Source organism: Pseudoxanthomonas sp. Root65 (genome assembly GCF_001427635.1).
GTDB lineage: Bacteria > Pseudomonadota > Gammaproteobacteria > Xanthomonadales > Xanthomonadaceae > Pseudoxanthomonas_A.
Genome location: NZ_LMHA01000001.1, coordinates 230,687 through 342,723, shown reverse-complemented (window position 1 = coordinate 342,723; position 112,037 = coordinate 230,687). Strand labels below are relative to the sequence as shown.

108 protein-coding genes and 3 tRNA genes (2 of these 111 running past the window's edge) are annotated in these 112,037 nt (G+C 66.6%); 60 read left to right on the top strand and 51 right to left on the bottom strand.

What is annotated here, in order from left to right; all coding sequences use genetic code 11:
- Together ASD77_RS01520 and ASD77_RS01515 are read left to right on the top strand one after the other, a co-directional pair.
- Positions 1-85 carry the final stretch of a helix-hairpin-helix domain-containing protein gene (locus tag ASD77_RS01520; RefSeq protein WP_055936329.1) on the top strand. 260 nt of this gene lie to the left of the window's left edge, so only the last 85 of its 345 coding nucleotides appear in the window; the start codon falls outside the window, past its left edge; its stop codon occupies positions 83-85.
- A gap of 286 nt (positions 86-371) precedes the next feature.
- Positions 372-962, top strand: coding sequence for a HutD family protein (locus ASD77_RS01515; RefSeq protein ID WP_055936327.1), 591 nt, complete (start codon positions 372-374; stop codon positions 960-962).
- A 10-nt stretch (positions 963-972) separates the two neighbouring features.
- Here the strand turns inward: ASD77_RS01515 and ASD77_RS01510 are convergent, their stop codons facing one another.
- From ASD77_RS01510 to ASD77_RS01430, 17 genes are all read right to left on the bottom strand, one after another.
- Positions 973-2,619 (bottom strand): sulfite reductase subunit alpha, encoded by a 1,647-nt coding sequence (locus tag ASD77_RS01510; protein ID WP_055936324.1) that lies wholly within the window; start codon positions 2,617-2,619, stop codon positions 973-975.
- Positions 2,616-3,608 carry an FAD:protein FMN transferase gene (locus ASD77_RS01505; RefSeq protein WP_055936321.1) on the bottom strand — a complete coding sequence of 331 codons (993 nt, stop codon included), beginning with the start codon at positions 3,606-3,608 and terminating at the stop codon, positions 2,616-2,618. The genes ASD77_RS01510 and ASD77_RS01505 overlap by 4 nt, the downstream gene beginning before the upstream one ends.
- Before the next feature lie 45 nt (positions 3,609-3,653).
- Positions 3,654-4,466, bottom strand: coding sequence for a DUF4198 domain-containing protein (locus ASD77_RS01500; RefSeq protein WP_055936318.1), 813 nt, complete (start codon positions 4,464-4,466; stop codon positions 3,654-3,656).
- A gap of 31 nt (positions 4,467-4,497) precedes the next feature.
- Positions 4,498-5,028 carry a DUF2271 domain-containing protein gene (locus ASD77_RS01495; RefSeq protein ID WP_055936315.1) on the bottom strand — a complete coding sequence of 177 codons (531 nt, stop codon included), beginning with the start codon at positions 5,026-5,028 and terminating at the stop codon, positions 4,498-4,500.
- Positions 5,029-5,054: 26 nt separating this feature from the next.
- Positions 5,055-5,690 (bottom strand): PepSY-associated TM helix domain-containing protein, encoded by a 636-nt coding sequence (locus tag ASD77_RS01490; RefSeq protein ID WP_055936312.1) that lies wholly within the window; start codon positions 5,688-5,690, stop codon positions 5,055-5,057.
- Between the two features lie 109 nt (positions 5,691-5,799).
- Positions 5,800-8,163, bottom strand: a complete 2,364-nt coding sequence (locus ASD77_RS01485; protein ID WP_055940846.1) for a TonB-dependent receptor — start codon at positions 8,161-8,163, stop codon at positions 5,800-5,802.
- A 106-nt stretch (positions 8,164-8,269) separates the two neighbouring features.
- On the bottom strand, positions 8,270-8,650 hold the full coding sequence (locus tag ASD77_RS01480; RefSeq protein WP_156383423.1) for a hypothetical protein: 381 nt from the start codon (positions 8,648-8,650) through the stop codon (positions 8,270-8,272).
- A gap of 186 nt (positions 8,651-8,836) precedes the next feature.
- The gene (locus ASD77_RS01475) at positions 8,837-9,523 is read right to left on the bottom strand and encodes a Fe2+-dependent dioxygenase (RefSeq protein ID WP_055936307.1); all 687 of its coding nucleotides are present in this window, start codon (positions 9,521-9,523) and stop codon (positions 8,837-8,839) included.
- A gap of 76 nt (positions 9,524-9,599) precedes the next feature.
- Positions 9,600-11,831: a TonB-dependent siderophore receptor gene (locus tag ASD77_RS01470; protein WP_055936304.1), complete on the bottom strand. Its 2,232-nt coding sequence runs from the start codon at positions 11,829-11,831 to the stop codon at positions 9,600-9,602.
- Between the two features lie 136 nt (positions 11,832-11,967).
- Positions 11,968-12,339: a hypothetical protein gene (locus ASD77_RS01465; RefSeq protein WP_156383422.1), complete on the bottom strand. Its 372-nt coding sequence runs from the start codon at positions 12,337-12,339 to the stop codon at positions 11,968-11,970.
- A gap of 100 nt (positions 12,340-12,439) precedes the next feature.
- Positions 12,440-12,772 (bottom strand): non-heme iron oxygenase ferredoxin subunit, encoded by a 333-nt coding sequence (locus ASD77_RS01460; RefSeq protein ID WP_055936298.1) that lies wholly within the window; start codon positions 12,770-12,772, stop codon positions 12,440-12,442.
- Positions 12,769-13,308: a GNAT family N-acetyltransferase gene (locus ASD77_RS01455; RefSeq protein ID WP_055936295.1), complete on the bottom strand. Its 540-nt coding sequence runs from the start codon at positions 13,306-13,308 to the stop codon at positions 12,769-12,771. The genes ASD77_RS01460 and ASD77_RS01455 overlap by 4 nt, the downstream gene beginning before the upstream one ends.
- 133 nt (positions 13,309-13,441) lie before the next feature.
- On the bottom strand, positions 13,442-14,692 hold the full coding sequence (locus ASD77_RS01450) for a cysteine desulfurase (protein WP_055936292.1): 1,251 nt from the start codon (positions 14,690-14,692) through the stop codon (positions 13,442-13,444).
- Positions 14,689-15,951 carry a Fe-S cluster assembly protein SufD gene (gene sufD / locus ASD77_RS01445; RefSeq protein WP_055936289.1) on the bottom strand — a complete coding sequence of 421 codons (1,263 nt, stop codon included), beginning with the start codon at positions 15,949-15,951 and terminating at the stop codon, positions 14,689-14,691. The genes ASD77_RS01450 and sufD overlap by 4 nt, the downstream gene beginning before the upstream one ends.
- Complete coding sequence (gene sufC, locus ASD77_RS01440; protein ID WP_055936286.1) at positions 15,951-16,715, bottom strand: Fe-S cluster assembly ATPase SufC; 765 nt, start codon at positions 16,713-16,715, stop codon at positions 15,951-15,953. Before sufC ends, sufD begins: the two co-directional genes overlap by 1 nt.
- A gap of 162 nt (positions 16,716-16,877) precedes the next feature.
- Entirely contained in the window at positions 16,878-18,317 is a 1,440-nt protein-coding gene (gene sufB / locus ASD77_RS01435; protein WP_055936283.1) for a Fe-S cluster assembly protein SufB, read from the bottom strand.
- A 15-nt stretch (positions 18,318-18,332) separates the two neighbouring features.
- Positions 18,333-18,794, bottom strand: coding sequence for an SUF system Fe-S cluster assembly regulator (locus ASD77_RS01430; RefSeq protein ID WP_055936280.1), 462 nt, complete (start codon positions 18,792-18,794; stop codon positions 18,333-18,335).
- Between the two features lie 208 nt (positions 18,795-19,002).
- Between ASD77_RS01430 and ASD77_RS01425 the strand changes: the two genes are divergently transcribed.
- Positions 19,003-19,209, top strand: coding sequence for a hypothetical protein (locus ASD77_RS01425; protein ID WP_055936278.1), 207 nt, complete (start codon positions 19,003-19,005; stop codon positions 19,207-19,209).
- A 16-nt stretch (positions 19,210-19,225) separates the two neighbouring features.
- Here ASD77_RS01425 and ASD77_RS01420 read toward each other — a convergent pair whose 3' ends face one another.
- The gene (locus ASD77_RS01420; RefSeq protein WP_200947345.1) at positions 19,226-19,759 is read right to left on the bottom strand and encodes a cytochrome C; all 534 of its coding nucleotides are present in this window, start codon (positions 19,757-19,759) and stop codon (positions 19,226-19,228) included.
- 148 nt (positions 19,760-19,907) lie between these two features.
- On the opposite strand from ASD77_RS01420, the gene ASD77_RS01415 reads away from it, so the two are divergent.
- Both ASD77_RS01415 and ASD77_RS01410 read left to right on the top strand, forming a co-directional pair.
- Positions 19,908-20,381: an SET domain-containing protein-lysine N-methyltransferase gene (locus ASD77_RS01415; RefSeq protein ID WP_055936275.1), complete on the top strand. Its 474-nt coding sequence runs from the start codon at positions 19,908-19,910 to the stop codon at positions 20,379-20,381.
- A gap of 122 nt (positions 20,382-20,503) precedes the next feature.
- The gene (locus ASD77_RS01410) at positions 20,504-22,714 is read left to right on the top strand and encodes a DUF5916 domain-containing protein (RefSeq protein WP_055936272.1); all 2,211 of its coding nucleotides are present in this window, start codon (positions 20,504-20,506) and stop codon (positions 22,712-22,714) included.
- A gap of 45 nt (positions 22,715-22,759) precedes the next feature.
- On the opposite strand, the gene ASD77_RS01405 is transcribed toward ASD77_RS01410, so the two are convergent.
- The 8 genes from ASD77_RS01405 to fusA form a co-directional block, all read right to left on the bottom strand.
- Positions 22,760-23,365 (bottom strand): DUF1439 domain-containing protein, encoded by a 606-nt coding sequence (locus tag ASD77_RS01405; RefSeq protein ID WP_055936271.1) that lies wholly within the window; start codon positions 23,363-23,365, stop codon positions 22,760-22,762.
- 8 nt (positions 23,366-23,373) lie between these two features.
- On the bottom strand, positions 23,374-23,943 hold the full coding sequence (locus tag ASD77_RS01400) for a DUF1439 domain-containing protein (protein ID WP_055936269.1): 570 nt from the start codon (positions 23,941-23,943) through the stop codon (positions 23,374-23,376).
- A gap of 53 nt (positions 23,944-23,996) precedes the next feature.
- Positions 23,997-24,290, bottom strand: coding sequence for a helix-hairpin-helix domain-containing protein (locus ASD77_RS01395; RefSeq protein WP_055936266.1), 294 nt, complete (start codon positions 24,288-24,290; stop codon positions 23,997-23,999).
- Between the two features lie 32 nt (positions 24,291-24,322).
- Positions 24,323-24,634 (bottom strand): DUF3861 domain-containing protein, encoded by a 312-nt coding sequence (locus tag ASD77_RS01390; RefSeq protein ID WP_055936263.1) that lies wholly within the window; start codon positions 24,632-24,634, stop codon positions 24,323-24,325.
- Positions 24,635-24,745: 111 nt separating this feature from the next.
- Positions 24,746-25,309 (bottom strand): M23 family metallopeptidase, encoded by a 564-nt coding sequence (locus ASD77_RS01385; protein ID WP_055936260.1) that lies wholly within the window; start codon positions 25,307-25,309, stop codon positions 24,746-24,748.
- A 5-nt stretch (positions 25,310-25,314) separates the two neighbouring features.
- Positions 25,315-25,956, bottom strand: a complete 642-nt coding sequence (locus ASD77_RS01380) for a tellurite resistance TerB family protein (RefSeq protein WP_082563063.1) — start codon at positions 25,954-25,956, stop codon at positions 25,315-25,317.
- Positions 25,957-26,222: 266 nt separating this feature from the next.
- The gene (locus ASD77_RS01375; protein WP_055936258.1) at positions 26,223-26,621 is read right to left on the bottom strand and encodes an HU family DNA-binding protein; all 399 of its coding nucleotides are present in this window, start codon (positions 26,619-26,621) and stop codon (positions 26,223-26,225) included.
- Between the two features lie 251 nt (positions 26,622-26,872).
- Positions 26,873-28,918, bottom strand: a complete 2,046-nt coding sequence (gene fusA, locus ASD77_RS01370) for an elongation factor G (protein WP_055936255.1) — start codon at positions 28,916-28,918, stop codon at positions 26,873-26,875.
- A 206-nt stretch (positions 28,919-29,124) separates the two neighbouring features.
- Between fusA and ASD77_RS01365 the strand changes: the two genes are divergently transcribed.
- The 4 genes from ASD77_RS01365 to ASD77_RS01350 all read left to right on the top strand — a co-directional run bounded on the left by ASD77_RS01365 (position 29,125) and on the right by ASD77_RS01350 (position 32,837).
- A complete protein-coding gene (locus tag ASD77_RS01365) occupies positions 29,125-29,559 on the top strand; it encodes an OsmC family protein (RefSeq protein ID WP_055936252.1) in 435 nt (144 codons plus the stop codon).
- Positions 29,556-30,251 carry an alpha/beta fold hydrolase gene (locus ASD77_RS01360; protein ID WP_162247572.1) on the top strand — a complete coding sequence of 232 codons (696 nt, stop codon included), beginning with the start codon at positions 29,556-29,558 and terminating at the stop codon, positions 30,249-30,251. The genes ASD77_RS01365 and ASD77_RS01360 overlap by 4 nt, the downstream gene beginning before the upstream one ends.
- 69 nt (positions 30,252-30,320) lie before the next feature.
- The gene (locus ASD77_RS01355; protein WP_055936244.1) at positions 30,321-31,025 is read left to right on the top strand and encodes a glycine zipper 2TM domain-containing protein; all 705 of its coding nucleotides are present in this window, start codon (positions 30,321-30,323) and stop codon (positions 31,023-31,025) included.
- A gap of 147 nt (positions 31,026-31,172) precedes the next feature.
- The gene (locus tag ASD77_RS01350; protein WP_055936241.1) at positions 31,173-32,837 is read left to right on the top strand and encodes an amidohydrolase; all 1,665 of its coding nucleotides are present in this window, start codon (positions 31,173-31,175) and stop codon (positions 32,835-32,837) included.
- A 117-nt stretch (positions 32,838-32,954) separates the two neighbouring features.
- Here the strand turns inward: ASD77_RS01350 and ASD77_RS01345 are convergent, their stop codons facing one another.
- Positions 32,955-33,833, bottom strand: a complete 879-nt coding sequence (locus ASD77_RS01345; protein WP_055936238.1) for a PhzF family phenazine biosynthesis protein — start codon at positions 33,831-33,833, stop codon at positions 32,955-32,957.
- Positions 33,834-33,863: 30 nt separating this feature from the next.
- Positions 33,864-34,742: a PhzF family phenazine biosynthesis protein gene (locus ASD77_RS01340; protein ID WP_055936235.1), complete on the bottom strand. Its 879-nt coding sequence runs from the start codon at positions 34,740-34,742 to the stop codon at positions 33,864-33,866.
- An 87-nt stretch (positions 34,743-34,829) separates the two neighbouring features.
- Here ASD77_RS01340 and ASD77_RS01335 point away from each other — a divergent pair, with 87 nt between their 5' ends.
- The 5 genes from ASD77_RS01335 (at position 34,830) to ASD77_RS01315 (ending at position 41,524) form a co-directional block, all read left to right on the top strand.
- Positions 34,830-37,460, top strand: a complete 2,631-nt coding sequence (locus ASD77_RS01335) for a bifunctional aspartate kinase/diaminopimelate decarboxylase (protein WP_055936232.1) — start codon at positions 34,830-34,832, stop codon at positions 37,458-37,460.
- Positions 37,444-37,938: a hypothetical protein gene (locus ASD77_RS01330; protein ID WP_055936229.1), complete on the top strand. Its 495-nt coding sequence runs from the start codon at positions 37,444-37,446 to the stop codon at positions 37,936-37,938. The genes ASD77_RS01335 and ASD77_RS01330 overlap by 17 nt, the downstream gene beginning before the upstream one ends.
- A complete protein-coding gene (gene murL / locus ASD77_RS01325) occupies positions 37,935-39,290 on the top strand; it encodes a UDP-N-acetyl-alpha-D-muramoyl-L-alanyl-L-glutamate epimerase (RefSeq protein ID WP_055936226.1) in 1,356 nt (451 codons plus the stop codon). Before ASD77_RS01330 ends, murL begins: the two co-directional genes overlap by 4 nt.
- Positions 39,271-40,674, top strand: coding sequence for a UDP-N-acetylmuramoyl-L-alanine--D-glutamate ligase (gene murD / locus ASD77_RS01320; protein ID WP_055936223.1), 1,404 nt, complete (start codon positions 39,271-39,273; stop codon positions 40,672-40,674). Before murL ends, murD begins: the two co-directional genes overlap by 20 nt.
- A 70-nt stretch (positions 40,675-40,744) precedes the next feature.
- Positions 40,745-41,524 carry a dienelactone hydrolase family protein gene (locus ASD77_RS01315; RefSeq protein WP_055936220.1) on the top strand — a complete coding sequence of 260 codons (780 nt, stop codon included), beginning with the start codon at positions 40,745-40,747 and terminating at the stop codon, positions 41,522-41,524.
- A 13-nt stretch (positions 41,525-41,537) separates the two neighbouring features.
- On the opposite strand, the gene ASD77_RS01310 is transcribed toward ASD77_RS01315, so the two are convergent.
- Positions 41,538-42,536, bottom strand: coding sequence for a polyprenyl synthetase family protein (locus ASD77_RS01310; protein WP_055936217.1), 999 nt, complete (start codon positions 42,534-42,536; stop codon positions 41,538-41,540).
- 153 nt (positions 42,537-42,689) lie between these two features.
- Here ASD77_RS01310 and ASD77_RS01305 point away from each other — a divergent pair, with 153 nt between their 5' ends.
- The 6 genes from ASD77_RS01305 (at position 42,690) to ASD77_RS01280 (ending at position 48,714) form a co-directional block, all read left to right on the top strand.
- Positions 42,690-43,187 carry a single-stranded DNA-binding protein gene (locus ASD77_RS01305; protein WP_055936214.1) on the top strand — a complete coding sequence of 166 codons (498 nt, stop codon included), beginning with the start codon at positions 42,690-42,692 and terminating at the stop codon, positions 43,185-43,187.
- 63 nt (positions 43,188-43,250) lie between these two features.
- Entirely contained in the window at positions 43,251-44,306 is a 1,056-nt protein-coding gene (gene rfbB / locus ASD77_RS01300; RefSeq protein WP_055936211.1) for a dTDP-glucose 4,6-dehydratase, read from the top strand.
- A gap of 13 nt (positions 44,307-44,319) precedes the next feature.
- Complete coding sequence (gene rfbA, locus ASD77_RS01295) at positions 44,320-45,207, top strand: glucose-1-phosphate thymidylyltransferase RfbA (RefSeq protein ID WP_055936208.1); 888 nt, start codon at positions 44,320-44,322, stop codon at positions 45,205-45,207.
- Positions 45,204-45,761 (top strand): dTDP-4-dehydrorhamnose 3,5-epimerase, encoded by a 558-nt coding sequence (rfbC, locus tag ASD77_RS01290; RefSeq protein ID WP_055936205.1) that lies wholly within the window; start codon positions 45,204-45,206, stop codon positions 45,759-45,761. Before rfbA ends, rfbC begins: the two co-directional genes overlap by 4 nt.
- Positions 45,758-46,657: a dTDP-4-dehydrorhamnose reductase gene (rfbD, locus tag ASD77_RS01285; protein WP_055936203.1), complete on the top strand. Its 900-nt coding sequence runs from the start codon at positions 45,758-45,760 to the stop codon at positions 46,655-46,657. Before rfbC ends, rfbD begins: the two co-directional genes overlap by 4 nt.
- 101 nt (positions 46,658-46,758) lie before the next feature.
- Entirely contained in the window at positions 46,759-48,714 is a 1,956-nt protein-coding gene (locus ASD77_RS01280; protein WP_082563061.1) for a S9 family peptidase, read from the top strand.
- 52 nt (positions 48,715-48,766) lie between these two features.
- Here the strand turns inward: ASD77_RS01280 and ASD77_RS01275 are convergent, their stop codons facing one another.
- Complete coding sequence (locus tag ASD77_RS01275; protein WP_235578445.1) at positions 48,767-50,575, bottom strand: oligopeptide:H+ symporter; 1,809 nt, start codon at positions 50,573-50,575, stop codon at positions 48,767-48,769.
- Between the two features lie 123 nt (positions 50,576-50,698).
- On the opposite strand from ASD77_RS01275, the gene ASD77_RS01270 reads away from it, so the two are divergent.
- From ASD77_RS01270 to ASD77_RS01260, 3 genes are all read left to right on the top strand, one after another.
- Positions 50,699-52,687, top strand: coding sequence for an oligopeptide transporter, OPT family (locus ASD77_RS01270; RefSeq protein WP_055936200.1), 1,989 nt, complete (start codon positions 50,699-50,701; stop codon positions 52,685-52,687).
- Positions 52,688-52,780: 93 nt separating this feature from the next.
- Positions 52,781-54,850: a S9 family peptidase gene (locus ASD77_RS01265; RefSeq protein WP_055936196.1), complete on the top strand. Its 2,070-nt coding sequence runs from the start codon at positions 52,781-52,783 to the stop codon at positions 54,848-54,850.
- 62 nt (positions 54,851-54,912) lie between these two features.
- Positions 54,913-56,175 carry a DUF819 family protein gene (locus ASD77_RS01260; protein ID WP_055936193.1) on the top strand — a complete coding sequence of 421 codons (1,263 nt, stop codon included), beginning with the start codon at positions 54,913-54,915 and terminating at the stop codon, positions 56,173-56,175.
- A gap of 143 nt (positions 56,176-56,318) precedes the next feature.
- On the opposite strand, the gene ASD77_RS01255 is transcribed toward ASD77_RS01260, so the two are convergent.
- The 10 genes from ASD77_RS01255 to ASD77_RS01210 form a co-directional block, all read right to left on the bottom strand.
- Positions 56,319-56,543 carry a CstA-like transporter-associated (seleno)protein gene (locus ASD77_RS01255; RefSeq protein ID WP_055936189.1) on the bottom strand — a complete coding sequence of 75 codons (225 nt, stop codon included), beginning with the start codon at positions 56,541-56,543 and terminating at the stop codon, positions 56,319-56,321.
- Positions 56,544-56,547: 4 nt separating this feature from the next.
- Entirely contained in the window at positions 56,548-58,635 is a 2,088-nt protein-coding gene (locus tag ASD77_RS01250) for a carbon starvation CstA family protein (protein WP_055936188.1), read from the bottom strand.
- Between the two features lie 111 nt (positions 58,636-58,746).
- A complete protein-coding gene (gene corA / locus ASD77_RS01245) occupies positions 58,747-59,760 on the bottom strand; it encodes a magnesium/cobalt transporter CorA (RefSeq protein WP_055936185.1) in 1,014 nt (337 codons plus the stop codon).
- A gap of 136 nt (positions 59,761-59,896) precedes the next feature.
- The gene (locus tag ASD77_RS01240) at positions 59,897-61,924 is read right to left on the bottom strand and encodes a glycoside hydrolase family 97 protein (protein ID WP_055936182.1); all 2,028 of its coding nucleotides are present in this window, start codon (positions 61,922-61,924) and stop codon (positions 59,897-59,899) included.
- Between the two features lie 45 nt (positions 61,925-61,969).
- Positions 61,970-63,148, bottom strand: coding sequence for a DUF4105 domain-containing protein (locus ASD77_RS01235; protein ID WP_055936179.1), 1,179 nt, complete (start codon positions 63,146-63,148; stop codon positions 61,970-61,972).
- Complete coding sequence (locus tag ASD77_RS01230) at positions 63,141-64,016, bottom strand: transporter associated domain-containing protein (protein ID WP_055936176.1); 876 nt, start codon at positions 64,014-64,016, stop codon at positions 63,141-63,143. Before ASD77_RS01230 ends, ASD77_RS01235 begins: the two co-directional genes overlap by 8 nt.
- 40 nt (positions 64,017-64,056) lie before the next feature.
- Positions 64,057-64,629 (bottom strand): hypothetical protein, encoded by a 573-nt coding sequence (locus ASD77_RS01225; RefSeq protein WP_055936173.1) that lies wholly within the window; start codon positions 64,627-64,629, stop codon positions 64,057-64,059.
- A 4-nt stretch (positions 64,630-64,633) separates the two neighbouring features.
- Complete coding sequence (gene ybeY, locus ASD77_RS01220) at positions 64,634-65,122, bottom strand: rRNA maturation RNase YbeY (RefSeq protein WP_055936170.1); 489 nt, start codon at positions 65,120-65,122, stop codon at positions 64,634-64,636.
- A gap of 144 nt (positions 65,123-65,266) precedes the next feature.
- Entirely contained in the window at positions 65,267-66,253 is a 987-nt protein-coding gene (locus tag ASD77_RS01215; protein ID WP_055936167.1) for a PhoH family protein, read from the bottom strand.
- A 29-nt stretch (positions 66,254-66,282) separates the two neighbouring features.
- Positions 66,283-66,627, bottom strand: coding sequence for a hypothetical protein (locus ASD77_RS01210; protein ID WP_156383421.1), 345 nt, complete (start codon positions 66,625-66,627; stop codon positions 66,283-66,285).
- A gap of 100 nt (positions 66,628-66,727) precedes the next feature.
- On the opposite strand from ASD77_RS01210, the gene ASD77_RS01205 reads away from it, so the two are divergent.
- The 5 genes from ASD77_RS01205 to ASD77_RS01185 are packed head-to-tail and all read left to right on the top strand — an operon-like array spanning position 66,728 to position 70,873.
- Complete coding sequence (locus ASD77_RS01205) at positions 66,728-67,435, top strand: TetR/AcrR family transcriptional regulator (protein ID WP_055936161.1); 708 nt, start codon at positions 66,728-66,730, stop codon at positions 67,433-67,435.
- Positions 67,425-68,384 (top strand): HlyD family secretion protein, encoded by a 960-nt coding sequence (locus tag ASD77_RS01200; protein WP_055936158.1) that lies wholly within the window; start codon positions 67,425-67,427, stop codon positions 68,382-68,384. Before ASD77_RS01205 ends, ASD77_RS01200 begins: the two co-directional genes overlap by 11 nt.
- 13 nt (positions 68,385-68,397) lie before the next feature.
- Positions 68,398-69,324 (top strand): ABC transporter ATP-binding protein, encoded by a 927-nt coding sequence (locus ASD77_RS01195; protein WP_156383556.1) that lies wholly within the window; start codon positions 68,398-68,400, stop codon positions 69,322-69,324.
- The gene (locus ASD77_RS01190) at positions 69,321-70,406 is read left to right on the top strand and encodes an ABC transporter permease (RefSeq protein ID WP_055936152.1); all 1,086 of its coding nucleotides are present in this window, start codon (positions 69,321-69,323) and stop codon (positions 70,404-70,406) included. Before ASD77_RS01195 ends, ASD77_RS01190 begins: the two co-directional genes overlap by 4 nt.
- A gap of 35 nt (positions 70,407-70,441) precedes the next feature.
- Entirely contained in the window at positions 70,442-70,873 is a 432-nt protein-coding gene (locus ASD77_RS01185; protein WP_055936149.1) for a hypothetical protein, read from the top strand.
- An 11-nt stretch (positions 70,874-70,884) separates the two neighbouring features.
- Here ASD77_RS01185 and miaB read toward each other — a convergent pair whose 3' ends face one another.
- Complete coding sequence (gene miaB / locus ASD77_RS01180) at positions 70,885-72,321, bottom strand: tRNA (N6-isopentenyl adenosine(37)-C2)-methylthiotransferase MiaB (RefSeq protein ID WP_055936144.1); 1,437 nt, start codon at positions 72,319-72,321, stop codon at positions 70,885-70,887.
- Between the two features lie 218 nt (positions 72,322-72,539).
- Here miaB and ASD77_RS01175 point away from each other — a divergent pair, with 218 nt between their 5' ends.
- The 6 genes from ASD77_RS01175 (at position 72,540) to ASD77_RS01150 (ending at position 77,545) form a co-directional block, all read left to right on the top strand.
- On the top strand, positions 72,540-73,436 hold the full coding sequence (locus ASD77_RS01175) for a lytic transglycosylase domain-containing protein (protein ID WP_055936142.1): 897 nt from the start codon (positions 72,540-72,542) through the stop codon (positions 73,434-73,436).
- A gap of 166 nt (positions 73,437-73,602) precedes the next feature.
- Complete coding sequence (petA, locus tag ASD77_RS01170; protein WP_055936139.1) at positions 73,603-74,214, top strand: ubiquinol-cytochrome c reductase iron-sulfur subunit; 612 nt, start codon at positions 73,603-73,605, stop codon at positions 74,212-74,214.
- Positions 74,215-74,217: 3 nt separating this feature from the next.
- On the top strand, positions 74,218-75,477 hold the full coding sequence (locus ASD77_RS01165) for a cytochrome bc complex cytochrome b subunit (RefSeq protein WP_055936136.1): 1,260 nt from the start codon (positions 74,218-74,220) through the stop codon (positions 75,475-75,477).
- A complete protein-coding gene (locus ASD77_RS01160; RefSeq protein WP_055936133.1) occupies positions 75,470-76,216 on the top strand; it encodes a cytochrome c1 in 747 nt (248 codons plus the stop codon). The genes ASD77_RS01165 and ASD77_RS01160 overlap by 8 nt, the downstream gene beginning before the upstream one ends.
- A gap of 182 nt (positions 76,217-76,398) precedes the next feature.
- Entirely contained in the window at positions 76,399-77,034 is a 636-nt protein-coding gene (locus tag ASD77_RS01155; protein WP_055936130.1) for a glutathione S-transferase N-terminal domain-containing protein, read from the top strand.
- Positions 77,035-77,095: 61 nt separating this feature from the next.
- Positions 77,096-77,545, top strand: a complete 450-nt coding sequence (locus ASD77_RS01150) for a ClpXP protease specificity-enhancing factor (RefSeq protein WP_055936127.1) — start codon at positions 77,096-77,098, stop codon at positions 77,543-77,545.
- Positions 77,546-77,590: 45 nt separating this feature from the next.
- Here ASD77_RS01150 and ASD77_RS01145 read toward each other — a convergent pair whose 3' ends face one another.
- From ASD77_RS01145 to ASD77_RS01135, 3 genes are read right to left on the bottom strand one after another with little or no spacing between them, the layout of a single operon-like run.
- The gene (locus ASD77_RS01145; RefSeq protein ID WP_055936124.1) at positions 77,591-77,932 is read right to left on the bottom strand and encodes a DUF3301 domain-containing protein; all 342 of its coding nucleotides are present in this window, start codon (positions 77,930-77,932) and stop codon (positions 77,591-77,593) included.
- Entirely contained in the window at positions 77,929-78,795 is an 867-nt protein-coding gene (gene nadC / locus ASD77_RS01140) for a carboxylating nicotinate-nucleotide diphosphorylase (RefSeq protein ID WP_055936120.1), read from the bottom strand. Before nadC ends, ASD77_RS01145 begins: the two co-directional genes overlap by 4 nt.
- Complete coding sequence (locus ASD77_RS01135; RefSeq protein ID WP_055936117.1) at positions 78,792-79,061, bottom strand: Trm112 family protein; 270 nt, start codon at positions 79,059-79,061, stop codon at positions 78,792-78,794. Before ASD77_RS01135 ends, nadC begins: the two co-directional genes overlap by 4 nt.
- A gap of 61 nt (positions 79,062-79,122) precedes the next feature.
- On the opposite strand from ASD77_RS01135, the gene purE reads away from it, so the two are divergent.
- Together purE and ASD77_RS01125 are read left to right on the top strand one after the other, a co-directional pair.
- The gene (gene purE / locus ASD77_RS01130; protein ID WP_055936112.1) at positions 79,123-79,632 is read left to right on the top strand and encodes a 5-(carboxyamino)imidazole ribonucleotide mutase; all 510 of its coding nucleotides are present in this window, start codon (positions 79,123-79,125) and stop codon (positions 79,630-79,632) included.
- Entirely contained in the window at positions 79,629-80,771 is a 1,143-nt protein-coding gene (locus ASD77_RS01125) for a 5-(carboxyamino)imidazole ribonucleotide synthase (protein ID WP_055936109.1), read from the top strand. The genes purE and ASD77_RS01125 overlap by 4 nt, the downstream gene beginning before the upstream one ends.
- A gap of 78 nt (positions 80,772-80,849) precedes the next feature.
- Here the strand turns inward: ASD77_RS01125 and ASD77_RS01120 are convergent, their stop codons facing one another.
- The gene (locus ASD77_RS01120) at positions 80,850-81,428 is read right to left on the bottom strand and encodes a Fe-Mn family superoxide dismutase (RefSeq protein ID WP_055936105.1); all 579 of its coding nucleotides are present in this window, start codon (positions 81,426-81,428) and stop codon (positions 80,850-80,852) included.
- Positions 81,429-81,585: 157 nt separating this feature from the next.
- On the opposite strand from ASD77_RS01120, the gene grxD reads away from it, so the two are divergent.
- The 5 genes from grxD (at position 81,586) to ppnN (ending at position 88,440) form a co-directional block, all read left to right on the top strand.
- Entirely contained in the window at positions 81,586-81,906 is a 321-nt protein-coding gene (grxD, locus tag ASD77_RS01115) for a Grx4 family monothiol glutaredoxin (protein WP_055936103.1), read from the top strand.
- Positions 81,903-82,649, top strand: coding sequence for an SDR family NAD(P)-dependent oxidoreductase (locus tag ASD77_RS01110; RefSeq protein WP_082563059.1), 747 nt, complete (start codon positions 81,903-81,905; stop codon positions 82,647-82,649). Before grxD ends, ASD77_RS01110 begins: the two co-directional genes overlap by 4 nt.
- Entirely contained in the window at positions 82,646-83,248 is a 603-nt protein-coding gene (locus ASD77_RS01105) for a YhgN family NAAT transporter (protein ID WP_055940830.1), read from the top strand. The genes ASD77_RS01110 and ASD77_RS01105 overlap by 4 nt, the downstream gene beginning before the upstream one ends.
- A 264-nt stretch (positions 83,249-83,512) precedes the next feature.
- Positions 83,513-86,926, top strand: a complete 3,414-nt coding sequence (locus ASD77_RS01100) for a TonB-dependent receptor (RefSeq protein ID WP_156383420.1) — start codon at positions 83,513-83,515, stop codon at positions 86,924-86,926.
- A gap of 125 nt (positions 86,927-87,051) precedes the next feature.
- A complete protein-coding gene (ppnN, locus tag ASD77_RS01095) occupies positions 87,052-88,440 on the top strand; it encodes a nucleotide 5'-monophosphate nucleosidase PpnN (RefSeq protein WP_162247622.1) in 1,389 nt (462 codons plus the stop codon).
- Positions 88,441-88,449: 9 nt separating this feature from the next.
- Here ppnN and ASD77_RS01090 read toward each other — a convergent pair whose 3' ends face one another.
- Positions 88,450-89,487 (bottom strand): histidine kinase, encoded by a 1,038-nt coding sequence (locus ASD77_RS01090; RefSeq protein WP_055936099.1) that lies wholly within the window; start codon positions 89,485-89,487, stop codon positions 88,450-88,452.
- A gap of 159 nt (positions 89,488-89,646) precedes the next feature.
- On the opposite strand from ASD77_RS01090, the gene ASD77_RS01085 reads away from it, so the two are divergent.
- Genes ASD77_RS01085 through ASD77_RS01060 form a run of 6 tightly spaced genes read left to right on the top strand, consistent with a single transcriptional unit; the run spans position 89,647 to position 95,801 of the window.
- Positions 89,647-90,204 (top strand): GspH/FimT family pseudopilin, encoded by a 558-nt coding sequence (locus ASD77_RS01085; RefSeq protein ID WP_055936096.1) that lies wholly within the window; start codon positions 89,647-89,649, stop codon positions 90,202-90,204.
- Positions 90,201-90,686, top strand: coding sequence for a type IV pilus modification protein PilV (gene pilV / locus ASD77_RS01080; protein WP_235578444.1), 486 nt, complete (start codon positions 90,201-90,203; stop codon positions 90,684-90,686). The genes ASD77_RS01085 and pilV overlap by 4 nt, the downstream gene beginning before the upstream one ends.
- Entirely contained in the window at positions 90,683-91,534 is an 852-nt protein-coding gene (locus tag ASD77_RS01075) for a prepilin-type N-terminal cleavage/methylation domain-containing protein (protein ID WP_055936090.1), read from the top strand. Before pilV ends, ASD77_RS01075 begins: the two co-directional genes overlap by 4 nt.
- Positions 91,531-92,076, top strand: coding sequence for a PilX N-terminal domain-containing pilus assembly protein (locus tag ASD77_RS01070; protein WP_082563058.1), 546 nt, complete (start codon positions 91,531-91,533; stop codon positions 92,074-92,076). Before ASD77_RS01075 ends, ASD77_RS01070 begins: the two co-directional genes overlap by 4 nt.
- Positions 92,073-95,372 carry a PilC/PilY family type IV pilus protein gene (locus ASD77_RS17630; RefSeq protein WP_082563057.1) on the top strand — a complete coding sequence of 1,100 codons (3,300 nt, stop codon included), beginning with the start codon at positions 92,073-92,075 and terminating at the stop codon, positions 95,370-95,372. The genes ASD77_RS01070 and ASD77_RS17630 overlap by 4 nt, the downstream gene beginning before the upstream one ends.
- A gap of 18 nt (positions 95,373-95,390) precedes the next feature.
- Positions 95,391-95,801, top strand: a complete 411-nt coding sequence (locus ASD77_RS01060; RefSeq protein ID WP_055940821.1) for a type IV pilin protein — start codon at positions 95,391-95,393, stop codon at positions 95,799-95,801.
- Between the two features lie 114 nt (positions 95,802-95,915).
- Here ASD77_RS01060 and ASD77_RS01055 read toward each other — a convergent pair.
- Positions 95,916-95,992 (bottom strand) — tRNA-Asn (locus ASD77_RS01055).
- A 102-nt stretch (positions 95,993-96,094) separates the two neighbouring features.
- Positions 96,095-96,661, bottom strand: a complete 567-nt coding sequence (locus tag ASD77_RS01050; RefSeq protein WP_055936084.1) for a GspH/FimT family pseudopilin — start codon at positions 96,659-96,661, stop codon at positions 96,095-96,097.
- Positions 96,662-96,812: 151 nt separating this feature from the next.
- On the opposite strand from ASD77_RS01050, the gene uvrB reads away from it, so the two are divergent.
- The 13 genes from uvrB (at position 96,813) to ASD77_RS00985 (ending at position 108,972) form a co-directional block, all read left to right on the top strand.
- Positions 96,813-98,834 (top strand): excinuclease ABC subunit UvrB, encoded by a 2,022-nt coding sequence (gene uvrB / locus ASD77_RS01045; protein ID WP_055936080.1) that lies wholly within the window; start codon positions 96,813-96,815, stop codon positions 98,832-98,834.
- Between the two features lie 75 nt (positions 98,835-98,909).
- A tRNA-Val gene (locus ASD77_RS01040) sits at positions 98,910-98,984 on the top strand.
- 315 nt (positions 98,985-99,299) lie between these two features.
- Positions 99,300-101,207 carry a threonine--tRNA ligase gene (thrS, locus tag ASD77_RS01035; RefSeq protein ID WP_055936077.1) on the top strand — a complete coding sequence of 636 codons (1,908 nt, stop codon included), beginning with the start codon at positions 99,300-99,302 and terminating at the stop codon, positions 101,205-101,207.
- Positions 101,208-101,254: 47 nt separating this feature from the next.
- Positions 101,255-101,779, top strand: a complete 525-nt coding sequence (gene infC / locus ASD77_RS01030) for a translation initiation factor IF-3 (RefSeq protein WP_082563055.1) — start codon at positions 101,255-101,257, stop codon at positions 101,777-101,779.
- Positions 101,780-102,132: 353 nt separating this feature from the next.
- Complete coding sequence (gene rpmI / locus ASD77_RS01025) at positions 102,133-102,330, top strand: 50S ribosomal protein L35 (RefSeq protein ID WP_014160066.1); 198 nt, start codon at positions 102,133-102,135, stop codon at positions 102,328-102,330.
- A gap of 10 nt (positions 102,331-102,340) precedes the next feature.
- The gene (gene rplT / locus ASD77_RS01020; RefSeq protein WP_055936072.1) at positions 102,341-102,700 is read left to right on the top strand and encodes a 50S ribosomal protein L20; all 360 of its coding nucleotides are present in this window, start codon (positions 102,341-102,343) and stop codon (positions 102,698-102,700) included.
- Positions 102,701-102,920: 220 nt separating this feature from the next.
- Positions 102,921-103,916, top strand: coding sequence for a phenylalanine--tRNA ligase subunit alpha (gene pheS, locus ASD77_RS01015; RefSeq protein ID WP_055936069.1), 996 nt, complete (start codon positions 102,921-102,923; stop codon positions 103,914-103,916).
- A 115-nt stretch (positions 103,917-104,031) separates the two neighbouring features.
- A complete protein-coding gene (gene pheT, locus ASD77_RS01010; protein WP_055936065.1) occupies positions 104,032-106,425 on the top strand; it encodes a phenylalanine--tRNA ligase subunit beta in 2,394 nt (797 codons plus the stop codon).
- Between the two features lie 56 nt (positions 106,426-106,481).
- Complete coding sequence (locus tag ASD77_RS01005) at positions 106,482-106,781, top strand: integration host factor subunit alpha (RefSeq protein ID WP_055936063.1); 300 nt, start codon at positions 106,482-106,484, stop codon at positions 106,779-106,781.
- Positions 106,762-107,118, top strand: coding sequence for a MerR family transcriptional regulator (locus tag ASD77_RS01000; RefSeq protein WP_055936060.1), 357 nt, complete (start codon positions 106,762-106,764; stop codon positions 107,116-107,118). Before ASD77_RS01005 ends, ASD77_RS01000 begins: the two co-directional genes overlap by 20 nt.
- Positions 107,119-107,204: 86 nt before the next feature.
- Positions 107,205-107,281 (top strand) — tRNA-Pro (locus ASD77_RS00995).
- Positions 107,282-107,386: 105 nt separating this feature from the next.
- Positions 107,387-107,857 carry a cupin domain-containing protein gene (locus ASD77_RS00990; RefSeq protein WP_055936057.1) on the top strand — a complete coding sequence of 157 codons (471 nt, stop codon included), beginning with the start codon at positions 107,387-107,389 and terminating at the stop codon, positions 107,855-107,857.
- A gap of 89 nt (positions 107,858-107,946) precedes the next feature.
- On the top strand, positions 107,947-108,972 hold the full coding sequence (locus tag ASD77_RS00985) for a TraB/GumN family protein (RefSeq protein WP_055936054.1): 1,026 nt from the start codon (positions 107,947-107,949) through the stop codon (positions 108,970-108,972).
- A gap of 21 nt (positions 108,973-108,993) precedes the next feature.
- Here the strand turns inward: ASD77_RS00985 and dxs are convergent, their stop codons facing one another.
- From dxs to ASD77_RS00970, 3 genes are all read right to left on the bottom strand, one after another.
- Positions 108,994-110,898, bottom strand: coding sequence for a 1-deoxy-D-xylulose-5-phosphate synthase (gene dxs / locus ASD77_RS00980; RefSeq protein WP_055936051.1), 1,905 nt, complete (start codon positions 110,896-110,898; stop codon positions 108,994-108,996).
- A 126-nt stretch (positions 110,899-111,024) separates the two neighbouring features.
- Positions 111,025-111,678: an HNH endonuclease gene (locus ASD77_RS00975; RefSeq protein WP_082563054.1), complete on the bottom strand. Its 654-nt coding sequence runs from the start codon at positions 111,676-111,678 to the stop codon at positions 111,025-111,027.
- A gap of 94 nt (positions 111,679-111,772) precedes the next feature.
- Positions 111,773-112,037 carry the 3' portion of an acyl-CoA dehydrogenase C-terminal domain-containing protein gene (locus ASD77_RS00970; protein ID WP_055936046.1) on the bottom strand. It continues 1,532 nt past the right edge of the window, so the window shows 265 of its 1,797 coding nt (coding positions 1,533-1,797); the start codon falls outside the window, past its right edge; it ends in the stop codon at positions 111,773-111,775.

Below are 112,037 nucleotides of genomic sequence, written 5' to 3'. Positions count from 1 at the left end.
GCTGCGTACCGGCACCACGCCGGCAGGCAAGCCGGCCGCCGCGGCAGCCGCCAAGCCCGCCAGCAAACCGGTGGTGCGCCGCTGATCGAATCCCGCGCCAGGCGCTTCCACAGGACGTGGAGCGCCGGGCGCAGGGGCAGGACGCCAGGGGGAGACAGGCTGGACGCCGACAAGGATGTATCCATTACGCGCGGGGCGCGCACGGGTCAGGAGCGGGCAGGAGCCTGACACCGGCAGGACGCCGACACGGACGTGGACATCGCCCGGATGTGCAGGATGCGCATCCGGGCGATGTCGTTTCCGGGCCCGATGTTTCGCGGCGCCGGCGACGGACGGGCTAGAATCGCGCCGCGTCCTGACTGGGAGACACCATGCCGGCATCCTCGCGCCTGATTCCCGCCAACGAATACCGGCGGGAACGCTGGAAGAATGGTCTGGGCTGGACGCGCGAAATCGTGCGGGTGCCGGACAGCGATGCCTGGGACTGGCGGCTGTCGATTGCCGAGATCGAACGCGACGCCGCGTTTTCCTCGTTCCCCGGCATCGATCGCGAACTGGTGTTGCTGCAGGGCAACGGCCTGCGCCTGACGTTCGACGATGGACGCGCGGTGGACCTGATGCCGCCTCATGATCGCCTGCGTTTCGCCGGTGAGGATGTCGTCACCGGCGAACTGGTCGACGGCACGACGCACGACTTCAATCTGATGTGGCGTCGTGGCCGCGTGCGAACCGAGCTGCTGCATCGTCCGCTGGTCGGGCCGATGCTGTTCTTCACCGAGCCCGGCGTGCACTGGGTCATCCACCTGATCGCCGGGCAGGCGATGTTCGATGCCGCCAGTGGGCTCGGCCATCTCTGGAGCGGCGACACCGCCATCCTCGTTTCGGGGGCGGCACGTGCACGCCATGCGCTGGAAGGCGGCGGAGACCTGCTGGCCATCCGGATCGAGGACGACGCCCGCTGATGGCGTTGCGTCAGTAGACGTCCCGGCGATAGCGGCCACTGCCGCGCAAGGCCTCGACGCGATCGTCGCCGAGGATGTCGCGCAGTGCGGCATCCACGTCGGGTGCCATGCCTGCCAGGCTGCCGCAGACGTACAGCGCGGCGCCTTCGTCCATCCATTGCCGCACGCGATCCGCCTGCGCCCGCAAGGCGTGCTGCACGTAACGGTGTTCGCCGCCATCCCGCGAGAACGTCAGGTCGAGCCGTTCCAGGAGTCCCTGCGCCTGCCAGGCGAGCACCTCGTCGGCATGGAAGAAGTCGTGGTCGCGCTGACGCTCGCCGAACAGCAGCCAGTTGCGCCTCGCACCGGACTGCATGCGCGCTTTCAGGTGCGCGCGCAGTCCTGCCAGGCCGGTGCCGTTGCCGATCAGGATCATCGGGATGTCCGCGGCCGGCGGATGGAAATTCGGATTGCGCCGCACGCGCAGCGCAATGGTGTCACCAGGTTGCGCATGGGTGCACAGCCAGCCGCTGCCCAGGCCCGGCGAGCCATCCGGTCGCTGCATCAGGCGCACCAGCAGGTGCAGCGCGCCATCGGCAGGAATCGAGGCGATGGAGTACTCGCGGTGCGGCAGCGGTGTGCATGCGTCCGCCAGCGCCTGTGCATGCATCCGTAGCGGCATCGACGCCGCGTCGGGCCAATGGCTGCGTGCCAGCACGGTGGCCAAGGGCTGCGTCTCGTCCTGCCACAGGACCTGCGTGTCGCCGGCGAGGTCGATGCGGCGCAGGAAATCCTCGACATCGCCTGCTGCATGCCGGGGTCCGATTTCGGCGATGTCCCCGGCGGTCCAGGCGGGAAGCGCATCGGTGTCGGGCTCCAGCGAAAGATGGAAAGCGGGTCCGCCAAGGCTGCCGGGATTGAGTTCGACACGCTCGCGCAACCGCCAGGCCTGGTAGCGCGGAGCCGACCAGTCCGGCACCTCGCCCCCGTCCCCGAGTTGGCCGATATGGTGCTGCCAATGGCGTAGTGCACTGTCGTCAGCGTTGTCGACTTCGACCAGGTCGAACAGCGATGTCGCCCCCTGGCGTCGCAGCCAATCGTCCAGTTGGTGGCCGAAGGCGCAGAACTGCGTGTACTCGCGGTCGCCCAGCGCCAGCACCGCGTAATGCAGGCTTCCCAGCGCGAGTGTCTGCGACATCACCTGGCGCACGAAGCCCAGGGCGGGATCGGGTGGATCCCCTTCGCCGGTGGTGCTGACCACGAAGACCGCGCGTTCGATGTCCTGCAGGCGTAGCGCGTCCAGATGCTCCAACCCGGCACGCTGCACCGACACGCCGCCGCGGCGGAGCGCGGCCGCCGTCATGTCGGCCAGTTCCATGGCGAAGCCGGTCTGGCTGGCATGCACGACCCAGACCGCCCCACGTGCGGCGACCGCGGCCGGTTTTGCCGAGCGGTCGCGCGCGCGACCGCGGCGCAGGAAACCGGCCACCAGTCCCGCATAGGCCAGCACCGCGGCAATCGCGGCACCACTGCGCGCCGTCGAGGGCGTGGCCTGCCACCAGTCTCCCTCGTGCAGGCCTGCGAGCAGCCAGGCGCAGGCGGCCAGCAACAGCATCACCAGTGCATTGCCTATCCAGGGAGCGATCCCGCGCGTCGCGGTGGGGGATGACGGGCTCATGCGGCCAGATGCTGTTCGAAGGCGGGCGTCATCGTCTCGATCAGACCATCCGTGGTGCGTTGCAGGAAGCGTGCCGCCAGTCCGTGACGCTGGGCGAATGCGTATCCGCTGCTCGCGCCCATCACGGTCAGCGCCGTGGCCCAGGCGTCGGCATGCATGGCGTCCGCCGCGATCACGGTCACCGCGGCGGCCGCATCGGTCACCGGCTCGCCGCTGCGCGGATCGATGGTGTGCGAATAACGACGACCATCCTGCGCGTAGGCATGCCAGCGATCGCCGGAGGTGGCGACGGCCAGTCCTTCCAGGGCCAGCACGCGCGGTTCCATGTCAGGGCTGTCGGCTTCCTCGTCCGGTGAGGATTCCACCAGGACGCGCCAGGGCTGTCCGTCGGCCTTGCGGCCGTAGCCATAGAGTTCGCCACCGACCTCCACCAGGGCGGCGTCGATGCCACGCCGCTTCAGCAGGGCGGCAACGACATCCACCCCGTAGCCCTTGGCGATGGCGGAGAGATCGAGCATCACGCCGCCGGGCTGCCTGATGCGACCGTGGGCAGGATCGAACCGGAGGTGTTGCCATCCCACGCAGGCGCGCGCCTCCACCAAGTCCGCGTTGGTGGGACGCCCGCGGGTGCCGGCGTGTGCGCCGAAGCCCCATGCCGCCACCAGCGGCGACACGGTCGGATCGAACGCACCTTCACTGGTCGCCGCGATGGCGAGCGCGGCGGTCAGCACATGCAGGAAATCCTCCTGCAACGCAAACCATTCGCCGGCGGCGGCGTGATTGAAACGCGTGATGTCCGCCTTCGCTTCCCACGTGCTCATCTGCGACACCACCTCATCCAGGCGCGCCTGCACGGCGTCGTGCAGGGCATGCAGATCGACGCGGGTCGCGCTGACGCATTGCACGGACCAGGTGGTCCCCATGGTCTGTCCGTGCAGCGCGTGAACGGGAGCGGCAAGGGCCGTGGGCGAGGTGATGAAGGTGTTCATTGCGATGCATGCCGCCGGATCCGCATCCGGCGGCACGATGCGGTCTTATTGCGGCAGTACTTCCAGCGTGGCCACATAGCTCAGGCGACGCTGCTTGGCCTGCGGCACGCTGGTCTTGTCGTCCTGCGTGCCGGTTTCCAGCCAGTACATGCCGGCTTCCGGCCAGGTCACGCTGAACTCGCCCTGGGCATCGGTGGTGACCTTGATCTCTTCCTGCGCGTTGCGATAACGCGTGCCGCCGCGGGTGATCTCGAATTCCAGGCCGGCGGCGGGCTTGCCGTCGATCAGCATGCGGAACGTCGCGGCTTCACCGGCGAACAGATCGTTGGGGTGGGTCACCGGCATCAGTTCGATGCCTTCGCCGGTGGCCTTCAGCGCGGTGTCGTTCGGTGCGCCGTTGGTGACGAAGGTCTCGATGCGGCCGACCGACTGCGACACCTGCAGGTTCTTCGCATCCTTCGGCACCTTGGTCGCCAGGTCTTCCGGCTTGGCGCCGCGCAGTCCGCCGGGTTTGCCGTCGGCGCCCTCCCAGCGAACCATCAGGCCCTTGTTGACGGTGGCGATGCGGTAGGTGCCCTGCTGTTTGAGTTCGACATCGAACACGGTGCGGTACTTGCCCGTGGCCACGTTCTGCGCGTCTGCGGTGCTGCCGTCCGGTGCCGTGATCGCCAGGCCTTCGGTGCGCAGCGGCACGTGGTTGAAGTAGAACAGGTCGTTGGACACGGCGGCGTCCACCGTGATCCACGGATGGGTGCCGGCGATGACGGTCTGCGACGGCTGCAGCCACGCCTTGTGCGCCAGCGCGGTGGCGGGGATGGCGGAGGCCAGGGCGATGGCTACGGCGAGGGAACGCTTCATCGGAATCTCCAGCGGGACAGGGGGAAGAGGATCAGGGCTTGACGGTCAGCGTGACGGCACCGAGTTCGGTGCTGCCCTGGGCCTTGCCCGACTGCGGCGCGCCCTTGGCGGGCCAGGTGAAGGGGATCTTCAGCAGTTCGCGGCCACCGACTTCGCGCGCGGCCTCCACGACCAGCGTGTATTGACCGGGCGCCAGCTTGGCCAGGTGCTGCTTGTCGCTGAAGCTCAGCGCATGCTTGCCGACCGGCTTGGTCGGACCGGTGACGCCGTCCACCGGCACCTGCAGCGAGCGGCCGGACTTGCGCCACCACTGGCGCATGTCGGGCAGCCACTTGGTGCCGTGGCCTTCGGCATTGCTGGTCTGCTGGTACCAGACGGAGAGGTTGGCTGCGACCTTCTGGTCGGCCCCTTCGATCCACACCGCGACATAGGGGCGGTGGTATTCGGCGACGTTGAGCTTGGGGATTTCGACGTTGATGTCCAGCGTGGCGGCATAGGCCGGCGTGGCCAGCAGGCCGCTGAGCGCGATGGTCAGCGTGGTGTGGACGGCGATCTTCGACATGCGGCACTCGCGGTTCGTGAAAGGGATCAGTGGATGAAAAGGAGGGCGATCAGCAGCGGCACCAGCAGGCCCAGGCCGACCATCGGCCAGGTCATGCTGCGCTGGCGGCCGTGCAGGTAGAGCAGGAAAAGTCCGGTGATGCAGAACACCAGGCAGGCCACGGCGAAGATGTCGAGGAACCAGCCCCACGCCGGGCCGGCGTTACGCCCCTTGTGCAGGTCGTTGAAGTACGAGATCCAGCCGCGGCGGGTCTTTTCGTATTCGACCGCGCCGGTTTCGCGATCGATGCTCAGCCAGGCGTCGCTGCCCGGGCCAGGCATCGAGAGGTAGAGTTCGAGGTCGGACCATTCCGCCGGTCGCGAGCCCACGGAAACCGACAACGCCTGCTCCAGCCAGTCCGCCACCGGGGCCGGCAGCGGTGCATTGCCCTCCTGGCGGTCGCCCAGGGTAGCCAACACGACGGCGGGTACCGTGGCCGTCCGGTTGGTCACTTCAGGCGTGGCCTCGATCTTCGCAGCGTGGTTCAGCGTGATCCCGGTGATCGCGAACAGCAGCATGCCGATCAGGCAGACCGCCGAACTGATCCAGTGCCACTGGTGCAGCGTGCGCAGCCAGAAGCCACGGCGCTGTTGCTGGAGGGCAGGAGAGGCGGAAGGGGACAACGGCGATCTCGAAGCGGGCTGATGCGGGTCGTCATTACATCACAGATGAGAATGGCTCTCAATTAAGCCGGCGTTCCCCTCCCGTGCCGGAGGGGAACGCGTGCCGACGTCAGAAGTTGACGTTGAGGCTCAGCCACAGGTTCCGCGACTTGTCCTTGTTGTTGTAGTCGTCCAGGTACGACACCTCGTTGGTGGTGTAGATGCCGTCGTTGTTGAGGTCGGTGAAGACCGTCTGGAATGTGGTGAAGTCCTCATCCAGCAGGTTGTTGATGCGACCCGAGACCGAGACGTGCTCGTTGAAGCGGTACTGCGCGCCGAGATGCAGCACGGTGTAGTCCTGGTAGTCGCGGCGCACGCCGTTGATCGTGTCGCGGTAGCGCTTGGAACGGGTTTCCGCCAGCAGCTGCAGGCTGAAGGTGTCCGTCGCCTGCCAGTTGAGGCTGGCGTTGGCCATGTGACGGGCGGTGTTGGTCAGGGGCAGTCCCTTCTGCGCACCGCTCAGCTGCTCGCTGTCGGTGAAGGTGTAGTTGGCGCGCAGCGACAGGGTCTCTGTGATGCCCCAGCGCCCCGCGACCTCCGCACCCTGGATGCGGACCTCGTCGATGTTGATGTTCTGGGCGTACGTGGTGTAACCCAGCAGAGCGTAGTCGCCCAGGTTGGCGCAGGGGCGCACCCCGCCGGTCTGTTCGCAGCTCAGGCTGGTTTCTCCGCGCGCGATCTTGTCGTCGAAGTCGTTGCGGAACACCGTGACGTTGACGTTGTGAGCATCGTCCGGCGAGGTCCAGTACAGCGCGATCTCGCTGTTGACACTGGTCTCCGGCTGCAGGTCGGGGTTGCCGACGAAGGGCGTGGTGCCCTGGCTGCCGAAACCGGTGATGCCGTCGTACAGGTCCGTGGTCTTGGGCGTCTTGAAGCCGGTGCTGACGCCGCCCTTCAGTGTCCACGCCTCGCTGACGTCCCAGACCGCGTAGGCACGCGGACTGAGTTGGCCGCCGAACACGTTGTGGTCGTCATGGCGCAGGCCCAGCGTGATGGTCAGCGCCTCCAGCGGATTCCAGTTGTCCTCGGCGAACAGCGACCACATCTTGTGGTCCTGTACGGTGCCGCCGCCATCGCCGCCGCTTTCCATACCGAACACGCCGTCTTCCAGCTCACCGTCGATCATTTGGCCGCCGACGATGAAGCGGTGCGCCTCGCCGATGGCGAAATCCAGCTTCGCGTCCAGCGTGTACTGGCTGCTTTCCATTGTGCGTTTCGGCCGCGGCAGGAACGTGGACACCGCAATGGCCTGCCGCTCGGCGACGCTCAGGCCCGTGTACGCTCCCGTGCCGCGGAAGATCTGCTGGTGCAGCAGTCGTTCGGCGACAGTGAACGGCAGCGTGCGGCCGTGGTTGCCGGTATCGATGTGAGCGAGCGAGACGAAGCTGTCGCCGAAGGCCCATTGGCCGTTGTGCGTGACCGACCACTGGTCGCGGGTGAACTCCTGGTCGGCGGCGTAACCGACCTGCGGGGCCGCGCGCCAGATGCCTGCCAGGCCATCCACGGTGCCCAGCGGATAGGTCTCGGTGCCCAGGTTGTTGATGTACGGCGTGTTGTCGTAGACCTGTTCGGAGGTGTCGTAATCGAAAAGCACGCTCTGGTTGTCCGTCGGCGTCCAGCTCAGGGTGACACCTGCGCTCTTGTTGGTGTTGTCCACCGTCTTGCCGCCGCCGCCGAAACCGAGCGCACGCTCGAACACGGTGCCGTCCGGCGCAGTGATCGCTTCGTACTCTGGCGTCGATGCATTGCGCTCGTACCAGGAGCCGCGCACGCCCAGGCCCAGGCGATCCTCTACCAGCGGGCCCATCAGCGCGAAGTCGAACGTGCTGTCGCTGCCGAAATCGCTGTTCTCTTGGACGCCATGCCCCAGCGTGGCCGAACCGCGCCAGCGGTCGGAGACCTTGCGGGTGATGATGTTGATCACGCCACCCAGCGCGTCGGCACCGTACAGCGTGGACGCAGGACCGCGGATGACTTCGATGCGCTGGATCATGTCCAGCGGCGGGATGTGGTTGAACTGGTTGCCGCCGAACGAGTTGGGATAGATGTCGCCGTGGTTGTTCTGGCGCTTGCCGTCGATGAGGATCAACGTGTAGTCCGGGCCCATGCCGCGGATGCTGATGGTCTTCTGCCCGGTCTTGTCCGAGGTCTCGCCGACGTCCACGCCTTCCAGGTCGCGCACGGCATCGATCAGCGTGATGTAGGGGCGCTGGCGCAACTCTTCCGCGGTGACCACGCTGATGCTGGCAGGCGCGTCGGTGATCTTCTGCTCGAAGCCCGAGGCGGTGACGACGACGGCGTCGAGATCGGTGGCATCCGCCGCGCCGTCGGGCGCAGGCTGTGCCAGCGCAGGCGCGGAGACCAGGACGACAAGGGCGAGGGCAAGGCGGTTGCGGCGCAGCGGCGCCTGCAGGGAGCTGCAAGAGGTCTTCATGGCAATCATCGGAGGGGGATGGGGAGAGGTCGCACCGCAGGCAGCGATGGGTCCGGGAACAGCGGGAGCATTCGAGCGGACGGTGCCGAACGCAGGTCCGTGGTCTTCAGCCGGCGTGCGGCGGCGCCTGGCCGGGATGCAGGCGGAGTGCAGGATCGGTGCGATGGGCGTGCGCGGCGTCCAGGATGGCGAACGGGCGAGCACCGGCATCGCCCGCCGCGACGACGTGGAGGTCGTCAGCAGGGAAGGCGGGCAGTGGACACATCGGCGAGGTCGAGCGGGTGCAGACCTGCAGCGCGCTGAGCCGGGGCTTCTTCAGGTGAAGCGCGCGATGACGCGCCTGATGCGGCGGGTCGCCGTCACGTGCGTCGGTGATCACCGACGCAGAGGTTTCGACCGCAGTGGCGGTCAGGCCGTTTGTCTTTGCGCCGGCACTGGCGAATCCAAGCGTGCCGCAGAAGATCATCAGCGCCAGGATGAGCGGCATCCGGTACCAGCGCACGGCCTTGCCGCGCGGCGCGCAGGTCTGACGGACGTTGGCTGATATTGCGTGGATCACGTGTTTCCCCGGCGATGGGCCTTGGATGGCGCACCGAACGGGGAACATCTTAAATGAGAATACTTATCAAATGCAAACAAGGTTGAATCTTGTTTGCTCCCATTGCAGGCCGGCTCAGGTCTCGGCCCATTGCCTCAGCAGGTTGTGGTAAACCCCGGTCAGCTGGACCAACGCGGGATGATCGGGGACATCCGCGGTCAGGCGCCGGATCGACACGTCCAGCTCGAACATCAGGCGCCGCTGTCCGTCGTCGCGGACCATGCTCTGCATCCAGAAGAACGAGGCCACCCGCGCACCGCGCGCCACCGGCGTGACCCGGTGCAGGCTGGTGCCGGGGTACAGCACCATGTGCCCGGCAGGCAGCTTCACGCTCTGGGTGCCGAAGGTGTCCTCGATGATCAACTCGCCGCCGTCGTACTCGTCGGGGGCGCTGAGGAACAGCGTCGCCGAAAGATCCGTCCGCACGGGATCCACGCCGCCGCGGCTGCGGTCGTAACGGATGGCGTTGTCCACGTGGTAGCCGAAGGACTGGCCGCCATCGTATCGATTGAACAGCGGCGGATAGATCCGCTTCGGCAGCGCCGCAGAGAAGAAGGTGCTGTTGCGCGAAAGCGCGTCCAGGATCAGCGCGCCGACATCACGCGCGACGGGCGAATCCTCCGGCAGCTGCGCGTTGTCCTTGGCCTTGGCCGACTGGTATCCGGCGGTGATGCGGCCGTCGGCCCAGTCGGCCGCGTCCAGCAGCGCACGGGCCTGCGCGACCTGGACAGGCGTGAGGACATCGGGAATCGCCAGCAACATGGAGGTTGACCTCGCAACAAGAACGCCCCGCCCATTGTGCACGGGCGGGGCAGAGGGAACTACGGCATCGCGCGGCTCAGAACTTGAACGTGGCCGTCAGCACGGCGGAGCGCGCCGCACCGGGCGTCGCCCAGCCATTGTTGCGCACCCGGGTGAAGTACTGCTTGTCGAACAGATTGTCGATGTTCAACTGCAATCCGAAGCGCGCGTTGAACTGGTAGCCCGCCATCGCCCGGTGCATGGTGTAGCTCTTCACGCGCGGCGCATTGGCCGCGCTCGCGGTGTAGAAGTCGCCCTGGTAGGTGACGCCATAACCGAAAGTCCAGCCCTGCAGCGCATACGTCGTCCACGCGCTGGCCGAATGCTCGGGTGTGTTGGGCAGCGGATGGCCAGCCTGGGCGTCGATACCCGTGTCTTCCAGTACACGATCCGACACACTCTGCAGGACTTCGCTGTCCAGATAGGTGTAGTTGGCGAAGATCGACCACGCACGCGTGAGGTTGCCCGCCACGCCCAGCGCGATGCCATCCACGCGTGCCTTGCCGTCCAGTTGCTGCGTGCCCGACGGATTGTCCGGGTTGTTGGGGTCGGCCACCTTGTAGTTCTGGCGTTCGTTGCGGAACAGCCCCGCCGTCACCGCCAGCCGGTCTTCCAGCAGGTTCCACTTCGTGCCCAATTCGATGTTGACCGCGGTTTCAGGGTCCACCTCGCAGGTCTGCGCGGTGCAGGCGCCGTTGACCGAGGCCTTGGAGGGGGTCTTCGAGTTGGCGTAGGACAGGTAGACGCTGCCGTTCTCCGCCGGCTTGAACAGCAGCCCGGCGCGGTAGGAGAACAGGTCGTCCTCGTTCTCGAAGTTGCCGATGGCGCCGGTGCTGAAGTTGATGGTGCGGGTATCACCCTCGTTGTGCTCGTAACGTGCGCCCAGCGCCAGTTCCCATTGCGGGTTGAACTTCAGCGTGTCGAATACGTACAGCGCCTGGTTGTCCAGCGTGCCGTCCGTACGGCCCGCGCGGACGTAGTTGATCGGTCCGCGATAGACATTGTCCGGATCGTGGATGTCCATCACCGGATAGACCGGGGCCGTACCGTCGGCGTTGCGCTGGCTGTTGCCGTTGTCCAGTTCATAGGTCTCGTGCATGAACGAGACGCCGGCGACCAATGCATGCTCCACGCTACCGGTGTTGAAGCGCGTGGTCAGGTCGGTCTGGCTGAGTGCCAGGCCGTTGGTGGTGTCGCGGGTCGTGCCGCGCGGGCCACTGGGCTGGTAGGTTCCCGGCGCACCACAGGCCAGACCGTTGGCGGGATTGATGCCATTGTCGAGGCACCAGGTGCCCTGGGTCGGATTGACCAGCACGTACTGGTCCACCTTTTGGTAGCGGGCCAGGCTGCGCAGCGATGTGGTGTCGCTGAGGTCATGCTCGAACACACCCGTCAGCACGTCGACATCGATCTCCTGCTTGTCCATGTTGCGGTAGCCGAAGTAGGTATCGCGGCTGATCCCGGGCAGCAGGCCGCCGTAGGCGGCGAAGTAGGGCAGGCCGTACTCCGGGATGTTTTCGTCGTGCTGGTGCAGGTAGCTGAGCGTGAAGCGGGTATCCGAGCCAAGGCCGATCGCGAACGAAGGCGCTATGCCCCAGCGCTTGTACTCCTCGACATCGCGGTCGGCCACATCGTTGCGGTGGACCATGGCGTTGACGCGCAGGGCTTGGCCGTCGCCGAAGTCGTGGTTGCTGTCCACCGTGGCCCGTCCGAAGCTCTCCGTGCCGGCGCCCAGCGTCATGGTGCTGAAGTCGCCTTCGCGCGCGGACTTGCTGACCAGGTTGATGTTGCCGCCGACCGAGCCGGCGCCGGACATGGCCGAGTTCGCGCCGTTGATCAGTTCGATCGATTCGAGATTGAAATTGTCCGTGCGGGTGTACTGCGCACTGTCGCGCACACCGTCCACGGTGATGTCGGTGGTGGCGTTGAAGCCGCGCAGGTTGATGCTGTCGCCGTAGCCGCCGCCGCCTTCGCCGGCACCGAAGGTGATGCCGGGCAGCGTGCTGAGCACGTCGCGCAGGCCCAGCAGGTTCTGCTGCGCCATCACTTCGCTGGTGACCACGGTGATGGTCTGCGGTGTATCGACCAGGGCCTCGGTGTACTTGGGCGAGCTCGCCTTCTGCACGCGTTCGCCATGCACTTCGACGGTATCGAGTTCCTTGGCCTGCATGGCGGCGTCGGCGGGGGCCTCACCGGTCGGAGCGGCGAGGGCGGGAGCGGTGATGGCCAGCAGCAGGGCGGTGGCAAGCGGGGAGTGGCGCAGGTTCATGAGCATCCTCAGGTGCGGAGAAGAAACACCCGGTGGCGAAGGCTGGCGGGAGCGGTGACAGGGACGGATCGGCGCCGTTCGGCGCATGGATCGCGGGCAGCGGGGGGCACCGGCGGATGCGATGCGCGCAGCGCGATCAGGCGGCGGGTGGCCCGCGGGCCGGATGTCGGATATCGCGCGATGGAACGACGTTGGTATGCCGATCAACGACAACAGGTGCCTGCGATGATCCCGGCGCCGAGGCCGCGGCGATGGCGGCCTCATCGCCTTCGGACTCCGCCGGCATGGGCAGGCTTTCCGTCGGCTGTTCCGCCAGGGTGGCGGCGGCCTCGAGCACGTCGCCGACCGGGTCGGCCAGGTCACCGTTGTGGGACGGCAGCGAGGAGGCGTTCCCCGTCCGCTCGCCCGTGCCGTTGAAATCCTGCGGTGTGCTGCCCACGATCACGAGCAGGCACGCCAGCAGCACGCTGGCGAACATGGACGTGAAAGGGATGGTATTGCGCAGCACCAGGGCCTCGGGGCGGGTCGGGCTGCGACAGCCTGTCGCAGCGGTGCGACAGGATAATGAGAATGATTTGCGATTACAACAAGGGCGTTACAGGCCGGACTCAGTCGCGGTCGTCGCGGGTCCAGACACCCCCGTGTTCGATCTTGGTCGGAAACTTCACCACCGGCGAATAGGCCGGCGCACACAGGGCGCGTCCGTCCCGGACATCGAAGCGGGCACCGTGCAGCACGCATTCGATGCTGGCGTCCACGGGGTCGAAGCTGCCGGACGACAGCTCGAAATCTTCATGGCTGCATTTGTCTTCGAGGGCGTACAGCGCGCCGTCGTGGTTGACCACCACGATGGGCGTGCCGGTGACCTCGTCGAAGGCGGTCTTCATTTCCCCGGGCAGCAGCTCCCCGGTGGCGCAGACGAAGGTCCAGGTCTCGCTCATGCAACGGCTCCCGACAGCGGTTTTTCCAGGATCTCGAAGCGCAGGTCGTCGCGCCTGGGAATGCCGTAGCGCTCGTCGCCATAGGGAAACGGCTTCTTGATGCCGGTGCGCACGTAGCCGCGGCGTTCGTAGAACGCGATCAGTTCGCCGCGGATGTCGATCACCGTCATGCGCATGGCCGGCAGGCCCCAGTCCTCGCGCGCGACGCGTTCGGCTTCGGCCAGCAGGGCCTTGCCGACGCCGCCGCCCTGCAGGTCGGGACGGACCGAGAACATGCCGAAATAGCCGGCGCCATCCTCTTCGGCGACATGCGCGCAGGCCAGCAGTCCGCCCTGACGCTCCGCCAGCACGATGCGGCTGCGCGGGCGCTCGATGTCGCGCAACAGCGCGTCGGCATCGATGCGCTGGCCGTCCAGCATGTCGGCTTCGGTGGTCCAGCCCTGCCTGCTGGCGTCGCCACGGTAGGCGGAGGTCACCAGCGCTACCAGGGCGGGAATATCGGCGTCGGTCGCCGCGCGGAAAGTGAGGTTGTCCATGCGGGCATTTTACGGAAGCCCGCCCCGTTGTAGGAGCGACGTCAGTCGCGACCGTACGGTCCCCGGCGTTGGAACCCTTCAGAGCATGAGGGGAAACCCCATTTCGGCGCGCGCCACTCCCGCAGCCCCGCCCTCACGCCAGCAGCTGTCGAGCCTTCTTCAGCGCAGTGACGAAGTGCTCCACTTCCTCGTGCGTGTTGTAGAACGCGAACGACGCACGCAGCGTCGCGGCCACGCCATAGAACTGCAGCAGGGGATGCGCGCAATGCTGGCCGGATCGGACGGCGACACCGTCGAGGTCGAGCAGGGTGGCCAGGTCGTGCGCGTGCGCGCCTTCGATCAGGAACGAGATCACCGCCGCCTTGTCCGCTGCGCGGCCGAAGATGCGCAGGCCCTCGATCCGGTCGAGTTCTTCGGTGGCATGCGCCAGCAGGTCGGCCTCGCGCGCTTCGACGTTCGCCATGCCCAGCGCGTCCAGATACTCCACCGCCGCGCCCAGACCGATGAAGCCGGCGATGTTGGGCGTGCCGGCCTCGAACTTGTGCGGCGCGTCGTTGAAGACGGTGCCGTCGAAGCTGACTTCCTTGATCATCTCGCCGCCACCGATGAAGGGCGGCATGGCCTGCAGGTGTTCCCTGCGCGCCCACAGCGCGCCGGTGCCGGTCGGCCCGCACATCTTGTGGCCGGTCAGCGCATAGAAGTCGCAGCCGATCGCGGCGACGTCGACCGTCCGGTGCGGCACGGCCTGCGAGCCGTCCACCACGGTCACGATGCCGCGCCTGCGGGCCTCGCGGCAGATCTCACGCACCGGGTTGACCGTACCCAGCACGTTCGAGGTATGGGTGATGGCGAGCAGCTTCACGTCGCCGGTCATCGCGGCGTGCAGCGCCTCCAGGTCGAGCGTGCCGTCGGCGTGGATCTCTGCCACCTTGATGGTCGCGCCGGTGCGCTGGGCGACGAGCTGCCATGGCACGATGTTGGCGTGGTGCTCCATGCGCGACACCAGGATCGTGTCGCCGGCCGTCAGTCGCGGCAGCGCCCACGAATACGCGACCAGGTTGATCGCAAATGTCGTACCGCTGCACAGCACCAGCTCGTCCGGTCGCACGTTGAGGAAGCGCGCCAGGGTCTTGCGCGCGCCCTCGTAGGCCTCGGTCGCTTCCGTCCCCAGGGTGTGCACGGCACGGCTGACGTTGGCGTTGTGCTGGCGATAGAAGTCGTCGACGGACTGGATGACCGACGCCGGCTTCTGCCCCGTGTTCGCGCTGTCCAGATAGACCAGCGGCTTGCCGTTGACCTGTCGCGTCAGCAGCGGGAAGTCCGCACGCACGCGTGCCCAGTCGATGGCGCTTCCGGTCGGCGCGTGGACGGCTTCGCGGTTCATGCCGCGCCCAGTGCCGCCAGGGCCGCATCCACGCGGGATACCAGCAACTCGCGCAGCACCGGCTCGTCGATCGCGGACAGGGGCTCGCGGCAGAAGGCCGCGGTCAGCAACTGCTGCGCGTCCGCCTGCGGCAGGCCGCGCGAGCGCAGGTAGAACATCGCGGTCGCATCGAGCTGGCCGACGGTGGCGCCGTGCGCCGCCTTGACCTCATCGGCATGGATCTCCAGCACCGGCTGGGTGTCGACCTCGGCGTTGGCCGACAGCAGCAGGTTCTTGTTCGACAGCGCGGCATCGGTACCGTCGGCACCCTCGCGGATGAGGATGCCGCCATGGAAGACGGCGCGGCCACGGTCCGCGCCCAGTCCGCGCCAGGTCAGTTCGCAGGCGGTGTCGCGACCGATGTGGTCGATGCCCAGCCGCGTGTCGACGTGGCGACGGCCGTGCGCGAACAGCACGCCGTTGGCGACCAGGCGCGCATGGTCGCCTTCCAGGCGGACGTTCAGTTCATGCCGCGAGAGGGCGCCGCCGAGTTCCAGATCCACACGCCGGTATTCGCTGTCGCGCGCGAGCACGGCATCGGTGCGCAGCAGCGCGGTGGCGCGGTCGCTGCCGGCCTCGATGCGGGCGTGGGTCAGGCGCGCATCCTTGGCCAGGTGTACATGGCTCAACGCATTGATGAAGTGGGCGTGGCCGTCGACGGCGAGATGGTGCTCGACTACCGTCAAGGCCGCACCGGCGCGCAACTCGATCAGGTTGCGCAGGTGCCAGGCGCGATCCGCGCCGTCGCCGGTGCCGATGAAGACCAGATGCAGCGGCTGGCCGCTCCGGGCCTCGGGCTCGGCGCGCAGCAGCACGCCTTCCGTCGCCAGGGCGGCGTTGAGTCGGGCGAAGACTTCGTCGGTGCGCTCGAAGCGGCGCTGCAGGAAGCGCGCGGCGTCGTCGCCGTCGGCCAGCGCCTCGGACAGCAGTTGCAGGCTGACGCCGTCGGGCAGGTCCGTCGTCAGCGACAGCGCCACCGAGTAGCGCCCGTTGACGAACACCGCACGCGGCGCGGGAATGTCGGCCAGCAGCATCGGATCCAGCGACGGCAGCGCGTCGACGGGCTGGAAGCTGCGGCGTTCCAGCTGGCGCAGGGAGGTGTACTTCCAGGCTTCGGTGCGCGGGCCGGGCAGGCCGTCGCGCAGCGCTTCGTCCAGCATGGCGCGGCGCGCGGCGTCGCCGTTGAAGCCCGTCGACAGGGAATCCAGCAGCGCGCTCATCAGGCGACCTTCTCCGGCGCCACGCGATCCTTGATCCACGCATAGCCGTGCTGTTCCAGTTCCAGCGCCAGTTCGGGGCCACCGGTCTCTACGATGCGGCCGCCGGCCAGCACGTGCACCACGTCCGGCTTGATGTAGTCGAGCAGGCGCTGGTAATGGGTGATGACCAGGAAGGCGCGGTCGGGCGAGCGCAGCGCATTGACGCCATCGGCGACGTTCTTCAGCGCGTCGATGTCCAGTCCGCTGTCGGTCTCGTCCAGGATCGCCAGCTTCGGCTCCAGCACGGCCAGCTGGAAGATCTCGTTGCGCTTCTTCTCGCCGCCGCTGAAGCCTTCGTTGACGCCGCGATGCAGCAGTTCGTCCTTCAGGTGCAGCACGGCCAGCTTGTCGCGCACCAGCTTGAGGAACTGCATGGAATCCAGCTCGGCCTCGCCACGCGCTTTGCGCTGGGCGTTGAGCGCCGCGCGCAGGAAGTAGGTGTTGTTGACGCCCGGGATCTCGACCGGGTATTGGAACGCCAGGAACACGCCGGCGGCAGCGCGCTCTTCCGGTTCCAGGTCGAGCAGCGGCTTGCCTTCGAATTCCACCGTGCCGGCGGTGACCTCGTAGCCCTCGCGACCGGCCAGGATGTTGCCCAGCGTGGACTTGCCGGCGCCATTGGGTCCCATGATGGCGTGCACTTCGCCGGGCTTCACCTCCAACGATAGGCCTTTGAGGATGTCCTTGCCGGCGACGCTGGCGTGGAGGTTGTCGATCTTGAGCATGTTCGTTTCCGTTTGATTCTTTATTTTTAGCCCCTCTCCCGGCGGGAGAGGGGTTGGGGTGAGGGTCCGGCGAAGTCCTGATCGTTCGGACGTCATTGGTTTTGCCGTACCCTCATCCGGCGCTTCGCGCCACCTTCTCCCGGCGGGAGAGGGGAAAGCCTGTTACCCGACGCTGCCTTCCAGCGACACTTCCAGCAGCTTCTTCGCCTCCACCGCGAACTCCATCGGCAGTTCGCGGAAGACCTGCTTGCAGAAGCCGTCGACGATCATCGATACCGCGTCTTCCTGGCTGATGCCACGCGCGCGGCAGTAGAACATCTGGTCGTCGCTGATCTTGGAGGTGGTGGCCTCGTGCTCCAGCGTCGCGGTCGGGTTCTTCACTTCGATGTAGGGGAAGGTATGCGCGCCGCACTGCTTGCCGATCAGCAGGCTGTCGCACTGGGTGTGGTTGCGCGCGCCATCGGCGTTGCGGTCCACTTTCACCAGGCCGCGGTAGGTGTTCTGGCCGCGGCCGGCGCTGATGCCCTTACTGACGATCTTGGACTTGGTGCGCTTGCCCACGTGGATCATCTTGGTGCCGGTGTCGGCCTGCTGGCGATGGTGCGTCAGCGCCACCGAATGGAACTCGCCGGTCGAGTCGTCGCCCAGCAGCACGCAGGACGGGTACTTCCAGGTGATCGCCGAACCGGTTTCCACCTGCGTCCAGGTCACCTTGCTGCGGTCGCCGCGGCATTCGGCGCGCTTGGTGACGAAGTTGTAGATGCCGCCACGGCCTTCCTCGTCGCCCGGGTACCAGTTCTGCACCGTGCTGTACTTGATCTCGGCGTCTTCCAGCGCGACCAGTTCGACGACCGCCGCGTGCAGCTGGTTCTCGTCGCGCATCGGCGCGGTGCAGCCTTCCAGGTACGAGACGTAGCCCTTGTCCTCGCAGATGATCAGTGTGCGCTCGAACTGTCCGGTGTGACCGGCGTTGATGCGGAAGTAGGTGCTCAGTTCCATCGGGCAGCGCACGCCCTTGGGGATGAACACGAAACTGCCGTCGGAGAACACCGCCGAATTCAGCGCGGCGAAGTAGTTGTCGCCGACCGGCACCACACTGCCGAGGTACTGCTTCACCAGTTCGGGATGCTCCTTGATGGCTTCGCTCATCGAGCAGAAGATCACGCCCTTCTCGGCCAGCTCCTTGCGGAACGTGGTGCCGACGGACACCGAGTCGAACACCGCGTCGACCGCCACGCCGGCCAGCCTGGCGCGCTCGTGCAGCGGCACGCCCAGCTTGTCGTAGGTGTCCAGCAGCTCCTGCGGCACGTCGTCGAGCGAGGCGTACTTGGCTTTCGGCGCCGAGTAGTAGCTGATCGCCTGGAAGTCGATCGGCGCGATCTTCAGCTTGGCCCAGTGCGGCACCGGCATGGTCAGCCAGTGGCGGTAGGCCGCCAGGCGCCATTCGGTCATCCATTCGGGCTCTTCCTTCTTCGCCGACAGGGCGCGCACCACGTCCTCGCCGAGGCCGGGTGGCAGCGAATCGGATTCGATGTCGGTGATGAAGCCGGCGTCGTAGCGACGTCCCAGCTGTTCCAGGATTTCAGCGTTTTCGGTGGCCATCGGGCTGCCTAAGGTTCAGCGGGTCGCGACCTGCACGGCGATGGGTCGCCTGCGCACGTCGTCGGAAGAGGAGGGGGGCGGCGCGATCATCTGGGCGAGGGTGAAGCCGCGCAGGGCGTCGGCGACCACGTCGTTGATCAGCCGCCAGTTGGCGCGCGCGCCGCATTTCTGGGCGATGCCGCACTGGCTTTCGCTCTGGCTGCATTCGGTCATGGCCAGCGGACCTTCCATGGCCTCGACGATTTCCACCAAGCTGATCTCGGCCGCGCCGCGGCTCAGGCGATAACCGCCATGCACGCCGCGCAGGCCTTCCACCAGCCCGGCCTGTGCCAGCGGTTTCAGCACCTTGCTGACGGTGGGCGTCTCCAGGCCGGAATGTTCGGCCAGGTCGGACGCGCTGAGCACCTCGCCCGGCCGGGCGGCGAGCACGGTCAGGACCACGGTGGCGTAGTCGGTGAGCTTGGTGACGCGGAGCATCGGGGAAGGAGGTCCAGAAAACGTACCGAAATTGTACGCTTTCGCGCCGCCGCGCTCAAACCCGGCGGTTTTCCCCGTTCAGGCGATCCGGCAGGGCCTGACGGATGTCACCCGCGATGGCTGACGGCTGCGACTGATGCAGGGACGTGCGGGTCGGGAAGATGGACAGCGTCCACTCCCGGACGACTCCCGATCAAAGGACTCCCTCATGAACACCATGCACGGTCATTCCGATACCGCCCCGTCCGTCCGCGGCCTGGACCAGCGCTTCCTCTGGCGCGTGCTGCTGGCCATCGGCGGCATCTATCTGGCGGTGAAGCTGTTCCGCGGCATGGGCCAGCTGTTCTGGACCGTTTTCGGCCTGGCGATGGGGCTGGTCTGGATGTTCAACGGCCGCGTCTTCCCGTGGGCGTGAGGCGCATGCAGGCCGCTCACTTCGCGGCCGGCGCCTCCGCCGAGGGCGGCAACACCATGCCGATGTACGGTACCGGCGGCGTCTTGCCGGGTGGGAGAGCCTCGGGCGCCGGCTGCCCGGCCGCGCCCAGCGCGTGCACGAAGCGGTAGATGGCGCGGCGGTCGTCCTCGCTCATCGCACGCACGGCGAAGTCGGGCATCATCGGCCGGGTGCGTAGGTTGGCGCTGTATTCCATCCATTGCGCTTCGGTCAGCTGCTGCATGCGCAGCCGCAGGTTGCTGGGATAGGTGGTGCCCCACGGGCCGTGGAAGCCCATCGGCGACCCGACCAGCCAGGTGTCCTTCGCGACCTGGCCACCGGCTTCCGCATATCCCGGCGTGTGGCAGTCGTTGCAGCCGGCGATCCGTACCAGGTATTCGCCGCGCGCAAGCAGGTCGGCATCGGATGCCTGCGGGGCGGGCAGCACCGCGACGGCGCGCGGCGACTCGGGCTGGCAGGCCGCCAGGGACAGCACCAGGGCGGGGAGCATCAGGAAACGGATCGGCATCATGGCAACGGCTGTGCGAGGGGAATGCGCCATCGAACGCGCCGTCCCACGCGGACCGGCCACGCGATTGTCGGCCGCGATTCAGGCGCGGATTTGGGAATCCCGCACGCATGGGCGAGAATCGCGCCTTCACCTCTGCTCTGGACGCCGCATGCCCCGCAAGATCGAAGCCCGCCAATCCGACATCCACGGCAACGGCGTGTTCGCCATCGCCCCGATCGGGAAGGGCGAGCGCGTAGTGGAGTACAAGGGCAAGCGACGCACGCACGACGAAGTGGACGCCGACGACACCGGCGACGTCGATTCCGGCCACACCTTCCTGTTCACGCTCAACGACGAGTACGTCATCGACGCGAACCACAAGGGCAACAAGGCGCGCTGGATCAACCACAGCTGCGACCCGAACTGCGAAGCCGTCATCGAGGAACACGACGGCAAGAACCGCAAGAAGGACAAGGTGTTCATCGAGGCGATCCGCGCGATCAAGCCGGGCGAAGAACTGACCTACAACTACGGCATCGTGCTGGCAGAACCGCACACCGCCCGGCTGAAGAAGGTCTGGGCCTGCCGTTGCGGCAGCAAAAAGTGCACCGGTACGATGCTGCAACCCAAGAAAGGCCGCTGACGGCGACGCCCCTTCACAGGCACGGATGCCGCAGGAACGCCGAAGGTTGAAATGACCGAAGGCAGGTGTGGCCCGTGATTTCCGTCGCTACCTTGCGCGCACCGGACCACCACCCGCCCGCCATGACCCTCTCCCGCCTTGCCTGCGCGCTCGCGCTGGCCCTCTCCTGCAGTGCCGTCCACGCCGTCGAGATCGATGGCCGCATCGATCCCTCCGAATGGCAGGGAGCGCGCCACGTCACCGACTTCCGCAAGACCCAGCCGCTGACCGGCGAGCCCGGCTCGCTGCCGACCGAGGCCTGGATCCTGGCCACGCCGGACGGCCTGGCCATCGCCTTCCACGCCACGCATCCGGCCAGCGTGCCGCGCACGCGGCAGAAGGTGCAGCGCGATTTCGACGCGCAGGTCGACCGCGTCAACGCCTTCATCGACTTCGACGGCGACGGTCGCACCGGCTATGCCTTCACCGTCAGTTCCACCGGCGGCATCGCCGACGAGATCATCACCAACGAGAACCAGTTCAGCAGCGACTGGGACGGCCAGTGGCGCCATGCCGTCAGCGAGGACGAACAGGGCTGGTCGGTCGAGCTGCTGATCCCGTGGCATACCGCGCCGATGCGCGACGGCACGGACGGCCAACGCACCCTGAAGGTGTTCCTGGCGCGCGTGATCGGCGCCACCGGCGAACGCATGGCGTGGCCGCAGGCCAGCTTCGAGCGTGCGCGCTTCCTGTCGGATTTCGCCCCGGTCACGGTGCCACGCCACGACCAGTCGCTGCTCGCCATCACGCCGTTCGTGTCGGGCCTGTACGACAACGTCCGCGGCGGCGGGGACCTTAACGCCGGCGCCGATCTGTTCTGGAAGCCGAACGGCCGCTTCCAGCTGACCGCCACGCTGAAGCCGGACTTCGGCCAGGTCGAGGCCGACGACCTGGTGGTGAACTTCAGCGCCACCGAGACCTTCATCAGCGACAAGCGCCCGTTCTTCACCGAGAACCAGGGCATCTTCGAGCTGACCACGCCGTCGGACGACAGCCAGCAGCTGTATACCCGGCGCGTGGGCAGCACGGGCGACATCACCGCGGCGGTGAAGTTGAACGGCAGCCTGGGCAAGGCGAACTACGGCCTGTTCTCGGCCGACGAGGACGGGGCGACCGGACGCAGTTACCACGCGTTGCGGCTGGTGCGCGATTTCGAGAGGCAGAACCTCGGCGCGATGCTGACCCGCGTCGATGATCCCTGGCGCGACCGTGAGGCCACCGTGCTGGGCGTGGACCACAACTGGCGGCCGACCGCGCGCTGGAACGTGCGCACCCGCCTGCTGGGCAGCCGCATCGCGCAGGCCGGCACCGACACCGACGACATCGGCGCGACGCTATGGGCCGACTACGAAATGGACGACGGCTGGCGCCAGCAATGGATCGCCATGCACTTCGGCAACGACCTGCAGCTCAACGACTTCGGCTACCTGTCGCGCAACAGCACCAATTACCTGCACTGGGAAGTGCGCAAGCGCTTCACCGGCCTGCCGGAAGGCTCGCGTTACTCCTCCAAGGACTGGCGCTGGCGCGTCAGCAGCAGCCACAACAACCATGGCGACAAGCTCAACGACCAGTTCCGCATGAGCCGCGAAGGCCAGCTGCGCAACGGCAGCTACGAGTACGCCCAGATCAACGTCAACAGCGCCGGCCTGAACGACACGCTACTGCGCGGCAACGGCGTGGCGAGGATGCCGGCGAATTTCAATACCTACTTCGAGTACGAACGGCCGCGCAAGGGCAACTGGGCGCACGAAACCGAACTGGAGGCGTTCACCGGTGGCCTGGCAGGCAACCGCAAGGCCGGCGCAGGCGTGGGGTATACCGCCACGTACTTCGTCAGCGATGCCTTCAGTGTCTATGCCGGCGGCTACGCGATCTACAGCCCGGACTGGCTGGTGTGGCAGCGCGAGGACCTGGTAGGCGGATTCACCCGTCGCCAGGTCGATCTCAATGCCGGCCTGGACTGGGTGATCGATCCGCGGCACGAACTGCGGGTGAAGATGCAGACCATCGCCCTGGACGCGCGCGTGCACGATGCCTGGCGCTTCGATCCGCGCGGCCACGCCGTGACGACGACCGAGGCCGTGGACGACTTCAGCGTGCGCAACCTGGGCTTCCAGATCCGCTACCGCTACGAACTGGCGCCGCTGTCCTACCTCTACGTGGTGTATGCCCGCGGCGGCTACGAGCAGCGCACCGGCACCGAAGGCGTGGACGGCCTGCTGCAGGACAGCCTGCGCCTGCGCGACGACGAACAGCTGGTGGTCAAGCTGAGTTACCGCTTCGAGATCTGAGCGCGTCGCCGTCGCGCATGGACGGCGCGCCGGCATCGCTCGGACTCAGGGCGTGGTGCCCGGGGCGAGCCGCAGTTCCACATGGCCGTCATCGATCCGCAGCGAGTCCGCCGACAGGGTGCCCGGCACCTGCGCCAGATCCTCGTCGGTCAGCCGGTACAGCGGCCGGCTGTTGGCGTACTCGCGGATCAACTGCTGCAGCGCCTCACGCGAGCCGCCCGGCAGGCCGCGACCGTCCGCGCCGGTGCCCACGTGCTCCAGCTGCGGATCCACCAGGTGCAGGCCGCGCGTGCCCGGGTCGTAGCGCAGGCCGCTACTGACCACCACGTTGCCGTTCTCAATGCGGTCGCCATTGGCCAGCATCACGTCGTAGTCCATCTGCAACTGCAGGCGCTCGCCCGGCACGGGAATGCGCACCTGCGGGTCGGTCAGGGTGAGCGAGGCGAACCCTTCCAGCAGCACGTGCTGCATCGGGAAGCCGCTGCGTGCCGCAGTCTGCAGCTGGGCGGCGTTGAAGCGGAGCGCGTTGCCGTTGTACGCCCACAAGCTATCCGCCCTGAAGGGGATCACGTTGCCTCTTTCCGCCATCGCAACGGGCGACAACAGCAACGTGACGAGCAGGGCGGCGCCGGCGAGCAGGGAGTTCTTCATCGTCGTCCTCATTGCAGGTGGATGACCACGCGGCCGTCTTCGATCTGCGTGCTGCCGATCCGCTTGCTGGCGGGCAGGCGCTGCAGGATGTCGTTGTCGATCCGGTAGACCGGCTCGCTGCGGGCGTATTCGGCCAGCACGGTGTTGACCAACTGGCGGGTACCGCCGGACATCAGCGAGCCGCTGCCGGGGACATCGACCGACAGGATCTCCGGGTTGTCCAGGTGCAGGCCGCGGGTCGCGGGGTCGTAGCGCAGGCGGCTGGCCAGCGCGAAGTGCCCGCGGCTGACGTCACGCGCACCCAGTGCACTGACGCCGATGTCGAAGTCCAGGCGCAGGCGGTCGTCGCCGGAGGGGATGCTCAACCGAGGATTGGTCAGCGTGGCCGACACCAGGCCCCCCAGCTTGTCGAACTCGCGGGGGAAACTCTGGTTGAGATAGCGCTGCAGCTGCGGCTGGGTGAAGTTGATCTGGTTGCCCAGCAGACCGGTGACGGTGTTGAGCGTTTCGCAGCCGGCGAGGGCAAGGGTGGCGGTGCCGGCGAGGGCGGCGACCAGGAAGCGTCGGCGTGTACGCATGGGAAGCTCCGTGACGGGTCGCCGCACCTTAGCCGGCGCTGCCTGTCCAAGGGCTAACCGGCAGGCGGCTGCAGGAAGTGTCGCTTGCGCTCGGCGGTGTAGTGCCACCAGGGCACCGGTCCGCTGCCTTCCATGAAGCGCACGGCGGCGATGAAGCAGTCGCACAGGCAGGGATCGTGGCGCTGGCCGGTGGTCTCGTTCACGCGTCGGTAAAGCGCATACGGATCCTGGCCGAGCAGGTCGTGCGGGTGGGCGATGCCGATGCCACGCAGGTCGCCGGCGATGGACGGTCCGATGTTGGGAATGTCTTCGAGCGAACGGGCGTCGTCGGCGTGGCGGACTTTCATGGCCGTCAGGCTAGCGTGGCCCCTTCGCGATGTCAGCCGGCGTCGCGGCCGCGCGCCTTCAACGAAGCGATGAACTCGCCCATGTACGGCCGTAGCGGGGCGAACAGGTCGTCCGCATCCTTGCGGTGGTCCAGCATCAGGCCACTGAGCAGTTTGGTGCCGACGACCAGCGCGGCGCGCTCGTCACCGGTGAGGCCGCGCTGGCGCTGGACGTTTTCGAGGATGCGCATCCAGTCGTCGTGGCAGGCGTGTTCGAACTCGATGGTGCAGCGGCCTTGGCAGTGCTGGCCGTCGCGTTCGATCGGCGTCACGGTGATGCGGTAGCGGTGGGAATCATTGGGCATGGCGGCAGAAGCAGGACGCGGCGGGGACAGCTCCAAGATAGGCCCGTGCCCCAGGTGGAACGAGGGCCGCCGCCGCGATGGACTGTTCCGTCGGGTGGCGCCGCGGTTCAGTCAGCGGTCGGCGGCGTGCGCCTTGAACAGGGGCAGCGGATCGTAGGCGCCCTGTGCGCCATAGATGCCGTAGTGCAGATGAGGCGGCGTGCCCTGCGCATTGCCGGTGGTGCCCACGTAACCCAGCACGTCACCGGGATGCACCACCTGGCCGGCGGACAGCTCCGCCGCCCAATCGTCCAGGTGGGCGTAGTAGTGACGCTCGCGGCCGGGACCCAGCACCCACACCTGTTTCCCGCCCAGCCCGCCGTCGCGGACCGAGACCACGATGCCGCGCGTCGCACTGGCGATGGGCGTGCCGCGCCTGGCGAAGATGTCCACGCCCTGGTGGGTGCGGTCGGTGCCACGGGGGGCGCCGAACGTGTCGGCGATCTGCCGCGCCCGTACGCCCTGCACGGGCACCGGAAGTTCACGCGGCGGCGATGCGCGCGAAATGTCCCACAGCATGCGCGGGGACGCCATGAAGGGCTGGCCCCACGCCCACGCGAGCAGCAGGGCCAGTACCGCCAGCGACAGCATCGTCCATGCAAAGCGCCGCAGGCGGCGCACGGCCGGTCGCCCCATGCGGATCAGGGCGACGCAGGCGTCTGCATCTGCGCCAGCTGGCGTTCCAGCTGGGACTTCAGCGACGGATCCAGCTTCAACTGTTTGGCCAGCTCATCCAGGTAGGCGCGCTCCATGAAGCTCTGCTCGTCGGCGACCATCAGGCTGGCGAGATACATTTCCGAGGCGATCTCCGGCGTACTGCCGGCGCGCGCGACCTCGGCCGGATCCAGCGGCTTTTCCAGTTCGGCATGCAGCCACTGCTGCAGCTCGCCGTCGGTACCGAGGCGGGCGAATTCGCCTTCGATCACCTCGCGCTCGCGCGCGTCGATGTGGCCATCGGCTTTCGCCGCCGCGACCAGCGCCGTCAGGATCGCCTGGCTGTGCAGTTCCACCTGCGGCGGCGGCAGGCGATCCACGGTCTGCGGCGTGGCGCCCGCGGCGAATCCGCCCTGTTGCTGCTTGTAGTCGCCGTACGCGCGATACGCCATCACCCCGATCGCCGCCAGGCCGCCATAGGTGGCCAGCTTGCGGGTGGTCTTGTTCTTGCCGAGCAGCAGGCCCAATGCGCCGCCGGAGATCGCGCCCTTGCCGAAGTCGGCGTTCAGCACGCTGCCATTGCCGCTGGAGGATTTCAGCAGATGGTCGAGGAAGCCCTGGATCTTCATGCGGTCGGTACCTTGCGTGGAGGGATGTCTTCCCGATCTGAGGGCAACCCGCCGTCAGGACAAGGGTGACGGATGGCAGGGGGATCGCCGTAGAGTCGAGCTTGCTCGACTGCTTTTGCTTTTCGGCATGCTTCCGCTGACAGGACCGGCAAGCAGCGGAGCAAGCTCCGCTCTACAAAGAGGGAACAACCACGGTCCGCACGACACGCGCAAAAAAGAAGGGACGGCCAGGCCGTCCCTTCGTGCAAGCGATGGAAGCGCGGCGATCAGGCCGCGGCGTCCTTCAGCTTCTTCAGCGGACGGACCTTGACCTTCACCGAGGCGGGCTTGGCGGCGAACCACTGCTCTTCCTTGGTGAACGGGTTGATGCCCTTGCGCTTCGGCTTGGCCGGCACGTTGACGGCGCTGATCTTCAGCAGGCCCGGCAGGGTGAAGGAACCGGCGCCCTTCTTGTTGACGGAGGCGTGCACGGCGCTTTCCAGCGAGGCCAGCACGGCGCGGACGTCCTTGGCGGCCACGGAGGTCGCTTCGGCGATGTGGGCGACGAGGCCCGACTTGCTCAGCGCTTCCTTGATCGGCTTCGGCGCGGCCGGCTTGGCGGCGGCCTTCGGTGCAGCTTTCTTGGCGGCCTTCTTCGGCGCGGCCTTCTTGGTGCTCTTTGCCATGTGTCCTGTCTCTACTGTCGAGTGGTTGGGTAATCGGGCCGATCGCATCGGCAAGCGAAATGTAGGGCAAAGAACTGGCGGCGCCAAGGGCAGGAAGACCCTGAAATGCCTTTTTTTTCGCTTTTTCTGCAATTTCCCGTCGCCGCGCGTCGGAAATCGCCTGTCGGTACGACCGAATCACCTTTGGCGTGTGCGCCGCAAGCGGCATCCGACGCGTTCGGTCGCGACCGGATGCCGCACCCCTGCGACGCTCAATCGTCGTCGTGTCGTGGCCTGTAGGCATCCACCAGTTTCTGTTGTACGCCGGGCGGCACGGGCTCGTAATGGCTGAAATCCAGGCTGTAGCGGCCCTGGCCGGCGGTCATGGATTTCAATTCCGCCGCATAGCCTTCCAGTTCCGCCAGCGGCACCTGCGCCTTCACCACGATCTCGCCGCGCACCGCGTCGGTGCCGTTGATGCGGGCGCGCTTGCCCGCCAGGTTGCCGGTGATGTCGCCGACCTGCGCTTCGGGTACGGCCACTTCCAGGTCGACCACCGGCTCCAGCACCTGCGGCCGCGCCTTGGCGATGGCGTCGAGGAAGGCCTTCTTGCCGGCGGCGACGAACGCGACCTCCTTGCTGTCCACGGCATGGTGCTTGCCGTCGTGCACGATCACCCGCAGGTCCTGCAGCGGATAGCCGGCGATCGCGCCGCTGCCCAGCACCTGGCGCACGCCTTTCTCCACCGCCGGCAGGAACTGGCCCGGAATCGTGCCGCCCTTCACTTCGTCGACGAACTCGAAGCCGCCGCCACGCGGCAGCGGTTCGATGCGCAGCGAAACCTCACCGAACTGGCCGGCGCCGCCGGTCTGCTTCTTGTGGCGATGGTGGCCGTCCGCTTTCGCGCCGATGGTTTCGCGGTAGGCGATCCGTGGCGGCCGGGTCTTCACCTCGACGCCGTGGCGTTCCTTCAACCGCTCCAGCATCACCCGCAGGTGCAGGTCGGACAGGCCGCGGATGACGGTTTCGTTCAACTCCGGCTGATGCTCGACGACGAACGCCGGGTCCTCCTCGGCCAGCTTCTGCAGGGCGATGGACAGCTTCTGCTCCTGGCCCTTGCTGGCCGCCTCGATCGCCAGGCCGAACATCGGCTTGGGGAATGCGATCGGCGCCAGATGGATGTGATCCTCGTCGTGGCTGTCGTGCAGCACCGCGTCGAAATGCAGGTCGTCCACCTTCGCCACCGCGGCGATGTCGCCCGGGATGGCCTGGTCGACTTCCACATGATCCTTGCCCTTGAGCTTGAACAGGTGGCCGACCTTGAACGGTTTCTTGCCGTCATCGACGAACAGCTGCGTGTCCTTCTTCAGCGTGCCCTGGTAGACGCGGAAGATGCCGAGCTTGCCGACGAAGGGATCGTTGACGATCTTGAAGACGTCGGCGATGACATGTGCGCGCGGATCCGGCACGGCCTCGATCGGTTGCGGGCCGCTGCCGTTGAGTCTCACGAACGGTGGCGGGTTGGCTTCGGCGGGATTCGGGAACAGCCGCTCGGCCACGTCCAGCAGTTCCTTCACGCCGACGCCCGTGCGTGCCGAGGCGAAGCACACCGGCACCAGGTGGCCCTCGCGCAGGCACTGCTCGAACGCGTCGTGCAGTTCCTCGCCGGACAGGCCGCCTTCGCCCAGGTCCAGGTAGTGCTCCATCACTGTCCCGTTGATCTCGACGACCTGGTCGATGATCTTCTGGTGCCAGTCCGCCACGGGGCCGAGGTCGGAGTCGCCCGCCGCCTGGCCGAAGCAGTCGACCACCGCCTTGCCGCCGTTCGCGGGCAGGTTGAGCGGGAGCACTTCCGGCCCGAATTCCTCGCGCAACGCCGCCAGCACGCCGGCGCAGTCCGCGCCCTCGTGGTCGATCTTGTTGACGACGATGGCGCGGCACAGGTTGCGTTCCCGCGCTCGCTCCATCAGCCGGCGCGTGCCGTGGGCTACGCCGGTGTCGGCGTCGACGACGATCAGCGCGGTTTCCACCGCGGAGAACGCCGACAGTGCCGGGCCGCGGAATTCCGGATAGCCGGGCGTGTCGATCAGGTTGACGTGCATGCCGCCGTGGTCGGTACTGGCGATGGCGGTGTCGATGGAATGGCCGCGGGTCTTCTCGATCGGATCATGGTCCGAGACGGTGGTGCCGCGTTCGATGGTGCCTGCCACCTGGAGGGCGCCGCCGGCATGCAGCAGGGCTTCGAACAAGGTTGTTTTGCCGGCGCCGGGGTGGCCCGCCAGGGCCACGTTGCGGATCTGTTGTGTGCTGTACGACATGAGGCCGTTCCTCCCGAAGGTTGGGGTCGAAGGGCCGTCATGGCTGTCCGGGCCGAGCGCATCCCGTGAGCGTGGCGCTCTGCGGGCGGTCATGGCGGACGGCCAGCATCGGCATGCCGACGGGCGGGGTCAAGCCGCACTGCGGTACATGCCGTGAACATCCACGGGTGTACCCTGCGCTCCCCTGACCACGATGGAGCACGACCATGGCTTTGAAGCGTTATGCCGATGCGGTGTGGAGCGGTGACCTGCAGGCCGGCAAGGGCACGCTGAGCACGCCGCAGAGCGGCCTGTTCGAAGGACAGAACTATTCCTTCAAGACCCGTTTCGGCGACGAGAAGGGCACCAACCCGGAGGAGTTGCTGGCGGCCGCGCACGCCGGCTGCTTCACCATGGCGCTGTCCGCCGTGCTGGGCAAGGCCGGCTTCACGCCGGACAAGCTGCAGACGCGCGCCGAGGCGACGATGGAACCGGGCATGGACCCGGGCCCGACCGTCACCGGCATCAAACTGACGGTCACGGCGAATGTGCCGGGCATCAGCGCGGCGCAGTTCGAGGAGATCGCGCAGCAGGCGAAGGCAGGATGCGTGATCTCGCGTGCGCTGTCGGTGCCGGTGTCGCTGGAGGCGACGCTGCTTTGACCGCAGTCCGGGCTGCGCTGCTGGTGCATGGCGCCGGTGGCGGAGGCTGGGAATGGAAGGTATGGCGCGGCGTGTGGGAGGCGGCGGGTATCGTCGTGTCCGCACCCGACCTGCAACCGGTGGCTGCGGGACTCGCGGCCACCGGCTTCGACGATTACCTGTGCCAGGTGCGCGATGCGCTGGCCACCCTGCCGCGTCCGCGCGCGGTGGTTGGCGCCAGCCTGGGCGGTCTGCTCGCGCTTGGCGTGGCGGATGCCGCCGATGCGGCGGTCCTCGTGAACCCGTTGCCGCCTGCGCCATGGCAGGGGGAACTGCCAGCGCGCGCATGGCCGGACGTGGTGCCCTGGCAGCGCACCGCGCGACTGGCGGGCACCCGCCGTGCCTTGGGCGATGCCGACGAGGCGAGCGCCCTGTTCGCGTTCCGCCGCTGGCGCGACGAATCGGGTGCCGTGCTGCGTGAAGCCCATGCGGGCGTGGCGGTGCTGCGGCCCTCTTGTCCCACGTTGTTGATTGCGTCGCGCGACGACGCCGACGTGCCGCCCGCGCTCAGCCGTTCCTTCGCCGATGCGTGGGAGATGGAACGGCTGCAAACGCTTTCAGGCTCGCACGTCGGGCCGCTGCTGGGCCGGGAGGCGGCGGGCATCGCCGTGCAAGCTGTCGAATGGCTAAACCACGCCGTGCCGGATGGCTGAGTTCAGCCCGATTTCACCCGTGCGGGCCGAGCATGCGCCCACGCCACTCCGGCGTGGGGAGTTCCCGACATGAAGCGTCTTTCCGCCGCCGTGCTGGCTGCCGGCCTGCTTGCCACCGGCGTGGCGTCCGCACAGTCCGTGCGCCACTACGGCACCACCGACCGCGACGAGCCTTATTACGACTACGCACGCGTGGTGCGCGTCGACCCCGTCATCGACGGCGGCTACCGCGACACGCGTGGCGCGACGTCATCGCAGTGCTATTACCGCAACGCCGACGACGTCTACGCGCGAGATGGCTATCGCGACGACGTCTACGGCAACCGCGGCCCGGACGACGTCTACGGCAATGGCGACTACCGCGACGTCTACGGGCAGGATGGCTACGGCGACCGGCGCTATCCCGCCGGTGGCACCGACGCCGGTCGCACGGTCGCCACGGTCATCGGCGGCATCGCCGGTGCAGTGCTGGGCAGCAAGGTCGGCGATGGCAGCGGCCGCTACGTCAGCACCGCGGTCGGTTCGATGGTCGGCGGCATGGCGGGGCGCTCCATCTACGACACCTCCCAGCGCAACCGCCAGGTGCAGCGCGGCCAGGTGCGCGTCTGCGATCCGGTGCCGGTGAATGACGGTCGCGGCGACGACTATTACGGCGACGGACGCGTCTCCGGTTATGACGTGACCTACGAATACGCCGGCCGCACCTACCAGACCCGCACCGGCTACCACCCCGGCGACCGCATGCGCGTGCGCGTCGACGTGCGGCCGGAGTGAGGTCGCCTGTCGGCGCACACCCGGTGCAGCGGGCACGGAAACACTCTCAAAAGGGGCCGCAAGGCCCCTTTCTTGTTGCCTGCGAACGTTGCCGTCGCGCGTATCACCGCGCATAGTCCTGCGCTGGTTCAACAGCGGGAGTGCGGCATGCGGCGTCTGGCGTTGGGAATGGGCAGTCTGGTGATGTGGGCGGGTGCCGTACAGGCGCAGGTGCAGGTCGTCACCGCCGCACGTGTGCATACCTCCGATCCGGCGCGGCCGGTGGCCGAAGCGATGGCCTGGGATGCGCAGGGCCGCATCCTGGCGGTCGGCAGCGCCCGCGAACTGCAGCAACGCTATCCCGATGCGAAGCGCATCGATGCGTCCGGCAAGACCGTCATCCCCGGCCTGATCGATGCGCACGGCCACGTGATGGGGCTGGGCTACGCGCTGATGCGTGCCGACCTGGTGGATGCGAAGGACAAGAATGAGGTGATCGCACGCCTGCGCGCCTTCGAGAAGCAGTTGCCCGCGAATGCATGGCTGCTCGGCGGCGGCTGGGACCAGAATGACTGGCCTGGGAAGACCTTTCCGTCCGCCGCCGATCTCGACGCCGCGTTTCCCGACCGTCCCGTCTGGCTCGAACGCGTGGATGGCCATGCGGGCTGGGCGAACAGCGCGGCCCTGCGCGCGGCGGCGGCAAAGGCGCCGCGTCCGCTGGACGGCGACTGGCAGCCCGAGGGCGGACGCATCGAGCGTGTCGATGGTCGGCCGAGCGGCGTCTTCATCGATGCCGCCATGGCGCTGGTCGGCGCTGTGGTGCCGGCGCCCGATGCGACCTATCGGCGGCAGGCACTGGAAAAGGCGACCCAGGCCGCGGTGCGCAACGGCCTGACCGGCGTGCACGACATGGGCGTGTCACGCGATGACCTGGCCCTGATGAAGCGGTTCGCCGACGAAGGGCGCCTGCCGCTGCGCATCGAGGCCTATGCCGATGGCGACAGCGGCGCGCTGGACGACCTCTGTTCCACCGGCCTGTACCGCCATGCCGGCGGTCGCCTGCAGATGCGCGGGGTGAAGCTGTACGCGGACGGCGCGCTGGGTAGCCGCGGCGCGGCGCTGCTGGAGGACTACAGCGACGATCCCGGCAACCGTGGCCTGCTGGTGACCGAACCGGCGGCGCTGGAGCTGGCCATGCGCAAGGCGCGCGGTTGCGGCGTGCAGGTGGCGACGCATGCGATCGGCGACCGCGGCAACCGGCTGGTGCTGGATGCCTATCAGCGCGTGCTGGGCGATGCCGCGAAGACCGACCATCGCTGGCGTATCGAACACGCGCAGGTGGTGGCACCCGAGGAGTTCCCGCGCTTCGCCGCGCTCGGCGTCATCGCGTCCATGCAGCCGACGCACGCGACCTCGGACATGCCGTGGGCACAGGACCGGCTGGGTCCGTTGCGCATCACCGGTGCCTATGCCTGGCAGCGGTTGCGGGGCAGTGGCGTGAAACTGGCGCTGGGCTCCGATTTTCCGGTCGAGTCGGTCGATCCGCGGCGGGGCCTGCATGCGGCGGTGACGCGGCAGGACGCGCACGATCATCCGGCCGGTGGCTGGCGCGCCGAAGAGCGTCTCAGCGCCAGCGAGGCACTGCGCGGTTTCACCGCCGATGCGGCCTGGGCGGCGCACGATGAAGCGAGCGTCGGCCGGCTTGCGCCCGGCCTGCGCGCGGATTTCGTCATCCTCGACGAGGACCCGCTGGCGATTCCCGGCGAACAGCTCGACGACCTGCACGTGCGTTCGACCTGGGTCGATGGCAAGCCGGTCTACGAGGCGGAGTAGGGTCCGCTGTTGTGGGAGCGACGTCAGTCGCGATCGCTCCCCGCCGCCTGTTGCCGCTGGCGTTGTCGAAGACCGCGCTTTCGCGACTCACGTCGCTCCCACAGGAAGCGGGTTCCGCTACCAGTCGATCTGACCGGTGAGGATGGTGCGCACGTGGCCGCCCGACCAGACGTCGCCGGCCTCGTCGACGCGCAGCTGCAGGCGTGCGTCGTAACCCACTTCGCGCCCCTGGCTGACGGTGTAGCGGCCGTCGCGGCCGGGCAGCGCATCGCGCGAAGCCAGCCAGGCGGCGAGGGTGGCGTTGGCGGCACCGGAGGCGGCGTCCTCGAATGCGGCGGGCGCACCGACGAAGGCGCGTACCGCCAGATCGTAGTCCTGGCCCGGCGTGCGCGCATAGGCGCAGACGCCCATGCTCTCGGTGGCGCGGGCAAGTGCGCCGATGGCGTCCCAGTCCGGCTTGGCGCCGCGCAGCGTGGCTTCGTCGCGGACTTCTGACAGCCACCAGCGGCGACCGCCGTCGACCAGCGCCGGCGGAAGATCGCCGGCGGGCAGGTTCGCGAGCGCGGCGCGCAAGGCGTCGTCCGTGGTGGGTTCGCCGACCCTCACCACCTGCGCGCGGGGCGTGCGCACGGCGATGGTGCGGGACGTGCCTGCGTCGTCCACCCGCAACGGCAGTACGCCCACCGCACCTTCCTGCATCAGCAGGCCATCGAGCGGCGTCGCCAGTCCGGCGTCGAGCACGACATGCGCGGTACCGACGCTGGGGTGGCCGGCGAACGGCACTTCGCGGCGCGGGCTGAACATGCGCACGGCATAGCTGGCGCCCGGCTGCGTGGGCGCGAACACGAAGGTGGTTTCCGGCAGGCGCGTCCAGCGGGCGATCGCCTGCATGGCGGCGTCATCCAGACCGGCGGCGTCGAGCACGACGGCCAGTGGATTGCCGGCGCCGGGGCGGTCGGCGAATACGTCCAGCTGGACGTAGCGGCGGAGGGTCATGGGGGCGTTGTCGCGTGGGGGCCGCGCAGCTTACCAAGTCATCCGGCCATCGATGACCAACTGGACCTGACCGCCCATCCAGACCTCACCGTCCGCATCGACCAGCAGTGCCACGCGGCCATCGCGCCCCAGTTCGCGCCCCTGGCTGGCGGTGTAGCGGTTCTCGCGTCCGGGCAAGGCAGCGACGGCATGCAGCGCGGCGGCGATGCAGGCGTTGACGCTGCCGGTGACCGGGTCTTCCGGGATGTTGTCGGCGGGGCAGAAGGCACGCACCGCGAGATCGTGGTCGCTGCCAGCGGGGGTGCGACCGAAAACCGCCAGACCGACTGCGTCGCTGGCCTGCGTCAGAGCGGCGATCGCAGCCAGGTCCGGCGTCAGTCGGCGCACGGCATCGGCGTCCTGCAGTTCCACCAGCCACCACGACGGTCCGTTGTTCCATAGCGCCGCCGCAAGGCCGGCGACGGGCAGCGTGGCAAGGATGGCCTGCAGCGCCTGGTCCCACGGGGCGGCGTCCCTCCGGCGCGCACGCGGTGCGCGCAACTGGATGCTCCGCGCCGTTCCGTGGCCCTCGACCTGTACCGGCAACAGGCCGGCAGCGCACTCCTGCACCAGTTTGGCGGTGTCCGCGACCAGGCCGGTCTCCAGCGCCGCCCACGCCGCGCCGACGCTGGGATGGCCGGCGAACGGCAGTTCCTGACGCGGGGTGAAGATACGGATGCGGTAGCTGGCCGCCGCCGTGGTCGGCGGCAGGAAGAAGATCGTTTCCGACAGATTGGTCCAGGCCGCGAAGGCCTGCATGCGGGCGGTGTCCCATCCGGTCGCGTCCAGCACCACGCCCAGCGGGTTGCCGGCGCCGGGGCGGTCGGCGAACACGTCGAGCTGCAGGTAGCGGTGGGAGGTTCGTTGCATGCGGTACGGTCCGGTCGAAGGCGGGGGCTTGGGCTAGAATCGAGGGTTCACGCCCGAAGGGTTCGGGCATTCCTCCCCATTCTATCCATGCCCCCTGCCACCCCCGCGTCTGATCGTTGGATCGTCCTCAAGTTCGGCGGCACCTCGGTGTCGCGTCGCCATCGCTGGAACACGATCGGCACGCTGGCGAAAAAACGCGCGGACGAAAACGAGGCGCGCATCCTGGTGGTGGTGTCGGCGCTGTCCGGGGTGACCAACGAACTGACTGCGATCGCCGACGGCGCGGCGGACAGTGCCGAGCGCGTGGCGAAGCTGGAGCAGCGGCACCGCGACTTCATCGCCGAACTCGAACTCGATGCCGACGCCGTGCTGGGCGACCGTCTCGCGGCGCTGCGCAACCTTCTGTCCGATCCTCGCGCCGCAACGCGCACGCTCGACTGGCAGGCCGAGGTGCTGGGGCAGGGCGAACTGCTGTCGTCCACACTGGGCGTGGCCTACCTGCGCGCGCAGGGCCTGGACTTCGGCTGGGTCGATGCGCGCCACTGGCTGCAGGCCAACTTCCTGCCCAACCAGAGCCCGTGGGCACAGCGACTGTCGGTGTCGTGCAATACCGCACCGGACCAGGACTGGCGGCGCGCCTTCGCCGGACAGTCCAGCCGCATGCTGCTGACCCAGGGCTTCATCTCGCGGCATGCCGACGGCGGCACCGCCATCCTCGGACGTGGCGGCTCGGATACGTCGGCGGCTTACTTCGGCGCCCTGCTCGGTGCGCAGCGCGTGGAGATCTGGACCGACGTGCCGGGCATGTTCAGCGCCAACCCGCGCGAAGTGCCGGATGCGCGCCTGCTGACGCGGCTGGACTATTACGAAGCACAGGAAATCGCGACCACCGGCGCGAAGGTGCTGCATCCGCGCTCGATCAAGCCCTGCCGCGACGCCGGTGTGGCGATGGCCATCCTGGATACCGAACGTCCCGAACTGCCCGGCACCACCATCGATGGCAACGCGGTGACCGTGCCGGGCGTGAAGGCGGTCAGCCGCCGCAACGGCATCGTGCTGGTGTCGATGGAGGGCATCGGCATGTGGCAGCAGGTGGGCTTCCTGGCGGACGTGTTCGCGCGCTTCAAGAAGCACGGCCTGTCGGTGGACCTGATCGGCTCGTCGGAGACCAACGTCACCGTGTCGCTGGATCCCAGCGAGAACCTGGTCAACACCGACGTGCTGGCCGCGCTGTCGGCCGATCTGGCGGAGATCTGCCGGGTCAAGGTGATCGCGCCGTGCACGGCCATTACCCTGGTCGGTCGCGGCATGCGTTCGCTGCTGCACAAGCTGTCGGATGTGTGGGCGATGTTCGGCCGCGAGCGTGTGCACCTGATTTCGCAGTCGTCGAACGACCTCAACCTGACCTTCGTGATCGACGAAGCCGATGCCGAGGGCATGCTGCCGCTGCTGCACGAGGCCTTGATCGACAGCGGTGCGATGCCGGCCGACGAGACCAGCGTGTTCGGTCCCAGCTGGCGCGAGATCAACGGCGCCGTGCGTCCGCGCGGCGTGCGCTGGTGGAGTGCGCCGGCCGCGCGTGCACGACTGCTGTCGCTCGCGCAGGGCGACACCCCGCGCTACGTCTACAACCTGGATGTGGTGCGCGCGCGTGCCCGTGCGCTGGCCGCGATCACCGCGGTGGACCACCGCTTCTTCGCCATCAAGGCCAATTCGCACCCTGCCATCCTGCGCGTACTGGTGGAGGAGGGCTTCGGCCTGGAGTGCGTGTCGCGCGGCGAGCTGGAGCGCGTGTTCGAGGTGGCGCCGTCGCTGCCGATGGAGCGCGTGCTGTTCACGCCGAGTTTCGCACCGCGCGCCGAGTACGCGTTCGCGCTGGAGCGTGGCATCAACGTCACGCTCGATAATGTCGAAGCGCTGCAGCAGTGGCCGGATGTGTTCCGTGGTCGCCGGCTGTGGCTGCGCGTGGACCTGGGCCGCGGCGACGGCCACCACGACAAGGTCAAGACGGGCGGCAAGAGTTCCAAGTTCGGCCTGCCGCTGGTCAAGCTGGAGGAATTCCTGGCTGCCGCGCGCGCGCTGGATACGCGCGTCGTCGGCCTGCATGCCCATCTGGGCAGCGGCGTGGACAGCCCGCAGCACTGGAACCAGATCGCCGATGAACTGGGCGGCCTGGCCGACCAGATCGGCACCATCGAGACCATCGATATCGGCGGTGGTTTGCCGATTCCGTACGCCGATGGCGACGAGCCGTTCGACCTGGCGGCGTGGGGCGAAGGCCTGGCGGCGATCAAGGCCGCGTATCCGGGCTACCAGCTGGTGATCGAACCGGGCCGCTACCTGGTCGCCGAATCTGGCGTACTGCTTGCGCAGATGACGCAGGTCGTCGAGAAGCTGGGCATCCGTCGCGTGGGCAGCGATGCGGGCATGCACACCCTGATCCGTCCGGCCCTGTACGACGCCTGGCACGACGTGGCCAACCTCTCGCGGCTGGACGATACGGATCAGGAAGCGTTCGACGTGGTGGGCCCGATCTGCGAGTCCAGCGACATCTTCGGCAAGCGCCGCAAGCTGTCGTCGGCGACCGCGGAAGGCGATGTGCTGCTGTTCTCCGATGCCGGTGCCTATGGCTTCGTAATGGCCAGCCACTACAACCTGCGCGGCCTGCCTGCCGAAGACGTGATTGAAGGAGTGCCCGGCGATGTCGCCGCGGACTGAGTTCGTCCTGTCCAGCCTGCTGGCCGCCGCGTTGCTGAGCATCGCGGTCGTGGTGCTGATGGATGCGGATCGCCGCGCGCCGGGCGTCGCCGAATTCGCGACCGCACTGCGGTTCGCGCCAGCCGCGCTGCTGGCGGTCGGGCTGGGCGCCTGGTTCGTCAGCCGGTGGCAGGGGCGTGCGCAACGCGCAGGCCGGCGCTGGAAAGCGGGTGGCATGACTTTGCGTCTGCTGCTGGTGGTGCTGCTGCTGTTTCCGCTGTCGCTGGCTGCCTGGGCAGTGATCGCTATCGCGATCGACGCGTTGGCCGCCAGCCAGCCGGGCGGAACGGGCGAGGCGCTGGCCTGGTTGCCTGTCCTGGTCTTCTACGGTTCGCTGCTCGCGACATTGTTCGGCGCCGCGCCGCTGTTCGCTATCGAATACTTCGCCTGCCGCCGCTACCTGCGCCGGCAGGCCGCACTTTCCCCGGATCACGCATGACGACTTTCGACAAATCCAGCATCCGCACCTTCCGCTTCCTCCGCTGTTCGTTCGACGCGGAGACCGGTGTCGCGCGATTGGTGTACGCCTTCGATGAAGGCCCGGAGCTGACCGAAACAGTGACGATCCCGGGCGCGCCGTTCACGCTGGACGCGACACGCGCACAGGCGGTCGAGCAGGCGGTGCGGCTACTGCACCTGATCACCGGCGTCAGCTACTACAAGGCGGCGGTCCCCAACGAGATCCGCATCGACGGCTACGGCATCGACGCGGCGACGGCGGTGTTGCTGGAACAGGTCTACGTGCATGGCCTGGGCGAGTTCGCCTACCGCAACGGGCTGAGCCTCTACGGCCGCGTTCGCTTTCCGGTCGCGGCGCAGGCCGCGGCGGCAGCACCCTCGGCCGCATTGCGCCAGCACGCGCTGGTCGCCATCGGCGGCGGCAAGGATTCGCTGGTCAGTATCGAGGCGTTGCGCGGTGCCGGCATCGACCAGACGGTGACCTGGATCGGTGGCTCGCAGCTGATCGCGGCCTGCGCCGCGCGCACCGGCTTGCCCACCCTCAACATCGGCCGCGCGCTGGCGCCCGAACTGTTCGACTACAACCGTCAGGGCGCGTGGAACGGGCACATCCCGGTCACCGCGATCAACTCGGCCATCATGGTGCTGGCCGCGCTGCTGCAGGGAGTGGACCAGGTGGTGTTCTCCAACGAGCGTTCGGCCAGCTACGGCAGCATGATTGCCGGCACCGGTGAGGTGAACCACCAGTGGTCGAAGGGCTGGGCGTTCGAGCAGGCCTTCGGCGACTACGTGCAGTCGCACGTGGCGGCCGACCTCCATTACTACTCGTTGCTGCGTCCGCTGTCCGAGCTGGCGGTGGCGCGGCAGTTCGCGCGCATCGATCATTACGATGCGCACTTCTCCAGCTGCAACCGCAATTTCCACCTGCTCGGCGAGCGACCGACGAACCGCTGGTGCGGTGTCTGCCCGAAATGCCATTTCGTGTTCCTGGCGCTGGCACCGTTCATGCCGAAGCCGCGACTGGTCGGCATCTTCGGCCGCAACCTGCTGGATGACGTGAACCAGACGGGTGGCTTCGACGCGCTGCTGGAGTACCAGGACCACAAGCCATTCGAGTGTGTCGGCGAGGGCCAGGAATCGCGTGCCGCGATGGCCACGCTGGGCGACCGGCCGGAATGGCGCGAGGACGCGATCGTCGCTCGCTTCAACCACGAAATCCGCCCGCAGCTCGATGCGGCGGAACTGGCGGTGGCACCGCTGCTCGAGATCGGCGGAGAACACCGCATTCCTGCCGCGCTGTGGGAGCGCCTGCGTGCGAATTTCGCAGCTTGAGGGTAGGCGGGTCGCGCTGTGGGGCTGGGGCCGGGAAGGCCGTGCCGCGCATCACGCCGTACGTTCGCGCCTGCCGGCTTTGCCGCTGACGCTGTTCTGCAGCGACGCGGAAGCGGCCGAAGCGGTCGCACTGGGTGACGCGCATCTGTCCATCGACACGCAGGCGATAGCCGAACGGCTGCAGGCCTTCGAGATCGTCATCAAGTCGCCGGGCATCAGTCCCAACAGCCCCGCGGCGCAGGCGGCCGCGGCAGCGGGCACGCGCTTCATCGGTGGCACCGGCCTGTGGTTCGCCGAACACGCGGGCGGCGATGGCGTTGTCCCGCAGACGTTCTGCGTCACCGGCACCAAGGGCAAGAGCACGACCACCTCGCTGCTGGCGCATCTGCTGCGTGCCTCGGGTCGGCGTACTGCGCTGGTGGGCAACATCGGCGTGCCGCTGCTGGAGGTGCTGGATCCGCAGCCGGCACCGGATGCCTGGGCCATCGAACTGTCGAGCTACCAGACCGGCGATGTCGTAGCCAGTGGCGCGCATCCCGACATCGCGGTGGTGCTGAACCTGTTCCCGGAACACCTGGACTGGCATGGCAGCGAGGCGCGCTACATCGAGGACAAGCTGAAGCTCGTCACCGGCGCGCGCCCGCGTGTCGCCGTGCTGAATGCGGCGGATCCGCGTCTTGCCTCCCTGTCATTGCCGGGCAGCGAGATCCGCTGGTTCAACCGCGCCGAGGGCTGGCACCTGCGCGAGGATGATCTGTATCGCGGCGACGTGTTCGTCATGGACACGCGGCCGCTGCCGCTGCCCGGCCGCCATAACCGCAGCAATCTGTGCGCGGTGCTGACCGCGTTGGAAGCCGCCTGCATGGACGCGTTGCCGCTGGCCGCGCACGCAGGGTCGTTCCGTCCGCTGCCGAACCGCCTGCAGGCCATGGGCACGCGGGACGGCATCACCTGGGTCAACGATTCCATCAGCACCACGCCTCACGCCACGCTGGCGGCACTGGAGTGCTTCGCGGGCCGGCGCATCGCGTTGCTGGTCGGCGGCCACGACCGTGGTGTGGACTGGTCAGATTTCGCCGCGCACATGCGCCACGGTGCACCCGCGACGATCATCACGATGGGGGCGAACGGCCCGCGCATCCATGCCCTGCTCGCGCCGCTGGCGCAGCAGGCGGGTTTCAGGCTGATGGCCGCCGAGACCTTGCCGGAGGCCGTCGCCGCCGCACGCACCGCGTTGGGCGGGGAAGGCGTCGTGCTGCTGTCGCCCGGTGCGCCCAGCTTCGGCCAGTACAAGGATTACGTGGCGCGTGGCCGTCATTTCGCGGAACTGGCGGGTTTCGATCCCGAGGCCATCACGGCGATTCCCGGTCTCGGCATCGCCTGATACCCCGGACGTCGACACCGGTCTACGCGTCGCACCGTACACTGCGCCGGTCGCCCACGAGGAGTCCGCCATGCGTCGTCTGCTGCTGCCCTGCCTGCTGTTCCTGCTGTGGTCGCCCGCACTGCTCGCGGCGCCCGTCGCCGAACCGGTCGAGTGGAAGATCGGCGGCGATACGTTCTCCGGCTACCTGGTCTACGACGACAGCGTCACCACGCCGCGTCCCGGCCTGGTGATGGTGCCCAACTGGAAGGGCGTCAACGACTCCGCGATCGAGAAGGCGCATCTTGTCGCCGGCGACGACTACGTCGTGCTGGTCGCCGATGTCTACGGCAAGGGCATCCGCCCGAAGACCGATGCCGAGGCCGGCCCGGTCGCCACCGCGATGCGCGCCGATCGGCCCACGCTGCGGGCACGCGTGCAGAAAGCGGTCGAGGTGCTGAAGCAGCAGCCTGCCACGCTGGTCGACCATGCACGCATCGGCGCCTTCGGCTACTGCTTTGGCGGCAGCACGGTGCTGGAACTGGTGCGTGCCGGTGACGCGCTCGCCGGCGTGGTCAGCCTGCACGGCGGCCTGGCGACCGACCTGCCGGCGACGGGTACGGTGAAAGCACCGGTGCTGGTACTCAACGGTGGCGACGACACCTACGTGTCGGCCGCGGAGATCACCGCCTTCCAGGACGAAATGCGCAAGGCCAGTGCCGATTGGCAGTTCGTAAACTTCAGCGGCGCGGTGCACTGCTTCGCCGAGTCGGATGCGCAGAATCCCCCAGGCTGCGTGTACCACGAGCGTTCGGCCAAACGCGCCTATCGGATGATGGCTGACTTCTTCGCCGAGGTGTTTGCCAAGTGACGCGCCGCGCGGGTCAGTGCCCGCGTTCCACCGCGTAACGCGCCAGCCCGCGCAGGGCCGCCAGCGCATTGGATTCGGGCAGTCCCACGATGGCCTGTTCGGCCATCGTGGCGTAGTGATGCGCGCGCTCGCGGCTGTAGTCCAGGCCACCGGTGGTGCGGATCGCGGCCAGCACCTCGGGCATGGCGCCGGCATCGCCTTCCTGCACGATGGTGCGCAGGCGATCCGCGATGGCCGCATCGGAATGACGGATCGCGTGGATCAGCGGCAGCGTCGCCTTGCCTTCGGCCAGATCGTCGCCGAGGTTCTTGCCCAGCGCTTCCGCGTCCGCCGTGTAGTCCAGTACGTCATCGGCAATCTGGAAGGCGTAGCCCAGCGCCATGCCGTAGTCGTAGAGCTTGCGTTGGGTGCCTGCGTCCGCGCCGGAGGCCATCGCGCCCAGCTGGGTGCCCGCGGCGAATAGGACGGCCGTCTTGCGCTCGATCACGCGCAGGTAGGCGGCTTCGTCGGTATCCGGGTTGTGGACGTGCAGCAGCTGCAGCACTTCGCCTTCGGCGATGCGGTTGGTGGTGTCGGCCAGCAGGCGCATCACGTCCATGCGGTCCAGTTCCACCATCAGCTGGAAGCTGCGTGAATACAGGAAGTCGCCGACCAGCACGCTGGGCGCGTTGCCCCAGAGGGCGTTGGCGGTGCTGCGGCCGCGGCGCAGGTCGGATTCGTCCACCACGTCGTCGTGCAGCAGGGTGGAGGTGTGGATGAACTCGATGATCGCCGCCAGTTGGTGGTGATCAGGGGTGGTCGGGCCACAGGCCTGCCCTGCAAGGACGACCAGCATGGGCCGCAGGCGCTTGCCGCCGGCGGAGATGATGTGGTCGGCGATCTGGTTGATGAGGACCACGTCCGAGGCCAGCCGGGCCCGGATCAGGGCGTCGACGGCGGCCATGTCGGCCTGGGCGAGCGACTGGATGGCGGGCAGGGCCAGGGCGGTGCGGGGGGAGTCGACGACGGGCATGGGAAAACGGGCCGGAAAGTCACAGAATTATAGGGGCTGGCGTGCGGCAATGCCCTACATGTGAGCCAGCCGAAGTCCGATGGAAGGGGTCCGGCAGGTATACTCCACTGGTCTTTGCCCGCGCTTGGCGGGCATCCCTGAACGGATATCGATATGGCCCGCGGCATCAACAAAGTCATCCTGGTCGGCAACCTCGGCAACGACCCCGAAACCCGCTACACCCAGGGTGGCATGGCGATCACCCGGATCAGCCTGGCCACCACCAGCGTGCGCAAGGACAAGGACGGCAACCAGCAGGAACGCACCGAATGGCACCGCGTGGTGTTCTTCGGCAAGCTCGGCGAGATCGCCGGCGAGTACCTGCGCAAGGGCAGCTCGGTGTATGTCGAAGGCTCGATCCGCTACGACAAGTACACCGGCCAGGACGGGCAGGAGAAGTACTCCACCGACATCATCGCCGATGAGATGCAGATGCTCGGCGGCCGCGAAGGCGGTGGCGGTGGTGCGGGCGGCGGCGACCGCCCGGCGCGTGCGCCGCGCCAGGACTACGGCAACCAGGGTGGTGGTGGCGGCCAGCGTCGTTCCGCACCCGCACCCGCGTCGCAGCCGGCACCGATGGACGACTTCGCGGACGACGATATTCCGTTCTGATCGCGGCAATGCCTGATCGATCCATTCACGACAGCACTTTTATCTGATCTCAAGGAGTAGTACATGCCGACGTGGCTTGTTACCGGTGGCGCGGGCTTTATTGGCGGAAACTTCGTTCTGCGCGCTGTCGCGCAGGGCGTCAAGATAGTCAATCTGGACGTACTGACGTACGCGGGTAACTTGGATACGCTCGCATCCGTACAGGACAACCCGTCGCACGTGTTTGTGCAGGGCGACATCGGTGACCGCGATCTGGTCGCGCAACTGCTCGCCGAGCACCAGCCCGACGCAGTGGTGAACTTTGCCGCCGAGAGCCATGTTGATCGTTCGATCGACGGCCCTGGTGCCTTCATCCAGACCAATGTGGTGGGCACGTTGGGCCTGCTGGAGGCGACCCGCGACTATTGGAAGGCACTAGAAGGCGACCGCCGCGAGCAGTTCCGCTTCCTGCACGTTTCGACTGACGAGGTCTATGGCTCGCTGGGAGACACCGGCAAGTTCACCGAAACGACGCCGTATGCGCCCAATTCCCCCTATTCGGCATCCAAGGCCGCGTCCGATCACCTGGTCCGCGCGTTCCACCACACCTACGGCTTGCCGGTCCTCACGACCAACTGTTCCAACAACTACGGTCCGTATCACTTTCCCGAGAAGCTGATCCCGCTGATCATCGCGCGCGCGCTCGCAGGCGAGCCGTTGCCGGTCTATGGCGATGGCAAAAACGTACGCGACTGGCTGTTCGTCGGCGACCACTGCAGTGCAATCCGCACGGTGCTCCAGAAGGGTCGTGTCGGTGAAACCTACAACGTCGGCGGCAATGCTGAAAAGCAGAACATCGAAGTGGTGCACACGATCTGTGCGCTGCTGGACGCTCGCGCACCGCGCGAGGATGGGCAGCCGCGCAGCAGCCAGATCACCTTCGTTGCCGACCGTCCCGGGCACGACCGGCGTTATGCGATCGATGCCTCCAAGCTCAGGGACGAACTGGGCTGGGAGCCGGCGTATACCTTCGAGCAGGGCATCGCCGAAACGGTTGACTGGTACCTCTCCAACCAGGATTGGGTGAAGCGCGTCCTGGATGGCAGCTACCGTCTGGAACGCATCGGTACGGCGGCGTAAGGGAGAAGAGGGCATGACGACACGCAAGGGCATCATCCTCGCCGGCGGCTCCGGTACCCGTCTCTATCCGCTGACTCAGGCCATCAGCAAGCAACTGCTGCCGGTCTATGACAAGCCGATGATCTACTACCCGCTCAGCGTGCTGATGTTGGCGGGTATCCGTGAAGTGCTGGTGATCAATACGCCGCACGAGCAGGCGCTGTTCAAGGCGCTGCTGGGCGACGGGTCCCAGTGGGGCATGGATATCCAGTACGCCGTGCAGCCCAGTCCCGATGGCTTGGCGCAGGCGTATTTGATCGGCCGCGACTTCGTGAATGGCAAGCCTAGTTGCCTGGTGTTGGGAGACAACATTTTTTATGGGCATGGCTTTACCGAGATGCTGCGGCAGGCCGATGCGCGCGACGAGGGTGCGACCGTGTTCGGTTACTGGGTCAACGATCCGGAGCGCTACGGCGTCGCCGAGTTCGACCAGAATGGACGGGTCGTCGGCATCGAGGAGAAGCCGGCCAAGCCGCGCTCCAACTATGCCGTGACGGGACTCTATTTCTATGATGGGCAGGCGAGCGACTATGCTGCTTCGCTGAAGCCCTCGCCGCGCGGCGAGCTTGAGATCACCGATCTCAATCGCTTGTACCTGGATGCGGGCGACCTGCACCTGCAGCCCTTGGGTCGCGGTCATGCCTGGCTGGATACGGGTACGCACCAGTCCCTTCTGGAAGCCTCGAATTTCATCGAGACCATCGAAGCAAGGCAGGGGCTAAGGGTATGTTGTCCGGAGGAAATCGCCTTCGGCAACGGCTGGATCGACGCTGCCCAGGTCGAAAAGCTGGCGGCGCCGCTAGCAAAGAACGGATATGGCCAGTATCTGCTGTCGTTGGCGGCGCGGGGTACCGTACGATGAGGGTCGTCGAAACCAGGCTGCCCGGCTGCGTCGTCGTGGAGCCGGCTGTTTTCGGCGATGAGCGCGGGTTCTTCTTCGAGACGTGGAACGCCGAACGTTTCGGCGCGCATGGACTGCCGACGAAGTTCGTGCAGAGCAACGTGTCCTCCTCATCGCGTGGCGTGTTGCGTGGACTGCACTACCAGTGGCCAAACCCGCAGGGCAAGCTGGTCAGCGTGCTCGAGGGCGAGGTGTACGATGTCGCGGTGGACATCCGGCGGGGTTCGCCGACGTTCGGCCAGTCGGAGGCGGTAATCCTGAGCGCTGAGAACAAGCGCCAGTTCTGGATTCCGGAGGGTTTCGCGCACGGCTTCGCGGTGTTGTCTGAACGTGCGGTGTTCAGTTATCTGTGCACGGCGGTGTACGACAAGGTGGCTGATTCGAGCGTGCGTTGGGACGACCCCGCCATCGGTATCGCATGGCCTGTGAGTGAGCCGCTTCTGTCGGGCAAGGACGAAGCCGCACCGCTGCTGGCCGACATTGCGCCGGAGCGCCTGCCGACGTTCAAGCCATGACCATTTTGTTGCTTGGCGCGAATGGCCAGGTTGGCCATGAACTGAGGCGTAGTCTCGCGCCGTTGGGGCCGATAGTGGCGACGACGCGTTCCGGCGAGCTGCCGGGCGGTGGCCGCTGCGAGGTGGCCGACTTCGATCATCCGTCCTCGCTGACTGGGCTTGTTCAACGCATTGTGCCCGCGGTGGTCGTCAACGCGGCTGCGTACACTGCGGTCGACAAGGCCGAAGACGATGAAGTGGCCGCATTCCGTGCCAACGCGGAAGCGCCGGCCGAGCTGGCGCGTGCGTGCGCAGCGCTTGGCATTCCTTTTGTCCACTACTCGACCGACTATGTCTTCGACGGCCAGGGTGTCCGGCCTTATCGCGAAGACGATGCGACGGCGCCGTTGGGTGTGTACGGGGCCAGCAAGCTTGCCGGCGAGGACGCCGTGCGCGCAGCAGGCGGAGACGCCCTGATCCTGCGGACCGCATGGGTCTACGGTTCGCATGGCCACAACTTCCTGCGCACCATGCTGCGGCTGGGTGCCGAGCGCGACGAACTGCGCGTGGTGGCGGACCAGCAGGGCACACCCACACCGGCCTACCTGATCGCGGACACGACGGCACGGCTTCTGGCCATGCGCGAGCCGGTGCGGGGAACCCTGCACCTGACCGCCGCCGGCGGCACCACCTGGCACGGGTTCGCCAAGGCCATCATCGCCGGGGCCCATGCGCGAGGGTTGTTGGCGCGTGCGCCGCGGGTGTTGCCCATCACGACGGCCGACTTTCCGACGCGGGCGCAACGTCCTGCGTATTCCCGCATGGACATCGCGAAACTCGAGTCCGTGCTGGGCGAGCCGATGCCTGATTGGCAGGCGGGTCTGGATCACGTCCTGGACAAGATGGTGCCGCTATAGCGTCCGCCCGACGAGGCTGTCGCGCCCCGGCGTCTGATTGCGACGCCACGTGCCTCCCGTTATCGTCTGGCGTAATGGGGACGGTATCAAGGGGAAGGAAAATGATCAGGGGAATCCTGGCCGCGCTCGCGGCCTGTCTTGCGTTCGTATCGCTTACCGCATCGGCCCAGGTGGATGTGGATGCCTTCGTTCGCAAGGACCAGTTCGTCGACATCAAACTGTCGCCGAATGGCGAGTACTTCGCCGCTACGGTGCCGCTGGAGGACAGTACTGCCCTCGCGATCACTAGTCGCCAAGGCAACAAGTTGCTGGCTACGTTCGGCATGGGGAAGAACACACACGTCGATGGCTTCTGGTGGGTCAGTCCCGACCGCGTCGTGATCGCGATGGCGGAGAAGTATGGATCGCTCGATGAGCCCATCCCGACGGGTGAGCTATACGCGATCGGAGCGGAAGGTGGCAAGCCGACCATCCTTGTGGGCTATCGAATCGGAACCCAGCAGGTCGGGAGCAACATCCAGCAGAAGAAGGCCGAGCGTGTTTCGGCCTATCTGATCGATTCGTTGTCCGCCGACACCAAGAATGTACTGGTGGCGATATGGCCGTGGGGTGAGGAGCCATACACGCGTGTCGAGCGCATGGATGTTTTTACTGGCAGGCGCGTGCCTGTGGCACGCGCACCGGTGCGTCGCGCGCATTTCACCACGGACAACGCCGGTGCCGTCCGATTCGCACGTGGTCGAGGCATCGACAATATTTCGAAGCTGTACCACCGCAGCGGCGAGGGTGCGGAATGGGTGCTCGTTAATGACGAAGCCACGACCCATCGTGTAGAGGTGCCGCTGGGTTTTGCAGAGGATAACAGGACGGCGTACCTGCAGGTCGAGCAGGCTCAGGGAACCGATATCTTGGTCGCCTACGACACTACAAATGGCGAGCGTCGTGAGGTGTTCCGAAACGTCAACGTCGATCCGGATGGTGTCATTTACGCGAACGGAGTACGCGATTTCCCTGTCGGTCTTTTCCTGTCGGACGGAAGATCGAGCACCACGTTTTTCGATGCCGGCGCGCCGGAGGCAAGACTGTATCGCAGTCTGGAAGGTGCATTTCCTGGCCAAGCCGTGGTGATCACATCCAGCACCGACGACGGCAAGGAAGTGCTGGTGAACGTCAGCTCGGATCGCAATCCGGGTGAGTTCTATCTGTTCGATACACAGGCCAAGAAGGCAGACTTCTTGCTGGCCCGCCGGCAATGGTTTGACCCGGCAAACATGGCCGAGCAGCGCCCCGTCCGCTTGAAGGCGCGCGATGGGGTGGATCTGCATGGATATCTAACGTTGCCACGTGCGGGAGGCAAGGCGCCGATGATCGTGTTGCCGCACGGTGGCCCGTTCGGTGTCAGGGACTACTGGGGGTTTGAGCGTGAAACCCAAATGTTGGCACAGGCAGGCTATACCGTTCTGCAGGTGAATTACCGAGGCTCTGGCGGCTACGGGCGGCGCTTCCGGCAGGCGGGCGCGCGCGAAGCGGGCGGCAAGATGCAGGATGACGTGACGGATGCGACGCGATGGGCGATTGCAGAGGGGCACGCCGATCCTTCGCGCATATGCATCTATGGCGCCAGCTACGGCGCGTACGCTGCGCTGGTCGGGGTGGCGAAGGAGCCTGGGCTGTACAAGTGCGCGGCGGGCTATGTGGGGTTGTACGACCTCCCGATGATGTTCCAGCGGGGGGACGTTCAGGAGACGCGCTCTGGAGAAACCTTCCTGCGCGAGTGGTACGGAGATAAGTCCGCACTGTCGGCGGTGTCGCCCACCAATATGGCGGACCGGATCAAGTCCCCTGTTTTCCTGGCCGCTGGCGGCGAAGACGAGCGCACCCCCGTCGAACATACCGAACTCATGGAGCGCCGACTCAAGGCCGCCGGCGTACCGGTGGAGTCGCTTTACTACAAGACCGAAGGCCACGGCTTTTACAAGCCCGAGCACCAGAAGGAGTACTACACCAGGCTGCTCGCGTTCTTCAGCAAGCACCTCGGCGGCGCAACGGCGAAGTAGATCCGGCGTTGGCAGCAAAGCACGCAACGGCGCCCCTGGGCGCCGTTGTTGTTCAAGCGCGTCGCATCATCCGCTTGAGCAGCGGCGAGACCAGCAGCGCCAGCACGCCGCAGCCCAGGCCGATCCACATCATCAGCCAGAACAGGTCGGCATAGCCGGATGCGGCTTGCGCCAGATCCCACGTCTCGCCTTCCGGAACCTCCAACGCTGCCAGCTTGCCGAACTGTGCCGCCAGCGTTTCCGAGAACGCGGTGGCGAGCAGCCACATGCCCATCATCAGGCCGACCACGCGCGGCACCGACAATTCGGTGACCGCCGCCAGACTGACCGGCGCCAGGCACATCTCGCCGATTTCCAGCAACAGGTAGGCCAGCACCAGCCACCACACACTGGCCATCACCCCCGTTTCGCCGACCTGTTGCGCGGCAAGCGCCAGCGGTACGAACGAGAGACCGCCGAACACGAGGCCCAGTGCACCCTTGAACGGTTTGGACGGGTCGCGCCCATGCCGGCCCAGCGTCGCCCACAGCCAGGCGAAGACCGGCGCCAGCACCACCAGGAACAACGCGCCCAGGTAGGTCAGCGAGCCCGCCGTCTGCGGCAGGACGATCGAATCCCGCAGTACCAGCAACACCATCACGGCGGCCGTCGCCAGGAAGATCGTGCGCGGCAGCCGCGGACTGGCGCCACGCTCGCTCGTGCGCACGGCAACGACGAAGGCGATGGGCATCGCCAGCAGTCCCCACGTCGACCAAGGCGCCGTGCCCATGAACAGGCCCACGTTCGCCGCCAGATTGTCGGACCACACCAGCACACTGGGTACATGCACCAGCGACGGGAACAGGTCCTTGGTCAGCAGCCGGTCGGTGAACATCACCCACGAGCCATAGGTCTGCTCGTACAGGGTGAAGAACACCAGGCACATGACGATCATCGCCATCAGCGCGAGCATCTGCCGCCGCTGCGGCGCGGTGCATTGCGTGGTGATGAACCAGGTGAACCAGCCCAGCACCACCAGCAACACCACCAGCATCAGCACGAGCGCCAATGACAGTTCACCGCCCAGCGCGAACGCGCCGTTGGCCGCCGCCCACATCAGCCACGCCAGCGGCAGCACGCCCGCCAGCGCGCCCAGGTAGATCATCCACTCGCGCGGCACACCAAGCACCGGCGCACGCAGCGCCGGCGTGGACGGGGGCTCGGCATGACCTTGCAGATAGCGCTGGCCCCACAGGAACATCGCCAGTCCCAGCAGCATGCCGATGCCGGCCGCGCCGAAGCCGTACCTCCAGCCCAGCGTTTCGCCAAGGTAACCGCACACCAGCGAGGCCAGTAGGGCGCCCAGATTGATGCCCGCGTAGAACAGGCTGAAGCCACCATCGCGGCGCGGATCGCCCACCGGATACAGACGGCCGACGATGCCGGTGATGTTCGGCTTCAGAAAGCCCACGCCCATGACGATCAGCGCCAGCGACAGGTACATCGTGCGCAGCGCGCCCTCGTCGCGCGTGACCACGCCGCCCTCCGAGACCGCCGCCACGCCTTCCACCGCCATGCCCGCGTGGCCCGCGACCAGCAACAATCCGCCGAACACCACCGCCTTGCGCATGCCCAGCCACCGGTCGGCCAGCAGCCCGCCGATCACCGGGATGCAGTAGACCAGGCCGCCGTAAGCGCCGATCAGGTCATAGCCGGCGCCGTCGGCGAACAGGTGGTACTTGGTCAGGTACAGCAGCAGCAGCGCCTTCATTCCGTAGAAGGAGAAGCGCTCCCACATCTCGGTGAAGAAGCAGACGTAGACACCCTTGGGGTGGCCCAGGAAGTCGTCGCGGCCGGGGATGGCCGGGGGAAGAACGCTCAAGCGCCGCTCCGGGCAGGGAAAAACCGCCGCGAGTATAGCGACCGCCCCGGATGCACCGCTCCGGCTGGACTTGCCGCGCAGCGAAGGCTAGCGTGTCGGCTTTCCGCCTTTCGGGAACACGCAATGACTCCGCCGGGGACCCCGCAACTCACCTTCCGCGCCGTCGTGCTGGCCATCGTGCTGGCCGTCGTGCTGTCGGCCGCCAACGCCTACCTGGGCCTGTTCGCCGGCCTGACCGTGGCCACCGCCATCCCGGCGGCCGTCGTCTCGATGGGCGTGCTGCGCCTGCTGGGCGGCGGCACGATCCTGGAGAACAACATCGTGCAGACCGGCGCCTCCGCCGGCTCGTCGATCGCCGCGGGCGTGATCTTCACCATCCCGGCGCTGATCATCTTGGGCTACTGGCAGGACTTCCAGTATTCGTGGGTGCTGGCCATCGCCGGCTTGGGCGGCCTGCTGGGCGTGCTGTTCTCGGTGCCGTTGCGCCGCTCGATGATCGTCGAAGACCCGCTGCCGTTCCCCGAAGGCAAGGCCGCGGCCGAAGTGCTGAAGGCCGGCGAGAATCCCGGCCCCGGCCTGAAGATCCTGGCCTTCTCCGCCGCCATCGGCGCGGTGCTGAAGATCGCCGCGCACAGCGGCATGCGCCTGATCCCGGACACCGCGGCAGGCGCGGGCTTCTTCGGCAAGTACCTCGGCTACCTGGGTACTAATCTGTCGCCGGCGCTGCTGGGCGTGGGCTACATCGTCGGCCTGAACATCGGCATCGTGGTGCTGTCGGGCAGCATCCTGTCCTGGCATATCGCCATTCCGCTGTACCACATGGCCTTCCTCGGCACCGATCCGGCGCTGGCGCAGAGCATTGCCGGTGCGGGTGCGGAAGACGTGGCCGGTGCCATCTGGTCCGCCAAGATCCGTTACCTGGGCGTGGGCGCCATGCTGATCGGTGGCGTGTGGACGCTGTTCTCGCTGCGCAAGTCGCTGCTGTCGGGTGTGAAGAGCGGCATCGCCGCCGCGCGTGCCGGCTCCGGCGGCGCCGAGGTCGCCGAGACCGACCGCGACCTGCCGATGAAGTGGATGCTGGTGGCGCTGGTCATCTTCGTGCTGCCGCTGCTGCTGCTGTACCAGGCCATCGTCGGCATGTGGCACGTCAGCATTCCGATGGCGATCATCATGATCGTCGCCGGCTTCCTGTTTGTATCGGTATCCGCGTATCTCGCGGGCCTGGTCGGGTCGTCGAACAATCCGGTGTCGGGCATCACCATCGCGACCATCCTGTTCGCCTCGGTGGTGCTGTTGCTACTGCTGGGCGAAAGCGGGCGCATGGCGGTCGGCGCCGGCGGTGCGCCGCTGGGTGCGGTGGCGGCGATCATGATCGGCGCGGTGGTGTGCTGCGCCGCGGCGGTGGGCGGCGACAACCTGCAGGACCTCAAGGCCGGTTACATCGTCGGCGCCACGCCGTGGAAGCAGCAGCTGATGCTGGGCATCGGCGCGTTCTCCTGCGCGCTGATCATGGCGCCGGTGCTGAACATCCTGTCCGAGGCCTACGGCATCGGCGCGCCGACGGCCGAGCATCCCAACCCGCTGTCGGCCCCGCAGGCCACGCTGATGGCGTCGGTCGCCAAGGGCCTGTTCGGTGGCGAGCTGCCGTGGGGCATCATCGGCATCGGTGCGGTGATCGGCGCGATCATCATTGCGATCGACGAGACGTTGAAGTCCAAGGGCAGCAGCTTCCGCGTGCCGGTGCTGGCGGCCGCCATCGGCATCTACCTGCCGCTGGAACTGATGGTGCCGATCTTCCTCGGCGGCCTGCTGGCCTACCTGGTCGAGAAGCGCCACGGCATGGTCGGCACGAAGGACGAGGAAGCCCGTGACCGCCTGCACCGCCCGGGCACGCTGTTCGCCGCCGGCCTGATCACCGGCGAAGCCCTGATGGGCATCGCGGTGGGCGTGGCCATCTACGCGACCAAGGACCGCGATGTCCTGGTGCTGCCGGAGGTCTTCCAGCAGGGCGAGATCGTCGGGCTGGTGGTGCTGGCCATCGTCGGCTGGCTGCTCTACCGCACGGGGGCCAAGTCGAAGGCCCTGGGCGACGTGGAGCCCGGTCCGCGCTGAACCGGCACACGGCGCAAAGGCGTGACCTGACGCCTTTGCGCCGCGGCGCGCTTAGCGCCTACCATCGGGGTTTCCCTGTTGCCGGAGCCCCGGATGAAGCTGAAATCCGCCCTGTTGCCCCTCTGCCTGCTGGCGGCGCTGCCGTCGCTGGCCCACGCACGTGGCCTGGACGTGCGCGACCTGCAGAAGCTGGACCGCGTGTCCTCGCCGGTGCTGTCGCCGGATGGCGGCACGGTCGTGTTCGCCAAGCGCATCGTCGATGCGGACGTGGTCAAGGCCAGCAGCAGCCTGTGGATCCGCAACCTGCGGACCCGCGACATGGCGCCGCCGAAGCGGTTGACCCCGGAAGGCTGGAGCGTCAACTCGCCGGCGTTCTCGCCGGACGGCAGCACGGTCTACTTCCTCAGCGCCAAGTCCGGTACGCAGCAGCTGTATGCGCAGCCGGTCGCCGGCGGCACGCCGCGCCAGCTGACGGACTTCGTGCTGGACGTAGCCAGCTACAAGCTTTCGCCGGACGGCACCCGCGTGCTGTTCAGCACCGATACCTTCGCCGACTGCAAGGCCGACTTCGCCTGTACGAAGAAGAAGCTTGACGACACCGCGGCGAAGAAGAGCACCGGCGTGATCTACGACGGCCTGTTCGTGCGCCACTGGGACACCTGGGCCGATGGCCGTCGCAGCCGCCTGTTCGTGGCCGCGCTGCCGACCGGCAAGGACAAGCCGGTCGCCACGGCGACGTCGCTGACGGACACGATTGACGGTGATGCGCCGTCCAAGCCGTTCGGCGGCGCGGACGAATACACGTGGTCGCCGGATGGCGGTGCGGTCGTCGCTGCGATCCGCGTGGCGGGCAAGGGCGAGGCGTGGTCGACCAACTTCGATCTCTACAGGATCCCGGCGGATGGCAGCAGTGCGCCGGTCAACCTGACGGCCGCCAATCCGGCCTGGGACACCGGGCCGGTGTTCAGCGCCGACGGCAAGACCCTGTTCTACCGCGCGATGAAGCGTCCGGGTTTTGAGGCGGATCGCCTGGGTTTGATGGCGATGGATCTCGACAACGGGCGAGTGCGCGAGATCGCGCCCAACTGGGATCGCAGTGCGGATGGCATCGTGCTGTCGGAGGACGGCGAAAGGATTTACACCACCGCTCAGGAGTTGGGCGAGCACCCGTTGTTTTCCGTCGACATCCAGAGTGGCGAGACACGGAAGCTGGTCGGAGACGGCAGCGTTTCGGCGTTCGATGTGGTGGGGCGGACGATGGTGCTGTCACGCAACTCGTTGAAGTCCGGCGATGTGATCTATGCCACCAGCGACGATGTCGGCGCCACGCTGCGCGCCATCACGCCCAGCGCCGGCGAAGTGCTGCAGGACGTGTCGTTCGGCGATTTCGAACAGTTCACTTTCAAAGGCTGGAACAACGAGACCGTGCACGGTTACGTGGTCAAGCCGCACGACTACGTGGAAGGACAGAAGTATCCGGTCGCGTTCCTGATCCACGGCGGTCCGCAGGGTAGCTTCGGCAACGGCTGGAGCTATCGCTGGAATCCGCAGACCTACGCCGGCCAGGGCTACGCGGTGGTGATGATCGACTTCCACGGGTCCACCGGCTACGGCCAGGCGTTCACCGATGCCATCAGCCAGCACTGGGGCGACCGTCCGCTGGAAGACCTGCAGAAGGGCTGGGCGGCGGCGCAGCAGAAGTACACGTTCCTCGACGGCGACAAGGCCTGCGCGCTGGGCGCCAGCTATGGCGGCTACATGGTCAACTGGATCGCCGGCAACTGGAACGAGCCGTGGAAGTGCCTGGTCAACCACGACGGCGTGTTCGACACGCGCTCGATGGGCTATGTGACCGAAGAGCTGTGGTTCACCGAATGGGAGAACGGTGGCACGCCGTTCGACAAGCCGCAGAACTACGAGAAGTTCAATCCGGTCAACCACGTCGCCAACTGGCGCGTGCCGATGCTGGTGGTGCAGGGCGAGAAGGACTACCGCGTGCCGGTCGACCAGGGCCTGTCCACGTTCACCGCGCTGCAGCGCAAGGGCATCGAATCCAAGCTGCTGTACTTCCCGGACGAGAACCACTGGGTGCTGAAACCGCAGAACAGCATCCTGTGGCACGACACCGTCAATGCGTGGCTGAAGCAGCACATCGGCCGCTGACGTTTGCATCGAAGGGCCGGTTACGCCGGCCCTTTTACTTGATCTGAAGGAGTACGCCGCCGATGGCGATCGAAGCCACCGAACCTTCCACTGCGCTGATCCAGAACGACATTGTCCTGTTCGGCCTCATCGCCGCCACGCTTGGCGTCGTGTTCTGGACATCGTCGCGCGAGACGGGCTTCTTCAAGAAGTTCTATACCTACGTGCCGGCGCTGTTGCTGTGCTATTTCATCCCGGGTATCTACAACAGCGTGGGTCTGATCGACGGCAATGCGAGCAAGCTGTACAACCCGGTCGCCAGCCGGGTGCTGCTGCCCGCCGCGTTGGTGCTGCTGACCCTGACCATCGACCTCAAGGGCGTACTGAAGCTCGGCCCGAAACTGCTGGCGATGTACGCTGGCGCCTCGATCAGCGTGATGCTGGGCGCGTGGGTGGCGTTCTGGCTGATGGGCATCATCCATCCGGAGACCGTGGCGGGTGACACCTGGGGCGGCATGGCCGCACTGGCGGGCAGCTGGATCGGCGGCGGCGCCAACATGCTGGCGATGAAGGAGGTTTTCGCGGTCGACGAGACCACGTTCGGCCAGTTCGTCGTCGTCGATGTCAGCGTGGGTTACCTGTGGATGGCGGTCCTCATCTTCCTGGCCAACCGCGCGCAGGCGATCGATGCGCGCACGGGTGCGGATACGCGCGCGATCGAAGAACTCAAGGAGCGTCTCGCCAGCTATCAGAAGCAACACGAGCGCGTGACCACGCTGCCCGACCTGATGGTCATCCTGGGTATCGCCTTCGGTACCGTGGGTCTGTCGCATGCCATCGCCGGACCCGCGTCGTCGTGGTTTGCACAGAACGTGTCGTGGGCGAAGCAGGTCAGCCTGCACGAGCCCTTCGTGTGGGTCGTGGTGCTGTCGACGTTCGTGGGTCTTGGCCTGAGCCTGACCCGTGCACGCACGCTGGATGGCGCGGGCGCGTCGAAGATCGGCGCGCTGTTCCTCTACATCCTTATCGCGTGCATTGGCATGCAGATGGACATCGGCTCGCTGGCTGACAAACCCTGGCTGCTGGCGCTGGGGCTGATCTGGATCCTCGTCCACATCGTGCTGCTGTTGCTGCTGGCCAGACTGCTGCGCGTACCGTTCTTCTACTTCGCGATGGGCTCGCAGAGCAACATCGGCGGCCCGGCGTCGGCACCGGTAGTGGCGACGGTCTTCCATCCGTCGCTGGCGCCGGTGGGTGCATTGCTGGGTGCGCTGGGGTACGCGACGGGTACGGTCGCCGCCTACGTGGTCGGCGTGGTATTGCGCGGGATGGCAGGGCAAGGTTGAGCCATCGCCATGCTGCTGTAGGAGCGACGTGAGTCGCGACGTTGAAGTTTCCGGTCGCGACGGACGTCGCTCCCACAAAAGAGCCAAAGAAAAGGGCGAAGCCGATGGCTTTGCCCTTTTTCCGTTACCCATTCCCTATCCGCTCAGCAGCAGCGGAACCCGCTCCTGCCGCCGAAGCGTGCTTCCTGCCGCTCGCGGAAGAAGGTCTTATAGTCCATCGGTTCGCGGTCGGGATGCTTCTCCAGCACATGCCGGACGTAGTTGTCATAGTCCGGCACGCCGCAGCACAGCCGCGCCGTCTGCACCAGCCTCCGCCACACACGCTTGTGAGCGGCGAAGTGCGAGAGTGGGACGAGGTCGGTACCCATGGCCTTACAGCCAGACCTTCTGCTGTTCCTCGCTCAACGCCACGTACGGCGTCTCGCGATCCGTGCGCGCGCTGTTTGCGCGTGCCTTGGCGATCGCACGCACGGCGTAGAACAGCACACTGAACACCACGAACAGGAACAGCACGGTCAGCGCGGTGTTGACGTAACTGTTCACCACCACCTGGTGCATCTGGCCCATGCTCTTGGCGGCGCCGAGCAGCTGGCCGTCGGCGATGGCGGCCTGGTACTTCTTCGCCTGCGCCACGAAGCCGACCGCCGGGTTGCCGTCGAAGATCTTGATCAGACCGGCGTAGGTGGTGCAGATGAGCAGCCACACGGCCGGCACGATGGTGACCCACGCATAGCGGTCGCGCTTCATCTTGAACAGCACCACCGTGCACAACATCAGCGCAATGCCGGCCAGCATCTGGTTGGCGATACCGAACAGCGGCCACAGCGTGTTGATGCCACCCAGCGGATCCACCACTCCCTGGTACAGGAAGTAGCCCCACAGTGCGACGCAGCCGGCAGTGCCGATGACGTTCGCACCCCAGGAGTCGGTCTTGCGCAGCGGCGGGATGAAGTTGCCCAGCAGGTCCTGCAGCATGAAGCGGCCGGCGCGCGTGCCCGCATCCACGGCGGTCAGGATGAAGAGTGCCTCGAACAGGATGGCGAAGTGGTACCAGAACGCCATCATCGCGTCGCCGCCGGGCAGGGCGTCGTGCAGGATCACCGCGATGCCGACCGCCAGTGTCGGTGCGCCACCGGCGCGCGAGATGATGCTGTGCTCGCCGATCTGCTGCGCCTTCAGTTCGAGCGCCTCCGGCGTGATCACGAAGCCCATGTTGCTGACCGCCGCCGCCGCGCTCTGCACGTCGGTACCGAGTACCGCGGCCGGGCTGTTCATCGCGAAGTAGATGCCCGGGTCCAGGATCGACGCGGCCACCAGCGCCATGATCGCCACGAACGACTCCATCAGCATGCCGCCGTAACCGATGTAGCGGATGTGCGTCTCGTTGGCCAGCAGCTTGGGCGTGGTGCCCGAGCTGATCAGCGCATGGAAGCCCGAGACCGCGCCGCAGGCGATGGTGATGAACAGGAACGGGAACAGCCCGCCCTTCCAGACCGGGCCGTCGCCGCTCGCGGCGAACTCGGTGAACGCCGGCATCTTCAGCGAGGTCACTTCCGGGCTGGCGATGACGATGCCGATCGCCAGCGCGACGATCACACCGATCTTGAGGAAGGTGGACAGGTAGTCGCGCGGCGCCAGCAGCAGCCACACCGGCAGCACCGCCGCGACGAAGCCGTAGCCGATCAGCATCCAGGTGATCTGGGTGCCGGTGAAGGTGAAGGCCGGACCCCAGGTGGGATGCGCACCGACCTTGCCGCCGAACCAGATCGCCAGCAGCAGCAGGATGATGCCGACCACCGAGATCTCGCCGATCTTGCCGGGGCGGATGTAGCGCATGTAGACGCCCATCAGGATGGCGATGGGCATCGTGGCGATCACGGTGAACATGCCCCACGGACTTTCCGCCAGCGCCTTCACCACGATCATCGCCAGCACCGCCAGGATGATGATCATGATCAGGAACGCGCCGAACAACGCGATGGTGCCGGCCACCTGGCCCATTTCCTCGCGGACCAGGTCACCCAGCGAACGGCCATTGCGGCGGCTGGAGATGAACAGGACCATGAAGTCCTGCACCGCGCCCGCCAGCACCACGCCCACGATCAGCCACAGCATGCCGGGCAGGTAGCCCATCTGCGCGGCGAGCACGGGCCCGACCAGCGGACCGGCACCGGCGATGGCGGCGAAGTGGTGGCCGAACAGCACGTGCTTGTTGGTGGGCACGTAGTCCAGGCCGTCGTTGTTGATGTGCGCCGGCGTGGCCCGGGTGGGGTCCAGCCCCATCACGTTCTTCGCGATATACAGGCTGTAGTAGCGGTAGGCGACCAGGTAGATGGACACCGCCGCCACGACGATCCACAACGCACTGATCTGTTCGCCCTGGCGCAACGCCACCACGCCCAGGCATACCGCGCCGAGCAGCGCGAGCGCCGCCCAGCCGATCTTGGAAAAACCGTTCATTCGGGAACCCTCCGGCAAGTCTGGACAAGGGTCACCCCATGCAGGAGGCGGGTCAATCCGTAACGCCGGATTCGGCCTTCGACTTTGGTCGCAGTCCGGCGGCGTACTGGCTTACAGCCACCTCGAGCGCTTGAACAGCCGGTACAGGCCGAAGCAGGCCAAGGCTACGCCGGCGATCAGCACGGGATAGGCGAAGCGTCCGTCGAGTTCCGGCATGTGCTTGAAGTTCATGCCGTACCAACTGGTGATGAGGGTGGGCGCGGCGAGCAGGGCGGCCCAGGCGCCCAGGCGCTTGACGATCTCGCCCTGCGCCAGCGTCACCAGCGACAGGTTCACGCTGAGCGCCGTGGTCAGCATCTCGCGCAGGGTGTCGGTGTATTCGTTGACGCGCAGCACGTGGTCCTGCACGTCGCGGAAGTACAGCCGCACTTCCTCGGGAATCAGCACGCTCTGCGAGCGCGTCAGCTGCGCCAGCACGTCCTGCAGCGGCGCCACGGCGAGCCGCATCTGGGTCAGCTCGCGCTTCAGTTCGTACAGCTTCACCACCGTCACCCGCCGGTAGGTGTCGGCGAAGATGTCCTTCTCCAGCGCGTCCAGCGTCTGCTTGTACTGGTCGATGATGGGCCGGTAGTTGTCCACGACATAGTCCAGCACCGCGTACAGGCCGTACGACGGGCCGAGCGCCAGCAGCTCGGCTTCGCGCTGCACGCGTTCGCGCACCGGCGCGTAAGACAGCGAGGCGCCATGGCGCACCGTCACCAGGTAGCGTGGGCCGAGGAAGGCGTGCGTTTCGCCGAAGCGGATGCGGTCGTCCACCACCTGCGCCGTGTGCACGGCCACGAACAGCGAGTTGCCGTAGGCCTCCAGTTTCGGGCGTTGATGCGCGTTCTGCGCATCCTCGACGGCGAGGTCGTGCAGGCAGAATTCCTCCTGCAGCTTCTCCAGGATCGAGTCCGCCGGCTCGTACAGGCCCACCCAGATGAAGCTGCCGTCGTCGACGGCGAGGACATCGCTGATCTCGTCCAGGCCGATGTCGCGCCGCTTGCCGCCCTGGTCGTAGACCACGCAGTTGATGACGCACTGGGGCAGGGCGGGTTTGCTATCGATGGCGGCAAGGTCATTCATGGCGTGGATCGTGCGCCAGAAGACCCGGATCCGACAAGTCGGATGCAGGTGTGGGAGCGACGTCAGTCGCGATGGGCCGCCTTGGACCCGTCACCATCTGTTCGCGACTTACGTCGCTCCCACAACCTGGTTCATGTCACTGCGCGACGAAGCGGATCGCCTGGCCACCGCCCGGCGCCAGCTTCAGCGTCAGCGTGTCGCCGCGGCTCACCGCGCGTTCCTCGATCACGATGTCCTGCGGCGCGGTCTTCCAGTTGGCCTTGTCGCCGTCGCGGTAGATCTGCGCGGTGTAGCGGCGGCCTTCGTCGAGGAACGACAGCGGCACCTCCAGCGTGCGGCCGTCCTCGTCGGTCAGCGCGCCTAGATACCAGTTGGCGCCGCCGCGCTCCTTGCGCGCGATGGTCACGTAGTCGCCGACCTCGCCGTTCAGCACGCGGGTGTCGTCCCAGTCCACCGGCACGTCCTTGATGAACTGGAACGGCGCGGGGTTCTTCTCGTAGTTCTCCAGCAGGTCCGCCGCCATCTGCAGCGGGCTGTAGATCACCACGTACAGCGACAACTGCTTGGCCCAGGTGGTGGCGATGCCGTCGGTGGAACGCGTCTTCATGCCGAAGATGCCGGGCGTGTAGTCCATCGGGCCGGCCAGCAGGCGGGTGAACACCAGGTTGGCTTCGTGCTCCGGCGGATTGCCGGGCTGGCCCCAGGCGCTGAACTCCATGCCGCGTGCGCCCTCGCGGGTGATCCAGTTCGGATAGGTGCGGCGCAGGCCGCTGTCCTTGATCGGCTCGTGCGGATTGACCGAGATGCGGCGCTTGGCCGCTTCCGTCACCACCTTCAGATGATGGCGCGCCATGTCCTGGCCTTCGTGCCAGGCGTAGTGACGCTTGCCGTCGGTGCCGGTGACCTTGGCCTGGCTGGCATCGGCCACGTAGCCGGTCTTCACGGCCGGCACGCCGACGCGCTGGTAGAGGTCGAAGGCATCGCCCAGCTGCGTCTCGTAGTGCGCGGCGTTGCCCGAGGTCTCGTGATGGCCGATCAGCACGACACCCTTCGATTTCGCATAGGCCGCCAGCGCGGGCAGATCGAAATCCGGATACGACGTCGTGAAGCTGAAATCCTCGCCATTGCCGAACCAGTCGCCGTCCCAGCCGACGTTCCAGCCTTCGACCAGCACGCCGCCGAAGCCGTGCTTGGCGGCGAAGTCGATGTGCTTGCGCACGTTCTCGTTGGTGGCGCCGTGCTTGGGACCGGACGCCCAGGTTTTCAGCTCCAGGTGCATCTCCCACCACACGCCGACGTACTTCATCGGCTTCACCCAGGACACGTCGCCGAGTGCGTTGGGCTCGTTGAGGTTCAGCGTCAGGCTCGACATCGCCAGCCCGGCCGCATCGTCGCTCAGCAGCAGCGTGCGCCACGGTGTGTCGAACGGCGCGGCGCGGACCACCTTGCCTTCACCGATGCCCGGCGTCAGATCGGCCTTCAGCTTGCGGTCTTCCACCCGGGTCAGGTTCATGCCGCTGTAGTCGACCAGCGCGGCCTCGTGGATCGACAGATGGGTGCCGTCGTCGAACTTGAAGGTGATCGGCGTCTGCGCGTCGCCGACCTGCTGCACCGGCGTGCGGTGGTAGAGGTATTCCTCGCGGTTCCATTCGCCGGCGGGAATCCACCACGCGGTGGCGTCACGCGCCAGCGAGAACTCGGTCAGCTCTTCGCTGATCTTCACCTGCTCCAGGCCGGCCTGCTGCGGGAAGCGGTAGCGGAATCCGACGCCGTCGTCGAACACACGGAACACCACGTCGAAGCGGCGGAAAGGCTTGGCCTTCTCCTTCAGCGTGACGGTCAGCTCGTTGTAGTGGTTACGGATGAAGCGGCGCTCGCCCCAGGGCTGTTCCCAGGTTTCATCGAAGCTGCGCGTGCGTGGCTGCACGATCTCGAGGTTGCGCTCGAACTTGGGCGCGTCCAGTAGCAGGAAGCCGAGCCGCGACGGTGTGATGACCGGCTGGCCCTTGCGCGAGACCGCGTAGGCGGGTCGGCCGTCGTTGTCGGTGGACAGTTCCACCACGATGGTGCCATCGGGCGATGCGATGCGTGGTCCCGGAGCGGCATGCGCGAGGTCCGTGCCGACAGTGAGCAGGACGATGAGCGTGAAGAGATGACGGAGCATGCGACCCTCGCGGTGAGCAGAGGGCCGCATCGTGCGTGGCGGGGCTCAGCGCGACAAGCGTCGCGGCATGAATACGTATGCAAGCGCGAGGTGCACCGGCAGCAGCAACGCGATCCATGTCTGGTTGTATTGCAGGCGCAACGGCAGCCAGTGCAGGAACCAGGCGAGCAGGGCACCGCCCGCGACCGCAGCGATCAGCCATCCGAACCAGACCGGCGGCGTGCGGCGGCGCAGCACGGAAATTGCGCCGGGTATCAGCAGCACGCAGAGCGGATTCAGCAGCAGCAGGTTGCGATTCGCCCAGGCCGCCCAGTGCTCGGTGAAGCCCCACAGGTAGACCAGCACGCCACCGGCGACGAAGCACAGCAGCCAGAACGGCAACGCCGCGGCGGCGATCGCGCGCGGCCAGCGACGGCCGGCGAAACCGATCAGCAACGCCGCCACGGCGCCGGCACCGAGCCAGGGCAGCCATCGACGCGGCGTTTCCGCCGGTTCGGCGGCAATGCGGTGCGTCAGCAGCTGCATCTCCGACTGCACCAGCGGGCGACCCGCGGCGTTCTTCGCCTCGCGCAGGCTGTCGGCCAGCCGCATCGGCACGTACGCTTCTTCCCAGCGCGACATCGGCTTGTCGGCATTCGGGCCTAGGCCGAGGTCGAACCCCAGCCACATCCAGGTCGCCGGCGAGGCCAGCCGCACGGCCTCGCTGCGGAACGTGTTGCCGCGCGAACGGCCCGCGAGCTGCGACTTCAGTCGGCCGCCGAGTGCGGCATCCAGCGCGTCGCGTACTTGGGTGGAGCAGTTGGAGGTGAAATAGTCGTAGCGGTAGCGTGCGTTCTCCGGCTTCGCCCGCTCGGCCAGCGCATCGGCCAGCGCCTGCGCCTGCGCCGGCGCCAGGTCCAGCCATTGCAGGGACACGCCGCGGCCGCTGTCTCGGTACTGCATCAGGTCCTGCTCGAACGGCAGCGCGACCAGGTAATACATCATGTGGCCGCGGGCGAAGTTGCCGACGAAATCGGCTTCGCCCGGATCGAAGAAGCCGAAGTTGTACGAGATGGCATCGCCCGAGGCGGGATCGACCACGACGATCGCGTTGTGGCCGAAGCGCTCGAAGAACACCTCGCCCGGCGCCATCGTCGCCACGCCGATCCGCGGCGCCGCCCACGCGCTGGCCGCCAGCAGCCACAACGCGCCCAGCAGCGCCAGGCGCGCGGCCACGTTACGCATCGGCCAGCACCCCGACATGGAAGGCGTGCACGCGGCGCGCATCGGCGCGCGCGACGCGGAACATGAAACGTCCCAGCGTCAGTTCCTCGCCGGTCTCCGGCAGGTGGCCGATGGCCGCGGTGATCAGCCCGCCGACGGTGTCGTATTCGTCGTCCAAGAAGTCGGCGCCGAAGCGCTCGTTGAAGTCGGCGATGGGCGTCAGCGCATCCACCACGAACTGCCCGTCGGCCTGCGCCGCGATCAGCGCGGCGCCGTCTTCGGCTTCGTCGTGCTCGTCGTCGATCTCGCCGACGATCTGTTCCAGCACGTCCTCGATGGTGACCAGGCCGGCCACGCCGCCGTATTCGTCCACCACGATCGCCATGTGGTTGCGCGACAGGCGGAATTCCTTCAGCAGCAGGTTGAGCTTCTTCGATTCGGGGATCAGCACCGCCGGCCGCAGCAGCTCGCGCACGCTGCCGGGGCCGTTGTCGGCCACCACGCCGCGCAGCAGATCCTTCGCCAGCAGGATGCCGAGGATCTCGTCCTTGTCCTCACCGTGCACCGGGAAGCGGGAGTGGCCCGACTCGACGACGTCCTTCATCAGGTCGAGGAAGCGCGCTTCCACCGGCAGCGACACCATCTGCGCGCGCGGCACCATGACATCGCCCACGGTCAGGTCGGCGACCGCAATGGCGCCTTCCATCATCTTGAGGGTGTCGCCGGCAATCAGGCCGTCGGACTGCGCGTCGCGCAGGATGGCCACCAGGTCGTCGCGTGTGCTGGGTTCGCCGGAGAACGCCGAACTGAGGCGGTCCAGCCAGGTGCGCCGTTTCTCCGACGGTTTGTCGGAGCCTTCCGGCGCGAGGGTACTGTCGTCTTCGGACATCTCGGGAGCGTGGTCGCCCGTACCGGGCGGTGTGTTCAGTCTAACCCGGTTGGACGGCCGGCGCAGGCGTCGGCGCATCGCCCTCCGGGTCGTCCTCGGGCAGGTCCTGGCTGTAGCTGCAGCCCGCCAGCGTCTTGCCGGGATGGGACGACACATTGCTGACGTTGAGCACGGCCGAGTCGATCCAGACCTTGCCCGATGCCGGGTCGCGGACGTCCTCGCTGCGGACTTCCTTGCCGAACATCGCCTTGGCAGGCGTGTCGATGGCGGTTTCCAGCGCCAGCTCTTTCGCCAGCGGCCGCGGGTCGGGCAGGTCGAGCACGGCGACGATGCCGCCGCCGGAGAAGGCGATGTGGTCCGTGTCCTGCCCGAAGACGCGGATCGGCGTGGCCAGGCGGTACTCGGTCATGAACATGTTCGCCTGCGGCAACGGTTGCCAGCCCAGTGCGACCGCCTTCAGCGGATCCTCCAGCGCGGGTGCCAGCGCGGCGAGCTGCGCCAGGTCGCCGAGGCATTCGATCAGGCGGGCGAGATCGGGGCGTGTGTCCTGCGCGGCAGCGGACAGCGGGAGGCACAGCGCCAGCAGCGGCGCGAAGGTCGGGACACGCAACATGCCGTCAGTCTTCCGCATAGGGGTCGGCGATGCCGAGTTCGGCCAGGATCTCGCGTTCGAGCTGTTCCATGCACTCGGCCTCCTTGTCGTCCTCGTGGTCCCAGCCCAGCAGGTGCAGCGCGCCATGCACGGTCATGTGCGCGTAGTGCGCGGCCAGCGGCTTCTTCTGTTCCTTCGCCTCGCGCGCGACGACGGGGGCGCAGATCACCAGGTCGCCGAGCAACGGCATCTTCACGCCCTTGGGCAGCTTGACGCCCTCGGCCATCTCGGCGGGAAAGCTGAGCACGTTGGTCGCGTAGTCGCGGCCACGATAGTGCCGGTTGAGCGCGCGGCCTTCCTTGCTGTCGACGATCCGGATGGCCAGGTCCGCCTCGCGGATGCGGCCCTTCAGCGCCGCCGCCACCCACTTGCGGAAACTTAGCGCGGACGGAATGCCGGCGCGCGGCAGCGCGTAGCTGACGGCGACTTCGAGACGGACGGGGCCTTGGGTCATCTTCTTTGCTCGTCATTCCGGCCGAGGCCGGGTTTTCACCAGCCGCATGGCCGGTCATCCATTTTGCCGTTGCTTGATGATGAGCTGCGCGCGACAGGGTAATCAGAATGATCCCGGCGTGCGCCGGGATGACGGCAGAGGAATCTACGTCGTCGGGCCAGTCTCGGCATCCTTGCCATCGCGTGCATCGTAAGCCCGCACGATCTTCGCCACCAGCGGATGGCGCACCACGTCGCGGCTGGTGAAGAAGTTGAACGAGATGCCATCCACGCCGCGCAGCACCTCCAGCGCGTCCTTCAGACCGGATTTCTGGTGCTTGGGCAGGTCGATCTGGGTCAGGTCGCCGGTGACCACGGCGGTGCTGCCGTAGCCGATGCGGGTGAGGAACATCTTCATCTGTTCGATGGTGGTGTTCTGCGCCTCGTCGAGGATCACGAAGGCATCGTTGAGCGTGCGGCCGCGCATGTAGGCCAGCGGCGCGATCTCGATGACGTTCTTCTCCAGCAGCTTGACCACCTTCTCCACGCCGAGCATTTCGTACAGCGCGTCGTACAGCGGGCGCAGGTAGGGATCGACCTTCTGGGTCAGGTCGCCGGGCAGGAAGCCGAGCTTCTCGCCGGCCTCCACCGCCGGGCGCACCAGGATCAGCCGCTGCACGCGCGACTCGTTCAGCGCCTCGACCGCGCTCGCCACGGCCAGGAAGGTCTTGCCGGTGCCGGCCGGGCCGATGCCGAAGTTGATGTCGTGGGTGGCGATGGCATGCAGGTACTTGGCCTGGTTGGCGCCACGGCCGCGCACGGTGCCGCGCTTGACCTTGATGGCCACGTCCTGCGGGGCGTAGTCGGCCTCGGCGACGCGGTCGACGTTGGCCGCATTCAGGCGCAGGTGGATGGCTTCGCTGTCGAAGGTCTCGCTGGCGGATTCTTCGTACAGCGCGTGCAGCAGCTTCTCGGCGGCGGCGGCGGACTTCTCCGGCCCGGTGATGCGGAAGATGGCGCCGCGGTTGGCGATCTCCACGCCCAGGCGCAGTTCGATCTGGCGCAGGTGCGCATCGAACGGGCCGGCCAGGTTGGCGAGGCGTTCGACGTTCTCGGGCTGCAGGGTGAATTCGCGTGTGCTGGGGTCAGTCATGGGTGGGGCAGGTATCTCGTCGCGTGGGGTCAGTGGCGCGTCTGCTCGTCCGCATCGTCCACCGGCCATTGGTGGAAGACATAGACCTCGTCATCGACCAGCGCCTGGTCGAAGTGTTCGCCCTCGGGTGCGTCGTGGCGCTCGATCTGCAGCGGCTCGTCCTCCACCGAGATCACCTCCCATCCCTGCTCGCGGACGAAGGCGATGGCACGGCGCATCGGGTCCGGCGCGAAACCCGGCCGCAGGTAGCAGGTCACGAAGGCCCCGCCGGCCTCGACGAAGTCGGGGCTGTCGGGCAGGGGGCGGGCTTCCAGGGTGAACACCCACAGGCGCGGGCTGTCGGAGGAAATGGCGGCGATTCCTGGCGAACTCAAGGCGGGCGGGCAGCGTAACCCGTGGCCATGACACGAGCCATCACGTGCCGCTCGTCGGAGCGGTCTTGAAATTTAATTAAGTAATAAATTAAATGATTCTATGAAGACCTCCAGACCCCTTTCGACCGAAGCGCCCGCCAAGAAATCGGCGTCCACTCCCCCGCGCAAGCGCGCCCGCGGCCGGCGACCCACCGCCGAGTCGGCCGATCTCCGCGCCACGCTGCTCGACGCCGCCCTGGACTGCTTCGTCAGGAAGGGCATCGCCGGCAGTTCGCTGCGCGACATCGCCAGCGAAGCCAACGTGACGCCGGCACTGGTGCACTACTACTTCGGCGACAAGGCGCAGCTGCAGCAGGCGGTGGTGGCCGAGCGACTGCTGCCGGTGGTGGCGCAGATGCGCGAGCCAGTGATGCAGACCGGTGAGGGCGACGTGGCCGCGCTGGTGGCGGGTTTCGTGCATGGCATCGGCGGCGTGGTCGCCCGGCATCCGTGGCTGCCCACGCTGTGGGTGCGCGAGATCCTCTGCGAGGGCGGCGCATTGCGCGACACGATGATCCACCAGGTCGGCCCGATGCTGCCGAAGATGATGGCGGGTCGGTTCGCTGCCGCGCAGCAGGCTGGGCAGCTCAACCCGGACCTGGACCCGCGCCTGCTGATGGTGTCGCTGATCGGGCTGACCATGTTTCCGATGGCGAGCGCGCCGATCTGGCGCCAGCTGTTCGGCGCGAACGACATCGACTTCAACGACCTGCGCCGGCACACGCTGGTGCTGCTGGACCGCGGACTGGAGCTGGACCATGCGAAGTGAACTGCCCCGCGCGAATCTGGCGGTCGCGCTGATCCTGCTGACCGGCTGCAAGGCCGATGCGCCACGCGCGCTGGGCACGCTGGAATGGGACCGGGTGACGCTGCCGTCGCCGGTCGCCGAGAAGATCGTGCGCATCGACGTCCGCGAGGGTCAGCAGGTGGCCGCCGGTGCGCCGTTGCTGCAACTGGAACTGGCGCGCACGCAATCGCAGCTGGCGGCAGCGCAGGCGCAGGCCACGCAGAGCCGGGAAGCGCTGGCGGAACTGCGTGCCGGCCCACGCGGCGAAGACATCGCGCAGGCGCGCGCCAGCTTGGCCGCGGCGCAGGCGCAGGCCCGCGATGCCGACGCGTACTACGCGCGCCTGCAGCCGTTGGGACGGCAGCAGCTTGTCGCCGCGTCCGAGGTCGATCGCGCACGCGCGGCATCGCAGAGCGCGCAGGCGCAGGTGCGGCAGGCGCAGGCGGCGCTGCTGGAACTGGAGCGCGGCACGCGCGTCGAGCAGGTCGCGCAGGGCGCTGCTGCCGTCGTGTCCGCCGAAGCGCAGGCCGCCGTACAGGCCGTCACGCTGGACAAGCTGAATGTGGTGGCGCCGCGCGCGGGCCGCATCGACAGCCTGCCGTACAAGCTGGGCGACCAAGCGCCGGTCGGCGCGCCGCTGGCGGTGATGCTGGTCGGCGACGCGCCGTATGCGCGGGTCTACCTGCCGCAGGCACAGCGCAACACCCTGAAGGTCGGCGACAGCGTGCAGGTGCGTCTGGATGGACAGGACAAGGCATACGCAGGCCGCGTGCGGATGGTCCGCAGCGAACCGAGCTTCACGCCGTACTTCGCGCTGACCGGGCAGGACGCGGCACGGCTCAGCTACCTGGCCGAAATCAGCCTGGGCAAGGAGGCGGCCGACCTGCCGGTCGGTGCGCCAGTGCAGGTGGTGTCCGATGGCGACCAGTGACGGGAGCCTCGCGATCCGCGTCCGTGGACTGACCAAGCGCTTCGGTGCACTGGTGGCGGTGAACGAAGTCGATCTCGACGTGCCGCGACGCAATGTCTACGGCTTCCTTGGTCCGAACGGTTCCGGCAAGTCCACCACCATTCGCATGCTGTGCGGCCTGCTGACCCCGAGCGCCGGCGACATCGAGGTGCTGGGCTTGCGCATTCCCGAGCAGGCCGACCCGCTGCGCACCCGCATCGGCTACATGACGCAGAAGTTCTCGCTGTTCGAGGACCTGACGGTGCGCGAGAACCTCGAGTTTCTCGCCGCGGTGCAGGACATCCCGCGCGCGCAGGCGCGGCGTCGGATCGACGCGCTGGTCGAGCAGTACCACTTCCAGGACCGGCAGAAGCAACTCGCAGGCACGATGAGCGGCGGACAGAAGCAGCGCCTTGCACTGGCGGGCGCGGTGATCCACGAACCGGAACTGCTGTTCCTGGACGAACCCACCAGCGCGGTCGATCCGGAGTCGCGCCGCGACTTCTGGGAGAAGCTGTTCGAGCTGGCTGATGCAGGCACCACGCTGCTGGTGTCCACGCATTACATGGACGAAGCCGAGCGCTGCCACCGCATCGCCATCCTCGACCGCGGCGTGCTGGTCGCGGACGGCACACCGGAGGCACTGACCGGCGAGCTGGCCGGGCGCACGCTGGTCGTCGAGGCCGCACAGCCACGCCAGGCACAGAAGGTGCTGATCGGCCTGCCGGGTGTGATCAGCGTGGCCCAGATCGGCAACGTGCTGCGTGTGCTGGTGGCCGAGAACGGCGATGCCGCCGCGCACATCGCGCAGGGCCTGCTGAGCGCAGGCATCGAAGCGGGTGTGTCGGCGTCACAGGCCAACCTGGAGGACGTCTTTGTCTCCGCCACGCGCGGCCAGCCGGCGCGCGAGGAGGCCGCATGAACCTGCGCCGCCTGATGGCCGTGATGGTGAAGGAGGTCCGCCAGATGCGTCGCGACCGCATCACCCTGGCGATGATCGTCGGCATCCCGGTGATGCAACTGCTGCTGTTCGGCTACGCGATCAACACCAACCTGCGCGACCTGTCAGCAGGCATCGCCGACCAGGCCCGCACCTCGGTGTCGCGCGCGCTGGTGGCGGACATCGTCGCCACCGGCGTGGTCGCGCCGACGCGGGAGGCGGCCACGCCTCAGGAACTGGTGGATGCGATGCGCCGCGGCGAAATCAGCATCGGCATCGTCATTCCGCCGGACTACGAACGCCGTCGCGCGGAAGGTCGAGAGGCCGTGCAGATCTTCGTGGACGGCAGCGACAACGCCGTGCAGAGCGCTGCCGCCCAGCTTGCGCAGATGCCGCTGGACGGCAGCAGTGGTCCGCTGGCGACGCGCGCGATCAGCGTGGTCGGCTTTTACAACCCGCAGCGACGCTCGGCGGTGAACATCGTGCCCGGGCTGATCGGGGTGATCCTGACCATGACCATGGTGCTGTTCACCGCAGTGGCCATCGTGCGCGAGCGCGAGCGCGGCAACATGGAGCTGCTGATCGCCACGCCGGTCAGCAGCGCCGAACTGATGATCGGCAAGGTGTTGCCGTACGTGGCCATCGGCTTGGTGCAGACGACGGTGGTGCTGGCGCTGGGCACATGGCTGTTCCAGGTGCCGCTGGGTGGCAGTCTGCTGCATGTCTACATCGCCGCCTGCCTGCTGATCGTGGCCAACCTGACGCTGGGCCTGCTGATCTCCACCCGCGCGCAGTCGCAGTTCCAGGCCATGCAGATGACGTTCTTCATCTTCCTGCCGTCGATCCTGCTGTCCGGCTTCATGTTCCCGTTCGCCGGCATGCCGAAGGCGGTGCAATGGATTGCCGAAGCGCTGCCGCTGACGCACTTCCTGCGCCTGATCCGCGGCGTGATGCTGCGTGGCGCCGGTCTGTGGGAGCTGTGGGCGGACGTGCTGGCATTGCTGGCCTTCACCGCGGTGATGATGACGGCGGCAATCCTGCGGTTCCGCAAGCGGCTGGACTGATAGGCTGGCGCTTCATCCGACCCTGGAGTGCCGCAATGGACGAAGCCTCGATTGGTGCGGTGGTGGACGCCATGTACGCCATGATCTCGGGACCCGCCGGTCCCCGTGACTGGTCGACGCAGGCGGCGGTCTTCCATCCCGACTGCCGGCAGATGCGCACCGGCGTGGATGCGCAGGGAACGCCGTGGCGGCAGTCGTTCTCGCTGGCGGAATATCGCGCAAACGCCGACGCACTGCTGGCGCAGATGGATTTTTTCGAGGTCGAGACCGGGCGCGAAGTGCGCGTATTCGGCAACATCGCCCACGTGTGGAGCGCGTACGAAGCGCGCCACGCGCCCGAAGACGCCGTGCCGGAGCGGCGCGGCATCAACAGCATCCAGCTCTACAAGGGCGAGGATGGCTGGAAGATCATCCACATGATCTGGGACAACGAGCGCGACGGCGTACCCTTGCCTGCCGTCGGCTAGCGTTGCTCGGCTCAGTCGGTGCCGACGATGCGCCCGCGCAGCGAGTTGGACAGCGCCTCGGTGATCAGCACGTCGACGAACTGGCCGACCAGCCGCGGCGGCGCGGGGAAGTTCACCGAGCGCATGTTCTCGGTCTTGCCGGTCAGCTCGTTCGGGTTTTTCTTCGACGGCCCTTCCACCAGCACCGACTGCACCGTGCCAACCATGCGCTGCGAGATGCCGGCGGCATACGCGTTGATATGCTGCTGCAGGCGTTCCAGGCGCGCGTGCTTCACCGCGTCGGAGATGTCGTCTTCCAGGTCGGCGGCCGGCGTGCCGGGCCGGCGCGAATAGATGAAGCTGAAGCTCTGGTCGAAGCCGACGTCCTCGATCAGCTTCATGGTCTTCTCGAAGTCGGCGTCGGTCTCGCCGGGGAAGCCGACGATGAAGTCCGAGCTGATCGAGATGTCCGGGCGTACCGCGCGCAGCTTGCGGATCTTCTGCTTGAACTCCAGCGCGGTGTAGCCGCGCTTCATCGCCGACAGTACGCGGTCGCTGCCCGCCTGCACGGGCAGGTGCAGGAAGTTGGCCAGCTGCGGCACGTCGCGGTAGGCATCTACCAGCGAGTCGCTGAACTCCAGCGGATGCGAGGTGGTGAAGCGGATGCGGCCGATGCCGTCGATCTCGGCGATGGTGCGGATCAGCAGGCCGAGGTCCGCGATCTCGCCTTCGCCATAAAGGCCGCGATAGGCATTGACGTTCTGGCCGAGCAGGTTGATCTCGCGCACGCCCTGCGCGGCCAGCTGCGCCACTTCCACCAGCACGTCCTCGAACGGACGGCTGACTTCGGTGCCGCGGGTGTAGGGCACCACGCAGAACGAGCAGTACTTGGAACAGCCTTCCATGATCGACACGAACGCCGACGGGCCCTCGGCGCGCGGCTCGGGCAGGCGGTCGAACTTCTCGATCTCGGGGAAGCTGATGTCGACCTGCGGCTTGTTCTGCTCGCGGCGGGCGCGGATCAGTTCCGGCAGGCGGTGCAGGGTCTGCGGACCGAACACCAGGTCCACGTAAGGCGCGCGCTTAACGATGGCCTCGCCTTCCTGCGACGCCACGCAACCGCCCACACCGATGATGACGTCGCGGCCGCCGGCCTTCAGCGCCTTCCACCGGCCGAGCTGGCTGAACACCTTCTCCTGCGCCTTCTCGCGGATGGAACAGGTGTTGACCAGTACCACGTCGGCTTCTTCAGGGTTGTCGGTCAGTTCCAGCCCGTCCGAGGCGGCGAGCACGTCGGCCATCTTGGCCGAGTCGTACTCGTTCATCTGGCACCCGTGGGTCTTGATGTAGAGCTTTCCGCGCACCTGCTCGGGCGCACGCGGGCGTCCGATGGGCAGGGGAACGAGGGCGGGGTCGGTCACGGCAGGGCCGGCCGTGGTCGGCAGTTCGGGGGCTTGCGTCCCGGTCATGGCGCTTAATCCAGTCGGGTGGGCGGGCAGGGCTGCGTAGTCTACGCGCTGTCCCCGCGGCCGGTAGCCGGGTCGGATGGCGTTGATAGGGGATATCGGGCCCGGACAGGGCTGCCGTGCCGCCGATGCGTCGAACTCCGACCGGCGGCACAGATTGGAGGAAACCTTTGTTGGACAAGGACTTGGCAATCACCCGGGAATCCCGGACACTGCGCGGCATGAGGGGGACTCTGACGCTTCTGGCCATGCTGGCCGCGTTGACCGCACTGCCGGCCAGCGCGGGCACGCTGTACAAGTGCACCGGCGCCGACGGTGTGCCGGCGTACGTCAGCAAGCGTGTCAGCGGTTCCCGCTGCGAAGTCGTGAGCCGCTACACGCCCGACCGCAGCCGCCCGACCCAGGTCGCCTCGGTCTCCCGTCCTGTCGAAACCACCCCGGCCATCGGGGCCGCCAATGCCCCGGCGCTGTCCGATTCGGCCAGTGCCATCGTCCCGGCCGCCGTCACGGCGCCGGTACCCGCCGCGACCGGTCCGCGCCGCGTGGTCAGCGGGCAGGTCTATTCCTATATCAAGGATGGCGTGCGCCACTACACCAGCGCGCGTCCGCAGGGCGGCACCCAGGTGGCCAGCCTGCGCACCATCAAGTACAGCTACATCGAAACCTGCTTCGCCTGCGGCAACCCGGGCGTCGATTTCGGCCGGCTGCGGCTGAATACCTCCGCCTACCAGGCCGAGATCGCCGCGGCCTCGCGCGAGTTCGGCGTGGAAGAGGCCGTGCTGCGCGCGATCATGCACGCCGAGTCCTCGTACAACCCGATGGCGCTGTCGCATGCCGGCGCGCAGGGCCTGATGCAGCTGATGCCGGCCACGGCGCGCCGGTTCGGCGTGACCGATTCCTACAACGCCGGCCAGAACATCCGCGGCGGCGCGCAGTACCTGTCCTGGCTGCTGAAGCGCTTCAACGGCAACCTGACGCTGGCCGCCGCCGGCTACAACGCCGGTGAGGGCGCGGTGGACCGCCACGGTGGCGTGCCGCCGTACAAGGAAACCCAACGCTACGTGCAGCGCGTGGCCGTGCTGGCCGACCGCTACCGCCAGGCCGTCGCCGCGCGCTGAGTCGCGGCGGGCGCCTTGGGCGCACGCAAGCCTTTGATTCCACGGCAGCCGTTGTCGGCCCATTAAGCCATCCGTTACACTTTGCCGTCTTTTGCGGCCCGCACCGGTATCTGGGGTGCGGCCTTGGCAGCCTTTTTAGCTACCTGATTGTTTTGCGGAGTGCCGGATGGCCATCGATGGGGTCAATGGGCCTGTGAATACGGGCCGACGCCGGTTCCTGACTGCGACCACCGCGGTGGTGGGTGCAGTGGGTGCCGGTATTGCAGCAGTACCTTTTATCAAGTCGTGGAATCCGAGCGCCCGCGCCAAGCTGGCCGGTGCCCCGGTGACCGCCGACCTGACCGGCCTGCAGGAAGGCCAGCGCCTGATCCTGGAATGGCGCGGCCAGCCGATCTGGATCGTCAAGCGCTCCAAGGCGATCCTGGACGCACTGCCCACCCTGGACGGCAACCTGCGCGACCCGCAGTCGGCCAACAAGGACCAGCAGCCGTCGTACATCACCGGTGAAGCGCGCTCGCTGAAGCCGGAGATCTCCGTGCTGGTCGGGCTGTGCACCCACCTGGGCTGCTCGCCGGAAATGGCCGCCGAGATCAAGCCGGAGCCGTACGACCCGGACTGGAAGGGCGGCTACTTCTGCCCCTGCCACAAGTCGCGTTTCGACATGGCCGGCCGCGTCTACCAGGGCGTGCCCGCACCCACCAACCTGGTGGTCCCGCCGCATTACTACGAGAACGACACGACCATCATCGTCGGCCTCGACCCGCAGGGGGGCGCATAAGCCATGGCGAACATCATCACCCGTACCGCCGATGGCGTCGTGGACTGGTTCAACGCGCGCGCGCCGGGCTTCATGCCCGTGTACCGCAAGCACATGAGCGAGTATTACGCGCCCAAGAACTTCAACATCTGGTACATCTTCGGCGTGCTGTCGATCGTGGTGCTGGTCAACCAGATCCTGACCGGCATCTTCCTGACGATGCACTTCAAGCCAAGCGCGGCGGAAGCCTTCGCCTCGGTCGAATACATCATGCGCGACGTGGAGTGGGGCTGGCTGATCCGCTACATGCACAGCACCGGCGCCTCGCTGTTCTTCATCGTCGTCTACATCCACATGTTCCGCGGCCTGATGTACGGCTCGTACCAGAAGCCGCGCGAGCTGGTGTGGATCCTCGGCATGCTGATCTACCTGGTACTGATGGCCGAAGCCTTCTTGGGCTACGTGCTGCCGTGGGGCCAGATGTCGTTCTGGGGCGCGAAGGTCATCATCTCGCTGTTCGGCGCCATCCCGGTGATCGGCAACGGCCTGACCGAGTGGATCATGGGCGACTACCTGCCCAGCGACGCCACCCTCAACCGCTTCTTCGCGCTGCACGTCATCGCGCTGCCGCTGGTGCTGCTGCTGCTGGTGGTGCTGCACATCTTCGCGCTGCATGAAGTCGGCTCGAACAATCCGGATGGCGTGGAGATCAAGAAGGGACCGAAGGGCAACCGCTGGTCGCCGACGGCGCCGGCCGACGGCGTGCCGTTCCACCCGTACTACACGGTCAAGGATGGCTTCTACGTCGGTGGCTTCCTGATCTTCGCGGCCTTCATCGTGTTCTTCGCCCCCGCCATGGGCGGCTGGTTCCTGGAGCACGACAACTTCACCGAAGCCAACCGCCTGGTCACTCCGGAGCACATCAAGCCGGTGTGGTACTACACGCCCTACTACGCGATGTTGCGCGTGGTGCCGCACAAGCTGTCCGGCGTGCTGGTGATGTTCGGCGCCATCGCGATCCTGTTCCTGGTGCCGTGGCTGGACCGTGCCAAGGTCAAGTCCTACCGCTACCGCGGCCTGCTGTCCAAGCTGCTGCTGGGCGTGTTCGCCATCTGCTTCATCTGGCTGGGCAAGATCGGCGCCGGCCCGGGTACGGATCCGGTGGAGACGATCATCGGCCGCTTCCTGACCGCCTTCTACTTCCTGTTCTTCCTGACCATGCCGATCTGGACCAGGATCGACAAGACCAAGCCAGTGCCCGACCGGGTGACGACGCATGACTAAGACTTTCGCCTCTCGCCTAGCTGTCTTCGCCAGCGGGTTGCTGATTTCGTTCTCCGTGTTCGCCGCCGGCGGCGGCGAGAAGCTGCAGGCCGGCAACGACCTGGGCGACCGCGCGTCGCTGCAGCGTGGTGCCCAGCTGTACATGAACTACTGCGCCGGCTGCCACTCGCTGAAGTACATGCGCTATTCGCGCATGGCCGAGGACCTGGGCCTGACCGAAGACGAGGTGATGAACAACCTCAACTTCACCGGCGCCAAGTTCGGCGAGCAGATCCAGGTATCGATGCCGCACGACCCGGCCACCAAGTGGTTCGGCAAGATGCCGCCGGACCTGAGCGTCATCTCGCGCGTGCGTGGCAGCGACTGGATCTACACCTACCTCAAGTCGTTCTACCTGGACGAGTCGCGTCCGCTGGGCTGGAACAACAAGCTGTTCCCCAACGCGTCCATGCCCAATCCGCTGTGGGAGCTTCAGGGCCTGCAGCACGCCGAGTTCGGCCAGCCCGACCCGGCCACCGGCGAGCGGCACGTGGAAAGCCTCAAGGTGACCCAGGCCGGGCGCCAGGATGCGCGCGAGTTCGACCAGACGGCGCGCGACATCACCAACTTCCTGGAGTATGTCGGCGAGCCGGCGGCCCTGAAGCGCCAGAGCATCGGCGTGTGGGTGATCCTGTTCCTGTCGGCGCTGACGTTCCTGGCCTACCTGCTGAAGCAGGAGTACTGGAAGGACGTCCACTAAGCGATGTCGCGCACCCGCGCTCCGGTGCAGGCGGTGACGCCTGCACCGGCACGGGAAGTGCCAGGCTGGGGTTGCTTGGCTTTTTCCGGCGCGGATTGCACACTCAGGGACCGTGGCGACCGTCAGCAAGGGGCTGGCGGCGTCGGTGCGATCGGCGGATTCCGGTCGTCGGAGAGCCGTGAATGGCTGCGAGCCCACGTATGCGCAATACACTGACGTTGTTTTCCTCCACCGATGACGTGCTCTGCCACCGCGTGCGGCTGGTGCTCGCCGCCAAGGGCGTGAGCTACGACCTGGTGCCGGTGGATCCGCAGAATCCGCCCGAAGACCTCATCGATCTGAATCCCTACCACTCCGTGCCCACGCTGGTGGAACGCGATCTGGTGCTGTACGCCGCCTCGGTGGTGAGCGAATACCTCGACGAGCGTTATCCGCATCCGCCGCTGATGCCGGTCGATCCGCTGTCCCGCGCGCGCCTGCGCCTGGCCATGCTGCGCATCGAACACGACTGGGTGCCGCAGGTGCAGGCCATCCAGCTGGGCAACAAGCAGCAGGCCGAAGCGGGCCGCAAGCGCCTGAAGGAACTGCTGACCGCCTCGGTGCCGCTGTTCAAGGCGAGCAAGTTCTTCCTCAATCCCGAGATGAGCCTGGCCGATTGTGCGATGGCCCCGATCATCTGGCGCCTGCCGTCGCTGGACGTGCCGCTGCCCAAGGACGGCAAGGCGATCGAGGACTATGGCAACCGCATCTTCCGGCATCCCGGCTTCCTCCGCAGCCTGACGGATCCCGAGAAGAAACTGCGCGAGATCCCGGTCTGACCGACCGACTTGCGGACCAGACGCGCGGGCGTTCCTGCGCGCCGGACCGCCGAGAAGTGACATGACCGACGCCTCTTCCCGCATGACCAGCCATCGCCCCTATCTGCTGCGGGCGTTGAACGAATGGATTGCCGACAACGGCATGACGCCGCACCTGCTGGTGGACGCGACGATGGCGGGCGTGCAGGTGCCCGCAAGCGCGGTGAAGGAAGGCAAGGTGGTGTTGAACATCGCCGAGCGCGCCGTGGTGCGGCTGATGATCGACAACGATGCGGTCAGCTTCACCGCGAGGTTCGGCGGCGTCAGCCATGCGGTGCACGTGCCGATCAGCGCGGTGCTGGCGATCTATTCGCGCGAAACCGGTCAGGGCATGGCCCTGCCGGATGACGTGCCGCACGACACGGACGCCAGTGGCGACGATGACGTGACCACCTCGCAGGACACGCCGCCTGACGACGATGCGCCGCCACCCGCGGGCAAGCGTCCTCCGTTCCTGCGCGTGGTGAAGTAAGCCGGTTGTCCCGTCCGGCCCGCCACAGCGGGCGGGTGCGGCGGATCAGTGCGGTTCGATCGACGTGATCGACGGCGCCACCGGTCCCACGAACGAGACCAGCTGACCCTTGCGCAGGACCAGTCGCCCGACATGGCGATCGATGCCATCGTGCGAGTACTCGAACCGGAAGCTTCGCTCGAAGCCCAGCCAGCCGTCCTCGCCGCGGGCCAGGCGCAGGCCGTTGGCATGGACGCTCTGGTCCAGCCAGATGACGCCGGCGGCCTTGCAGGCGTTACGCCCCAGCGCGCCCGCGCGTTCGGCGGCGGCTCGCGCCGCATTCCAGTACGCGAATGCCGCGCCGCCGGCGATCAGCCACATCAGCGCACTGAGCGGCGACAGGTTCATGGCGCTGGACCGAGCTTCATCGACAGGTCGATGGCGCGGACGTGCTTGGTCAGGCCGCCGATCGAGACGAAGTCGACCCCGTCGGCCGCGATGCCGCGCAGCGTGGTCAGGTCGACGCCCCCGGAGACTTCGAGCGGGATGCGGCCGGCATACGGTGCGGCCCTGGCGCGACGCACCGCCTCGCGCCGGGTCTCGGCATCGAAGTCGTCGATCAGGATGCGCTCGCACCCCGCTGCCAGGGCTTCGTCGAGCTGCGCCAGCGTCTCCACTTCCACGATCAGCGGCAGCGACGGCTGCGCGCTGCGGGCCGCGCGGATGGCCGCCACCAGCGAGCCGGCGGCACGGACGTGGTTCTCCTTCAGCATCACCGCGTCGTACAGACCGATGCGGTGGTTCTGTCCGCCGCCGCAGCGCACGGCGTATTTCTGCGCCAGCCGCAGGCCGGGCAGGGTCTTGCGGGTGTCCAGGATGGTGCAGCCGGTGCCGCGCACCGCCTCCACGTACGCGGCGGTGACGGTGGCCGTGCCGGACAGGGTCTGCAGGAAATTCAGCGACGCGCGTTCGGCGGTGACCAGCGCACGCGCGCGCCCGGCCAGCGTGGCCAGCACGGTGCCGGCGGTGACGCGGTCGCCGTCCTGCACGCGCCATTCGATCCGCACGTCGGGATCGAGCGCGCGGTGGCAGGCATCGAACCACGGGCGGCCGGCGATGACGGCTTCTTCCTTGCACAGCAGGTAGGCGATGTCGGCGGTGTCCGGCAACAGCGCTGAGGTGACGTCGCCGCCGCCGACATCCTCGGCCAGCGCGCGACTGACGTCCGCAGCGATGACGTCGGCGGGCGGCGGCGTCAGTTGCGTGCTCATCGTGAGGGGAAGTCGCCGGCCTGTGCGGTGGCGATCGCTTCCTCGGCGAGCAGGACGGGGATGCCGTCCTCGACGCGGTACACGGTCTTGCGGTCGTGCGTCACCAGCGCCTCGCGCAGCGGCTCGGTCTGCGCGGTGTCGTCGGCGCGTTTGACCTGGCCCTCGGCGATGGCGCGATTGAGCGCTTCCAATCCGCGTGCATCGAGCATGGCCAGCGGCTGGCGGGTGGTGGGACAGCAGAGCAGGTCCAGCAATTTGCGGTCCATAGGGACTCGTTCAGCGATTCGGTCAGGAGGGTAGAATACGTCTTTGCGACCGAGGACGGCCATGACCGCCAGCGTTTCCAGCCCCGTGGTGGGCATCGTGATGGGCTCCCGCTCCGACTGGGAGACCATGCAGCATGCCGCGCACAAACTGGATGCGCTGGGTGTTCCCTACGAGGTGAAGGTGGTCTCGGCGCATCGCACGCCGGACGTGCTGTTCGCCTATGCGGACGAAGCGGCATCGCGCGGCCTGCGGGCGATCATCGCCGGCGCCGGCGGCGCGGCGCACCTGCCCGGCATGCTGGCGGCGAAGACCGTAGTGCCGGTACTAGGCGTGCCGGTGCAGTCGAAGGCGCTCAACGGCATGGACTCGCTGCTGTCCATCGTGCAGATGCCGGCCGGCATCCCGGTGGCGACGTTCGCGATCGGCAACGCGGGTGCCGCGAATGCCGGCCTGTTCGCTGCCGCACTGCTGGCGCCGGAGTATCCGGCCATCGGTGCCGCGCTCGATGCCTTCCGCACACGCCAGACCGACGACGTCATGGCGCACGACGATCCCCGCCTGCCGCTATGACGACGGTAGGCATCCTGGGGGGCGGGCAGTTGGCCCGCATGCTGGCGCTCTCGGGCGCGCCGCTCGGCCTGCGCTTCCTGGTGATGGATACCGCCGCTGACGCGTGCGCGGGCCAGTTCGCGCCGCTGCTGGTCGGCGACTATCGCGACGAGGCCGCGCTGGCCGAATTCGCCTCGAAGGTGGACGTGGCCACGTTCGATTTCGAGAACGTGCCGTCCGAGAGCGCCGAGTGGCTCGCCAGCCGCGTCCCCGTATTCCCCAATCCGCGCGCGCTGGCCGTGGCGCAGGATCGTCTGGTGGAGAAGACCCTCTTCCGTGACCTCGGCATCCCCGTCGGCCCGTTCGCGGATGTCGACAGCCTGGATGCGTTGAAGGCCAACGTCGGGCGGCTGGGGGGTGCGTGCATCCTCAAGACGCGTCGACTGGGATACGACGGCAAGGGCCAGTTCCGCATCAAGTCGCCGGCGGATGTCGATGCCGCGTGGCAGGCGCTGGGCGCGCAGGCCGCCACGGTTGGCCTGATCGTCGAAGCCTTCATTCCGTTCGAGCGGGAGTTGTCGGTGATCGCGGTACGCAGTCGCGATGGCGAATTCCGTACCTGGCCGCTGACCGAAAACTGGCATGTCGACGGCGTGCTGTCGGCAAGCCTGGCGCCCGCATGCGTCGATGACGCCCTGGCCGAGGCGGCGTATGCGCATGCGCGGCGATTGGCCGAGGCGCTGAACTACGTGGGCGTGTTCGCGCTGGAGCTGTTCTATCGTGACGGCGAGCTGCTCGCCAATGAGATGGCCCCGCGCGTGCACAACTCCGGCCACTGGACGATCGAAGGCGCGGAAACGTCGCAGTTCCAGAATCATCTGCGCGCGGTGCTTGGCCTGCCACTGGGCGAGACGCGGGTACTCGGCCACGCCTGCATGCTCAACTGGATCGGCGAGATGCCGGATGCGCGCGCCGTGCTGCAGGAAGCCGGTGGGCACTGGCACGACTACGGCAAGGAATCCCGTGCCGGTCGCAAGGTCGGCCACGCCACGCTGAGAGCGGAGGATGCGTCTTCGCTGGCGCAGGCGCTGGCGCGCGTGGGCGCAGGCCTGGGGCGCGACGCGCAGGTGGCACCGGTCGTCGCGCGCCTGTCCGCGTAGCCCGGCCCCTCACGCGCGGCGCGCAAAAGAAAACGGCCGGGTTTCCCCGGCCGTTTTGCGTGGTGCGTGGACCTGGGCTCAGCGCAGGTTGCCGGCCACGAAGTCCCAGTTCACCAGCGCCCAGAACGATTCCACGTACTTCGGGCGCGCATTGCGGTAGTCGATGTAGTAGGCGTGTTCCCACACGTCGATGGTCAGCAACGGCTTGTCCTCGCCGGTCAGCGGGGTGGCGGCGTTGGAGGTGCTGACCAGCGCCAGCGAGCCATCCGGGCGCTGCACCAGCCAGCCCCAGCCGGAGCCGAAGGTGCCGATGGCGGTCTTGGTGAACTCTTCCTTGAACTTGGCGAAATCGCCGAAGGTCTTGTTGATCAGCTCGGCCAGCTTGCCGGTCGGCTCGCCGCCGCCGTTGGGCTTCAGGCCATTCCAATAGAAGGTGTGGTTCCACACCTGCGCGGCGTTGTTGAACATGCCGCCCTGCGACTTGCGCACGATCTCTTCCAACGACGCGTCGGCGAACTCGGTGCCTTCGATCAGCTTGTTGAGGTTGTCGACGTAGGTCTTGTGGTGCTTGCTGTAGTGGAAATCGATGGTCTCGCCGGAGATGTGCGGCTCCAGGGCGGTGCGGTCGTAGGGCAGGGGGGGCAGTTCGATGGCCATGGCTCGGTTCCTTACGCTAGGCGGGTAGAAGGGGCAGTGCCGGCATCGGCGGGCGATGCAAAGGCTTACACTATGCAATCCGCGGGCGAGGCCGGCGGAACGGACCGAAAGTGTACCCGACGGTGGTTGCCAAACCGTCAAGGAAGGAGAAATCAGCATGCCGGTGATGGAACGCATCCAGGCCGAAGTGGATGGCCACCCGATCGTCCTTTTCATGAAGGGCACTCCGCAGTTCCCGATGTGCGGCTTCTCCAGTCGTGCCGTGCACGCGCTGCGCGAAGCGGGCGCCGAACATCTCCATACCATCAACGTGCTGGAAGAGCCCGAGATCCGCGCCAACCTGCCGCGCTTCTCCAACTGGCCGACGTTCCCGCAGCTTTTCATCAATGGCGAGCTGATCGGCGGTTGCGACATCACCCTGGAACTGCACGAATCCGGCGAGCTGGAGCGGATCGTGACCGAGGCGTTCGCCCAGTGAGCCTGGTCGGCCTGCCGACGCGCGCGCCTCGCGCGCTGGACCAGCGTGTCGTGCTGGTCAGTGGCGCCCATGGCGGCCTGGGCAGTGCGGCGGCGGTCGCGTGCGCCGAAGCCGGCGCGACGGTCGTGCTGCTGGGACGCAGGCTGCCCAAGTTGAATCGCGTGTACGACGCCGTCGCGAAGGTCGGTGCCGAGCCGCTGCTGTATCCGCTCGACCTAGAGGGCGCGACGCCCGATGACTACGCCGAACTGGCCGATCGCCTGCAGGCGGAACTGGGCCGGCTGGATGGCGTGCTGCATTGCGCGGCCGAGTTCAAGGGCCTGACGCCGCTCGAGCACACCGATCCGGCGGCCTTTGCCCGCATCGTGCACGTCAACCTCACCGCACCCTGGTGGCTGTCGCAGGCCTGCCTGCCCTTGCTCAAGCAGTCGGATGACGCCGCCCTGGTCTTCAGTGTCGACGACCTTGGCCGGGTGGGGCAGGCGTACTGGGGTGCCTACGGCGTGGCCCAGCACGGGCTTGCGTCGCTGGTGGGCATGCTGCATGCCGAACTGGCCACCGGCAGCGTGCGGGTTTCCGCGCTGCAGCCCGGGCCCATGCGCACGGCGCTGCGTTCGCGGGCCTATGCCGACGACACCGACGCGCAGGCGCGCGATGCCGGCGACTACGCCGCCGCCTGTGTCACCCTGCTGTCATCTGCCGGCGCCGCGCACAGGGGGGAGATATGGAAGGTGCGGGCATGACCATCCTGTCGGCGGCGCTGCTGCTGTTCCTGATCCTGGACCCGCTGGGTAACATCCCGGTGTTCCTCAGCGTGCTCAAGCCGCTGCCGCCGCGTCGCCAGCGCATCGTGGTGGTGCGCGAACTGCTGATCGCGCTGGTCGTGCTGATGCTGTTCCTGTGGGGCGGCAAATACGCGCTGGAAATGATGCACCTGCGGCAGGAGTCAGTGGCCATCGCCGGCGGCATCGTGCTGTTCCTGATCGGCGTGCGGATGATCTTTCCCCGGCCGGAAGGGCTGATGGGTGAACTGCCGGGCGGCGAGCCCTTCATTGTGCCGCTGGCCATTCCGCTGGTGGCCGGCCCCTCCGGCATGGCGGCGGTCATGCTGATGGGCAGCAACGACCCGTCCCGGCTCGGCGACTGGAGCCTGGCCCTGCTGCTGGCCTGGGGGGCCACGGCGGTGATCCTGTTCTCGGCGACGGTGCTCTACAAGTGGCTGGGCCGGCGGGTACTGACCGCCATCGAGCGCCTGATGGGCATGCTGCTGGTGGCCATCTCCGTGCAGATGGTGCTGGACGGCATCGGCACCTACCTCAAGCTGACCCCCCCCAACATCTGACCCCCATCGTCCGCGGGGCAGCGGCGTACCGGGCGCCGGGCGGGTTCGCCCGCAGGCGGTCCGGCTGTCATGTTGCGCTGCGGAAATTTGTCATGCGGCGGTCACAAAATGGTCCTATCGTGTTAACCTGTTATTAACCTCCGCGGACGCCGCGTGGGCCATGGGAACCCCTAAGCACGCCCTTCGAAACGACCTCCACGGTCGCTTCCGCGTACGTCCTGTCAGCCAGCTTCGCCACATCACTCCCGTACCGAGGTTTATCCGATGAACCAATCCCGTCGTCTTCGCCTGTCCAAGCTCAGCCTTGGCCTCGTCGTCGCGCTCGCCGCCGCTCCCGCCTTCGCGCAGAGCACCTCGGCCGGTGTGGGCGGCCTGGTCACCGACAATGGCGGCCAGCCCGTCGCCGGCGCCGAGGTGACCATCACCCACGTCGAATCCGGTACGGTCAGCCGCGCCACCACCGATGCCAGCGGTCGCTACACCGCGCGCGGCCTGCGTGTGGGCGGTCCCTACCAGGTGACCATCACCAAGTCCGGCTCGGGCACCAAGACCGAAGACAACGTCTTCCTGCAGCTCAACCAGACCAGCACCATCAACGCCGCGCTGACCGGCGACCTGACCACGCTGGAAACGGTCACGGCGGTGGGCTTCTCCGGTGGCTCGGAAGTCTTCAGCGCGACCAAGATGGGCTCGGGCACCAGCGTCGATCGCGTCACCATCGAGAACCTGCCGTCGGTCAACGGCAACATCCAGGATTACATGCGCCTCGATCCGCGCGTGACCTTCAGCGACCGCGCCTCGGGCAGCATCACCGCCGGCGGCCAGAACCCGCGCTTCAACAAGATCACCATCGACGGCGTGTCGGCCAGCGACACCTTCGGCCTGGAAGGCAACAACATGCCGACCCAGCGCCAGCCGGTCTCGATGGAAGCCATCGAAGCCATCGACATCAACCTGTCCAACTACGACGTGACGATGGCCGGCGCCGCCGGCGCCAACGTCAACGCCGTCACCAAGTCGGGTACCAACGAGTTCCACGGTTCCGTGTACGGCAGCTACCGTGACGGCGACTGGTTCGGCGACTACCCGGCGCGCATCGCCGGCAGCTCGCTCGACGTGACCGGCCTGCCGTTCGACGAGTACGACGACGAGACCACCTGGGGCGTGACCCTGGGCGGCCCGATCGTCAAGGACAAGCTGTTCTTCTTCGCCAACTACGAGAAGTTCAAGCAGAGCAACATCGGTCCGGCCGGCAAGAGCCAGGGCACCAATCCGCTGGCCGCCGGCACCGCCGATTTCAGCGCCGCAGACCTGGCCGCCGTGCAGGACATCGCGCGTGACGTGTGGGGCTTCGAACCGGGCGACCTGACCGGTGGCGGCGACACCGAGCTTGAAGAATATGCGTTGAAGCTGGACTGGAACATCAGCGACGCGCACCGCGCGAGCCTGCGTTACAGCAAGCTGGAACAGAACCGCGTGCGTCCGGAAGCGTCCACCGCGAACGTGCTTTCGCTCAGCTCCAACTGGTACAACCACGTCAAGACGGTGGAAAGCTACGTCGGCCAGCTGTTCAGCGACTGGTCCGACACGTTCTCGACCGAGTTCAAGGTGTCCTACCGCGACTACTCGGCCGTCCGGGTCAGCCCGACCACCGCGCCGACCATCCAGGTGTACTTCGACGACGGCGTCACCGGCAACGGCAACGACAGCCCGATCGGCACCAACAACAACAGCTTCAGCGGCCTGGACGCGATTCGCCTGGGTACCGAGCGCAGCTCGCCGGGCAACGCCCTGCTGACCGAGACGTGGAACTACTTCGGTGCGGCCACCTGGACGGTGGGCGATCACGACTTCAAGTTCGGCGCCGAGTACAGCGAGAACGAGATCTACAACTTCTTCCTGCAGGATTACTGGGGCAACTACAGCTTCTACGTGCCGCGTCCGCTGGTGGGCGGCGTGCGGGTGTCCGATTTCAGCAACCTGACCGCCGGTCGCTACTTCGACTACGACCTGCAGACCAACCCGACCAATGCGGACATGATCGCCGCGCGCTACAAGAACAAGAGCCTCGGCTTCTTCGTGCAGGATACGTGGTACGTCACGCCCAACCTGACGCTGACGCTCGGCGTGCGCGCCGACAAGCCCACCGCCAGCCCGGATGCGCCGTTCAACGCGTGCTTCTCGGCCGCGCCCGGCACCGTCAATGCAGCCTGCGGCACGGGCTATACCGGTGGCTTCGGGATCGCCAACAACAATACGTATAACGGCGACTACATCATCCAGCCGCGCTTCGGCTTCAACTACACCTTCGACTGGGAGCGTCCGGCCCAGTTGCGCGGTGGTATCGGCCTGTTCCAGGGCGACGCCCCGCAGGTGTGGGTGGGCAATGCCTACAGCAACACGGGCATGAACTACATCTCCTACCAGAACTACACCAACCCCGCGCTGGTTCCGTTCAGCGCCGATGGCCTGAACCAGAACGTGCCGCCGGGCGGCGCGGGCGTGCGCAACGTCAACGCCATCAGCGACGACTTCGAGCTGCCGTCGGTGTGGAAGGCCAACCTGGCGATCGATGTCGAGACGCCGTGGAACGGCATCGTGGCGTCGGCCGAACTGCTGCTGACGGACGTCAAGAACGGCCTGTTCTACCGCACGCTCAACGTCGGTCCCGGCTACGTCGGTCCGGACGGCCGCGTGCTGTACTGGAACCCGAACAGCACGCGTCCGTTCGGCAACACCGCCGCAGGCACCGGCGCGTTGGCGCCCAACGGCGCGCGCACCGGTCGCAACACCTACTTCGGTGACGTCTTCCTGCTGGAGAACACCAACAAGGGCAAGGGCCAGCAGCTGACGGTTTCGCTGTCCAAGCCGGTCTCGGAAGACAGCGACTGGTCGTGGACCGTGGGCTACACCCGCACCAACGCCGAGGAAGTCTCGGCGCTGACCAGCTCCACCGCGGGTTCGGGCTATGGTTCGCAGCTGGGCGCCAGCATCAACGAGCCGACCAGCAGCACGGCGCGTTACGAGATCAAGGACCGCTTCAGCGGTTCGCTGAACTGGTCGCACAAGTTCTTCGGTGACTACGCCACCCAGGTCGGTCTGTTCTACGAAGGCCGCAGCGGCCGTCCGTACAGCTACATCTTCAACGGCGACGCCAACGGCGACAACCGCACCTTCAACGACCTGTTCTACGTGCCGGCGGGCCGCGGCGACGTGCTGTTCGGCAACCTGAGCGCCACCGGCCAGTTCACTGCCGATCCGGTCATGGAGCAGGCGTTCTGGACGTGGCTGGAGCAGCAGGATGGCCTGAGCCGTTACGCGGGTACCTACGCGCCGGAGAACGGCTTCACCTCCGGCTGGGTCAACACCTTCGACATCCGCATCAGCCAGGAGCTGCCGGGCTTCATGAAGGGCCACAAGTCCAAGATCTGGCTCGACATCCAGAACGTCGGCAACCTGATCAACGACGACTGGGGCCACATCATCGACTACGGCTTCAACGCCAACAACGCGGTCGCCTCGCTGCGCGGCATCTACAACGGCCAGTACGTGTATGGCTACCGCAGCGGCACGGAGTTCGGCCAGTCGACGGCGCTCGGTATTCCGACCAACGCCGACAGCCAGACCAACGGCATCTCGCAGTGGTCGCTGTCGGTGGGCCTGAAGTACGAGTTCTGATCCGCAGCCGCATCGCGGAAGGCAACACGAACGGCCGGGGAAACCCGGCCGTTTTCTTTTTGGGCGGACTCCTCTTGCCTGCGCGACTGCGCTAAAGTCCCGCCTCTGACGAACGAAGACAGGAAATTCCCATGAGTGAAACGGCATCGAGGGCGTTGCCGGTGCAGGACGCGCGGATCTACCCGCGCGGTGGCCTGGACGTGCTTTCCCGCGCCGAAGTGGCACGCCTGCGCGACGCCTCCAGTGGCGGCATGCACGAGCTGCTGCGCCGCTGCGCACTGGCCGTGCTGACCAGCGGCAGCGCGTCGGACGATCCGCGCGCGGCGCGCGACCTGTATCCGGATTTCGACATCCAGGTGCTGCAGCAGGACCGCGGCGTGCGCATCGACCTGATCAACGCGCCGGCCATGGCCTTCGTCGACGGCGAGATCATTCGCGGCATCGCCGAGCTGCTGTTCGCCGTGGTCCGCGACCTGGCCTACACCGCGATCGAACTCGGCCCGGAGTATGCGGCCGACCTGGAATCCTCCGCCGGCATCACCAATGCGGTGTTCGGCCTGCTGCGCAACGCGCGCATCCTCAAGCCCAGCGACCCCAACCTGGTGGTGTGCTGGGGCGGCCACTCGATCTCACGGGATGAATACCTCTATACCAAGCAGGTGGGCTACGAGCTGGGCCTGCGCGGGCTGGACATCTGCACGGGCTGCGGTCCCGGTGCGATGAAGGGGCCGATGAAGGGCGCGACCATCGCGCACGCCAAGCAGCGTCGCGCTAAGACGCGCTACATCGGCGTGACCGAGCCGGGCATCATCGCCGCCGAGTCGCCCAACCCGATCGTCAACCATCTGGTCATCATGCCGGACATCGAGAAGCGCCTGGAGGCCTTCGTCCGCATCGGCCACGGCATCATCGTGTTCCCCGGCGGCGTCGGTACGGCCGAAGAGATCCTGTACCTGCTCGGCATCCTGCTGCATCCGGACAACGCGCACCTGCCGTTCCCGCTGATCCTCACCGGTCCGACCATCGCGGCGCCGTACTTCGAGCAGATCGACCGTTTCATCCGCCTGACGTTGGGCGACGCGGCAGCCGAGCGCTACGAGATCATCGTCGGCGACCCGGTGGCGGTGGCGAAGAAGATGGTGGCCGGTATCCGCAAGGTGCGCGAGTACCGCATCGAGCACAAGGACTCGTTCTTCTTCAACTGGGCCATCCAGATTCCCGAGGACTACCAGCAGCCGTTCGTTCCGTCGCACGAGGCGATGGCGGGGCTGCAGCTTCGTCCCGGCCGCGACGTCCATGATCTGGCCGCGGACCTGCGTCGCGCGTTCTCCGGCATTGTCGCGGGCAACGTCAAGGAGGACGGCATGCGCCGGATCGAGGAATTCGGTCCGTTCGAGATCCATGGCGACGCCGCCATGATGCAGGCGCTGGACGCCCTGCTGCGCGCCTTCGTCGAACAGCGGCGCATGAAGATCGCCGGCGAGTACCGACCCTGCTATCGCGTAGCGACCTGACGCCTCGCGCTAGTCGGCGGTGCCGAGCGGCAAGCGGATGACGGCGAAGTAGCGGCCATCGGCAATGCGCGTCTCCACGCGTCCGCGGCCCTCGGTTGCGGCGTGGATGCGCGCCCGCACCGAACTGAGGCCGACCTGATGGCCTGCCGCAGCGCGCGACGAGGCCGGCGGCAAGGTGTTGGAGACGGACACCTGCAGGTAGCCGTCGACCGTCTCGACCCGGATGCCCACCTGACCGCCCGAGGTGGAGGGTTCGATGCCATGGCGGATCGCGTTCTCGGCCAACGGCTGGATGGACAGCGTGGGCACCTGCAGCGAGGGCAGCGCTTCGGGGACCTCCCAGTCAAGATGCAGCCGATCCCCAAGGCGGAGCTGTTCGATCTCCAGGTAGCGGCGCGCAAGCGACAGATCCTCTTCCAGCGGGAGCGCGTCACGCTGCGACAGCGCCGCCCGGAACAGGTCCGACAGATCCAGCAACAGCTGTTCGGCCAAGTCGGGCTTGGCATGCAGCAGCGAGATGCCGGTGTTGAGGGTGTTGAACAGGAAGTGCGGCTGGATGCGGGCCTGCAGGGCCTGGAGTTTGGCGTGTTCGGCGCTGACGGCCAGTTGCTTCGCGTTCCACTGCGCCTGGAACGCGGCCAGACCCAGCAGCCCCATGATCAGCGCGATGGCGGTGACCCGGATCGAAAAGGCCATCCATCCGCCATCTGGAACGGGCATGAGCTCATGCAATGTCACCCAGCCGATCAGCAGGACGATCCAGGTGCTGGCGAGGAAGGCGCCAAGCCCCACCTGAGCGACGAAGGGCGGGCTGATCCGTGACAGCCAGCGGCGCATCAGGTAAAGCAAGCCCAGCGATGTGAGTGCGATCCACTGGATCGCCAACGACGCAACCCCGAAGTACGCCAGACGATCGCCCTCCCGGCCCGGGGCAATGGCCAACACCGCAGCCAACGCCTCTCCGGCCAGCAGCACCCAGACCAGTGTTCGTGCTTGCCAAAGGGTATCGAGCGGGCTCAGCGCGTTGTTAGAGGGGGGGGCGGTCATGGCGTGGGTTTTCGGGGATTGCCGCCATCATGCCGCAATGCCTTCGCCTCGCCGGGCTCCGGGTTGCCTTTTAGGGGACGGATTGCGCCGTTCATTCCGTAAGCGCTGGTGCCCAGGGGTTGGGCGGGGCTAGGGTGGACCCTCAACAAGGGGAACTGTATGTCCGTCTTTCACCCAACCCAGGCCGGGATTGGCGGGGCGCTGTGGAAGCTCCGCCGCCAATCGCGTGGTTTCACGCTCATCGAGCTGATGGTGACGATCGCGGTGATCGCCCTCATCGCGGCTGTCGCCTCTCCGGCGATGATCACGCTGATGAACTCCAATCGCCTGTCCAGTACCGCCGGCGAGCTGACATCGGCGGCGCAGCTGGCGCGGGCGGAGGCCATCCGGCGAAGTGCGCCGGTCGTCCTCTGCGGCAGTGACGACGGTGAGACCTGCACGGCAGGTGCCGATTGGCAAGGTTGGGCCGTGGTCGGCCAGAACAACCGCGATGCGGTTGAAGAAACCGTTCGCGGAGGCCTTTTCCCCGGCAACATGCAACTCAGTGGCCCTGCGGGCGGCGTCACCTTCAATTCAACCGGGCTGATCGCCGCGGGGACGACGCTGACGGCATGCATCCCGACCGACAAGCCGGCGGACAATCAGCGCGTCATTACGATCAGTGTTGCAGGTCACGTCATGACTGCAAGGAACAATGGTGGAGGCGACTGCCCATGAAATATGAGTCTGAGGCGCCCACGCGCGCCCATCGCGACATGCTGCGCGGTCGGCGTGCCGTGCAGGGCGTCAGCCTTATTGAAGTGCTGGTGTCGGTGGTTGTCCTGAGTATCGGACTGCTTGGCGTCGCCGCCATGCAATCCGTTGCCCTCCGTGGCGGGCAGAGTTCGCTGGAAACGAGCCAGGCCGTCATGCAGACGAACGCGATTCTCGACGCCATGCGTGCCAATCGTTTCAATGCCGGCAACTACAACACCGGCGGCATGGTCTGCGCACCCGGTCCTGCCGGAACCCTGGCGCAGAACGATCTGCGGAACTGGATCCAGGATCTGAAGCTCAACATCACCAGCAATGTGAATGACAACACCACGTGTGGACAGATCCAGAATTGTCCCCAAGCGTGCGTCATCACCGTCCAGTGGGACGATTCGCGTGCGGGTGGCGGACAGACTCGGACCATTGTCACGAGGACCACGATATGAGTCTGCGTAGCAGTGGTTCCGGGCTGACGCGAGAGCAGGTAGCAGGTTTCAGCTTGATCGAGTTGATGGTCGCGCTGGTACTGGGTCTGTTGGTAGCGGGCGCGGCGTTGGCGATCCTGCAATCCAACCAGGCGACCTACCGCTCGAACGAGGGTTTGAATCGCGTGCAGGAAAATGCCCGCATTGCGTTCGAGTTGATGTCGCGAGACATCCGCGCGGCAGGCGGCAGTGCGTGTTCGCGATTCTCAGCCGTGGAAGGCGTGGGTGCAGCGGCGACGAGCTTCAGAACCGCCCCCATCAATGGGACAGCTACTACCCTGCGCGTGTTCTCCGGGGATGACACGGCCTATCGCGTGACGGGTACCACCAATACGTCGGTTACGTTGGACGGCGACGACCTGGAGGATGCCACCGATGCATTCTCGGTGGGTGACGTGATCGTGTTGTGCAACAGCAACAAGACACATGTGATCACCGCAACAGGGGTCAGCACTGACACGGTGAGCTTTGCCGCATTGCCAGATTACCCCGTCAACGATCCCGTGCTGCTCCCTTCCGTGATACTGGCGCGATTTCGTGATGTGAACTGGTTCGTGCAGGCCAACGGCCGCGGCGGCAATTCACTTTACATGAGCCGCATGGGGGGCGCTCCCGAAGAGGTGATCGAAGGAGTGCAGAACATCGCATTCCAATACCTGCAGCGCGGCGCCGCCAACTATGCGAACGTCGCGGGAGACGATGTGGTGTCCGTGCGGGTGGCGCTGACGTTGCAAGGTGTGGCTGACGACGGTGCCCAGATTACCCGTCAGGTGTCCAATGTCGTCAGCTTGAGAGGACGCACGCTATGAGTCGCTTCAACTTCCGCCATCCTTCCATGCGGGCGCGGGCGGATCAGAAGGGCATCGCACTGGTCGTCGTGCTCATCCTGCTGGTGGTCACCGCCATCCTTGGGCTTGCCATCATGCGCAGTTCCGCCATGCAGGAACGCATGGCGGCCAACCTCCGTGATCGAAGCATTGCGTTTCAGGCAGCGGAGGGCGCGTTGCGCTTCGCTCAGGACCAGGTCCTCGGCGCTGGAAACTGGGATACCGACACCCCTGAACCAAGCGACGCTTGCGTCAATGGCATATGCCCGAGCGGGTCAGCGGCTGCGTGGACGCCTGTACCCGCGGCCAACTACGACAACATGCTCATTCCCGAGCCTCCCGAGTATTGGGTCGAGTACATCGGTACCGGACCAGGCCAGCCGGGAGGATGCGATTCCACCTCGGGCTCCACGCTGAATTGTGCAAACCCTTTGTATCGCGTGACAGCGCGTAGCCGCGCCGAAGGCCGTGCCGACGTGCTCGTGCAAGCCACCGTCATCAGCCGCATTCCGGATGAGCCATGAAAATCCAACACTCGCGCCAACCTGATCGCCAGAACGCTGCTCGTCGTCGGCAGTGGTGGAGTCTGCCCGTGGCGTTCCTCGCCACGTTGTTGGCGCTGCCGGCCAATGCAGGTATTGCCATTCCGGACCAGCCGCTCACCATCGGTGCACGCATTCCGCCGAACATCCTCTTTGTGCTGGACAACTCCGGCTCGATGCAGTCGGACTTCTTGCCGGACAACGCGCCTACGGGCTGGCGGCGCAGCAGCTATTTGCACAATAAGCTTTCGTACAATCCAGCCACGACCTACTTGCCGTGGGTCGACTCGACTGGCGCAACCATGACGGGTGGTCAGGATTTTGGGAGGGTCTACGCGGGTACAGAGCGTATCCCACCTTTCGATAACAGCACTCTCAATCTATTCACCAATATAGATGGCACTGGAGCGTTCATAAATGAAACGTTCTACGTGGCCAAGAATCTGGCCGGGGACCTGAATAACCAGACCAATTTCTGGCGTTACCAGATCCACTCGGACGGGGTTATCATCCGGAGCGACTACGGTCCACGTGTTGGCGGATCATTCCCTTATAACAGGGGTCTGGACGGTCGCGGATGTTCCACAGGCACCGGCAACGATTTTCGAAACTGTCAGCGAGTATCGCCTACTGCACGTTCGGAAGCGGATGAGCGGCTTAACTATGCGACTTGGTATTCCTACCACAGGACCCGCTACAAGATCGCCAAAGCAGCGTCGGGTCGTGCTTTCTCCGAAATTGGTTCGGAGTATCGCGTAGGCTACCGGAATATTTGGAACGACATGCCAATTAGTGGCACATCGGGCGGCATCAATTGGTCTAGCCATCCGATCACGCGTGCTAAGCCAATCCCCGTAACTCGCAACAAGGGTTTGTTCGAGGATCCCAGTGGCCCCACTGGTGCCAACAACAACAAGACGGCGTGGTATCAGCGTCTCTACGCGGAGACGGGTGGTGGCTCGACACCGTTGCGCGAGGCTCTGTACCAGGCAGGACAGTACTTCGCAACGGATAGGACCAGTACCGGTCCGTGGGGCGAGGACCAGTTCGCCTGCCGCCAGAACTTCACCATCCTGACGACCGATGGCTATCGTAATGATGGTGCTTGGACCTCAGTTGCTGAAGAAGACAATGCGGCTGGCGCGGCGATCCCCAATCCCAGCGGAGCGCCGTATACGTATACGCCATCACTACCGTACTCAAGCCCGCACTCCAACACGCTGGCCGACATCGCCATGCGGTACTGGAAGAACGACCTGCGCCCGGATCTGGATAATGTGGTGCCGAGTTCGACGGCCAATCCTGCTTTCTGGCAGCACATGGTGACTTTCTCGGTATCGCTGGGCGCCGCAGGTACACTGGATCCGGAGACGGACCTGCCAGCAATCACTGCAGGCACTAAGACGTGGCCATTTCCAACCAACAACCAGTCTCCCAGTATCGACGACTTGTGGCACGCAGCCGTCAACGGTCGCGGCACGTTCGTATTGGCCAACAATGCCGACGATTTCGCCCGGGCTCTGCGTAGCGCATTGAGTGAGATCCGTGGGCGTGCAAGCTCGTTCTCCAATGTCGCCAGCAATACGGTGTCGCTGGACACGGGCGCCCAGGTCTTCAATGCGAGCTACGTTCCCGGAAGTTGGACGGGTGAAGTGACGGCACGCTCGGTCACCACTTCGGGCGTGGCCAATACCATCAGTTGGGCGGGATCACTACCGGCATGGAATAGCCGCAAGGTCTTCACGTCTACGGGTACGAGCGGCACAGCCTTTCCGTCCGGGACGCAACTTCCTTTGCTGGCTCGCACGGGCAGCACATTGAACTATCCGGTTACCGCGACGGACAACGCCAACTACATCAAGGGCGAGGAGCGGCTTGAGGAGCATACCGGCGGGGGCGTACTGCGCAACCGAATCGCCAGCAAGATCGGCGACATCATCGGCTCATCGCCTGCGTACGTGAAGGAAACCAACACGCTTTACGTAGGTGCCAACGACGGTATGTTGCATGCGTTCGATGCGTCGACAGGGGTGGAATTGTTTTCCTACATCCCCAGCATCATCAACATCAACCATCTGTCGACACTGAGCAGGGGCGACTACGCACACAAGTTCTTCGTCGACGGCCCGGTGGTCGTCAGCAACCGGGCACTCACATCCAACCGCAACGTTCTCGTGGGTACGCTGGGCAAGGGTGGCAAAGGCCTGTACGCGCTGGATGTCACTGCGCCGGCAGCCGCGACCGCGACGTCGGTGTACAAGTGGGAGCGCGCGTCAGGTGCCAACATGGGATTGATCCTCGGCAAGCCGTTCTTTGCCCAGGTGCAGACGGGCGCAGCCGCCCTGGTGACGGGTAATGGCATCAACAGTACGAATGAGCGTGCGGTCCTGATGGTGTTGAACGCGGACACGGGGGCTGTCATTCGCGAGATCGACACGGGCGTCGGATCCACTGCACTACCCAATGGCCTGTCGGCTCCCACCGGTGTCTATGGCCCGGATGGCAGGACGCTGGCCTATGTCTACGCGGGCGACATGCTGGGTAATGTGTGGAAGTTCGACTTGACGAGCACCTCGCCGGGTGCGTGGAGTGTGACCCGCCTCTTCACGGCGCAGGATGCCGGTGGCAAGGCCCAGCCCATTAGCGGTGCGGTTGCGCTAGGCGTACATCCCGTTACCAAAAAGCGCTGGGTGTTCTTCGGTACGGGGCGGTATCTGACCGCCGAGGACGCACAGTCGACCAACGTCGATGTCCAGACAATGTACGGCTTTGTTGATGAGGGTACAGCGCACGCGCGCTCCGATCTTACACAGCGTGGAATACAGGTTACCGAGGGCAATGTGCGTGCATTCGAATCCAAGTCCGCACTTCCGGCCACGTCGAAGGGTTGGTACATCGATTTGCCCATAAGTGGTGAACGGATCATCCAGGATGCACAGCTGGCCGCTAGGTTCTTGGTCACTGCGAGTGTCATCCCGTCAGGTGATGCGTGTAACGCCGACGGAACCGGCTACATCAATGCGTTGGATGCCTTTACCGGGACAAGCGGTGGCATGTCCTACTTCGACCTGGACGGTGATGGCAGCACGGACAATGCCGGTGTAACGGGTGGGCTGCCGGTGGGCTCGGTGAATGTGGGTAACGGCATGCCGACACTACCCAATCTGTTGCGTGGCCTGCTGGTGGTGGGAGGTACGGGAGGCAGCGGATTGAGTTCGCCGCTGACTTCGCAGCCGCGGTGGGATCGCGCCTCGTGGCGCGAGATCCGGAGAGACTGACGAATGGAGATGCATCCTATGAACGTTTCCGCAAGCGCTGGCGCCCGTTCGGAAAGCGGGTTCTCGCTGATCGAATTGATGGTCGTTGTTGCCATCATCGGGATCATTGCGTCGATCGCGCTACCCAGCTACAACGAGCATGTCCGCAAGAGCCGGCGTGCTGCCGGCACGGCGTGCCTGCTGCAGGCAGCGCAGCAGATGGAGCGCTTCTATACGACGCAGCTGGCCTACAATGCCGCCGGTTCGCCGGCCGCATTCGCCTGCGATGGCGATACGGCCGACTTCTACACCATCGCGCCTGAGGATGTCGATGCACGGACTTACACATTGAGTGCCACGCCGATCGGGAAGCAGGACGGCGATAGCTGCGGAATTCTGACAATCAACCAGGCGGGTGAGCGGTTGCCCGCGACGGCAGGTTGTTGGTGAGGCCCGCTCGCATGCAGTCATTCGTCGGCTGTTGCATATGGGCCTGATGCCCGAGCTGCCACAAACCAGGGTCCATAAAAAAGCCGCATCTCTCGATGCGGCTTTCTTTTTACTTGGCGCCCGAAGTTGGACTCGAACCAACGACCCCCTGATTAACAGTCAAGTGCTCTAACCGGCTGAGCTATTCGGGCGGGGCGCGTATTGTAGCCAGCCCGTCCGGCGGGGACAAGCCTCTGTACTTGTCGATCCGCCCAGGCGCGGTTGCGGGAGCTTTCGCGCGTCGCTTTTCAGGGTCAGCAGGGCGTTTTCATGTCGCCCCGCACGGTGCGGGCGCGGCCTGTGTTGTTCATGATGACGCTGCTGGCGACGCGGCCGTCGTGGCATATCCGGATGGTCAGGTTGGTGCCGTAGGCCATGCCGGTGGGTTGATAGCGGACATGACGTCGGCCCTGGGTGGACGTGATGCGGATGCTGGGGGCGTCGGGGACGGTCTCGTTCCTGTAGAGATCGTTGCCGTCGTCGGGCTGTCGATTCCCGTCCGGATCGCGGAAGGACAGCCAGTGGTCGCCCCAGTCGGTGCCGTGGCGGCAGGCGCCGGCGCCGTCGCTGGGGCAGACCACCACCGGTACGTTGTGGCTGATGGCGGTCATGCGGGCCGAGGCGAAGTGGGACACCAACAGGTTGGCCGTTGCGCTGGCCTGCTGTCGTGCGCGGAACTCGCGCATGGATGGCAGACCAATGGCGACCATGAGCGCCAGGACGGCGAGCGTCACCGACATCTCGACCAGCGTGAAGCCGGATGTGCGCCTGCACGCACCGGCATGACCTCCCTTGTGGGGAGGTGAAGGCTTCCTTGCCATCGACCACTCCTTGGATGCTTGAGCCATGACAGGTTCATGTCGGTGGCCGCTGTCCGCCATCAGGTCGATTCCTGTCCGCGTGTAGGAATTCCCCGCGGCGTCCGTCACATCCGCGTCGCTATACTCCCCGGTTGATCTCTGGGCTTGCGCCATGACCGACCGCTTCCAACTCGTGTCCCCCTATTCGCCGGCCGGCGACCAGCCGCGCGCCATCGAGAAGCTCGTCGAGAATTTCGAGGCCGGGCTGGCGAAGCAGACGCTGCTGGGCGTGACGGGGTCGGGCAAGACCTACACCATCGCCAACGTGGTGCAGCAGGTGCAGAAGCCGACGCTGGTGATGGCGCCCAACAAGACGCTGGCCGCGCAGCTGTACGGCGAATTCAAGGCGTTCTTCCCACACAACGCGGTCGAGTACTTCGTCAGCTATTACGACTATTACCAGCCCGAGGCCTACGTTCCGTCGAGCGATACCTTCATCGAGAAGGACAGCTCGATCAACGAGCACATCGAGCAGATGCGGCTGGCAGCGACCAAGACCCTGCTGTCGCGCCCGGATGCGCTGGTAGTGGCTACGGTCTCTGCGATCTACGGCCTGGGTGCGCCGGAGGACTACCTGTCGCTGCGGCTGATCCTGTCGCTGGGCGAACGCATCGACCAGCGCGAACTGATCCGCCACTTGACCCAGCTGCAGTACACCCGCAATGAGTACGAACTGCAGCGCGGCACGTTCCGCGTGCGCGGCGAGATCATCGACGTGCATCCGGCGGAAAGCGATGCCGAGGCGGTGCGCATCGAGCTGTTCGACGGCGAAGTCGAAGGCCTGAGCCTGTTCGATCCGTTGACCGGCGAGTCGCTGCGCAAGCTGCAGCGGTACACCGTGTACCCGAAGACCCACTACGCGACCACCCGGGAGCGCGTGCTGGCCGCCATCGACACCATCAAGGTCGAGCTGAAGGACCGGCTGGAGCAGCTCTACTCCCAGAACAAACTGGTCGAAGCGCAGCGGCTGGCCCAGCGGACCCAGTTCGACGTGGAGATGATGGCGGAAGTCGGCTTCTGTTCCGGGATCGAGAACTACTCGCGCCACCTGACCGGCAAGGCGCCGGGCGAGCCGCCGCCCACGTTGTTCGACTACCTGCCGGCGGATGCGCTGCTGGTGATCGACGAATCGCACGTGACCATTCCGCAGATCGGCGCCATGTACAAGGGCGACCGCTCGCGCAAGGAGACGCTGGTCGAGTTCGGTTTCCGCCTGCCGTCGGCGCTGGACAATCGGCCGCTGCGGTTCGAGGAGTGGGAAGCGCGCTCGCCCCGCAGCATCTATGTGTCGGCCACGCCGGGACCGTACGAACTGCGCGAGTCCAATGGCGAGATCGTGGAACTGGTCGTCCGGCCCACCGGCCTGATTGATCCGGAAGTGGAAATCCGTCCGGTCGGCACCCAGGTGGATGACCTGCTGTCGCAGATCAACGAGCGCGTATCCTGGGGCGATCGCGTGCTGGTCACCACCCTGACCAAGCGCATGGCCGAGAACCTGACCGAATACCTCGGCGAACACGGCATCAAGGTGCGCTACCTGCACTCCGACGTCGACACCGTGGAGCGCGTGGAGATCATCCGCGACCTGCGATTGGGCAAGTTCGACGTGCTGGTGGGCATCAACCTGCTGCGCGAGGGCCTGGACATGCCGGAGGTGTCGCTGGTGGCGATCCTCGATGCGGACAAGGAAGGTTTCCTGCGGTCCACCGGCTCGCTGATCCAGACCATCGGCCGCGCGGCCCGCAACCTGCGTGGCAAGGCCATCCTCTATGCGGACAAGATGACCAGATCCATGCAGGCCGCGATCGACGAAACCGGGCGGCGCCGCGAGAAGCAGGTGGAATACAACCTGGAGCACGGCATCACGCCGAAGTCGGTGGCCCGCCCCATCGTGGACATCCTGGAGGGCGCGCGCAGCGAGGCGGCCAACGAGGGCAAGGGCGGGCGCGGCAAGTCGCGCCGCGTGGCCGAGGAGCCGGCCGAGTACGGGGTGATGGATCCGGCCAAGGCGGTGGCCCGGATCAAGGCGCTGGAACAGCAGATGTACCAGCACGCGCGCGACCTGGAGTTCGAGGACGCCGCGCGCCTGCGCGACCAGATCCAGCGGCTTAAGGAGGCCAGCCTGGGCGGCTGACGGCGCCGCGGCACGTCCTGGTTGTCGGCGACCCCGCTTCCGGGCTAGAATTCGCGCCCCTGCAAAGGGCAGACCGGGCGGTTAGCTCAGCGGTAGAGCACTACCTTGACATGGTAGGGGTCACAGGTTCGAACCCTGTACCGCCCACCACGCTTCCACAGCGTGGATTCCGGACGTCCGGGGCCAGTCCGATGCGCCATCTTCATCACGAGGTGGCCCGCGGAAACGCCGGCCGAGCGTGCGACATGAGCACTACCCAGGCCTGAATCCGGTACTGCCCGAGGCACTGCATCCCGTAGGCGCCCTCGTGGCGCTTTTTTGTTGGCCGCTTGGCGGCCACGGAATTGGCAAGACGGGATTCGGGATTCGCAGGGGCGACAGTATCCGCACTGCGAATACCGGTCCCAGGCCGCGAGCCGGCGCTTTTGCGACTCCCGAATCCCCATCACGAATCACGGCCCCCCAATGATCACCATCACCCTCCCCGACGGCAGCCGCCGCGAGTTCGAACATCCCGTCTCCGTCATGGAGGTGGCGCAGTCCATCGGTGCCGGCCTGGCCAAGGCCACCGTCGCCGGCGCGGTCGATGGTGTGCTGGTCGACGCCAGCGACGTCATCGACCATGACGCGTCGCTGCGCATCATCACGCCCAAGGACGAGGAGGGCGTGGAGATCATCCGCCACTCCTGCGCGCACCTGGTCGGCCATGCGGTGAAACAGCTGTATCCGGACGTGAAGATGGTCATCGGCCCGGTGATCGCCGAGGGGTTCTACTACGACATCTACAGCGAGCGTCCGTTCACCCCGGACGACCTGGCGGCCGTCGAGCAGCGCATGCAGGAACTGATCGCGCAGGACTACGACGTCATCAAGAAGATGACGCCGCGCGCCGAGGTGGTGGAGGTGTTCAAGGCCCGCGGCGAGGACTACAAGCTGCGCCTGATCGACGACATGGGCGCCGACGTCACCGCGATGGGCCTGTACTACCACCAGGAATACGTTGACATGTGCCGCGGACCGCACGTGCCGAATACGCGTTTCCTGAAGGCGTTCAAGCTGACGCGTATCTCCGGCGCCTACTGGCGCGGCGATGCCAAGAACGAGCAGTTGCAGCGCATCTACGGCACGGCCTGGGCGGACAAGAAGCAGCTGGAGGCCTACATCCAGCGCATCGAGGAAGCCGAGAAGCGCGACCACCGCAAGATCGGCAAGCAGCAGGAGCTGTTCCACCTGCAGGAAGAGGCGCCGGGCCTGGTGTTCTGGCATCCCAAGGGCTGGGCGATCTGGCAGGTGGTCGAGCAGTACATGCGCAAGGTCTACCGCGACAGCGGCTACCAGGAAGTGCGTTGCCCGCAGATCCTCGACGTAGCCCTGTGGAAGAAGTCCGGCCACTGGGACAACTACAAGGAAAACATGTTCTTCAGCGAGTCGGAGAACCGCACCTATGCGGTCAAGCCGATGAACTGCCCGGGCCACGTGCAGGTGTTCAACCAGGGCCTGCACAGCTACCGCGACCTGCCGATCCGCTACGGCGAGTTCGGCGCCTGCCATCGCAACGAGCCCTCCGGCGCGCTGCACGGGATCCTGCGCGTGCGCGGCTTCACTCAGGACGACGGCCACATCTTTTGCACGGAAGACCAGATCGAGGCCGAGGTGACCGCGTTCCATCAGCAGGCGCTGAAGGTCTATGCCGACTTCGGTTTCGAGGACATCCAGATCAAGATCGCCCTGCGCCCGGAATCGCGGCTGGGCGACGACGCCACCTGGGACAAGGCCGAGGCCGCCCTGCGCGCCGCCCTGCGCAGCTGCGGGGTGGAGTGGCAGGAGCTGCCGGGCGAGGGCGCCTTCTACGGCCCCAAGATCGAGTACCACCTGAAGGACGCGATCGGCCGGACCTGGCAGCTGGGCACGATGCAGGTCGACTTCATGATGCCGGGCCGCCTCGGCGCCGAGTACGTGGACGAGAGCAGCCAGCGGCAACATCCGGTCATGCTGCACCGGGCCATCGTGGGCTCGATGGAGCGCTTCATCGGCATCCTGATCGAGCACCATGCTGGTGCATTTCCTTCCTGGCTGGCCCCGCAGCAGGCCGTGGTGATGAATATCACCGACGCCCAGGCCGATTATGTGGCCGAAGTCAGGAAAACCCTTTCAAATCAAGGCTTCCGGGTCGCGGCCGATTTGCGGAACGAGAAGATCGGCTATAAGATTCGCGAGCACACGCTGCAGCGGGTGCCGTACCTGCTGGTGGTCGGAGACCGCGAGAAGGACAATGGCGCCATCGCCGTGCGTACGCGTTCCGGGGAAGACCTGGGCAGCATGTCCGTTGCCGCCTTCGCCGAGCGTTTGCGTAACGAGCGCGCTGCACACTAAGTTCCGGCCCTTGGTGGGCCGGTACACCCCTCCCTGGAGACTGCAACATCAGCACCCCTGACAACAAGCAAAACCGCAAGAACCACGAGATCCGCGTGCCGCGGGTGCGCGTGATCGGTTCCGATGGCGAGATGATCGGCGTGCTCTCGCGCGACGAGGCGTTGGCGAAAGCCGAAGAAGAGGGCCTGGACCTGGTCGAGATCCAGCCCAACGCCGAGCCGCCCGTCTGCAAGATCATGGACTTCGGCAAGTTCAAGTTCGAGATGCAGAAAAAGGCCAACGAGGCCAAGAAGAAGACCAAGCAGGTCGAGATCAAGGAACTGAAGTTCCGTCCCGTCACCGACGAGGGCGACTACCAGATCAAGATGCGCAACATCCGCCGCTTCCTGGAAGAAGGCGACAAGGTCAAGGTCAACATCCGCTTCCGTGGCCGCGAAATGAGCCACCAGGAACTGGGCCGCGAGATGGCCGCGCGCATCGAGGCCGAGTTGGGCGACGAGATCGTCATCGAGTCGCGCCCGCGCCTGGAAGGTCGCCAGATGGTCATGATGATCGCCCCTAAAAAGAAGTGATGTCAGCGGCCAAGCCGCTGATACCTGCCGTTCCCCTCGCCCCGCAAGCGGGGAGGGGGCAAAGGGTGAGGGGAGGCGCCGCAAGGCGCCTTTCTCGCTTTCAGCCCTCCGCTACTGGGCTAAGTAGCCGGATTTGCAAGAAAAAACAGCAGCGGGCATAATACGCGGCCCGGTACGCCGGGAGGCTGCTCGCAGCCGATGGACCCGTCTATGGTTCCGCTCCGGAATCAATGACTTACAAGCCGATATGGGCATGGATGGAAAGAGTGGCCTTCAGGTCTTCGCGGCGACGCCGCAAAGCACCGGAAGGGCGCCGCCCGGATCAGTGACATAAACCCGTCAAGGACATAGCAATGCCCAAGATCAAGACCCACCGGGCGGCGGCGAAGCGTTTTCGCAAGACCGCATCCGGCAAGTTCAAGGCTGGCCACGCCAACCGTAGCCACATCCTCACCAAGAAAGCGACCAAGCGTAAGCGCGGCCTGCGTGCGACGAATATCATTCGCGCCGAGGACAGCGGCCGTTTGAACCGCATGCTTCCCTACCTCTGAGGACTGAGACATGGCACGAGTTAAGCGTGGCGTGACGGCGCGTCGCCGTCACAAGAAGGTCCTCCACCTGGCCAAGGGCTACTACAACGCCCGTCGCAAGGTGTTCCGCGTCGCCAAGCAGGCGGTCATCAAGGCGGGTCAGTACGCCTACATCGGCCGCAAGCAGAAGAAGCGCAATTTCCGTTCGCTGTGGATCACCCGCATCAATGCGGCGGCCCGCATCAACGGCCTGAGCTACAGCCGTTTCATGAACGGCCTGCTGAAGGCTGGCATCACTCTGGACCGCAAGGTGCTGGCGGACATCGCCGTGCACGACGCGACCGGTTTTGCGGCCCTGGCTGAAAAGGCGAAGGGCGCACTCGCGGCGTAAGCCGCGTCTCCACCGTAAAGCACGCCGGCAATCCATCGCCGGCAACACGTGGGGAAGGGCGCGAGTCCTTCCCCATTGTTTTTTGTGGGTTGCCGTCATTCCGGCGAAAGCCGGAATCCATCTTGATCTTCGCGCGAAAGGCCGCCAAACGCGAAGCAGATGCAACGGCAGAATGGATCCCGGCTTTCGCCGGGATGACGACACGAGGCCCGATCAAGAAATGAGCGATATCGAATCCCTGTCCACCCAGGCGCTGGCCGACATCGCCGCCGCGCAGTCGCCCGAGGTGGTGGAGCAATTGCGCGTCGCCCTGCTCGGCAAGAGCGGCAGCGTGACCTCGCAGCTGAAGCAACTGGGCGCACTGCCGGCCGACCAGCGCAAGGCCGCCGGCGAAGCCATCAATCGCGCACGCGACGCGATCGGCGACGCACTGTCGGCGCGCAAGTCCGTGCTGGAAGACGCGGCGCTCGACGCGCGCCTGGCCGGCGAAACCATCGACGTCACCCTGCCCGGTCGCAGCGGCGCGCGCGGTGGCCTGCATCCGATCAGTCGCACACTGGAGCGCATCGCCGAGATCTTCGGGCGGCTAGGCTACGAACTGGCCGACGGTCCCGAAATCGAGGACGACCGCCACAACTTCGAGGCGCTGAACTTTCCGCCGCACCACCCGGCGCGCGCCATGCACGACACGTTCTACTTCGGCGACGGCCGCCTGCTGCGCACGCACACCTCCGGCGTGCAGGTACGCTACATGGACACCCACCAGCCGCCATTGCGCATGATCGCCGCCGGCAAGGTGTACCGCAGCGACAGCGACCAGACGCATTCGCCGATGTTCCACCAGGTCGAAGGCCTGCTGGTGGACGAGCATTCGACCTTCGCCGACCTCAAGGGCACGCTGGCCGAGTTCGTGCGCGCGTTCTTCGAGCGCGATTTCGAGATGCGTTTCCGCCCCAGCTACTTCCCGTTCGTCGAGCCGGGTGCCGAAGTCGACATCGCCTGGCAGCAGCCCGACGGTAGTACCCGCTGGCTGGAAGTGCTGGGTTGCGGCATGGTCCATCCGAACGTGCTGCGCAACTGCGGCATCGACCCTGAGCGCTACACCGGCTTCGCCTTCGGCCTGGGCGTGGAGCGCTTCGCGATGCTCCGCTACGGCGTCAACGACCTGCGCGCGTTCTTCGAGAACGATGTGCGGTTCCTCAGGCAGTTTGCTTGAGCAACGGGATTCGGGATTCGGGATTCGTGATTGGTAGGCGCCAGTCTTCTCCCCGGCCCAAGCCCGCGCTCTTGCGAATCCCCTCATCCCGAATCCCGAATCACGGAATTTCAGAATGAAATTCAGCGAAAACTGGCTACGCAGCCACGTCCCCACCCAGGCCACCCGCGACGAGCTGTCCGCGACGCTCACCGCGATCGGCCTGGAGGTCGAAGAGGTCACCGCGCTGGGCGATGGCCTGGCCAACGTGGTGGTGGCGCGCATCGTCGAATGCGCCAGGCATCCCGAAGCCGATCGCCTGCAGGTTTGCCAGGTGGATGCGGGGCGGGGTGAGCTGCTGCAGATCGTCTGCGGCGCGCCCAATGCGCGTCCCGGTCTGATCGCGCCGCTCGCGATGGTGGGTGCCAACGTCGGCGGCATCGCCATCAAGGCGGCCAAGCTGCGTGGCGTGGAGTCCAACGGCATGCTGTGCTCGGCCAAGGAACTGGGCGTCGATGCCGATGCCTCCGGCCTGCTGGAACTGCCGGCCAATGCGCCGGTCGGCACTCCGGTCGCCGACTATCTGCAACTGCCTGACGCCAGCATCGAGATCAAGCTGACGCCGAACCGCGCCGACTGCTTCAGCGTGCGCGGCATCGCCTACGATGTGGCCGCTTCGCTGGGCAGCGAAGTGAAGCCGTTCGACGCCGCGCCCGTGCCGGCACAGAGCGCGGTCGCGCTGGCCGTGGAACTGGAGGCCGGTGCACGCGTGCCGCGCTTCGTCGGCCGGGTGATCGAAGGTGTCGACGCCACCGCACCCTCGCCGGTGTGGATGGCCGAACGCCTGCGCCGCAGTGGTGTGCGCCCGATCAGTTTCCTGGTCGACGTGACCCAGTACGTGATGCTGGAGCTCGGCCAGCCGATGCATGCCTTCGACAAGGACTCGCTGGAGGGCGGCATCGCGGTGCGTCCCGCGCACGCCGACGAGACGCTCGCGCTGCTCGATGGCCGCACGGTGACGCTGGACGACGATTTCCTGGTCGTGTCGGATGACCGCGGCGGTCGCGCCGCGCGCGCCGTGGCACTGGGCGGCATCATGGGCGGGCTGGATACGCGCGTCACCGACGCCACGCGTAACGTTTTTCTGGAAGCCGCGCACTGGATTCCTTCCGCCATCATCGGGCGCAGCCGCAAGCTGGGCCTGCACACCGATGCCGGCCATCGCTTCGAGCGTGGCGTCGATCCGGAGCTGCCGCGCATTGCGGTGGAGTACGCCACCCGCCTGATCGTCGAGATCGCCGGCGGCGTGCCCGGCCCGACCACCGAGGCGGTGCTGCCCGAGCATCTGCCCAGGCCGACCGCCATCCTGCTGCGTCGCGCCCGCGTGGCGCGCGTGCTGGGTGTGGAGATTCCCGACGCCGAGATCGAACGCATCCTGCGCGCGCTGGGCCTGCAGGCCGCCGCGGTCGCCGAGGGCTGGAGCGTAGTCGCGCCGAGCCGGCGGTTCGATATCGCCATCGAGGAAGACCTGATCGAGGAACTGGCGCGCATCCACGGTTACGACCGTGTGCCCACCACCTTGCCGGGTGGCGCCACCCGCATCGCATCGCCGAGCGAGACCCGCGTCGAACCCGGTGAGGTGCGCCGCCAACTGGCGGCGCGCGACTACTTCGAGACGGTGAACTTCGCCTTCGTCGATGCGAAGTGGCTTGCGCTCTGGGGAGCGGCAGAGGGCGCGGTGCCGTTGGCGAATCCGCTGAGCGCCGAGTTGGCGATCATGCGCACCGGCCTGCTGCCCGGCGTGGTGGCGGCGCTGCAGCGCAATGCCGCACGCCAGGCCGGCCGCGTGCGCCTGTTCGAGATCGGCAATGTCTTCCAAGCGCCGGCGCAGGCCGGCGAAGCGCCCGTCGAGTCGTTGCGGCTGGCCGCCGCGATCACCGGCGACGCGGTCGCCGAGCAGTGGGGCGTGCCGTCGCGCAAGGCCGATTTCCACGACCTCAAGGGCGACCTCGAAAGCGTCGCGGCCCTGGCCGGCGCTGTTCTCGAGTTCCGCCCCTCGCGCGCCGCCCATGCCCACCCGGGGCGTTCGGCCGACGTCTACCGCGATGGCACGTGCATCGGCTGGATCGGGCAGCTGCATCCACGCCTGCAACGCGCGCTGGACCTGGACGCCGACGTGTTCGCCTTCGAACTGGAACTGGTGCCGCTGAGTGCCCGCGCACTGCCGCGCGCGACGGAGTTGTCCCGTTACCCGTCCGTCCGCCGGGACCTCGCGTTCGTCGTGGCCGAAGAGGTCTCCTGGGCGGCCCTCGCCGCGACCGCCAGGGACGCCGCGGGCCCGCTGCTGCGTGATGTCCAGCTGTTCGACCGCTATGTCGGACAGGGGGTCGAATCCGGTCAAAAGAGTCTCGCTATGGGCTTGATTTTGCAGGACAACTCACGCACTCTCACCGAGGTCGAGGTAGCGCAGGTCGTGGCTGCCGTCGTGGCCGCGATCGAGGCAGCGCACGGCGCAAAGATCCGCGGATGATCGGTATGAAGACAGTGGCACGGCCGGTGACGGCCGCAATGGGGATGCAGTAATCCATGGCATTGACGAAGGCGGAGATGGCCGAACGTCTGTTCGACGAGGTCGGCCTGAACAAGCGCGAGGCGAAGGAATTCGTCGACGCCTACTTCGACGTGCTGCGCGAGGCCCTGGAGCAGGGCCGGCAGGTGAAGTTGTCCGGGTTCGGCAATTTCGACCTGCGGCGCAAGAACCAGCGCCCCGGCCGCAATCCGAAGACCGGTGAGGAAATCCCGATCTCGGCACGGACGGTGGTGACCTTCCGGCCGGGTCAGAAACTCAAGGAGCGGGTGGAAACGTATGCTGGATCCGGGCAGTAACCGCGAGCTTCCGCCGATTCCGGCCAAGCGCTACTTCACCATCGGTGAGGTGAGCGAGCTGTGCGACGTGAAGCCGCACGTGCTGCGGTACTGGGAAACCGAATTCCCCAGCCTGGAACCGGCCAAGCGCCGCGGCAACCGCCGCTACTACCAGCGGCATGACGTGCTGATGGTGCGGCAGATCCGTGGTCTGCTGTACGAACAGGGCTACACCATCGGTGGTGCCCGCCTGCGTCTGGAAGGCGAGGGCGCCAAGCAGGAATCGGCGATGAGCGCGCAGATCGTGCGTCAGGTGCGGATGGAGCTGGAGGAAATCCTCCAGTTGCTCCGCCGTTGATATCCCACGGCGCTCCTGCTGGGAGTCGCCGAGGAATTCCGGCTATAATGCGCGGCCCGTCGCAAGGCGGGCCGAACCGCGAGATTCGGGGCGTAGCGCAGCCTGGTAGCGCATCTGCCTGGGGGGCAGAGGGTCGTCGGTTCAAATCCGGCCGTCCCGACCAATCGCGGTTCGACATCAAGCCTGCGCCGATGCGTGGGCTTTTTTGTGCCCGTCGTACGCCAATGGCGACGATCCCTCATCTCCGGCGGCACGCACAGGAAACCCGATGAACCCGATCACCGATGCGCTGGTCCGCGAGCTGCAACTGGCGCCGCATCCGGAGGGCGGGTTCTTCCGCCGCGTCTACGAGTCGGCCAAGCGCACCGAGGTCAACGGGATCGAGCGGCCCGCGCTCACCGCGATCAAGTTCCTGTTGCCGGAAGGCGTGGTGACGCGCTGGCATCGCGTCGACGCGACCGAGGTCTGGGACTGGCACGACGGCAGCCCGCTGGAGCTGTCGATGTTCGATCCGGAGCAGCGCACGCTCACGCGGGTGCAGCTGGACACCTCCGCACGCGGCGGACAATCGAACCAGGTGGTGCCCGCCGGTGTCTGGCAGAGCGCGCGTTCGCTGGGCGGCTTCACGCTGGTCGACTGCTCGGTCTCGCCCGGCTTCAGCTGGCAGGGCTTCGAGCTGATGCAGAGCGGCAGCGATGTCGCGCGTACATTGCGCGAAGCGGGCGGCAAGGTCGCCTGAACCGATCGCCCCATGGCGGCGCGGCCATGCGCGCCGTAACGCCCGCGCACGCGCACACTTCCGCGATCCTTCCACACCGAGTGTCCGGGATGCGCCGTTCGTTCTTGGGGATGCTGTGGGCATCCCTGCTGATCCTTTCCGTGCCTGCGGATGCGCAGGACGTGTCCACGGCACCGGCGGTCGCCGAAGACGGTGTGATCGACATGGACGCCGTGGTGGTGGCCGGCGTGCAGCCCGGTCCCGGGCTGTGGAAAGTGCGTCATGGCGATCACCTGCTCTACATCCTGGGCACCCAGTCGCCGTTGCCGAAGAACATCCGCTGGCGATCGGACGAGGTCGATCAGGTGCTTGGGCTGGCCGACGAAGTGCTGGCCTCGCCCGGCATCACCGTGGACGCCGATGTGGGGTTCTTCCGCGGACTGACGCTGCTGCCCTCCGCGTTGAAGGCCTCGAAGAACCCGGATGGGCAGAAGCTGGTCGAGGTGCTGCCGGCCGACCTTTACCAGCGCTGGAGCGTGCTCAAGCAGCGTCACCTGGGACGCGATGGCGGCATCGAGAAGAAACGCCCGCTGATCGCGGCCTACCAACTCTATGTCGAGGCACTGTCGGACGCCGGCCTGCGCGAAGGTGGCGTGATCGATCCGGTGATCAACGCGGCCTTGAAGCAGCGCAAGATGAAGCGCACGACCACCCTGCTGAAGCTCACGCTGGACGATCCCCGCGCGGCGCTGGCGGATTTCCGCAAGGAAACCCTCAAGCCCGGCGACCTGGCCTGCTTCGGCAAGACACTGGACGTCATCGAGCGCGACCTGCCGCTGGTGGCGGCGCGCGCGAACGCCTGGGCCGTGGGCGACTGGTCGGCGCTGCGCTCGGGCGCCCGCCAGGACTGGCAGCAGACCTGCGCGTCGGCGTGGTTCGACACCGAGACCGCGCGCAAGCGGGGTATCGCCGATGTCGAAAACCGGATGCAGGCACGCTGGCTGGAGATCGCGGAGGGCGCGCTGAAGAAGAACCGGATCACCTTCGCCACGTTGCCCGTCTGGCAACTGGTCAAGTCCGATGGTTACCTCGCCGCGCTGCAAGCCAGGGGTTACGAGGTGGAAGCGCCGGAGTGATCCGGCGCACCGCCGCGGCGATCAGCCTGCGGCGGTCTTTGGCTGCAGCGCCGCCAACGCAGGCCAGCGTTTCAGCACGCCGGCACGAATGCCGGCCGCATCGATACCGGCTTCCGCCAGCAGGTCTTCGCGGCTGGCGTGGTGCTGAAACTCGTCCGGCAGGCCCAGGTGCAGCACCGGCATGACCAGACCTTCCTCGTTGAACAGTTCGGCCACGCCCGAGCCGGCGCCGCCCATCACCACGTTGTCCTCGATGGTGACGAAGCCCTGGTGCGTCTTCGCCAGTTCGAGCAGCAGGTCGCGGTCCAACGGCTTCACGAAGCGCATGTTCACCACGGTCAGGCCCAGCTCGCGGCCCACCTGTTCGGCGGCCGCGACGGTGGAGCCGAACGCGAGCAGCGCCACGCGGTTGCCGCGCACGCGCAGGTCCGCCTTGCCGATCGGCAGCGTGTCCAGCGTCGACTGCAACGCCACGCTGGGGCCGGTGCCGCGCGGATAACGCACGGCGGCCGGGCCGTTGAAGTGGTAACCGGTGCTCAGCATCTGCCGGCATTCGTTTTCGTCGGCCGGCGCCATCACCACCATGTGCGGCACGCAGCGCAGGTAGCTCAGGTCGAGGTTGCCGGCGTGGGTGGCGCCATCGGGGCCGACCACGCCACCGCGGTCGATGGCGAACAGCACATCGAGCTTCTGGATCGCCACGTCGTGCACCAGCTGGTCGTAACCGCGCTGCAGGAAGGTCGAGTAGATCGCCACCACGGGCTTGCTGCCTTCGCAGGCCATGCCCGCCGCCAGCGTTACCGCGTGCTGCTCGGCGATGGCGACGTCGAAGTAGCGTTCCGGATATTCCTTGCTGAAGCGCACCAGGCCTGAGCCTTCGCGCATCGCCGGGGTGATGCCCAGCAGCTTCGGCTCGGCGGCGGCCATGTCGCACAGCCAGTCGCTGAAGATGTCGGTGTAGGTGGGCTTCTTGGCGCCGCCCTTGCTGACCAGGCCCTTCTCCGGATCGAACGGGCCGACCGCGTGGTAACCGATCTGGTCGCCCTCGGCCAGCTCGTAGCCCTTGCCCTTGGTGGTCAGGATGTGGAGCAGCTGCGGACCTTTCAACGTCTTGAGCGTCTTCAGGGCGCCGACCAGCGCTTCCACATCGTGCCCGTCGATAGGGCCGGTGTAGTGGAAGCCCATCTGCTCGAACAGCGTGGACGGCACGAACATGCCTTTCCAGTGCTCTTCCCAGCGACGCATGAAGCGCGCCGGCGGCTTCTTCTTGTCGCCCAGCAGTTTCTTGCCGCCTTCGCGCAGCGCGTTGAGCGTGCGGCTGCTGCTCAGCCGGCCGAGCATCTTGGTCAGGCCGCCGACGTTCTCGGAGATCGACATCTGGTTGTCGTTGAGAATCACCAGCAGGTTCGGCTCGGGCTCCATGCCGCCGGCATGGTTCAGCGCCTCGAACGCCATGCCGGCGGTCATCGCGCCATCGCCGATCACCGCGACCACCTTGCGGTCGTCGCCCTGTTGCTGCAGCGCAATCGCCATGCCGAGCGCGGCGGAGATCGACGTGGACGAGTGACCGACGCCGAAGGTGTCGTACTCGCTCTCCTCGCGCTTCGGGAACGGTGCCACGCCGTCCTTCTGCTTCACCGTGTGGATGGTGTCGCCGCGGCCGGTCAGGATCTTGTGCGGGTAGGTCTGGTGGCCCACGTCCCATACCAGCCGGTCGCGCGGGGTATCGAACAGGTAGTGCAGCGCAACCGTCAGTTCGATCACGCCCAGGCCGGCGCCGAAATGCCCGCCGCTCCTGCCCACCGACTCGATCAGGTAGCCCCGCAGCTCCTCGGCGATGGCGGGCAGTTCGGCTTCGTCGAACTGGCGCAGGTCGGCCGGGAGATGGATGCGAGACAGGCGGGGATAGCGGTCGGGGGCGATCATTGGCGGCAGGCGTGTTCTAGGCCGTTATTGTCCCCCCCCGATGTGAAGCGGGGCAAGCAAGCGCGTGAAGCCGGCGTGGGGTGGGCCGGGGCGGTTCAGGAATGGCCTGAACCGACGTGGCCCTGCTCAGGCCGACAGCTTGGACTTCTTCGGGAGCTGGGCCTTCAGGAACGCCATCTGGTCGGCCAGGATGTTGCGGTTGGACAGGATCAGGTGCTCGATCCAGCTGGGCCGGTACGGGACGGCGAGCAGCGGCATGTGGGCCTGCTGCGGGGTGCGGTTGCTTTTGCGCGAATTGCAGTGGAAGCAGGCCGTCACCACGTTCTCCCAGATGTCCTTGCCGCCCTTGGACAGCGGCAGCACATGGTCGCGGGTCAGGTGCGGGCGCGAGTACTCATGCCCGCAGTACAGGCACAGGTGCGCGTCGCGGGCGAACAGTGCGGTGTTGGTGAGCGTTGGCGTGGGCGACAGCGCGTGCGCCCGGGCGTGGCCGCGCGAGGCCACGATGGGATGCAGTTCGATGAGGCTCTGTTCGCCGGTCAGCCGCGAGACGCCGCCGTGCACGTGCAGGCAGGGATCGCCGAGCGTCCAGGCGACCGCGCCACGCGCGTACAGACAGGTTGCATCCTGCCAGTTGATCCAGTCGAGCACGCGGCCATGCGCATCGAGCGACAGCAGTCGCAGGGCGGCGGGGTGGGGACGGGGAGACGACGGCGACGGGACCGGTGAAAGGCGGGAACCGGTCTGGACCAGGTGAAGCTGAGCTCTGTCTGCTTCCATGGAGAAGCAGGTTATACCCAAATGTTGACGAAATGTGTATCGCGCGTGGCTTTTCACCGGAGGAGCGCGCTGCCCGCACTCCTCAGGCGCCAGATTACGCCTCGCCGAAGCGCGCCTCGTCCATCGCCATCAGCGTGTCCGCGCCGGATTCGATGGCGGCGGCATGGGCCAGCGTGCGCGGCAGGATGCGAGCGAAGTAGAAGCGCGCGGTTTCGCGCTTGGCCCGTTTGAAGGACTCGCCATGCGACGAGGCATCGGCGGCGGCCACGCTGCGCGCCCACCAGTAGGCGAGCACCACATAGCCGGCGTAGAACAGGTAGTCCGTGCTGGCCGCGCCGATTTCCTCGGGGTTGGCCGCC

Excerpts from the sequence above, each read along its gene's own strand:
- ASD77_RS01005 (WP_055936063.1), top strand. The coding sequence starts at position 106,482 with ATGGCATTGACGAAGGCGGAGATGGCCGAACGTCTGTTCGACGAGGTC.
- ASD77_RS01495 (WP_055936315.1), bottom strand. The coding sequence starts at position 5,028 with ATGTCGAAGATCGCCGTCCACACCACGCTGACCATCGCGCTCAGCGGC.
- ASD77_RS01345 (WP_055936238.1), bottom strand. The coding sequence starts at position 33,833 with ATGACCCTCCGCCGCTACGTCCAGCTGGACGTATTCGCCGACCGCCCC.
- rfbB (WP_055936211.1), top strand. The coding sequence starts at position 43,251 with ATGCCGACGTGGCTTGTTACCGGTGGCGCGGGCTTTATTGGCGGAAAC.
- ASD77_RS01415 (WP_055936275.1), top strand. The coding sequence starts at position 19,908 with ATGCCCCGCAAGATCGAAGCCCGCCAATCCGACATCCACGGCAACGGC.
- ASD77_RS01120 (WP_055936105.1), bottom strand. The coding sequence starts at position 81,428 with ATGGCCATCGAACTGCCCCCCCTGCCCTACGACCGCACCGCCCTGGAG.
- pheS (WP_055936069.1), top strand. The coding sequence starts at position 102,921 with ATGAGCGATATCGAATCCCTGTCCACCCAGGCGCTGGCCGACATCGCC.
- ASD77_RS01215 (WP_055936167.1), bottom strand. The coding sequence starts at position 66,253 with ATGACTGACCCCAGCACACGCGAATTCACCCTGCAGCCCGAGAACGTC.
- ASD77_RS01280 (WP_082563061.1), top strand. The coding sequence starts at position 46,759 with ATGATCAGGGGAATCCTGGCCGCGCTCGCGGCCTGTCTTGCGTTCGTA.
- ASD77_RS01050 (WP_055936084.1), bottom strand. The coding sequence starts at position 96,661 with ATGGCAAGGAAGCCTTCACCTCCCCACAAGGGAGGTCATGCCGGTGCG.
- ASD77_RS01505 (WP_055936321.1), bottom strand. The coding sequence starts at position 3,608 with ATGAACACCTTCATCACCTCGCCCACGGCCCTTGCCGCTCCCGTTCAC.
- ASD77_RS01515 (WP_055936327.1), top strand. The coding sequence starts at position 372 with ATGCCGGCATCCTCGCGCCTGATTCCCGCCAACGAATACCGGCGGGAA.
- ASD77_RS01260 (WP_055936193.1), top strand. The coding sequence starts at position 54,913 with ATGGCGATCGAAGCCACCGAACCTTCCACTGCGCTGATCCAGAACGAC.
- grxD (WP_055936103.1), top strand. The coding sequence starts at position 81,586 with ATGCCGGTGATGGAACGCATCCAGGCCGAAGTGGATGGCCACCCGATC.
- fusA (WP_055936255.1), bottom strand. The coding sequence starts at position 28,918 with ATGTCGTACAGCACACAACAGATCCGCAACGTGGCCCTGGCGGGCCAC.
- ASD77_RS01340 (WP_055936235.1), bottom strand. The coding sequence starts at position 34,742 with ATGCAACGAACCTCCCACCGCTACCTGCAGCTCGACGTGTTCGCCGAC.
- petA (WP_055936139.1), top strand. The coding sequence starts at position 73,603 with ATGGCCATCGATGGGGTCAATGGGCCTGTGAATACGGGCCGACGCCGG.
- ASD77_RS01385 (WP_055936260.1), bottom strand. The coding sequence starts at position 25,309 with ATGGGGCGACCGGCCGTGCGCCGCCTGCGGCGCTTTGCATGGACGATG.
- ASD77_RS01335 (WP_055936232.1), top strand. The coding sequence starts at position 34,830 with ATGCCCCCTGCCACCCCCGCGTCTGATCGTTGGATCGTCCTCAAGTTC.
- sufD (WP_055936289.1), bottom strand. The coding sequence starts at position 15,951 with ATGAGCGCGCTGCTGGATTCCCTGTCGACGGGCTTCAACGGCGACGCC.
- ASD77_RS01230 (WP_055936176.1), bottom strand. The coding sequence starts at position 64,016 with ATGTCCGAAGACGACAGTACCCTCGCGCCGGAAGGCTCCGACAAACCG.
- rplT (WP_055936072.1), top strand. The coding sequence starts at position 102,341 with ATGGCACGAGTTAAGCGTGGCGTGACGGCGCGTCGCCGTCACAAGAAG.
- ASD77_RS01240 (WP_055936182.1), bottom strand. The coding sequence starts at position 61,924 with ATGCTCCGTCATCTCTTCACGCTCATCGTCCTGCTCACTGTCGGCACG.
- sufB (WP_055936283.1), bottom strand. The coding sequence starts at position 18,317 with ATGGCCACCGAAAACGCTGAAATCCTGGAACAGCTGGGACGTCGCTAC.
- ASD77_RS01485 (WP_055940846.1), bottom strand. The coding sequence starts at position 8,163 with ATGAAGACCTCTTGCAGCTCCCTGCAGGCGCCGCTGCGCCGCAACCGC.
- rfbA (WP_055936208.1), top strand. The coding sequence starts at position 44,320 with ATGACGACACGCAAGGGCATCATCCTCGCCGGCGGCTCCGGTACCCGT.
- ASD77_RS01355 (WP_055936244.1), top strand. The coding sequence starts at position 30,321 with ATGAAGCGTCTTTCCGCCGCCGTGCTGGCTGCCGGCCTGCTTGCCACC.
- ASD77_RS00975 (WP_082563054.1), bottom strand. The coding sequence starts at position 111,678 with ATGGAAGCAGACAGAGCTCAGCTTCACCTGGTCCAGACCGGTTCCCGC.
- corA (WP_055936185.1), bottom strand. The coding sequence starts at position 59,760 with ATGAATGACCTTGCCGCCATCGATAGCAAACCCGCCCTGCCCCAGTGC.
- ASD77_RS01200 (WP_055936158.1), top strand. The coding sequence starts at position 67,425 with ATGCGAAGTGAACTGCCCCGCGCGAATCTGGCGGTCGCGCTGATCCTG.
- ASD77_RS01270 (WP_055936200.1), top strand. The coding sequence starts at position 50,699 with ATGACTCCGCCGGGGACCCCGCAACTCACCTTCCGCGCCGTCGTGCTG.
- ASD77_RS01105 (WP_055940830.1), top strand. The coding sequence starts at position 82,646 with ATGACCATCCTGTCGGCGGCGCTGCTGCTGTTCCTGATCCTGGACCCG.
- uvrB (WP_055936080.1), top strand. The coding sequence starts at position 96,813 with ATGACCGACCGCTTCCAACTCGTGTCCCCCTATTCGCCGGCCGGCGAC.
- ASD77_RS01375 (WP_055936258.1), bottom strand. The coding sequence starts at position 26,621 with ATGGCAAAGAGCACCAAGAAGGCCGCGCCGAAGAAGGCCGCCAAGAAA.
- ASD77_RS01135 (WP_055936117.1), bottom strand. The coding sequence starts at position 79,061 with ATGGACCGCAAATTGCTGGACCTGCTCTGCTGTCCCACCACCCGCCAG.
- ASD77_RS01090 (WP_055936099.1), bottom strand. The coding sequence starts at position 89,487 with ATGACCGCCCCCCCCTCTAACAACGCGCTGAGCCCGCTCGATACCCTT.
- ASD77_RS00990 (WP_055936057.1), top strand. The coding sequence starts at position 107,387 with ATGAACCCGATCACCGATGCGCTGGTCCGCGAGCTGCAACTGGCGCCG.
- ASD77_RS01075 (WP_055936090.1), top strand. The coding sequence starts at position 90,683 with ATGAGTCTGCGTAGCAGTGGTTCCGGGCTGACGCGAGAGCAGGTAGCA.
- ASD77_RS01405 (WP_055936271.1), bottom strand. The coding sequence starts at position 23,365 with ATGAAGAACTCCCTGCTCGCCGGCGCCGCCCTGCTCGTCACGTTGCTG.
- ASD77_RS01395 (WP_055936266.1), bottom strand. The coding sequence starts at position 24,290 with ATGAAAGTCCGCCACGCCGACGACGCCCGTTCGCTCGAAGACATTCCC.
- ASD77_RS01410 (WP_055936272.1), top strand. The coding sequence starts at position 20,504 with ATGACCCTCTCCCGCCTTGCCTGCGCGCTCGCGCTGGCCCTCTCCTGC.
- ASD77_RS01400 (WP_055936269.1), bottom strand. The coding sequence starts at position 23,943 with ATGCGTACACGCCGACGCTTCCTGGTCGCCGCCCTCGCCGGCACCGCC.
- rfbD (WP_055936203.1), top strand. The coding sequence starts at position 45,758 with ATGACCATTTTGTTGCTTGGCGCGAATGGCCAGGTTGGCCATGAACTG.
- ASD77_RS01390 (WP_055936263.1), bottom strand. The coding sequence starts at position 24,634 with ATGCCCAATGATTCCCACCGCTACCGCATCACCGTGACGCCGATCGAA.
- ASD77_RS01125 (WP_055936109.1), top strand. The coding sequence starts at position 79,629 with ATGACGACGGTAGGCATCCTGGGGGGCGGGCAGTTGGCCCGCATGCTG.
- rfbC (WP_055936205.1), top strand. The coding sequence starts at position 45,204 with ATGAGGGTCGTCGAAACCAGGCTGCCCGGCTGCGTCGTCGTGGAGCCG.
- nadC (WP_055936120.1), bottom strand. The coding sequence starts at position 78,795 with ATGAGCACGCAACTGACGCCGCCGCCCGCCGACGTCATCGCTGCGGAC.
- ASD77_RS01165 (WP_055936136.1), top strand. The coding sequence starts at position 74,218 with ATGGCGAACATCATCACCCGTACCGCCGATGGCGTCGTGGACTGGTTC.
- ASD77_RS00985 (WP_055936054.1), top strand. The coding sequence starts at position 107,947 with ATGCGCCGTTCGTTCTTGGGGATGCTGTGGGCATCCCTGCTGATCCTT.
- ASD77_RS17630 (WP_082563057.1), top strand. The coding sequence starts at position 92,073 with ATGAAAATCCAACACTCGCGCCAACCTGATCGCCAGAACGCTGCTCGT.
- murL (WP_055936226.1), top strand. The coding sequence starts at position 37,935 with ATGACGACTTTCGACAAATCCAGCATCCGCACCTTCCGCTTCCTCCGC.
- ASD77_RS01315 (WP_055936220.1), top strand. The coding sequence starts at position 40,745 with ATGCGTCGTCTGCTGCTGCCCTGCCTGCTGTTCCTGCTGTGGTCGCCC.
- miaB (WP_055936144.1), bottom strand. The coding sequence starts at position 72,321 with ATGACCGGGACGCAAGCCCCCGAACTGCCGACCACGGCCGGCCCTGCC.
- ASD77_RS01155 (WP_055936130.1), top strand. The coding sequence starts at position 76,399 with ATGGCTGCGAGCCCACGTATGCGCAATACACTGACGTTGTTTTCCTCC.
- ASD77_RS01450 (WP_055936292.1), bottom strand. The coding sequence starts at position 14,692 with ATGAACCGCGAAGCCGTCCACGCGCCGACCGGAAGCGCCATCGACTGG.
- ASD77_RS01000 (WP_055936060.1), top strand. The coding sequence starts at position 106,762 with ATGCTGGATCCGGGCAGTAACCGCGAGCTTCCGCCGATTCCGGCCAAG.
- ASD77_RS01305 (WP_055936214.1), top strand. The coding sequence starts at position 42,690 with ATGGCCCGCGGCATCAACAAAGTCATCCTGGTCGGCAACCTCGGCAAC.
- ASD77_RS01085 (WP_055936096.1), top strand. The coding sequence starts at position 89,647 with ATGTCCGTCTTTCACCCAACCCAGGCCGGGATTGGCGGGGCGCTGTGG.
- ASD77_RS01145 (WP_055936124.1), bottom strand. The coding sequence starts at position 77,932 with ATGAACCTGTCGCCGCTCAGTGCGCTGATGTGGCTGATCGCCGGCGGC.
- ASD77_RS01265 (WP_055936196.1), top strand. The coding sequence starts at position 52,781 with ATGAAGCTGAAATCCGCCCTGTTGCCCCTCTGCCTGCTGGCGGCGCTG.
- ASD77_RS01255 (WP_055936189.1), bottom strand. The coding sequence starts at position 56,543 with ATGGGTACCGACCTCGTCCCACTCTCGCACTTCGCCGCTCACAAGCGT.
- ASD77_RS01350 (WP_055936241.1), top strand. The coding sequence starts at position 31,173 with ATGCGGCGTCTGGCGTTGGGAATGGGCAGTCTGGTGATGTGGGCGGGT.
- ASD77_RS01205 (WP_055936161.1), top strand. The coding sequence starts at position 66,728 with ATGAAGACCTCCAGACCCCTTTCGACCGAAGCGCCCGCCAAGAAATCG.
- ASD77_RS01250 (WP_055936188.1), bottom strand. The coding sequence starts at position 58,635 with ATGAACGGTTTTTCCAAGATCGGCTGGGCGGCGCTCGCGCTGCTCGGC.
- ASD77_RS01510 (WP_055936324.1), bottom strand. The coding sequence starts at position 2,619 with ATGAGCCCGTCATCCCCCACCGCGACGCGCGGGATCGCTCCCTGGATA.
- ASD77_RS01455 (WP_055936295.1), bottom strand. The coding sequence starts at position 13,308 with ATGGACAACCTCACTTTCCGCGCGGCGACCGACGCCGATATTCCCGCC.
- ASD77_RS01100 (WP_156383420.1), top strand. The coding sequence starts at position 83,513 with ATGAACCAATCCCGTCGTCTTCGCCTGTCCAAGCTCAGCCTTGGCCTC.
- sufC (WP_055936286.1), bottom strand. The coding sequence starts at position 16,715 with ATGCTCAAGATCGACAACCTCCACGCCAGCGTCGCCGGCAAGGACATC.
- pilV (WP_235578444.1), top strand. The coding sequence starts at position 90,201 with ATGAAATATGAGTCTGAGGCGCCCACGCGCGCCCATCGCGACATGCTG.
- ASD77_RS01175 (WP_055936142.1), top strand. The coding sequence starts at position 72,540 with ATGAGGGGGACTCTGACGCTTCTGGCCATGCTGGCCGCGTTGACCGCA.
- ASD77_RS01060 (WP_055940821.1), top strand. The coding sequence starts at position 95,391 with ATGAACGTTTCCGCAAGCGCTGGCGCCCGTTCGGAAAGCGGGTTCTCG.
- ASD77_RS01235 (WP_055936179.1), bottom strand. The coding sequence starts at position 63,148 with ATGCGTAACGTGGCCGCGCGCCTGGCGCTGCTGGGCGCGTTGTGGCTG.
- ASD77_RS01160 (WP_055936133.1), top strand. The coding sequence starts at position 75,470 with ATGACTAAGACTTTCGCCTCTCGCCTAGCTGTCTTCGCCAGCGGGTTG.
- rpmI (WP_014160066.1), top strand. The coding sequence starts at position 102,133 with ATGCCCAAGATCAAGACCCACCGGGCGGCGGCGAAGCGTTTTCGCAAG.
- ASD77_RS01150 (WP_055936127.1), top strand. The coding sequence starts at position 77,096 with ATGACCGACGCCTCTTCCCGCATGACCAGCCATCGCCCCTATCTGCTG.
- dxs (WP_055936051.1), bottom strand. The coding sequence starts at position 110,898 with ATGATCGCCCCCGACCGCTATCCCCGCCTGTCTCGCATCCATCTCCCG.
- ASD77_RS01470 (WP_055936304.1), bottom strand. The coding sequence starts at position 11,831 with ATGAACCTGCGCCACTCCCCGCTTGCCACCGCCCTGCTGCTGGCCATC.
- purE (WP_055936112.1), top strand. The coding sequence starts at position 79,123 with ATGACCGCCAGCGTTTCCAGCCCCGTGGTGGGCATCGTGATGGGCTCC.
- ASD77_RS01460 (WP_055936298.1), bottom strand. The coding sequence starts at position 12,772 with ATGAGCGAGACCTGGACCTTCGTCTGCGCCACCGGGGAGCTGCTGCCC.
- ASD77_RS01190 (WP_055936152.1), top strand. The coding sequence starts at position 69,321 with ATGAACCTGCGCCGCCTGATGGCCGTGATGGTGAAGGAGGTCCGCCAG.
- thrS (WP_055936077.1), top strand. The coding sequence starts at position 99,300 with ATGATCACCATCACCCTCCCCGACGGCAGCCGCCGCGAGTTCGAACAT.
- ASD77_RS01475 (WP_055936307.1), bottom strand. The coding sequence starts at position 9,523 with ATGTTGCTGGCGATTCCCGATGTCCTCACGCCTGTCCAGGTCGCGCAG.
- ASD77_RS01480 (WP_156383423.1), bottom strand. The coding sequence starts at position 8,650 with ATGCCGCTCATCCTGGCGCTGATGATCTTCTGCGGCACGCTTGGATTC.
- ASD77_RS01225 (WP_055936173.1), bottom strand. The coding sequence starts at position 64,629 with ATGTTGCGTGTCCCGACCTTCGCGCCGCTGCTGGCGCTGTGCCTCCCG.
- ybeY (WP_055936170.1), bottom strand. The coding sequence starts at position 65,122 with ATGACCCAAGGCCCCGTCCGTCTCGAAGTCGCCGTCAGCTACGCGCTG.
- ASD77_RS01185 (WP_055936149.1), top strand. The coding sequence starts at position 70,442 with ATGGACGAAGCCTCGATTGGTGCGGTGGTGGACGCCATGTACGCCATG.
- ASD77_RS01365 (WP_055936252.1), top strand. The coding sequence starts at position 29,125 with ATGGCTTTGAAGCGTTATGCCGATGCGGTGTGGAGCGGTGACCTGCAG.
- ASD77_RS01420 (WP_200947345.1), bottom strand. The coding sequence starts at position 19,759 with ATGATGCCGATCCGTTTCCTGATGCTCCCCGCCCTGGTGCTGTCCCTG.
- ASD77_RS01330 (WP_055936229.1), top strand. The coding sequence starts at position 37,444 with ATGTCGCCGCGGACTGAGTTCGTCCTGTCCAGCCTGCTGGCCGCCGCG.
- ASD77_RS01500 (WP_055936318.1), bottom strand. The coding sequence starts at position 4,466 with ATGAAGCGTTCCCTCGCCGTAGCCATCGCCCTGGCCTCCGCCATCCCC.
- ASD77_RS01310 (WP_055936217.1), bottom strand. The coding sequence starts at position 42,536 with ATGCCCGTCGTCGACTCCCCCCGCACCGCCCTGGCCCTGCCCGCCATC.
- ASD77_RS01380 (WP_082563063.1), bottom strand. The coding sequence starts at position 25,956 with ATGAAGATCCAGGGCTTCCTCGACCATCTGCTGAAATCCTCCAGCGGC.
- pheT (WP_055936065.1), top strand. The coding sequence starts at position 104,032 with ATGAAATTCAGCGAAAACTGGCTACGCAGCCACGTCCCCACCCAGGCC.
- ASD77_RS01070 (WP_082563058.1), top strand. The coding sequence starts at position 91,531 with ATGAGTCGCTTCAACTTCCGCCATCCTTCCATGCGGGCGCGGGCGGAT.
- ASD77_RS01425 (WP_055936278.1), top strand. The coding sequence starts at position 19,003 with ATGAACACCATGCACGGTCATTCCGATACCGCCCCGTCCGTCCGCGGC.
- ASD77_RS01430 (WP_055936280.1), bottom strand. The coding sequence starts at position 18,794 with ATGCTCCGCGTCACCAAGCTCACCGACTACGCCACCGTGGTCCTGACC.